At 65.8% G+C, this 97,282-nt stretch carries 85 protein-coding genes, 2 tRNA genes, 1 rRNA gene and 3 riboswitches; of the genes, 30 read left to right on the top strand and 58 right to left on the bottom strand.

Annotated features, from left to right (window positions below):
* The 12 genes from ACIP90_RS19145 to ACIP90_RS19090 form a co-directional block, all read right to left on the bottom strand.
* The coding region (locus tag ACIP90_RS19145) for an aldehyde dehydrogenase family protein (protein WP_400581241.1) at positions 1 to 548 on the bottom strand (548 nt) is incomplete at its 3' end.
* A 62-nt stretch (positions 549 to 610) separates the two neighbouring features.
* Positions 611 to 2,548, bottom strand: coding sequence for a 3D-(3,5/4)-trihydroxycyclohexane-1,2-dione acylhydrolase (decyclizing) (gene iolD, locus ACIP90_RS19140; protein WP_400581244.1), 1,938 nt, complete (start codon positions 2,546 to 2,548; stop codon positions 611 to 613).
* A 39-nt stretch (positions 2,549 to 2,587) separates the two neighbouring features.
* Positions 2,588 to 3,523 (bottom strand): deoxyribose-phosphate aldolase, encoded by a 936-nt coding sequence (locus tag ACIP90_RS19135; RefSeq protein WP_400581240.1) that lies wholly within the window; start codon positions 3,521 to 3,523, stop codon positions 2,588 to 2,590.
* Positions 3,520 to 4,545, bottom strand: coding sequence for a 5-dehydro-2-deoxygluconokinase (gene iolC, locus ACIP90_RS19130; protein WP_400581238.1), 1,026 nt, complete (start codon positions 4,543 to 4,545; stop codon positions 3,520 to 3,522). Before iolC ends, ACIP90_RS19135 begins: the two co-directional genes overlap by 4 nt.
* 233 nt (positions 4,546 to 4,778) lie before the next feature.
* Positions 4,779 to 5,183, bottom strand: coding sequence for a tautomerase family protein (locus ACIP90_RS19125; protein ID WP_400581236.1), 405 nt, complete (start codon positions 5,181 to 5,183; stop codon positions 4,779 to 4,781).
* Positions 5,184 to 5,360: 177 nt separating this feature from the next.
* Positions 5,361 to 5,834 (bottom strand): SRPBCC family protein, encoded by a 474-nt coding sequence (locus tag ACIP90_RS19120; protein ID WP_400581235.1) that lies wholly within the window; start codon positions 5,832 to 5,834, stop codon positions 5,361 to 5,363.
* On the bottom strand, positions 5,831 to 6,196 hold the full coding sequence (locus ACIP90_RS19115) for an ArsR/SmtB family transcription factor (RefSeq protein ID WP_400581233.1): 366 nt from the start codon (positions 6,194 to 6,196) through the stop codon (positions 5,831 to 5,833). Before ACIP90_RS19115 ends, ACIP90_RS19120 begins: the two co-directional genes overlap by 4 nt.
* 201 nt (positions 6,197 to 6,397) lie before the next feature.
* A complete protein-coding gene (gene sucD, locus ACIP90_RS19110) occupies positions 6,398 to 7,300 on the bottom strand; it encodes a succinate--CoA ligase subunit alpha (RefSeq protein WP_400581231.1) in 903 nt (300 codons plus the stop codon).
* 30 nt (positions 7,301 to 7,330) lie between these two features.
* Positions 7,331 to 8,500: an ADP-forming succinate--CoA ligase subunit beta gene (sucC, locus tag ACIP90_RS19105; RefSeq protein ID WP_400581229.1), complete on the bottom strand. Its 1,170-nt coding sequence runs from the start codon at positions 8,498 to 8,500 to the stop codon at positions 7,331 to 7,333.
* Between the two features lie 223 nt (positions 8,501 to 8,723).
* Positions 8,724 to 9,431 (bottom strand): hypothetical protein, encoded by a 708-nt coding sequence (locus ACIP90_RS19100; RefSeq protein WP_400581227.1) that lies wholly within the window; start codon positions 9,429 to 9,431, stop codon positions 8,724 to 8,726.
* 2 nt (positions 9,432 to 9,433) lie between these two features.
* On the bottom strand, positions 9,434 to 11,965 hold the full coding sequence (pcrA, locus tag ACIP90_RS19095; RefSeq protein ID WP_400581226.1) for a DNA helicase PcrA: 2,532 nt from the start codon (positions 11,963 to 11,965) through the stop codon (positions 9,434 to 9,436).
* Between the two features lie 108 nt (positions 11,966 to 12,073).
* Positions 12,074 to 12,922, bottom strand: coding sequence for an inositol monophosphatase family protein (locus ACIP90_RS19090; RefSeq protein ID WP_400581224.1), 849 nt, complete (start codon positions 12,920 to 12,922; stop codon positions 12,074 to 12,076).
* Between the two features lie 77 nt (positions 12,923 to 12,999).
* On the opposite strand from ACIP90_RS19090, the gene ACIP90_RS19085 reads away from it, so the two are divergent.
* Positions 13,000 to 13,653, top strand: a complete 654-nt coding sequence (locus tag ACIP90_RS19085; RefSeq protein WP_400581222.1) for a hypothetical protein — start codon at positions 13,000 to 13,002, stop codon at positions 13,651 to 13,653.
* A gap of 24 nt (positions 13,654 to 13,677) precedes the next feature.
* Here ACIP90_RS19085 and ACIP90_RS19080 read toward each other — a convergent pair whose 3' ends face one another.
* Positions 13,678 to 14,448: a hypothetical protein gene (locus ACIP90_RS19080; protein ID WP_400581221.1), complete on the bottom strand. Its 771-nt coding sequence runs from the start codon at positions 14,446 to 14,448 to the stop codon at positions 13,678 to 13,680.
* A gap of 85 nt (positions 14,449 to 14,533) precedes the next feature.
* Here ACIP90_RS19080 and ACIP90_RS19075 point away from each other — a divergent pair.
* The 4 genes from ACIP90_RS19075 (at position 14,534) to ACIP90_RS19060 (ending at position 18,506) form a co-directional block, all read left to right on the top strand.
* Positions 14,534 to 14,606: transfer RNA gene (locus ACIP90_RS19075), tRNA-Arg, on the top strand.
* A 1-nt stretch (position 14,607) separates the two neighbouring features.
* Positions 14,608 to 15,138, top strand: coding sequence for a DUF6314 family protein (locus tag ACIP90_RS19070; protein WP_400581219.1), 531 nt, complete (start codon positions 14,608 to 14,610; stop codon positions 15,136 to 15,138).
* A gap of 2 nt (positions 15,139 to 15,140) precedes the next feature.
* Positions 15,141 to 15,563: an NUDIX domain-containing protein gene (locus ACIP90_RS19065; RefSeq protein ID WP_400581217.1), complete on the top strand. Its 423-nt coding sequence runs from the start codon at positions 15,141 to 15,143 to the stop codon at positions 15,561 to 15,563.
* Positions 15,564 to 15,719: 156 nt separating this feature from the next.
* Positions 15,720 to 18,506 carry a discoidin domain-containing protein gene (locus ACIP90_RS19060; protein ID WP_400581216.1) on the top strand — a complete coding sequence of 929 codons (2,787 nt, stop codon included), beginning with the start codon at positions 15,720 to 15,722 and terminating at the stop codon, positions 18,504 to 18,506.
* A gap of 93 nt (positions 18,507 to 18,599) precedes the next feature.
* Here ACIP90_RS19060 and ACIP90_RS19055 read toward each other — a convergent pair whose 3' ends face one another.
* Both ACIP90_RS19055 and ACIP90_RS19050 read right to left on the bottom strand, forming a co-directional pair.
* Positions 18,600 to 20,513, bottom strand: coding sequence for an ABC transporter ATP-binding protein (locus ACIP90_RS19055; RefSeq protein ID WP_400581214.1), 1,914 nt, complete (start codon positions 20,511 to 20,513; stop codon positions 18,600 to 18,602).
* Between the two features lie 5 nt (positions 20,514 to 20,518).
* Positions 20,519 to 22,174 (bottom strand): ABC-F family ATP-binding cassette domain-containing protein, encoded by a 1,656-nt coding sequence (locus ACIP90_RS19050; RefSeq protein WP_400581212.1) that lies wholly within the window; start codon positions 22,172 to 22,174, stop codon positions 20,519 to 20,521.
* Positions 22,175 to 22,370: 196 nt separating this feature from the next.
* Here ACIP90_RS19050 and ACIP90_RS19045 point away from each other — a divergent pair, with 196 nt between their 5' ends.
* From ACIP90_RS19045 to ACIP90_RS19025, 5 genes are all read left to right on the top strand, one after another.
* Positions 22,371 to 23,099, top strand: coding sequence for a hypothetical protein (locus tag ACIP90_RS19045; RefSeq protein ID WP_400581211.1), 729 nt, complete (start codon positions 22,371 to 22,373; stop codon positions 23,097 to 23,099).
* Positions 23,096 to 23,827 carry a hypothetical protein gene (locus tag ACIP90_RS19040; protein ID WP_400581210.1) on the top strand — a complete coding sequence of 244 codons (732 nt, stop codon included), beginning with the start codon at positions 23,096 to 23,098 and terminating at the stop codon, positions 23,825 to 23,827. Before ACIP90_RS19045 ends, ACIP90_RS19040 begins: the two co-directional genes overlap by 4 nt.
* A 310-nt stretch (positions 23,828 to 24,137) precedes the next feature.
* Positions 24,138 to 24,956: an amino acid ABC transporter substrate-binding protein gene (locus ACIP90_RS19035; protein WP_400581208.1), complete on the top strand. Its 819-nt coding sequence runs from the start codon at positions 24,138 to 24,140 to the stop codon at positions 24,954 to 24,956.
* Positions 24,957 to 25,622, top strand: a complete 666-nt coding sequence (locus ACIP90_RS19030) for an amino acid ABC transporter permease (protein WP_400581206.1) — start codon at positions 24,957 to 24,959, stop codon at positions 25,620 to 25,622.
* Positions 25,609 to 26,445 (top strand): amino acid ABC transporter ATP-binding protein, encoded by an 837-nt coding sequence (locus ACIP90_RS19025; RefSeq protein ID WP_400581204.1) that lies wholly within the window; start codon positions 25,609 to 25,611, stop codon positions 26,443 to 26,445. The genes ACIP90_RS19030 and ACIP90_RS19025 overlap by 14 nt, the downstream gene beginning before the upstream one ends.
* Here ACIP90_RS19025 and ACIP90_RS19020 read toward each other — a convergent pair.
* The 10 genes from ACIP90_RS19020 to ACIP90_RS18975 all read right to left on the bottom strand — a co-directional run bounded on the left by ACIP90_RS19020 (position 26,442) and on the right by ACIP90_RS18975 (position 37,662).
* On the bottom strand, positions 26,442 to 29,468 hold the full coding sequence (locus ACIP90_RS19020) for an alpha-mannosidase (RefSeq protein WP_400581203.1): 3,027 nt from the start codon (positions 29,466 to 29,468) through the stop codon (positions 26,442 to 26,444). The two genes, ACIP90_RS19025 and ACIP90_RS19020, sit on opposite strands and share 4 nt — an antisense overlap.
* Positions 29,469 to 29,622: 154 nt before the next feature.
* Complete coding sequence (gene fdhD, locus ACIP90_RS19015; RefSeq protein WP_400581201.1) at positions 29,623 to 30,513, bottom strand: formate dehydrogenase accessory sulfurtransferase FdhD; 891 nt, start codon at positions 30,511 to 30,513, stop codon at positions 29,623 to 29,625.
* Between the two features lie 78 nt (positions 30,514 to 30,591).
* Positions 30,592 to 32,097: a molybdopterin molybdotransferase MoeA gene (locus ACIP90_RS19010; protein WP_400581200.1), complete on the bottom strand. Its 1,506-nt coding sequence runs from the start codon at positions 32,095 to 32,097 to the stop codon at positions 30,592 to 30,594.
* Positions 32,094 to 32,444: a DUF6457 domain-containing protein gene (locus ACIP90_RS19005; protein ID WP_400581198.1), complete on the bottom strand. Its 351-nt coding sequence runs from the start codon at positions 32,442 to 32,444 to the stop codon at positions 32,094 to 32,096. The genes ACIP90_RS19010 and ACIP90_RS19005 overlap by 4 nt, the downstream gene beginning before the upstream one ends.
* Positions 32,445 to 32,477: 33 nt before the next feature.
* The gene (locus tag ACIP90_RS19000) at positions 32,478 to 33,080 is read right to left on the bottom strand and encodes a molybdenum cofactor guanylyltransferase (protein ID WP_400581197.1); all 603 of its coding nucleotides are present in this window, start codon (positions 33,078 to 33,080) and stop codon (positions 32,478 to 32,480) included.
* Between the two features lie 23 nt (positions 33,081 to 33,103).
* Positions 33,104 to 33,604 (bottom strand): HNH endonuclease, encoded by a 501-nt coding sequence (locus ACIP90_RS18995; protein ID WP_400581195.1) that lies wholly within the window; start codon positions 33,602 to 33,604, stop codon positions 33,104 to 33,106.
* A gap of 222 nt (positions 33,605 to 33,826) precedes the next feature.
* A complete protein-coding gene (locus ACIP90_RS18990) occupies positions 33,827 to 34,606 on the bottom strand; it encodes an NlpC/P60 family protein (RefSeq protein ID WP_400581193.1) in 780 nt (259 codons plus the stop codon).
* A 101-nt stretch (positions 34,607 to 34,707) separates the two neighbouring features.
* Positions 34,708 to 35,382 (bottom strand): C40 family peptidase, encoded by a 675-nt coding sequence (locus tag ACIP90_RS18985; protein WP_400581243.1) that lies wholly within the window; start codon positions 35,380 to 35,382, stop codon positions 34,708 to 34,710.
* Between the two features lie 70 nt (positions 35,383 to 35,452).
* Positions 35,453 to 35,646: riboswitch (cyclic di-AMP (ydaO/yuaA leader) on the bottom strand.
* A gap of 114 nt (positions 35,647 to 35,760) precedes the next feature.
* Positions 35,761 to 36,585, bottom strand: coding sequence for a M23 family metallopeptidase (locus tag ACIP90_RS18980; RefSeq protein WP_400581192.1), 825 nt, complete (start codon positions 36,583 to 36,585; stop codon positions 35,761 to 35,763).
* Between the two features lie 4 nt (positions 36,586 to 36,589).
* A riboswitch (cyclic di-AMP (ydaO/yuaA leader) is annotated at positions 36,590 to 36,833 on the bottom strand.
* 133 nt (positions 36,834 to 36,966) lie between these two features.
* The gene (locus ACIP90_RS18975; RefSeq protein WP_400581190.1) at positions 36,967 to 37,662 is read right to left on the bottom strand and encodes a metal-dependent transcriptional regulator; all 696 of its coding nucleotides are present in this window, start codon (positions 37,660 to 37,662) and stop codon (positions 36,967 to 36,969) included.
* Between the two features lie 328 nt (positions 37,663 to 37,990).
* Here ACIP90_RS18975 and serC point away from each other — a divergent pair, with 328 nt between their 5' ends.
* A complete protein-coding gene (serC, locus tag ACIP90_RS18970; protein ID WP_400581189.1) occupies positions 37,991 to 39,121 on the top strand; it encodes a phosphoserine transaminase in 1,131 nt (376 codons plus the stop codon).
* Positions 39,122 to 39,203: 82 nt separating this feature from the next.
* Here the strand turns inward: serC and ACIP90_RS18965 are convergent, their stop codons facing one another.
* Both ACIP90_RS18965 and ACIP90_RS18960 read right to left on the bottom strand, forming a co-directional pair.
* The gene (locus ACIP90_RS18965) at positions 39,204 to 39,740 is read right to left on the bottom strand and encodes a DUF3027 domain-containing protein (protein ID WP_400581188.1); all 537 of its coding nucleotides are present in this window, start codon (positions 39,738 to 39,740) and stop codon (positions 39,204 to 39,206) included.
* A 6-nt stretch (positions 39,741 to 39,746) separates the two neighbouring features.
* Complete coding sequence (locus ACIP90_RS18960; RefSeq protein WP_400581186.1) at positions 39,747 to 40,130, bottom strand: cold-shock protein; 384 nt, start codon at positions 40,128 to 40,130, stop codon at positions 39,747 to 39,749.
* Between the two features lie 181 nt (positions 40,131 to 40,311).
* Here ACIP90_RS18960 and ACIP90_RS18955 point away from each other — a divergent pair, with 181 nt between their 5' ends.
* The 6 genes from ACIP90_RS18955 (at position 40,312) to ACIP90_RS18930 (ending at position 47,446) form a co-directional block, all read left to right on the top strand.
* Positions 40,312 to 40,545, top strand: a complete 234-nt coding sequence (locus ACIP90_RS18955; RefSeq protein WP_400581185.1) for a hypothetical protein — start codon at positions 40,312 to 40,314, stop codon at positions 40,543 to 40,545.
* A 10-nt stretch (positions 40,546 to 40,555) separates the two neighbouring features.
* Positions 40,556 to 43,057 (top strand): helicase-associated domain-containing protein, encoded by a 2,502-nt coding sequence (locus ACIP90_RS18950; protein ID WP_400581183.1) that lies wholly within the window; start codon positions 40,556 to 40,558, stop codon positions 43,055 to 43,057.
* A gap of 13 nt (positions 43,058 to 43,070) precedes the next feature.
* On the top strand, positions 43,071 to 44,717 hold the full coding sequence (locus ACIP90_RS18945; protein ID WP_400581181.1) for a DNA repair helicase XPB: 1,647 nt from the start codon (positions 43,071 to 43,073) through the stop codon (positions 44,715 to 44,717).
* Between the two features lie 63 nt (positions 44,718 to 44,780).
* Positions 44,781 to 45,494, top strand: coding sequence for a response regulator transcription factor (locus ACIP90_RS18940; protein ID WP_400581242.1), 714 nt, complete (start codon positions 44,781 to 44,783; stop codon positions 45,492 to 45,494).
* A 2-nt stretch (positions 45,495 to 45,496) separates the two neighbouring features.
* A complete protein-coding gene (locus ACIP90_RS18935) occupies positions 45,497 to 47,041 on the top strand; it encodes an ATP-binding protein (RefSeq protein WP_400581180.1) in 1,545 nt (514 codons plus the stop codon).
* Positions 47,042 to 47,158: 117 nt separating this feature from the next.
* Positions 47,159 to 47,446: a WXG100 family type VII secretion target gene (locus tag ACIP90_RS18930; RefSeq protein WP_400581178.1), complete on the top strand. Its 288-nt coding sequence runs from the start codon at positions 47,159 to 47,161 to the stop codon at positions 47,444 to 47,446.
* 8 nt (positions 47,447 to 47,454) lie between these two features.
* Here the strand turns inward: ACIP90_RS18930 and ACIP90_RS18925 are convergent, their stop codons facing one another.
* The 6 genes from ACIP90_RS18925 to ACIP90_RS18900 form a co-directional block, all read right to left on the bottom strand.
* On the bottom strand, positions 47,455 to 48,531 hold the full coding sequence (locus ACIP90_RS18925) for an RNase H family protein (RefSeq protein ID WP_400581176.1): 1,077 nt from the start codon (positions 48,529 to 48,531) through the stop codon (positions 47,455 to 47,457).
* 183 nt (positions 48,532 to 48,714) lie between these two features.
* A complete protein-coding gene (gene groL, locus ACIP90_RS18920; protein WP_400581175.1) occupies positions 48,715 to 50,343 on the bottom strand; it encodes a chaperonin GroEL in 1,629 nt (542 codons plus the stop codon).
* Positions 50,344 to 50,632: 289 nt separating this feature from the next.
* Positions 50,633 to 51,889, bottom strand: coding sequence for an ABC transporter substrate-binding protein (locus tag ACIP90_RS18915; RefSeq protein ID WP_400581174.1), 1,257 nt, complete (start codon positions 51,887 to 51,889; stop codon positions 50,633 to 50,635).
* A 59-nt stretch (positions 51,890 to 51,948) separates the two neighbouring features.
* Positions 51,949 to 52,152: a cold-shock protein gene (locus tag ACIP90_RS18910; RefSeq protein ID WP_400581172.1), complete on the bottom strand. Its 204-nt coding sequence runs from the start codon at positions 52,150 to 52,152 to the stop codon at positions 51,949 to 51,951.
* Between the two features lie 159 nt (positions 52,153 to 52,311).
* Positions 52,312 to 52,947, bottom strand: coding sequence for a LytR C-terminal domain-containing protein (locus tag ACIP90_RS18905; protein WP_400581170.1), 636 nt, complete (start codon positions 52,945 to 52,947; stop codon positions 52,312 to 52,314).
* A 51-nt stretch (positions 52,948 to 52,998) separates the two neighbouring features.
* Positions 52,999 to 53,352 carry a DUF3263 domain-containing protein gene (locus ACIP90_RS18900; RefSeq protein ID WP_400581168.1) on the bottom strand — a complete coding sequence of 118 codons (354 nt, stop codon included), beginning with the start codon at positions 53,350 to 53,352 and terminating at the stop codon, positions 52,999 to 53,001.
* A 107-nt stretch (positions 53,353 to 53,459) separates the two neighbouring features.
* Between ACIP90_RS18900 and ACIP90_RS18895 the strand changes: the two genes are divergently transcribed.
* Positions 53,460 to 54,281 (top strand): uracil-DNA glycosylase, encoded by an 822-nt coding sequence (locus tag ACIP90_RS18895; RefSeq protein WP_400581167.1) that lies wholly within the window; start codon positions 53,460 to 53,462, stop codon positions 54,279 to 54,281.
* Here the strand turns inward: ACIP90_RS18895 and ACIP90_RS18890 are convergent.
* On the bottom strand, positions 54,253 to 60,315 hold the full coding sequence (locus tag ACIP90_RS18890; protein ID WP_400581165.1) for an Ig-like domain-containing protein: 6,063 nt from the start codon (positions 60,313 to 60,315) through the stop codon (positions 54,253 to 54,255). The two genes, ACIP90_RS18895 and ACIP90_RS18890, sit on opposite strands and share 29 nt — an antisense overlap.
* A gap of 120 nt (positions 60,316 to 60,435) precedes the next feature.
* Between ACIP90_RS18890 and ACIP90_RS18885 the strand changes: the two genes are divergently transcribed.
* Positions 60,436 to 61,278, top strand: coding sequence for a siderophore-interacting protein (locus tag ACIP90_RS18885; RefSeq protein WP_400581164.1), 843 nt, complete (start codon positions 60,436 to 60,438; stop codon positions 61,276 to 61,278).
* A gap of 68 nt (positions 61,279 to 61,346) precedes the next feature.
* Here ACIP90_RS18885 and ACIP90_RS18880 read toward each other — a convergent pair whose 3' ends face one another.
* The 8 genes from ACIP90_RS18880 to ACIP90_RS18845 form a co-directional block, all read right to left on the bottom strand.
* Complete coding sequence (locus ACIP90_RS18880) at positions 61,347 to 62,843, bottom strand: threonine/serine exporter ThrE family protein (RefSeq protein ID WP_400581162.1); 1,497 nt, start codon at positions 62,841 to 62,843, stop codon at positions 61,347 to 61,349.
* A 65-nt stretch (positions 62,844 to 62,908) separates the two neighbouring features.
* Positions 62,909 to 63,982, bottom strand: a complete 1,074-nt coding sequence (locus ACIP90_RS18875) for a lipid II:glycine glycyltransferase FemX (RefSeq protein ID WP_400581161.1) — start codon at positions 63,980 to 63,982, stop codon at positions 62,909 to 62,911.
* A 119-nt stretch (positions 63,983 to 64,101) separates the two neighbouring features.
* Positions 64,102 to 65,499, bottom strand: a complete 1,398-nt coding sequence (locus ACIP90_RS18870; protein ID WP_400581159.1) for an L-serine ammonia-lyase — start codon at positions 65,497 to 65,499, stop codon at positions 64,102 to 64,104.
* A 147-nt stretch (positions 65,500 to 65,646) separates the two neighbouring features.
* Complete coding sequence (gene glyA / locus ACIP90_RS18865; protein ID WP_400581157.1) at positions 65,647 to 66,996, bottom strand: serine hydroxymethyltransferase; 1,350 nt, start codon at positions 66,994 to 66,996, stop codon at positions 65,647 to 65,649.
* Positions 66,993 to 67,379, bottom strand: coding sequence for a glycine cleavage system protein GcvH (gene gcvH, locus ACIP90_RS18860; protein ID WP_400581155.1), 387 nt, complete (start codon positions 67,377 to 67,379; stop codon positions 66,993 to 66,995). Before gcvH ends, glyA begins: the two co-directional genes overlap by 4 nt.
* Positions 67,380 to 67,498: 119 nt before the next feature.
* A complete protein-coding gene (gene gcvT / locus ACIP90_RS18855; RefSeq protein ID WP_400581154.1) occupies positions 67,499 to 68,659 on the bottom strand; it encodes a glycine cleavage system aminomethyltransferase GcvT in 1,161 nt (386 codons plus the stop codon).
* A gap of 80 nt (positions 68,660 to 68,739) precedes the next feature.
* Positions 68,740 to 71,607: an aminomethyl-transferring glycine dehydrogenase gene (gcvP, locus tag ACIP90_RS18850; protein WP_400581152.1), complete on the bottom strand. Its 2,868-nt coding sequence runs from the start codon at positions 71,605 to 71,607 to the stop codon at positions 68,740 to 68,742.
* A gap of 194 nt (positions 71,608 to 71,801) precedes the next feature.
* Positions 71,802 to 71,900: riboswitch (glycine riboswitch) on the bottom strand.
* Between the two features lie 88 nt (positions 71,901 to 71,988).
* Entirely contained in the window at positions 71,989 to 72,528 is a 540-nt protein-coding gene (locus ACIP90_RS18845; RefSeq protein ID WP_400581151.1) for a TetR/AcrR family transcriptional regulator, read from the bottom strand.
* A 67-nt stretch (positions 72,529 to 72,595) separates the two neighbouring features.
* On the opposite strand from ACIP90_RS18845, the gene ACIP90_RS18840 reads away from it, so the two are divergent.
* Entirely contained in the window at positions 72,596 to 74,173 is a 1,578-nt protein-coding gene (locus tag ACIP90_RS18840; protein ID WP_400581149.1) for an MFS transporter, read from the top strand.
* 91 nt (positions 74,174 to 74,264) lie between these two features.
* Here the strand turns inward: ACIP90_RS18840 and ACIP90_RS18835 are convergent, their stop codons facing one another.
* A complete protein-coding gene (locus ACIP90_RS18835; RefSeq protein ID WP_400581147.1) occupies positions 74,265 to 74,744 on the bottom strand; it encodes a Dps family protein in 480 nt (159 codons plus the stop codon).
* A gap of 211 nt (positions 74,745 to 74,955) precedes the next feature.
* Here ACIP90_RS18835 and ACIP90_RS18830 point away from each other — a divergent pair, with 211 nt between their 5' ends.
* Genes ACIP90_RS18830 through ACIP90_RS18820 form a run of 3 tightly spaced genes read left to right on the top strand, consistent with a single transcriptional unit; the run spans position 74,956 to position 78,598 of the window.
* Positions 74,956 to 76,008, top strand: a complete 1,053-nt coding sequence (locus ACIP90_RS18830) for a nitrilase-related carbon-nitrogen hydrolase (RefSeq protein WP_400581145.1) — start codon at positions 74,956 to 74,958, stop codon at positions 76,006 to 76,008.
* Positions 76,005 to 77,063, top strand: coding sequence for an agmatine/peptidylarginine deiminase (locus ACIP90_RS18825; protein ID WP_400581144.1), 1,059 nt, complete (start codon positions 76,005 to 76,007; stop codon positions 77,061 to 77,063). Before ACIP90_RS18830 ends, ACIP90_RS18825 begins: the two co-directional genes overlap by 4 nt.
* Positions 77,060 to 78,598, top strand: a complete 1,539-nt coding sequence (locus ACIP90_RS18820) for an APC family permease (RefSeq protein WP_400581142.1) — start codon at positions 77,060 to 77,062, stop codon at positions 78,596 to 78,598. Before ACIP90_RS18825 ends, ACIP90_RS18820 begins: the two co-directional genes overlap by 4 nt.
* A 214-nt stretch (positions 78,599 to 78,812) precedes the next feature.
* On the opposite strand, the gene ACIP90_RS18815 is transcribed toward ACIP90_RS18820, so the two are convergent.
* From ACIP90_RS18815 to ACIP90_RS18805, 3 genes are all read right to left on the bottom strand, one after another.
* A complete protein-coding gene (locus ACIP90_RS18815; RefSeq protein WP_400581141.1) occupies positions 78,813 to 79,361 on the bottom strand; it encodes a hypothetical protein in 549 nt (182 codons plus the stop codon).
* Positions 79,362 to 79,680: 319 nt separating this feature from the next.
* Positions 79,681 to 79,983, bottom strand: coding sequence for a DUF4193 domain-containing protein (locus tag ACIP90_RS18810; RefSeq protein ID WP_205651383.1), 303 nt, complete (start codon positions 79,981 to 79,983; stop codon positions 79,681 to 79,683).
* 126 nt (positions 79,984 to 80,109) lie between these two features.
* On the bottom strand, positions 80,110 to 80,331 hold the full coding sequence (locus tag ACIP90_RS18805; RefSeq protein WP_400581139.1) for a hypothetical protein: 222 nt from the start codon (positions 80,329 to 80,331) through the stop codon (positions 80,110 to 80,112).
* Positions 80,332 to 80,466: 135 nt separating this feature from the next.
* On the opposite strand from ACIP90_RS18805, the gene ACIP90_RS18800 reads away from it, so the two are divergent.
* Entirely contained in the window at positions 80,467 to 80,814 is a 348-nt protein-coding gene (locus tag ACIP90_RS18800; RefSeq protein ID WP_400581138.1) for a hypothetical protein, read from the top strand.
* 24 nt (positions 80,815 to 80,838) lie between these two features.
* Here the strand turns inward: ACIP90_RS18800 and ACIP90_RS18795 are convergent, their stop codons facing one another.
* The 9 genes from ACIP90_RS18795 to ACIP90_RS18755 form a co-directional block, all read right to left on the bottom strand.
* Positions 80,839 to 81,687: an alpha/beta fold hydrolase gene (locus tag ACIP90_RS18795; RefSeq protein ID WP_400581137.1), complete on the bottom strand. Its 849-nt coding sequence runs from the start codon at positions 81,685 to 81,687 to the stop codon at positions 80,839 to 80,841.
* A gap of 120 nt (positions 81,688 to 81,807) precedes the next feature.
* On the bottom strand, positions 81,808 to 82,287 hold the full coding sequence (locus ACIP90_RS18790; protein WP_400581135.1) for a nucleoside deaminase: 480 nt from the start codon (positions 82,285 to 82,287) through the stop codon (positions 81,808 to 81,810).
* 69 nt (positions 82,288 to 82,356) lie between these two features.
* Entirely contained in the window at positions 82,357 to 83,211 is an 855-nt protein-coding gene (locus tag ACIP90_RS18785; RefSeq protein WP_400581133.1) for a hypothetical protein, read from the bottom strand.
* Positions 83,208 to 83,777, bottom strand: coding sequence for an RNA polymerase sigma factor (locus tag ACIP90_RS18780; protein WP_400581131.1), 570 nt, complete (start codon positions 83,775 to 83,777; stop codon positions 83,208 to 83,210). Before ACIP90_RS18780 ends, ACIP90_RS18785 begins: the two co-directional genes overlap by 4 nt.
* Positions 83,778 to 83,937: 160 nt before the next feature.
* Positions 83,938 to 84,426 (bottom strand): GNAT family N-acetyltransferase, encoded by a 489-nt coding sequence (locus ACIP90_RS18775; RefSeq protein WP_400581130.1) that lies wholly within the window; start codon positions 84,424 to 84,426, stop codon positions 83,938 to 83,940.
* 145 nt (positions 84,427 to 84,571) lie between these two features.
* Positions 84,572 to 84,883 carry an alpha/beta fold hydrolase gene (locus tag ACIP90_RS18770; RefSeq protein ID WP_400581128.1) on the bottom strand — a complete coding sequence of 104 codons (312 nt, stop codon included), beginning with the start codon at positions 84,881 to 84,883 and terminating at the stop codon, positions 84,572 to 84,574.
* An 87-nt stretch (positions 84,884 to 84,970) separates the two neighbouring features.
* On the bottom strand, positions 84,971 to 85,381 hold the full coding sequence (locus ACIP90_RS18765; protein WP_400581126.1) for an alpha/beta fold hydrolase: 411 nt from the start codon (positions 85,379 to 85,381) through the stop codon (positions 84,971 to 84,973).
* Between the two features lie 232 nt (positions 85,382 to 85,613).
* A tRNA-Thr gene (locus ACIP90_RS18760) sits at positions 85,614 to 85,690 on the bottom strand.
* A gap of 135 nt (positions 85,691 to 85,825) precedes the next feature.
* A complete protein-coding gene (locus tag ACIP90_RS18755; protein ID WP_400581125.1) occupies positions 85,826 to 86,716 on the bottom strand; it encodes a DsbA family protein in 891 nt (296 codons plus the stop codon).
* 179 nt (positions 86,717 to 86,895) lie between these two features.
* On the opposite strand from ACIP90_RS18755, the gene ACIP90_RS18750 reads away from it, so the two are divergent.
* The 4 genes from ACIP90_RS18750 (at position 86,896) to ACIP90_RS18735 (ending at position 92,134) form a co-directional block, all read left to right on the top strand.
* Positions 86,896 to 88,398 carry a trehalose-6-phosphate synthase gene (locus ACIP90_RS18750; RefSeq protein WP_400581123.1) on the top strand — a complete coding sequence of 501 codons (1,503 nt, stop codon included), beginning with the start codon at positions 86,896 to 86,898 and terminating at the stop codon, positions 88,396 to 88,398.
* A complete protein-coding gene (gene otsB, locus ACIP90_RS18745) occupies positions 88,388 to 89,218 on the top strand; it encodes a trehalose-phosphatase (RefSeq protein WP_400581122.1) in 831 nt (276 codons plus the stop codon). The genes ACIP90_RS18750 and otsB overlap by 11 nt, the downstream gene beginning before the upstream one ends.
* Before the next feature lie 226 nt (positions 89,219 to 89,444).
* A complete protein-coding gene (locus ACIP90_RS18740; protein ID WP_400581120.1) occupies positions 89,445 to 90,527 on the top strand; it encodes an ABC transporter ATP-binding protein in 1,083 nt (360 codons plus the stop codon).
* A gap of 188 nt (positions 90,528 to 90,715) precedes the next feature.
* Positions 90,716 to 92,134, top strand: coding sequence for a DUF4032 domain-containing protein (locus ACIP90_RS18735; RefSeq protein ID WP_400581119.1), 1,419 nt, complete (start codon positions 90,716 to 90,718; stop codon positions 92,132 to 92,134).
* Positions 92,135 to 92,214: 80 nt separating this feature from the next.
* On the opposite strand, the gene ACIP90_RS18730 is transcribed toward ACIP90_RS18735, so the two are convergent.
* Positions 92,215 to 93,585, bottom strand: a complete 1,371-nt coding sequence (locus ACIP90_RS18730) for an FAD-binding oxidoreductase (RefSeq protein WP_400581117.1) — start codon at positions 93,583 to 93,585, stop codon at positions 92,215 to 92,217.
* A gap of 188 nt (positions 93,586 to 93,773) precedes the next feature.
* On the opposite strand from ACIP90_RS18730, the gene ACIP90_RS18725 reads away from it, so the two are divergent.
* Both ACIP90_RS18725 and ACIP90_RS18720 read left to right on the top strand, forming a co-directional pair.
* Entirely contained in the window at positions 93,774 to 95,519 is a 1,746-nt protein-coding gene (locus ACIP90_RS18725) for a glycoside hydrolase family 13 protein (protein WP_400581116.1), read from the top strand.
* A gap of 7 nt (positions 95,520 to 95,526) precedes the next feature.
* Positions 95,527 to 96,561, top strand: coding sequence for a LacI family DNA-binding transcriptional regulator (locus tag ACIP90_RS18720; RefSeq protein WP_400581115.1), 1,035 nt, complete (start codon positions 95,527 to 95,529; stop codon positions 96,559 to 96,561).
* Here the strand turns inward: ACIP90_RS18720 and ACIP90_RS18715 are convergent.
* Positions 96,539 to 97,033, bottom strand: coding sequence for an SRPBCC domain-containing protein (locus ACIP90_RS18715; RefSeq protein ID WP_400581113.1), 495 nt, complete (start codon positions 97,031 to 97,033; stop codon positions 96,539 to 96,541). The two genes, ACIP90_RS18720 and ACIP90_RS18715, sit on opposite strands and share 23 nt — an antisense overlap.
* 155 nt (positions 97,034 to 97,188) lie before the next feature.
* Positions 97,189 to 97,282 (bottom strand): 5S ribosomal RNA (rrf, locus tag ACIP90_RS18710); the annotation flags it as partial.

The following is a 97,282-nucleotide window of genomic DNA, read 5'->3' as shown; positions in this document are numbered from 1 at the left end:
TCAGAGGGCTTGAGGATGAAGGCGTTGCCGGTAGCGATCGCCATCGGAGCCATCCACAGCGGCACCATCACCGGGAAATTGAAGGGCGTGATGCCGGCCACCACGCCCAGCGGCTCCCGGAAGGAGAACACGTCGATGCCGGTGGAAACCTGGTCCGAATAGTCACCCTTGAGCAGCTGCGGGATACCGCAGGCGAACTCGATGACCTCCAGGCCGCGGCCGATTTCGCCCTTCGCATCGGAGAGGACCTTGCCGTGTTCGGCCGTGATCAGCTCTGCGAGTTCGTCGATGTGGGACGCGACCAGTTCCCGGAACTTGAACAGCACCGCGGTGCGCTTCGCCAGGGAAATGTCGCCCCAACTGTCAGCGGCGGCGCGGGCGGCCGCAACGGTGTTGTCCAGGTCGGCCCGGTTGGCGAGCCGAAGCTCGCCCGTGACGGCTCCGGTGGCCGGATTGTAGACGGGCTGGGTGCGGTCACCTTCGCCGGCGGTCTCGGCGCCGTTGATGAAGTGGCTGATCGTTGCGGTGTCAGAAGTGGTGGTCGTCATTGGGCGCTTCCTGGAGTGATCAAACTGAAGTGGTCGAAAGGTGCAGTTGTTCGCGATGGCGCTCAGCCCAGCAGCTTGCGCTGGCGGCTCTTGTGGTCGGTGTAGGTCTGGTAGGCCTGCCGGGTCGATTCGAGGTCCGAGACCTGGGAGACGGGGACGTCCCACCATGATTCGGAGCTCGGGGCATCCAGCAGCGGGTCGGATTCGACGTGGATGAGGATCGGTCCTCCGCGTTCCGGTGCTGCCTTGGCGTCACGGATGGCCTGCTCGAGTTCGGCGATGACCTTTTCCCCCGGTTCAATCCGGATCACCTTCACGCCCAGGCTTTCGGCGTTGGTGGCCAGATCCACGGGAAGGGTTTCGCCGTCGTCGAAGCTGTGCCGTTCCTCGTCCAGCACGCGGTACTGGGTGCCGAAGCGCTGTGAACCGAGTGATTCGGAGAGGGAGCCGATGGAGGCGAAGCCGTGGTTCTGGATCAGGACCACAATCAGCTTGATCCGTTCAGCGACGGCGGTGACCAGCTCAGTGTGCATCATCAGATACGAGCCGTCCCCCACCATCACGACGACGTCACGCCCTTTGCCTTCAGCGCCGCCGGCCGCGGCTTCCGCCAGCGCCGCGCGCTTGACGCCGAGGCCGCCCGGAATTTCGTAGCCCATGCAGGAGTAGGCATATTCCACGTGGTAGCCGAATGGATCGCGCACCCGCCACATCTTGTGCAGGTCACCGGGCAGCGAACCCGCGGCGCAAACAACGACGTCCTGCGCGTCCATGGCGCGGCTGGTGGCCCCGATGATTTCGTTTTGCGCGGGCAGCGGCGTGTTCCGGGTGCCGAAGGCCTCGTCCACGGTGGCGTCCCAGCGCTGCTTCTCGGCAGCGACCAGCTGTTCCAGGTCCGCGCCCACGCGGTAGCCGCCGAGGGCCTGGTTCAGCTTGACCAGGGCCTTCCGGGCGTCCGCGACGATGGGCAGCGTGGTGCCGTGCTTGTAGGCATCGATGGCGGCCACGTTGATGTTGATGAATTTCACGTCCGGGTTCTGGAACGCGGTCCGCGATGCGGTGGTGAAGTCCTCGTAGCGCGTGCCGATCCCTATGACCAGGTCCGCCTCGGCAGCGATGGCGTTGGCCGCCGTCGTGCCCGTGGAGCCGATGGCTCCCAGCGAGAACCTGTGGTCCCATGGCAGGACGCCAACACCGGCCTGGGTGTTGCCCACCGGGATTCCGGTCAGGTCCACGAACCTGGCCAGTTCGTCGTTGGCGTAGGCGTACAGGACGCCCCCGCCGGCGATGATCAGCGGGCGCTTCGCGGCGCGGATAGCTTCGGCGGCGCGGCGGATGTCCTCGTCGTCGGCGTCCGGGCGGCGGATCCGCCACTCGCGTTCGGCGAGGAATTCCTCCGGCACCTCGAACGCCTCGGCCTGGACGTCCTGCGGCAGCGAAATGGTCACCGCGCCGGTCTCGGCCGGGTCGGTCAGGACACGCAGGCCGTGGTGGAACGCGGAGAACAGCTGCTCGGGACGGGTGACGCGGTCGAAGAACTTGGACAGTGGCCGGAACGCATCGTTCACGGTGATGTCGTAGGCGTGGGGCTGCTCAAGCTGCTGCAGCACGGGGTCCGCGGCACGGGTCGCGAAGGTGTCGCTGGGGAGCAGCAGCACCGGCAGCCTGTTGGTGGTGGCGAGCGCCGCGCCCGTGAGCAGGTTCGAGGAGCCGGGGCCGATGGAGGTGCTGATGGCGAACGTCTGGCGGCGGCGGGTGTGCCGGGCGTAGCCCACTGCCTGGTGCGCCTGTGCCTGTTCGTTGCGGCCCTGGTAGTACGGCATGATCGCGGGGTCGGCGGCTTGGTACTGCTTCAGGGCCTGGCCCACGCCGGCAACATTGCCGTGGCCGAAGATGCCGAACGTTCCCGGGATGAGGCGCGCCCGGTAGTCCTCGGTGCCGATCCGGTCAACCGTGTACTGCTTGGAGAGGTACTCGACCACGGCCTGCGCCACGGTCATGCGGCGGGTTCCTGTTGCTGTTCTCGTCTCCATGGGAGGTTACTCCGATACTTCTGTGGTGTGGTTGAGGAGGGCGGCCGCCGCGGCGACGGCACCGGCAACATCGCCGTCCTGCGGGTACAGCAGGGTCCGTCCGACGGTAAGTCCCTGCACGCCGGGGAGCGCGAGGGCGGCTTCCCAGGTGGCGAAGACTTCCTCCTGCGTGCCCTCCGGATCCCCGCCCAGGAGCACCGTGGGCATGGTGGTGGCGGCCATGACGCGCTCCATCTCTGCCACGACGGGCAGCTTCATCCAGGTGTACGCGCTCGTGGAGCCCAGGCCTTCGGCGATCGCGATCGACTTGATCACGGCATCCGTGGAAAGGTCGTTGCGGACCCGTCCGTTCTCCCGGACAGACAGGAAGGGTTCCACCATGGCGATCAGCTTGCGCTCGGCGAGGGAATCAATTGCCTTGGCCGTCGCCTCCAGCAGCGAGACGGTGTCCGGGTCGCTGAGGCAGATCCGGGTGAGCATCTTTCCGCCGTCGGCGCCGAGGGCTTCCAGGGCGGCGGCGGTGTGGCCGGTGAAGCGGTCATCGAATTCGTTGACCAGGCCGGTGAGGCCGCCGCGGTTCATCGATCCGAAGAGCAGCTTGCCCTCCAGCGCACCGAGCAGCAGCAGGTCGTCCATGATGTCCGGCGAGGCGAGAACACCGTCCACGGCCGGGTTGGCCAGCGCGATCTGCAGCCGGTCCAGCAGCTGGCGGCGGTCCGCCATGGCCACCGGATCGCTGCCTACGGCGAGGGCCCCGCGGGCCGGGTGGTCGGCGGCGACGATGAAGTTCTGCCTGCCGGACTTGGGGCCGGGATGGCGGCGGCGTGCCTTGGCAGCGCGGGCAACCGCTCCCGGATCCTCGAGGCGGGTGGTGCTCAGATGCGCGTAGCGGCGGGGATCGTCGTCCACCGTAAGGGTGGCGGTGCCGGGGTTGAGGCTCACAGGGCCGCTCCTTCGTGGGTGAGTTGGCTGGAGTCCCGGCGGGGACCAGCATCGGGGACGAGGCGTCCGCGCTCGGCCAGCAGCGAGATGACCTCGTCCGGCGTCGGCATGGCGTCGGCGCAGGACAGGCGGGAGGCAACGATCGCGCCGGCTGCGTTGGCGTAGTCCAGGACCTGGGCAAGGGGCCAGCCGGAGAGCAGCCCGTGGCAGAAGGCTCCGCCGAAGGAGTCGCCGGCGCCGAGGCCGTTGACTGTCTCCACGGGAACCGGCGCGGAGACCACACGTTCGCTACGGGTCTTTGCCATCACACCTTCTGGGCCGAGTTTGACGACGGCGATTTCCACTCCGGCCGCGAGCAGGCGGTCAGCCTGCTCGTCCGGGGTGCCCTCGCCCACGGCAACGGCGCATTCCTTGTCGTTGCCGATGGCCACTGTGACATGCGGCAGGATCCTGGCCACCTGGGCGCGCGCTTCCTCTTCCGAGGCCCAGAACATGGGGCGGTAGTCCAGGTCCAGGACGGTGTACTGGCCCTCCTTCAGGCCGGCGCGGGGCCGGGCTTCATGTGCCTTGATGTGGGCTTCGCGGCTGGGTTCCTGGCACAGGCCCGTCACCGTGGACCAGAAGATCCCGGCATTCCTGATGGCCTCGAGGTCCAGCTCCTCGGCTGTGATCTGCAGGTCCGGTGCCGTGGGAATGCGTCCGTAGAAGTAGAGCGGGAAGTCTTCCGGCGGCTTGATCGCGCAGAACGTCACCGCCGTGGGCCATTCCTTCACCGGGGTGACGAAGGAGTCGTCCACGTGGAACTTGCGCAGCTCGCGGTGCAGGTAGTTTCCGAAGGCGTCATCGCCGGTCCGGGTGATCACTGCGGTGCGGCGGCCGTGGCGGGCCGCGGCAACAGCCACGTTGGACGGGGAGCCGCCGAGGTACTTGCCGAAGGACGTCACGTCCTCCAGGTCCACCCCAATATCGTTCGGGTAGATATCAACGCTGATGCGCCCGATCGTGAGCAGTTCGTGGGTCACGGTAATCTCGGACCTTTCTGTTTGAACTCTGTACCTAAGCAGCTGCCCAGCCTGGGCTCCGGTGCTTGCTAATCCCCGTGAGCGGGGCCACACCCCTACTTTGCCCTAGTTTGAATGTCCTGTCAAAGGTTTGTACTGACATATTTACAACCTGCATTTGATCGCGCGTCGCAGCCAGCGAAAGGCGCCGGGGCCCGGTTCACCCGGCCGCCGGGACCAGGCCTCCCGTCGAGCTATTTGTTAGGGACCGCAAGCTCTCCCGTGACGTACTGGGCCCGGCCAAATCCGAAGGACCAGTCCCCTGCAGTGTTTTCCACGTATCCGATGAACACATTCTCGCCCCCGATTCCAAGCTCCCCGAGCCTGGCGGCCACGGCCGCGAACAGAGACTGTTTGGCCTCCTGGCTCCGCCCGCCCTGGGTGAAGATCTGGATCATGACGACGTCCGGCGTGCGCTCGAAGCCGAGGCCGGCATCCTGCGCGAAGATCTGCCCCGCCGGATGCTCGGTGACAATGTGAAAGTAGTCGCGCTCCGGGATGTTGTATTCAGCCAGGATGGCGTCGTGGATTCCCCGGCTGAGCTGCTGCAGCTCCTGAGGCGTGCGGCCTTCATTGACGTCGATTCGAACGAGTGGCAACGGTGCTCCTTGGATAGTTTGTCCTGTCATACTATCAAAGTGGTCTAGTGAGGTACAACACCTCCCCCTGCGTGCAAAAGCACGACGCCGGGCGGTGACCTTCTGGGAGAAGGTGACCGCCCGGCGTCATGCGTGGGCGCCTGCCGGGATCCGCGGCTTCGGAAGTCCGTGACCGGCTTACCTGGCGAGCAGTTCCTCCAGCCGTTCGTAGCCGTCGCTCATGCCGCCTTCCATTCCGGACTGTGCCATGCCGTCCCGGGCCTCCTGCGTCGGATAGACGGAGTGCCCCCGCAGCCGGCAGCGGCCATTTCCGAGATCCTCGAAATTCATGAATTCGATGCTGACGACGTCCGGATAGCCGCTGAATTCGAAGGTCTGGATGGCGAACTCGTTCTCCCGAACGGTGTGGAAGATGCCGCTGAAGGCATACTTCGCGCCGTCCGGGCCGGTGTGGTTATAGAGGTAGCTGCCGCCGGAGCGGAAGTCGTAGTGATCGATTTCCACGTTGGTGCCGCGCGGCCCAAGCCACTGCGTGATGAGTTCAGGCTCCTTGTGTGCACGGAACACATCGGCGACGGGGAAATCAAACTCCCGCTCGAAGTCTATGAACGGGAGGCCGTCAGGAACGGTAAGTTTAAGCTCGTTGCTCATTTTCTCTCCTTGGAGCTGCTGCCGCCTGGGGCGGCCTGGGAGCGGAGCACGGCGTCGAGGCTGCGGAACTGCGCCTCGCGGACCAGCCGGTACTGGTCGATCCACGCGGTCAGCGCTTCGAGCCGTGCGGGGTTCAGGTGGACGGGCCGGCGCTGGGCATCGCGGGTGCGGGTGACCAGCTGTGCCTGCTCGAGTACCTGGATGTGCTTCGAGACCGCCTGCTTAGTGATCGCGAAGGGTTCAGCCAGTTCGTTGACAGTGGCGGGTCCCCTGCTAAGCCGGGAGATGAGGCGGCGGCGGACGGGATCGGACAGGGCCAGGAAGGCCAAGTCGAGGAGGTCGTCATCGTCCGTCGTGTCCACTGCCACTGCCTTAGAACTGGTGCAGATGTTCCTACTATTCAACCGTCTGGTTGATCAACCCTTAGGTTGTTAACAGCTTAAACCCCGCCGTGTCCGGGGACAAGGGGTTAAATGAAGAAACGCGGGGCCACTCTTGGACAATCCAGCTGGGATTGTCCGAGGTGGCCCCGCGTTGCTTTCGGGACTTATGTCCCGCGGGAACTACAGGGCTGCGTAAACTTCGCGCAGCAGCTTTGCGGTCTCGGACGGCGTCTTGCCGACCTTGACGCCGGCGGCCTCGAGTGCTTCCTTCTTGGCCTGGGCGGTCCCGGCGGAACCGGACACGATGGCGCCTGCGTGGCCCATGGTCTTGCCTTCAGGCGCGGTGAAGCCGGCCACGTAGCCGACAACCGGCTTGGTGACGTTGGCCTTGATGAAGTCCGCTGCGCGCTCTTCTGCGTCGCCGCCGATTTCGCCGATCATGACGATCGCCTTGGTCTCCGGGTCAGCCTCGAAAGCGGCCAGCGCATCGATGTGCGTGGTGCCGATGATGGGGTCGCCGCCGATGCCGATCGCGGTGGAGAAGCCAAGGTCGCGCAGTTCGTACATCATCTGGTAGGTCAGGGTGCCCGACTTGGAAACCAGGCCGATGGGGCCCTTGCCCGTGATGTTCGCCGGGGTGATGCCGACCAGGGCCTCACCCGGGGTGATGATGCCGGGGCAGTTCGGCCCGATGATGCGCGTGATCTGGTTGCCGTCGGCGTCCACCTTGGACTGGGCCAGTGCCCAGAATTCGGCGGAGTCCTGGACCGGAACGCCCTCGGTGATAACCACGACCAGGCCGATGCCTGCCTCGATGGCTTCAACGACGGCGTTCTTGGTGAATGCCGGCGGAACGAAGACGATGGAAACGTCGGCGCCGGTCTCGGCCATGGCTTCCTTCACGGTGCCAAAAACGGTGATCTCATTCTCGCCGTGCAGAACCGTGGTGCCGGCCTTGCGGGCGTTGACACCGCCAACGATGTTGGTGCCGGCCTTGAGCATGAGGGCGGTGTGCTTGGTGCCTTCGCCGCCCGTGATGCCCTGGACGATGACCTTGGAGTCCTTGTTCAGATAAATAGACATGTTTTCTTTCCTAGATCTCGACAGGCTCGATCAGCGGGCTGCGTTGGCGAGCTCGGCGGCCTTGTCGGCGCCCTCGTCCATGGTGGCGGCCAGGGTAACCAGCGGGTGGTTGGCCTCGGCCAGGATGCGGCGGCCTTCTTCAACGTTGTTGCCGTCGAGGCGGACAACCAGGGGCTTGTTGGCGGAGTGGCCCAGCTCAGCCAGCGCACCCACGATGCCCTTGGCAACGGCGTCACAGGCGGTGATGCCGCCGAAGACGTTCACGAACACAGACTTGACCTGCTCGTCGCCCAGGATGACGTCGAGGCCAGCGGCCATAACCTCGGCGGAAGCTCCACCGCCGATGTCCAGGAAGTTGGCGGGCTTGACGTTGCCATGGCTCTCGCCGGCGTAGGCGACGACGTCCAGGGTGGACATCACGAGGCCTGCACCGTTGCCGATGATGCCAACTTCGCCGTCGAGCTTGACGTAGTTGAGGTCCTGCGCCTTGGCCTTGGCTTCGAGCGGATCGGCAGCGTCCTTGTCCTCCAGCAGCGCGTGCTTGGCGTGGCGGAAGTCGGCGTTCTCGTCCAGGGTCACCTTGCCATCGAGGGCAACGATGTCACCGGCGCCGGTCTTGACGAGCGGGTTGACCTCGACGAGGGTGGCGTCTTCCTTCTTGAAGACGTCCCACAGCTTGAGGATGACGGCGGCGACTTTGCCGCGCAGCTCCTCAGCGAAACCGGCCTCGGCAACGATTTCGTCGGCCTTGGCCTGGTCGATGCCCACGGCGGGGTCGATGGCAACCTTGGCCAGCGCCTCGGGACGTTCGACGGCAAGCTGTTCGATTTCCATGCCGCCTTCAACCGAGCACATGGCCAGGTAGTTGCGGTTGGCCCGGTCCAGCAGAACGGAGAAGTAGTATTCCTCGGCGATATCCGCACCCTGGGCGATCATCACCTTGTTAACGGTGTGTCCCTTGATGTCCATGCCCAGGATGTTGGTGGAGTGCTCAAGCGCCTCGTCAGCGGACTTGGCAACCTTGACGCCGCCGGCTTTGCCGCGGCCACCGACCTTAACCTGCGCCTTTACGACAGTTACGCCGCCGATCTTCTCGGCAGCTGCCTTTGCTTCTTCAGGGGTGTGCGCCACGATGCCAGCAAGCACGGGTACACCGTGCGCCTCGAACATATCGCGCGCCTGATATTCAAACAGGTCCACGGTTTAGTGTCCTTCTACGTCGAAGTAGTTTCTGTACAGCCGGAAAGCACCACAGTTGTGGACCGGACTGCGGAATAAACGCGCCCTGCGGCAGGTCCGGAGACGAGCCACGCAGCGCAATGCTCCTCTGGGAACTCTAGTCCTTAATGGGGACAAGGCCTTTCCAGACTACCTGTTATGTGAGTAAGGACACTATTCTATGGACCGTAGAAAAACCGCAAGATTACGGGGTTTTTGGGGCTTCAGGCGATGCCGTGGAGGCCTTTTTGCCCCCACCCGGGATGATTTCGTAATGGTCCCGGCTGACGACGAACGCAACGCCGCCGGTGACGTTGCCGCAGGCCACCCCGGCGGCGTACGCAGAACACCTCAGGCCGTTGCGTTCGAGGTTGCCGCCCTCGGGGAGGACGGGAAGCGCGGCGATCACACCGTCCCTTGTTCCCTGGGGCCCAAAGGCGGATTCCATCGCGGTGACGCCGGACCGGCATTCCCCGTACCTGGCCCGGTCCGGTGTGAGCAGGGCGGCTCCGCCGAGGTAGCCCAGGCCCGTTCCGGTGCAGTTGTCCCTGATGTCCGCGGCTTCGGGCGCCGGATACACCGCCAACTCGCAGTGCGCCACGGGAACCGTGTCCAGCTTCCTGTTGGCGGAATCACCGAAGTTGTTCGGTTCGTAGGGCAGGTTCAGGTGTGCGCCGCGGGCGGAGGTCAGGGCGCAAACGACGTTCCGGTCTGCCGTGACAAAGGCCAGCACATCATCAGCGGTCCGGAAAGCGGCGGGGTTCGTTAGCGGAGCCTGCCTGAGCTGTTCGAGGGCTGGCAACGGCGGCGGCGGGGTGTACCCGGGATCCGGCACGGTGACGGAACAGCCCGTGCCGGCCAGCACGGCGAGGACCGCAACCGCGGCAGACACCACCGGCCTTCGCACCGCCATGGTCAGGCGTCGAGCTTGGTCAGCGGCGCGTAGCGCAGCAGCAGTCGCTTCTCGCCGACGTCGAACTTCACCTTCGCCACCGTTTTATCCCCCGCACCTTCCACCGCCAGCACCGTGCCGTTGCCGAAGCTGGTGTGATTGACCTTGTCCCCCACACTGACCGCAATGACCTCTTTTTGCGGCTGCACCCGGTTTTTCGCGACGGCGGCGGGAACGTCAGCGTTGAAGCCCACCGAGGAGTCCGCCTTCCCGCCCCGGGCCGTCCCTGCGCCCCAGAAGGATCCGCCGTAGCGGCTGGAGCCGATCGAGGCGCCGCTCCCCCAGCCGCCTGCCTGCCTGCTGGTGCCCTCACGCTTCCATTCGACGAGGTCCGAGGGGATTTCTTCGAGGAACTGGCTGGCGGGGTTGTACTGGCTCTGCCCCCACATGCTGCGGACTTCGGAGCGGGTGACGTACAGCCGCTTCCGGGCACGGGTCAGCCCCACATAGGCAAGGCGTCGTTCCTCTGCCAGTTCCTTCGGGTCCGTGGCCGAGCGCTGATGCGGAAAGAGCCCGTGCTCCATGCCGGTGAGGAACACCACGGGGAACTCGAGGCCCTTGGCCGTGTGCAGCGTCATGAGCGTGACAACGCCCAAGCGCTTGGCCTCGGCTACGGCGGCGTCGATATCCGCCCCCGGCGCGTCCGGAATCTGATCGGCGTCCGCCACGAGGGATACCTGTTCCAGGAAGGCTTCGAGGGACCCTTCGGGGTTGTCCTGTTCGTACTCACGCACGACGGCGACGAGCTCGGCCAGGTTCTCTACCCGGGACTCGTCCTGCGGGTCGGTGCTGGACCGCAGGGTTGCCAGGTACCCGGTCTGTTCCAGCACTGCCTCCAGGGCAGCAGCTGCGCCGGACCCGGCCGCGACCTCGGCCAGATCATCGAGCAGCTTCACGAAGCCCAGCACCGCATTGACCGAGCGCGTGGCCATGCCCGGGGCTTGGTCGGCGCGGCGGGCTGCGGCCATGAAGGACGTGCGTTCACGTTCTGCCAAGGCGGCCACGGCGCCCTCGGCGCGGTCGCCGATGCCGCGTTTCGGTTCGTTCAAGACGCGGCGGAGGTTGACGTCGTCATCAGGGTTGACCAGCACGCGCAGGTAGGCCAGCGCGTCCTTGATTTCCTTGCGCTCGTAGAACCGCGTGCCGCCCACCACCTTGTATGGCAGCCCGACCCGCACCAGGACGTCCTCGATGGAACGTGACTGCGCGTTGGTCCGGTAGAAGATGGCGACGTCACCGGGACGGAGGTTGTCCTCGTCCTGCAGCCGGTCGATTTCCTTGGCGATGAACTGTGCTTCGTCGTGTTCGTTTTCGCCAACGTAGCCGATGATCTTGTGGCCCTCGCCCTCCGCGGTCCACAGCCGCTTCTCGGGCCGGTTCGGGTTGCGCGAAATGACGGAGTTGGCCGCAGTCAGGATGTTCTGGGTGGAGCGGTAGTTCTGTTCGAGCTTGATGGTGCGGGCGTCCGGATAGTCCTTTTCGAACTCCACGATGTTGCGGATGTCCGCGCCGCGGAAGGCGTAGATGGACTGGTCGGAATCGCCCACGACAGTGAGTTCCGCGGCGTCCGGTCCCTCGCCCACGATTTCCCGGACCAGGGCGTACTGGGCGTGGTTGGTGTCCTGGTACTCGTCCACGAGGACGTGCCGGAACCGCCGCCGGTAGGAATCGGCGAGCGCCGGGAAGGCACGGAACATGTAGACGGTCTCGGCGATGAGGTCGTCGAAGTCCATGGCGTTCGCCTGGCGCAGGCGCTGGGTGTAGCCCTTGAAGACCTCGGCAACGGCCTGTTCGAAGGGATCGTTGTAGCTCGCCGAGGACGCATAGGAATCGGCGTCGATCAGTTCATTCTTGAGCGCGGAGATCTTGTGCTGGATGGCCTTGGGCGCGAACTTCTTGGGATCCAGGTCCAGGTTCTTGGCCACGAGCGTAATGAGCCTGAGGGAATCCGCGGAATCGTAGATGGAGAAGTTGGATTTCAGGCCGACGTTGGCTGCTTCGCGGCGCAGGATCCGGACGCAGGACGAGTGGAACGTGGAGATCCACATGGTCTTGGCCCGGCCACCGACGAGCGCCTCGATGCGTTCCCGCATTTCTGCGGCGGCCTTGTTGGTGAACGTGATGGCCAGAATCTCGCCGTGGTGGGCGCGGCGGGTGGCGATCAGGTAGGCGATCCGTTTACTGAGAACGCGCGTCTTGCCCGAGCCAGCACCGGCCACAATCAGCAGCGCGCTGCCGGCGTGTTTGACAGCCTCTTCCTGCTGCGGGTTCAGCCCCTGCAGCAAGGCGCCGGCGTCCGGCAGCTTGGGCCGTGTCCAGGTGCTGGTCTCACCACCCCCGGCCGCTTCAGGCTGATGCGGTTCCTTCGGGCCATGGCCCCCGCCGCCAAATTCGGCCGGCGCCAGACCGGGTTCGGGGCGCGACTTGGTCAGGGCGGCCGCGTGGGTGCCGGCTTTGAAAGGTCCGTCAGCGTACGGGTCAAACAACATATCCATGGTGACTACAAGTCTAGGCGGTGGGGCTGACACTGGATTCCGCCCCTGTGGATAACTCCGGACTTCCCTCCCGGAGACGGACTTCCCTCCCGGAGAGCAATGACAAGCCTAGTCCACGGAGCCTGACTCGAGGGCGGCGCGCAACTGATGCACCGCCGTCGTGCCCCCTGCCATGAACCATTCCAGGCCGTTCACGTAGACGCTGCCGACGGCGCCGCCGGCGGCAAGGACGATCGCTTTCCCTGGAAGCCAGTCCCACTCGGGGCAGCTGTGCTGGAACCAGCAGCCGAGCTCCCCGTCGGCCACACGCCCCAGGTCGCAGGAGCCGGAGCCGAGCATGCGCAGCGTGGCGGCTGACGTGGCCGCCGCATGCCAAGGCATGGCGCACATGGGGTCCGCGAGCCAGCGGGGATGGATGTAGGTGGCGGCGCCAATGTCGGCGAGAGGGGACGCGCTGCGGCCTGCGCCGTCGGCCTTGAAAGTGGTGACAACGTCGCCGTTGAGGGTGGCCGGGCGGTTCGCGCCACCCAGCCAGAGCTTGTCCTCTTCCGGCTGGAAGATGGCCCCGAGCAGCACATCCGATTCGTCCTTGAGGGCAATCGCGGAGCACCAGTATGTGGAACCGTGCAGGAAGTTGTAGGTTCCGTCCACGGGATCGATGACCCAGGTGCGGCCGCTGCTTCCGCGGACGGCCGCGCCCTCCTCGCCCAGGACCCCGTCCTCGGGGCGGCAGCGCTGCAGTTGTTCCAGCACGTAGGCCTCCGCCGCATGGTCTGCCGCTGTGACGATGTCCGAAACCGAGGTCTTGCGCTGGGAGTCCAGACCGCCCTGCCGCATCATCAGGGCCAGCATCCCGGCTTCCCGGACCAGCGCGGACGCCAGCTCAAAGTCGTCGAGGCCGGGGCTCAGGTTGGCCGCGCTGTGCTTACCCAATTTGTGTCTTCCAAGTTCGGTCACGCCCCCAGCCTATCGGCGGGCGGCCCCAGGACCACAACGGCCTAAGGAGGACAACGGCCTCAGGCGATAATGGAGGCATGGCCAAGACACCTGCACAGCGGATCAAGAAGCACGGCGCGAAGGCGGTGGTCCCGCAGCACGACCTGCCGCCGGTAATCAATCCCACCACAGACCGCACTCCGCAGAAGGCCCAGAGCAATGGCAACCTCATCGTCGTTGCGGGTGTCGTGGCCAGCCTTTTCCTGTTCTGGTACCTCCATTTGCTGACGCTGAACCAGCTCACCCAGCTTTCCCGGGGCCTGCCGATGCCCGATTCCCTCATCGGCGGCTTTGATCCGGGCTTCGTGGGGGAACTGCGCCGCGTTCTGAGCGGCGACGCCATCGGCCAGCTCAACTACCTCCATAAGACCGCAGGCACGCTCTTCCCGCTGATCTTCGGCTTCACCTGGCTCATCCTGATTGGCACCAACGTGACGCGGAAACCGCTGCGCTGGGCGCTGTGGTCCCTGCCGCTGCTGTTCGTGGTTACGCGGCTGTGGGGGAACGTGGCCATCGACGCCATGGTGTCTGCTCCCACGCTCGACGCCGGACAGGTCGCCCTGGCGTCCTTCCTTACCGTTGCGGGCTGGGTGTTGCTGGTGCTGAGCCTGCTTGCCGGCGCGGCCGCAGTCTTTTTGGGGCGTCGCCGATCAAAGCGGGCTCTGCAGGCCAGTCCCCCGGCTAGCCCGTAAGGCAGCCCAAAACGGACTCGGGGACTAGGCCGCGCGCGCCCTGGTTGCCTTGCGGACGGCGCGTTCGTGGTGGACGCGCTGGGCGACGACGAGGCCGGCAGCAGCCAGGCCGACCGTAATCGGATAGCCCATCAGCCGCTCCAACGTCCCGGGTTCCGGCACCTTCATGCCCGTCACCCCGCCCGTGACCAGAGCGCTGAGGGACACGATGCCGCACGCGAGGATGAACCGGCCCAGCGGCGTCTGCCCCAGCCACAGGCCGCCCAGCAGCAGCAACGCAAAGGACCCGGCGGTGAAGTACATGACGGCACCCGCAAAGTGCCAGCCCGAGCCCACGTCTTCGGGCACCAGCCCCACGATGATGGTTCCGGCGCCGGCCGTTCCGGTGAAGACGCGCGTGCCAACGGCCGCGAACCACGGCACCTCGCCGCTGTGGCTCGCCGCCACCGGCGCTCCCGGCCGGGCGGCGATCCGCAACAGCGCCGAACTCAGCAGCAGGGCACCGAGCAGCATTCCCAGGCCCTGGACCACAAAAGAGGCGTTCATCAGCGGGTGCAGCGGCGAGCAGACGCTGCGTCCGTCAAAAACGCCGCAGTGAACAGCGCCGAGGTCGCTGATGAACCCGGTCCGGCGGTCGTAGGGTTCGGGGCCTGCCCAGGCCCCGATCACGGCCGCCTCCGCCACGAAATACTGCACCACGCTGAGTACGGCCCAGGCCCCGATGTACTGTCTCGTGGAGGTGGTATCGGGCAGGAATGTTGCCCGGGCGGAAGGTGCTTGTGCTGCGGCGGCCATGCCAAGAGCGTAGTACGCGTCGACACCTTGTATGCTTGTAAGCGTGTCCGAACGGGCCGGCCGAGGCCGGCCGCGGCGGACGCCCGCCCTCGTAGCTCAGTGGATAGAGCACGGCTCTCCTAAAGCCGGTGTCGTTGGTTCGATTCCAATCGAGGGCACTTGAATCTGCAGCCGTATTCCGGGCTCCGCGCCTACCTGCTGGGCATCTCCCGCGCAGGCAGCTCCCGGGCAGGGGCGTCCGGTGGACGCTGGTCCGTGGAACGGGCTCTTTTTGACCGCACGGCGGGCACCCGCGGAACCTTTGCCGGCGTCGTAATTTTTACCGAAACAGACGACGACGGCGGGCTGCGCTTCCAGGAGGAAGGCACCGTGTGCTGGCCTGCTTCGGGGGGCGGGACCTTTACCGGCCCGGCGATGCGGGAATACCTCCTTAGGCCCACGGGCTCGGCCGATGCCCTGGATATGACCTTTCCCGACGGCCGCCCGTTCCACCGAATGAGCTTCGCCGCGGACGCCAGCCAAGACCGCCACTGGTGCGATCCCGACACCTACCGCGTCAGATACTCCCTGCTCGGCCCGGACTCATTCAGCTATGTCTGGAACGTCACGGGCCCCCACAAGGACCTGCTGCTGGAATCCGTGCTCCGCCGCGAGCCTGCGTCGCATGCTGCTAAACAGTTAGGCTCGTAGGCGTGAATCCCCGCATCATTGTCTCCGCCGTCTGCGTCTATGACGCCGCCGGACGGCTCCTGACCGTCCGCAAGCGCGGCACGGACAAGTTCATGCATCCCGGAGGGAAACCCGAGCCCGGCGAAACCGCCGTGCAGGCCGCAGCCCGGGAGCTCGAGGAAGAAGTGGGGATCGTTGTTGACCCGCGGGAGCTGGAGCTGATGGGCGTGTGGCTCGCGGATGCGGCCAATGAGGAAGCAACGGAAATCGAGGCAACGGTGTTCAGGGTGCCCGGCACCTGGATTGCCCATCCCTCGGCCGAGATCGCAGAAATCCGCTGGCTGGACCTGGCGGCGGAGCTTCCCGCCGACCTCGCGCCCCTGCTCACGGACCACATCCTGCCGGCGCTGGCCGCAACGGACGCCCGGGGCACCGCCCGCACCTGACATCCTCCGCCTGATACCCCTCCCTGGCGTCACGGGCTCATATATCAGGCGTGCCGTCAACCTTTCACTGCCTCTACCTGCCGCCCAAGGTTTTCCCAACCTGCCCGGCCTAGCCTTCGTGTTGTCGTGGGGGGCTGAAGCCAGACGGAGGCGCACATGTTTCGAGTTGTATCCGCAGTGACGGCCGCATTCCTGCTGATCACGGGCTACGTGGCGGTGGTTCCGCACGACGACGCCTCCAGCGCGCCACCCGGGCCACATGAGCACATCCCCGTGCTGTCTGCCGACGGGATGGAGCCACCTCCGCCTTCAATGCAACGGGCCGGGTGGACGGTGTCGGCCAGCGATGAAGAGGTTTCCGGCGGGAACGGCGGGGCCGCCAACGTTCTGGACGGGAACGCCGAGACGTTCTGGCAGAGCAAGGGAACTGCCGCGCCTGCAGTCCCTTTGCCTCACGCCATCACGATCGACACCAAGGTGACGCAAAACATCACGGGGTTGCGCTACCTGCCGCGTCCTGACGTCGAGAACGGGCGCATCGGCAGCTTCGAGATTCTGGTGAGCACCAACGGCACCACATGGGGTACGCCCGTGGCGCACGGGACCTGGGCGGACAGCAGTGCCGAAAAAACCGCCACGTTTGCGGCAGTCACGGCACGTTATGTCCAGCTACGGGCCATCAGCGAGGCCGGCAACCGCGGATCGTGGAGCAGCGCCTCGGAGATCAACCTGATCGGCCAAAGCGGCGGCGGCATGATGACCACCATGGCCGTGAACGGGGCGCAGGGAACCTGGGGTCCCACCATCAACTTCCCGATTGTCCCGGTCGCAGCAGCCCTGCTGCCTGGCAACAAGCTGCTCACCTGGTCCGCCTACTCCCCCACAACATTCGGTGGCGCCAGCGGCTACACCCAGACATCCACCATGAACCTCACCACCGGCGCGGTGACCCGGACCGAGGTGGCCAACACCGCTCACGACATGTTCTGCCCCGGGACGTCGATGCTGCCGGACGGGCGGATCATGATCAGCGGCGGCAGCAACAGCACGAAAACCACCCTCTACAACCCTGCGACGAACACCTGGACCAGGGGACCGGCCATGACGATAGGCCGCGGATACCAGTCCAACGTGACCACGTCCACCGGTGAGGTGTTCAGCATCGGCGGGTCCTGGTCAGGCGGCGCTGTGGGCAACAGGCACGGCGAGGTATGGTCCGAGGCCGGCGGCTGGCGCGCGCTGACAAATGTGCCGGTAGACCCCATCCTGACCAGCGATCCCGATGGCGAATTCCGTTCCGACAACCATGCCTGGTTGTTTGCCGCCCCTGGCGGCCGAGTGTTCCACGCCGGGCCGAGCCGCCAGATGAACTGGATCTCCACCACAGGCACCGGCAGCATCACCTCGGCCGGCTTGCGGTCCGACAGCCCGGACGCCATGAACGGCGACGCCGTGATGTACGACATCGGAAAGATTCTCACCGTGGGCGGGGCGACCGCCTACTCCGGCGCCCCTGCCACGGCGCGGGCGTACACCATCGACATCAACAACGGAGCCACCGTAGCCCGGACCGCGGACATGGCCGTCAGCCGGTCCTTCGCGAACGGGGTCGCGCTGCCCGATGGCAAGGTGCTCGTGGTCGGCGGTCAGGCCACTCCTCGTCCCTGGACCGACACGGATGCCAGGATGGCTCCGGAAATCTGGAACCCGGCGACCGGACTGTGGGCCACGATGGCTCCGATGGCCATTCCCCGGACGTATCACAGCGTGGCCCTGCTGCTCCCGGATGCCCGGGTGTTCGTCGGCGGCGGCGGGCTGTGCGAGGGGGACTGCACCACCAACCACCTGGACGGAGAGATCTTCACCCCGCCCTACCTGCTGAACGCCGACGGCAGCGCCCGCGTCCGGCCGAGGATTGTGACTGCACCAACGTTCGCCTCGCCCGGCAGCACGATTGCCGTGACCACCGGGGCCCCGACCACCAAGTTCTCCCTGATGCGGATGAGCACGGTGACCCACACCGTGAACACCGACCAGCGGCGGATACCGTTGACCGCAACCGCGGTCTCGGGTAATACCGCGTCGCTGAGATTGCCGTCGGATCGCGGCGTGCTGGTGCCGGGCAACTACATGCTCTTTGCACTGGACGCCAACGGGGTGCCCAGCGTCGCCTCGACCATCAACATCGGTACCACGCCACCTGCCCCCTCCGGGCCGAGCATCGCCAGCGCCGCTGATACCGTGGCGGCCGGAGCGGACGGCGTGCTGTGGAACTACCGGGCCACCGGCGCCGGCGGTATCCAGCCGCGGCAAATGATCGGCAGCGGCTGGGCCGGCCTGGCCAAGGGGTACGTGATCGACTGGAACAGCGACGGCGTCTACGACATCGTCGCCCAGTGGAAGGACGGGCGGCTGAATTACTACCTTGGAAAGCATGGTGGAGGATTCGCTCCGGCCCAATCCCTCGGCGGAGGATGGGGCAGCTACCACGTGACGGTCGGCCGCTGGCGCACAGCCGACAAGTATCCTGGCATCCTTGCCTACGACGCGGCCGGAAGTCTCTGGTACTACGGCAACGGCACCGGAAAAACGTTGTCGCCGCGCACCTACCGCGGAGGCGGATGGCGGGGCCTCTACCTCACCATGGCTGACTTCGACCAGAACGGGACACAGGACCTCCTCGCCAAACGCAGTGACGGCAGCCTCCTGCTGTACCGCTCCAACGGAACCGGTGGCTTCGTCAACCAAACCAGGCCCGTGGTCGGCACAGGGTGGAACATCATCAACAGCATCACCAATGTGGCTGGATTCACTCCCGGAAGTAACGGACTCATTGCCCGGCTCACCGACGGCAGGCTGGCCCACTACCCCTACAGCAAGGGGACCTGGGGTACCCGAACCTTCATCAGCGGGGGCTGGGGCCCCTACAACATCTTCCGGTAACGGATGGCGGCCGTCAGCCGCAGCCTAACAACCGGGCAGGGCCCTGGAGACATTTCTCCGGGGCCCTGCCCATTTGTCTGCAACCGGCGATGCCTAAAGCTCCGGGACGGCTTCCTCAGCCACTGCGGCGGCCTCGGCGAACTGCGTCCGGTACAGCTCGGCGTAGCGGCCCTCGGCGGCGAGCAGCTCCGTATGGGTTCCGCGCTCCACGATTGAGCCGTCCTCCACCACCAGGATGACATCGGCGGCGCGGATCGTGGAGAGCCTGTGCGCGATCACGACGGCGGTGCGCCCCTCAAGTGCCGCACCTAGAGCCGCCTGCACGGCGGCTTCGTTGGTGGAGTCCAATGCCGCTGTGGCCTCGTCCAGGATGACGACGCGGGGCTGGGCGATCAGCAGCCGGGCGATGGTGAGGCGCTGGCGCTCCCCGCCCGAGAGCCGGTAGCCGCGCTCCCCCACCACCGTGTCCAGGCCGTCGGGAAGCGACCGGATCATGTACTCGAGCCGCGCCTGGCGCAGCACGTCCCACATCTCCTCCTCGGTGGCGCCTGGACGGGCCAGCCGCAGGTTGGAGGCAATGGATTCGTGGAACAGGTGACCGTCCTGCGTGACCATGCCGAGGGTGGCGCGCATAGAGGCGAAGGTCAGGTCGCGGACGTCCAGCCCTGTTCCGGAACCGCGGCCGCCGAGGCGCACGGCCCCGGAGTCGACGTCGTAAAGCCGTGACAGCAGCTGGGCGATGGTGGACTTACCCGCTCCCGAGGAGCCGACGAGCGCCACGGTCTGGCCGGGTTCCACCCGGAAGCTGATGCCGTGCAGCACCTCTTCGCCGCCGCGGGTGTCCAGGGTGGAAACCTCCTCCAGCGACGCCAGGGACACCTTGTCCGCCGAGGGGTAGGCAAACCGTACGTCGTCGAATTCGACGGCGACCGGCCCCGGCGGGACCTCCACGGCGTCGGGCTTTTCCTGGATAAGCGGCTTAAGGTCGAGGATCTCGAAGACGCGTTCAAAGCTGACCAGCGCGCTCATGATTTCCACGCGGGCGTTGGACAGCGCGGTGAGCGGGGCGTAAAGGCGGGTGAGCAGCAGCGCCAGCACCACGACGTCGCCCGCTGCGAGCTGGCCTTCGATCGCCAGCCAGCCGCCCAGGCCGTACACCAGGGCCAGGGCCAGCGCCGAAACCAGCGTCAGCGCCGTCACAAACGTGAACTGCAGCATCGCCGTCCGCACCCCGATGTCGCGGACGCGCCCCGCACGCAGCGCAAACTCACGCGACTCGTCCTCCGGGCGGCCGAAGAGCTTCACCAGCGTGGCACCCGGGGCCGAGAAACGCTCCGTCATCTGGGTGCCCATGGCCGCGTTGTGCTCGGCGGCTTCACGGCGCAGGTCCGCCAGCTTGGAGCCCATCCGCCGGGCGGGGATGAGGAAGATCGGCAGCAGGACCATGGCCAGCACGGTGACCAGCCACGAGGTGTTGAGCATGACCACGAGGGTCAGAATGAGCGCCACGACGTTGCTCACCACGCCGGACAGTGTTCCTGCGAACGCCGACTGGGCGCCGATGACGTCGTTGTTCAGCCTGCTGACGAGGGCGCCGGTGCGGGTCCTCGTGAAGAAGGCGATGGGCATTTTCTGCACGTGGTCGAACACCCGGGTACGGAGGTCAACGATCACCCCTTCGCCGATGGTGGAGGAGAGCCAGCGGCTCACCAAGCCCAGCGCGGCCTCGGCAACGGCCACCCCGGCGATCAGCGCGGCCAGGCGGATCACTTCACCGGTTCCGGCAGCGGCCACGATGGCGTCCACCACCTGGCCGGCAAGCACCGGCGTTGCCACCGCAAGGAAGGCCATGGCAATGGACACCACCACGAAGGCAATCAGCTTGCCCCGGTGCGGGCGCGCAAAGCCCATGACGCGTTTCAGCGTCTCCCGGGAAAACGGTTTGGAGCCGCTCTTGGCCCGGGTGATGTTGTGCAGCGAGCGCCAGGCGACGCCGTCCATGCTCATTGTCTCTACTCCATTTTTCCGGTCATGGCTTCTGTGACCACGCCGTTGTCCACGTTCCAGCGAGCGTCGAGCCGCACATTCTCCAGAAGGCGGCGGTCGTGGGTCACCAGCAGCAGTGCGCCCTCGTAGCTCTCCAGGGCTTCCTCCAGCTGTTCGATCGCCGGCAGGTCCAGGTGGTTGGTTGGCTCGTCCAGGACCAACAGGTTGACACCGCGGGCCTGTAACAGGGCCAGGGCGGCGCGTGTGCGTTCGCCCGGCGAGAGGGAATCCACGGTGCGGGAGGTGTGGTCCGCCTTGAGTCCGAATTTGGCCAGCAGGGTACGGACCTCCGCCGGAGTCTGGTCGGCCAGCACCGCTTCGACGGCGTCGCCCAGCTTCAGGTGTCCGGCCAGCAGCCCGCGTGCCTGGTCTATTTCACCCACGGCCACGGACGCACCTCTGGAGGCATTCCCGGAAGCCGGTTCCTGAAGGCCGAGCAGCAGGCGCAGCAGTGTTGACTTGCCCGCACCGTTGGGGCCGGTGATGCCGATCCGTTCGCCGGCGTTCAACTGCAGGTTGACCGGTCCCAGCGTGAAGTCCCCCTGATGGACCACGGCGTCCCGGAGCGTCGCCACGACGGAGCTCGAGCGCGGTGCCTGACCGATACTGAACTGCAGCTGCCATTCCTTCCGGGGCTCTTCCACGACGTCAAGGCGGGCGATGCGCGACTCCATTTGACGGACCTTCTGCGCCTGCTTTTCCGACGATTCAGTGCTGGCCGCCCGCCGGATCTTGTCGTTGTCGGGGTTTTTCTTCATGGCGTTACGGACGCCCTGCGAGCTCCACTCGCGCTGGGTGCGTGCACGGGACACCAGATCCGCCTTCGTGGCGGCGAACTCCTCGTACCGTTCGCGGGCATGCCGGCGGGCGACGGCGCGCTCCTCGAGGAAGGCCTCGTAGCCGCCGTCGTAGACCGCCACCGAGTTCTGGGCGAGGTCCAACTCAACGATCGTGGTCACGCAGCGGGCCAGGAACTCACGGTCATGCGAGACCAGCACGGCGCCTCCGCGGAGACCCTGGACGAAGGCCTCCAGCCTGGCAAGGCCATCCAGGTCGAGGTCATTCGTCGGCTCATCCAACAGCACGATGTCAAAGCGGCTCAGCAGCAGGGCGGCGAGCGCTACGCGTGCTGCCTGGCCACCCGACAGCCCGGTCATGTCAGCGTCCGCCCCGACGTCCAGGCCCAGATCGGCGAGCACAGGGGGAATCCGCTCGTCCAGGTCGGCGGCACCCGAGGCCATCCAGCGGTCGAAGGCCAGGGAGTACGCATCGTCCGTGCCGGGGGCTCCCCCGCCGAGCGCTTCGGCGGTGGCCTCCATGTCGGCAGTGGCACTGGCGCAGCCCGTGCGGCGTGCAATGTAGGCGGCCACTGTCTCGCCAGGGACCCGCTCGTGTTCCTGCGGAAGCCAGCCTACGAAGGCATCCGCGGGAGCCAGGCTTACGGTTCCCTCCTGCGGTTCATCCACGCCGGCAAGGAGCCGGAGCAGGGTGGACTTACCGGCCCCGTTCGCCCCGACGACGCCGACGACCTCCCCGGGTGCCACGGTCAGGGAAAGCTTCGAGAAGAGGGTGCGGTGATCATGACCGCCCGCCAGGTCCTTCGCAACAAGGGTTGCCGTCATTTGTCCATCCTCTCACCGCTGCCCGGATCGGCCCGAAAAATTCGGGCGGGCATGAAAGAACCCGCTGGTCCGGACTTGGGGGGTGTACGGACCAGCGGGTTCGAGAAACTAGCATAGTGGAAGCGTCGGTCCGCGTAAAATCTACAGCGACGACAGCTGCCACAGTGCCAATCATTCGTTCAGCAGAGAGCCTTCCATGCCACTCCCCGCCAAAGCGTTCCAGCGCTGGCTGCAGGGCATTGCACCCAACACCAGCATGGCCGACGTTTGCAGGCTGTCGAAGGTCAAGCGGACCACCCTGGCCCAGCAGCTCGTCCGCGGCAAGGTCGCCGAGGCAACCGTGGTCAGCATCAGCCGGGCTTTCGATATTAATCCCGTGACGTCCCTTGCCTACTTTGAGGTCTACCGCGACCTTGCCGGCCCCCTCGTCCCGCCCACCCGGCAGGAGCTCGTCAGCCAAATCGCCACCGTGGACCTGCTGCGTGCTGTCATCGCCCGCACCGCACCCGAAGGGGAAGTCGGCGGGGATTGGGAACTCAGCCCGGCTCCGCACCCGACCTCCGTGAAGAACTGGGTGGACGCAATCGACGACGGGGAACTCCGGCACCGGGTCTCCGCCGCCACCGGAATCGCCCCGCAGAACTACTCCGCGCAGCTGACCGCAAACCGGCTTGCCCCCGAGGTGGCGATAGCCACATCCCGGGCGGCCGGCGTCGGGCTGACCGGCGGCCTGGTGGCCACCGGTCTGATCACGGAAGCCGAAGCAGGCTGGGCGCCGGGCGCCCGCAAGGCCGCCCTGGACCGGCTGTCCGACGGCGAACTCGCCGCACTGGCCGGAGACCGCCTCCAGACGCTCGGGAAGACATTGCGCCGCCAAGAACAAGACCAAGAACAAACCGAAAAAATCTGGGAGAATCTGGGATGATCGAGATCCTGCAATGGACCACCTTGGTGGCGTGCGCTGCCGCTGCCCTGTCCCGGATACCGAACCTGGTTCGGAAGAAAAACAGGTCGCTCTTCTACATTTTTGCGTTTTTGACCGTCGCCACGCTCCTAAGCATCAAGGGCCCCTATCTGGCGATCGATGACCTGCTCGGAAACACGAATGTGGCTAACCTTCTCCTGCGCTTCATCATCTTTGGTGCCATCTACTTCCTCGGCATCCGGATCGCGAAGGGGTTCGGAGACGCCCGCGGCGTGCGGCTCATCAGGGGGCGTGCCGGAACCATAGTGTTGGGGCTGATCTCTGCCGCACTGCTGGTTCTCTTCGCCCTCATTGACACCGAAGGCTCGTCGGCGGGGATGATGGACGTCTATGCCAAGGACGAACGGAACAGGCTCTTGGTGGAATACTACGGTGCGGCCGGCCGCGCCTACCCTGCCTACGTGTGCCTGGCCATCCTGCCTGCCATGGTGCGTGCGGTGGGCAGCACGCTGCCGGCGATGATCCGGATCAGTGCCCTCCTGCTGGCCATCGGAGGAATAGACGTCATGCTCAGCCTCCTCTTTCCGTTGATTCCGCCGTCGTGGGGCTACCTGCCCTTCATCATCAACTACACCGCCATCCTCTGCTTCGTCTCCGGCCTGGCGCTGATCTGGCTGGCAAAGGCCAGGGCGCACAGGAAGGTCCCGACGCCCTCAGGCACCCAGTAGCCAGCCAGCTGCAACGGGACCGGGAACGTCATTTACCGAAAGTGGCCACGGGGGATTCACAAAATCATTAGAGCGTGAGAGAATCATGAATGTGTGAAAGCAGCTGCTGCCTGGTGCTCCGCTGATCCGGAGAACTGTGGCGCCTGCTGGAGCATGCATTGGGGGGATGAGTGGTGGCGGCCGTTGGGGACCGCCCCCACTCAGCCTGTTTAAGGCCTCGTTCCGGCCCCCGTATGATGGCGAAATAAAAGGACGTCACCCGGGCGTTGCCGGTACAAAGCCCTCAGCAGCCAGCAGAAGAAGGAACCCCATGAACCGCCTCCATACCCGCCGCAGTGCAATCGTCGCCACTCTCGCCGGCCTGGCTCTGGCACTGTCTGGCTGCGGCGGCCCCCAGACACCGTCGGCAACCACCGGCTCGGATACTTCCCTCAGCGATGTGAAGTCCAAGGGAGAGATCGTGATCGCGACAGAGGGTACCTACAAGCCGTTTTCCTTCCACGCCGAAGGAGCCGGCGAGCTCACCGGCTTTGACGTGGAGATCGCCAAGGCGGTAGCGGACAAGCTGGGCGTAAAGCCCAAGTTCGAGGAAACCCAGTTCGACGGCATCTTCGCAGGCCTCGACGCCAAGCGCTTCGACACCATCGCCAACCAGATCTCCATCAACCCCGAACGCAAGGCAAAGTACGACCTCTCCACCCCGTACACCGTCTCCACTGGTGTGATCGTGACCAAAGAGGACAACAGCAGCATCACGAGCTTCGAGAACCTCAAGGGCAAGACCACCGCCCAGTCGCTGACGAGCAACTTCTACAAGATGGCCGTGGACGCCGGCGCAAACGTCCAGTCCGTTGAAGGCTGGGCACAAGGCGTCACGCTGGTCCGTCAGGGCCGTGTGGACGCGATCGTCAATGACAAGCTGACCTATCTTGATTACGCCAAGACCAATCCGGACTCCGGCCTGAAGATCGCCGCAGAAACCACGGAAAAGTCGGAGAGCGCGTTTGTGTTCCGCAAGGGTTCCACGGAACTCACCGCGGCCGTGGACAAGGCCCTGGCCGATCTTCGGGCGGACGGCACCCTGGCGAAAATCTCGGAGACGTACTTCGGCGCGGACGTCACGAAGTAAATGCCGTTCAACTGGGACCTCGTCTGGAGCTCCTTCGGCCCGATCATCGCCGGTGCCGTCACGGGAACGATTCCGCTGACCCTGGCCTCATTCGCCTTCGGCCTGGCCCTGGCGCTGCTGGTGGCGCTCATGCGGCTCAGCCGAAACGCTGTAATCTCCGGGGCGGCACGGTTCTACGTCTCCGTGATCCGCGGAACGCCGCTGCTGGTGCAGCTCTTCGTGATCTTCTATGGGCTGCCCAGTCTGGGAGTGAAGCTGGATCCCTGGCCCAGCGCCATCATCGCTTTTTCCCTGAACGTCGGCGGCTATGCGGCGGAGGTGATCCGGGCAGCCATCCTCTCGGTCCCCAAGGGGCAGTGGGAGGCCGGACATACGATCGGCATGTCGCGGGGACTGTCACTGCGCCGCATCATCCTTCCGCAGGCGGCCAGGGTATCCGTGCCGCCGCTGTCCAACACGTTCATCTCCCTGGTCAAGGACACATCGCTGGCCTCCCTGATCCTGGTCACCGAGCTTTTCCGGAATGCCCAGCAGATTGCCGCCTTCAGCCAGGAGTTCATGGTGCTGTACCTTGAAGCCGCGCTGGTCTACTGGGTCATCTGCCTCGCGCTGTCCGCTGGACAATCCGCCCTCGAAAAGAGATTGGACCGCTATGTCGCCCACTAGCCCGCCCGCCGGCGCTCCCTCGGGCAACCCTGAGCACACCGGTGCGCCCCAGGCGAGGCCGGTGCTTTCCGTCCGCGGCCTGGCCAAGTCATTCGGCAGCAATGTGGTGCTCCGGGACATCGACCTGGACGTGCGCCGCGGCAACGTGGTTGCCCTCATCGGGCCTTCGGGCTCCGGAAAGACCACTGTGCTCCGTTCGCTGAACGGGCTGGAAACGCCCGACGCCGGCACCGTCACCTTTGCAGACACCGGCGCCGGCAAAGACCTGTCACTCGACTTTTCGGGCAAGGTGGCCAAGAAGGACATCTCTGACCTGCGCGACCGCAGTGCCATGGTCTTCCAGCACTACAACCTCTTTCCCCACATGACGGTGCTGCAGAACGTCATCGAAGGCCCCGTCCAGGTGCAGAAGCGCAATCGCACCGAAGCCGTCGACGAGGCGGAGAAGCTACTGGCCAGGGTTGGCCTGGCGGACAAACGCGACGCCTACCCCTTCGAGCTCTCCGGCGGGCAGCAGCAGCGCGTGGGCATTGTGCGGGCCCTCGCCCTGAAGCCCCAGCTTCTGCTGTTCGACGAACCCACGTCAGCCCTGGACCCCGAACTGGTTGGCGATGTTTTGGCCGTCATCCAGGAACTGGCTGAAGAGAACTGGACCATGGTGATCGTCACCCACGAACTCGCCTTCGCCCGGCAGGTGGCCGACGAGGTCATCTTCATGGACGGCGGCGTGGTGGTTGAGCGCGGACCGGCGGCAGAGGTCCTGCGGGCGCCGCGCCAGGAACGTACCCGGCAGTTCGTCAAGCGGCTGCTTCACGAGTTCTAGCGCACGAACCTCAGGGTGACCAGCTGGAACGGACGCAGGGCGAGGTCTGCCACGTTATTTCCAGCCACGACCCCCGGTGCCTCGGCCTTCCGCTCCAGGAGATCCACGGTGTAAATGTTCCGGACAGGGAAGTTGGCCGTGACCCGTCCCGCCGAGCGTTCGCCCAGGGACTCGTACAGCCGCACGATGACATCTCCCGACCCGTCCTCCGCCAGCTTCACAGCTTCAACCACGAGCGCTGCGTTATCCACGGTGACCAACGGCTCCACGGGATGCGCGCCCAGCACGGTCCGCGGTGCGAGGTTGGCGCGGTAGCCCTCCTCGACGGCGTCCGCGATGCCGGCACCGGGCCGGATCCAGATATCCAGGATGTGGCGCCCGCGGTCTGCCTGCGGATCGGGGAACTTCGCTGCACGCAGCAGTGAGAGGCGGACGGTCGTGGTGGTTCCGCCGTCGTCCCTGATACTCCTGGCCACATCGTGCCCGTAGGTGGAGGCGTTGGCGATGGCCACGCCATAGCCGGGTTCGGCCACATGGATCCAGCGGTGCGCGCAGATCTCGAACTTCGCGGCCTCCCAGGAGGTGTTGACGTGGGTGGGCCGGAAGACATGTCCGAACTGGGTTTCGGCGGCCGAGCGGTCGGCCCTGAGATCAAGCGGGAACCCCAGCTTGAGGAGCTTCTCACGCTCCTGCCAGTCGATGTCCGTGGAGATGCCCAGCGAACTGCCGCCGGGCGCCAGGGTGATGCGCTGGACGATCCGCGAGGCGCCGAAAAGCCGTTCAACGACGACGACGGCGTCACCGCCGTGCCGCTCCACCGTCACGGAGGCTGCGTCGGTCAGTGACGTGACGTTGCGCCGGTAGAACTGGTCAATGTCCCAAGCGTCCCATTCGTTGGGGGTGTCGCGGTGCAGCTCCAGGTGGTTTCCGAAGCTGCCCGGGGCTATGGCTTCCCTGCCGGTGGCGTGGTCGCGCAGCGAGGTCAGCAGTCCGTTGGCATCCAGCACGGCACGGATGATGCCGTTGTCGAGCACGAAGCCGCCGTCCCGGCCGGTGACCTGCACCGGCCCGTCTGCCTGGACGGGCCGGGCAGCAGCGAGTGCCGGGACGCCGTCGCGCTCGCGGGGACCTGCGTTGAGCAGGAACTCCTCGCTGCCCTCGCCCAGCGCAGCGGCCGCGGCCTGGCTGATGAGCCCTTCGAGCCCCTTGGCCACGGCGGCGTAGTTCCGTTCGGCGTCCTGGTGTACCCATGCGATGGAACTGCCGGGCAGGATGTCGTGGAACTGCTGCAGGAGCACCAGCCGCCACAGCCGTTTCAGCTCGGCTGCCGGGTAGGCGTAGGAACCTCCGGTGCGCACCGCTGCTGTGGCGCACCACAGCTCGGCTTCACGGAGGAGGTGCTCGCTGCGCCTGTTTCCCTGCTTTGTGCGGGCTTGGCTGGTGTAGGTGCCGCGGTGGAGTTCGAGGTACATCTCCCCCACCCAGACCGGGAGGGCGGTGTATTCGGCCTGGGCCTGCTCGAAGAAGCTGCGTGCCGTCCCGATCCGGACCTTGGGAGAGCCTTCCAGGTTCGCGGTGCGGTGGGCGGCGGCTAGCATTTCCCGGGTGGGGCCGCCTCCGCCGTCGCCGTAGCCAAAGGGGACCAGGGAGATCGTGCCGTGCCCGTGGTCCCGGTAATTGCGTTCGGCATGGGCAAGATCACGGGCGGTGAGTTCCGAGTTGTAGGTGTCCACGGGCGGGAAGTGGGTAAAGAGCCGCGTGCCGTCAATCCCCTCCCAGTTGAAGGTGTGGTGCGGCATCCGGTTGACCTGGTTCCAGGAGATTTTCTGGGTAAGGAACCACTGGCTGCCTGCTGCCTTGACGATCTGCGGCAGCGCCGCGGAATATCCGAACGAGTCCGGAAGCCACGCTTCCTGGCACTCGATGCCGAACTCGTCAAGGAAGAAGCTCTTGCCTTCCAGGAACTGCCGGGCCATGGCTTCCCCGCCGGGCATGTTGGTGTCCGATTCCACCCACATACCGCCCACGGGAACGAACTGTCCGGCCTTAACCTTCTCGCGGATCCGCCCGAACAGTTCAGGATAGAACTCCTTGATCCAGGCCAGCTGCTGCGCTGAGGAGCAGGAAAACACGAAATCGGGATCATCGTCCATGAGGGCGACCACGTTCGAAAACGTCCGCGCGCATTTCCTCATGGTCTCCCGCACCGGCCACAGCCAGGCCGAATCAATATGGGCATGACCGGTGGCCAGCAGTTCGTGGGCCGAGGCGTAGGCGGGGCTGGCCAAAACGCCGGCGAGCGCTGCCCTGCCCGCGGCCGCAGTGCCGGGGACGTCGTCCGGATCCATCACGTCCAGCATGCGCTCCAGGGCACGCAGGATCTCGTGGCGGCGCGGCAGTTCCATGGGCAGCTCGTGCATCAGGCCCCGGAGCACAGCGATGTCCTGCTGCAGCTCCCACACATGCCGGTTCAGTTCGGCAATGGCAATGCTGCCGAGCCGGTACTGCGGCTGGTCACCGGCGGTGGCCTTATCACCGTACGGCGTGGCCGCAAAGGTCCAGCCCTGCGCAACGTCGGGGTTGGCCGCAGCTTCGACATAGAAGTCAACAGCCATGCCGCTGCCCAGCAGTTTGAGCGGGATGTATTGGTTGCGCGGAGAAATCGCCTTGATGATGCTGCCGTCGGGCCGCCACGCGGTGCCTTCACACTGGAAGCCGGGGATTTCGGTGGTGAATCCGATGTCCACCACCATCTCCACTTCGGTGTCCGGCGCGGTCCCCCACGAGTCGGGAACCTCGCCCTGGAGACGGAGCCACATGGTCCCCCACGGCCGGCCCCACGCAGCGCCGTGTTCCTGCGGCCGGAAATCCTGGCGCAGTGCCTCCATGACGCGGACAGGCTCGTCCGGGACCTCCCAGCTGCTCAGGGTCAGGGGTACGCTTCGCGAGTAGATCGCGGGGGTGATCCGCTCCCGCAGGAAGCGGTCGAGACGGACTTCCGTGATCCGGCGGTCGTCGTGCAATGTGTTCCTCTTTAATGCGTGAGGCCGGCGCCGCCCGTTCCGGCCGTTTCGCCGGCCTGGGCGTCATCCAGCTGGTGTCCGGGCAGGTTCGCTGCCCTGAAAGAGCGGATCAACGTGTCCATTCGATGGATAAAATCTACTGCGTCGCGCCTGATTAGCCAAGCATTCGCGGCTCCTGGCGGGGCAGGTCCGCAAGGGAAATGCGGTGTCCGCCAGTATAGACGTTCAGGCTGCTTCCCCTGCTGAAACCGGCCACGGTAACCCCGCTGGACTCCGCGAGTTCGACGGCGAGACTGGAGGGAGCGCTGACGGCAGCCAGCACCGGGATGCCCGCCAGCGCAGCCTTCTGCACCAGTTCAAAGGATGCACGGCCTGATACCTGCAGCACCGTACGGGACAGCGGCAGGCGCCGCTCGCGCAACGCCCAGCCAACCACCTTGTCCACGGCATTGTGCCGGCCAACGTCCTCGCGGAGGCACAATAGCCGGGCGGCGCCGTCGTCATCGATGCTGAAGAGACCGGCGGCGTGCACGCCACCGGTGGCTTCGAAGACCGTCTGTGCTTCCCTGAGCAGGTCGGGCAGCGCAGCGAGGGTTCTTACCGGGACCGTGAGCGTGTCGTCGGCCGGACTGAAGTGCGACGACTTCCGGACGGCCTCGATCGAATCCGTGCCGCAAATCCCGCAGGAACTTGATGTGTAGACGTGGCGTCCGGTGTCCGGGAGCACGACGTCGGGCCGCAGCTGGGCTTCCACCACGTTGAAGGTCTGGACGCCGTTTTCATCTTCCCCGGCACAGAACCTCAGGGAGATGAGCTGGTCGGGGTCCCATATGACGCCCTCGGAGACCAGGAATCCCGCCACCAGGTCGAAGTCGTCCCCTGGGGTGCGCATGGTCACCGAGAAGGAGAGACTGCCGAGCCGGACCTCCAGCGGTTCCTCCACGGCAAGCACGTCCTCACGGTGCCGGACCGGAAATTCGAGGGCGGAGGGTGAGCCGTCCAAGACGTATCGGTGAATCTTGCGCCGTTGCGTCACGCGTCCCATCGGGTCACCCCTGGTGCCAGCCTGTTCATGCCTCCATCATTGCAAGTGGGGTGCCAGTACACCAACGGGCTGTGGTTTTCAGTCCAGGAGCGCACTCCAGTCCACTGGCCCGCTGTCTGCAGCCGGCTTGCCGGCCGACCGGTTCCCCGCCCTGCGGGGTGACGCCTTCGCTTTGGAGTCGGCCTTCTTGGGCTCGGGAATGGCCGGCCCCCACGGCAGTGCAAAGGCCGGAACGGTCTCGCCAAGCTGCACACCGTGCGGCGGGACCACCATCACGCCGTCAGCGGCGGCCAGTCCCCGCATCATCCCTGGTCCGGTGTGCTGGGAGGGCGAGGCCATGCCGTAGAGGAGCCGGAACGGCATGAGTCTGGTCCGTCCGGGGTCGGGATCGATCATGGTTCCGCACGGCACCTCCTGCACGGGAGGCATGGCCCCGTGTCCCAGTGCCGCGAGAAGCGGGGCGCCGACAGTGGACAGCGCCATCATTGCCGCAAGCGGATTGCCGGGCAATCCCAGCACGAAGCGCCCGTCCGGCAGTTCCGCAAGGACGGCCGGATGGCCGGGGCGCATCGCCACGCCGTCGATCACCAGCCGCCCGCCGAGATCAGCCACGGCGCGCCTGAAGTGATCGGTACCGGACACACCGGTACCCCCGGTGGTGATAACGACGTCGGGAGGCAGGACTGCTGCTGACGCCTCCGCCAGGCGGCCGTCCGGCTCCGCCTCCGGCCCTTCGTCCTCCAGTGCTTCCAGCCACTCGCCGTAGCTGTCCCCTATCCTGACCTGTCCGGTGCAGATACCGCCCATCATCTCCACGACGGAAGCCAGTTGCGGGCCGAAGGTGTCACGGACCTTGCCCGCTTCGGGGAGGCCGTGTTCGACGATCTCGGAGCCCGTGAGCAGCAGCTTTACCACCGGTTTGCCAACGACCGACACATCGTCGTGGCCGGCCAGGGCGGCGAGTGCCAGATGCGCAGGATTCAGAGTGATGCCGGCTTTGACCAGCACCTCGCCGGCAACGGCCTCTTCGGCCGCATTGCGGATGTGCTGGCCGTTTCGCGGTTCACCCGGGCGGGCGCTGCCGCCGAGGGTCAGTACCGGCAGGCCGTCCTCGTCCTTGGACATGACGCCGCTTTCACGGCGCAGCACCGCCTTCGCGCCCGGCGGAATGAGACCGCCGGTCACGATGACGCTGGCCTGGTGCGGCGCGAGCCGTTGCCCGGGTTCAGCAAGGATCCAGGGACCGCTGCCGTTGACGGCCCAGCCGTCCATCGCGGACGAAGCGTAGTGCGGAATGTCCTGCAGCGCGGTGATGTCCGCCGCCAATGTCCTGCCCAAAGCTTCCCGCAGCGGAACACGGCCGGCAGGGATTGGAGCAGCGCAGTCAAAGGCGGCCTGCCGTGCTTCTTCCCAGGTGTGTGCCGCATGCGTGGCAGGTGGATCCGCGGACACGATTCCACTGTCCGCGGGTCCACTGTCCGCGGGCAGTGCGTCTGTGTCGTCCTCGGCCGATGCAGCGTTCCCGGCTGGGTTGGTGGCCGGCTGGGCGGCCTCGGCTGCGGGATGTCCGGGGGAAGCGGTCATTCCCCCGGTGTCCCGCTGGGAGCCGCTACGCTGCTGGAGCTGCCTGCGGCCGGCGGAAAGGAGTCATCCCCTGCCTCATCGGCCGAGTAGGCCTTGGACACGGAACGGGCAACGTCCATGGCCGCCTTCATCGATGTGGAGTCAGGCGCCTGGCCCGAACCTGAGGCGAGCCCGGCGGCAAATCCGGCAATGAAGGTGGTCAGCGGCGCTGCGGGCCGGACCACCGAGTGCGCGGCCACCCCGGCAAGGGACAGCACCTCATTGACATCCACTTGCACGTCTTCGAGCTCAAAAGCCCGCAGCAGTAGACGGCACCACTCCTCAAGCGTTTCGTCCTGGCTTTTCATGCCTGCCTCCAATCTCAACTGCGGCTGCGACGTTCAGCCCGGATGATTGCTGGCGTCCACTCCCAATGCGGCGGCATCGTCCCAGGTATCCACATCGTCTGTGGAGCCGGCGGGCACGGTGACAGCCTGTACGTCAAGCCTAGCAAGGAGAGCGAAAACTGACCCATGGTTCAAAGCGTTCCGCGCCGCTGCTTCTTCCACCGCGCGTTCCAGCACAGCCGTGCGGTAAAAACCTGCCAATGGCTGACGCCGCCCGTCGCCGGAAACTGCCATGACGCCGTCGCCGCCGTGCAGCGCTTCCAGAAGGGCATGCACGGCATCAGCCACGCGGGGCATGTCACATGCCAGAACCAGAACATAGGCATCATCCCCGGGACGGGCCGGGGACTCCAGCAGGGCCAGGCCGGCCGCAATCGCGGCGGCAGGCCCGGCGAACGGCGGATCCTCCCGGCAGCTCAAAACACCGGGCGGAAGGTCGTGGGCTTCCGGGCCCACGACTACGATGCGGCGCGCACCTCGGGCGGCCGCAATCGACCGGTGCAGAAGGGTCTCACCCTCATAGATCAGTTCGGCCTTCGGCGATCCGCCGAGCCTCGAAGAACGGCCGCCGGCCAGAATGACTGCATCGAAGTACACATACCAAGCCTAGTGCGGACAGGTCAGGCGGCCGTCTCCGGAAGCAGGAAGGGATCCCACGCGGGGGTCGGCTTCTCCAGTTCCTTGATTTGCCAGATGGTGCCAACGGGAGGCGCCGGGACGAACCGCAACTTCCAGCCCATTTCCGCCGGGGTGTGATCCCCCTTGACGTTATTGCACCGGAGGCAGGCCGCCACGAGGTTTTCCCAGGTATCCGCACCGCCCCGCGATTTCGGCTGGACGTGGTCTATGGTGTGGGCTGCCTTGCCGCAGTATGCGCACCGGTGGCCGTCCCTGCGCAGCACCCCGCGCCGGCTCACTGCGGTGACCATGTTATAGCGCGGCCGGATATAACGGTTCAGGAGGATCACGGAGGGGCGGCCCATGATGTCCTTCGGCCCCACGACGGGATCGTCACCTTCGGCAACCACGCTGGCTTTTCCTGTGAGCACAAGAACCAGCGCCCGGCGGAAGGTTACAACCGCCAAGGGTTCATATCCAGCATTAAGAACGAGCGTGCGCATGCGCATACCTCTTCACGGCCGCACCCGGCAGAGGCGCGAGGGCCGGCTGCCCTCTGCATGTCCGGGCTATGGATCGACACCACAAGAGTAAACACTCTTAGCGCATATCGACGAATCGGCCTAACATTCGGCCACGGCGTGTCGGTGTTCAGCCCGGGCAGTTTTAAGACAAAAGGACCCCTGCCGCGGGGGCAGGGGTCCTTTTAAGCCTTTGCTCGTGGCTTAGCCGCCGACGCGGATGAAGACCGGGCCGGAGCCGACGTTGACGCTGAACAGCGCGGTGGTTCCGCCGTTCCAGCCACCGTGAACAGCCTGGCCGTTGCCGACGTAGACAGCGATGTGGGCCAGGCCCATGCCGCCGTTTTGGTAGTAGGCGAGGTCGCCCGGCTTGGCTTCGGCAGCGCTGACAGTGCGGCCGAGGGACAGGTAGCCTGCCGGCCAGCCGTGGTAGTTGATGCCCACGGCGGCCAGGGAGTTGGTGGCCAGCATGGTGCAGTCCTGCGAGACGCCCAACTGGGCGTACGCGGCAGCGGCGATGGCAGCTCCCTTGCCGCTTGCAGAGGACGTGTTGGCAACAGGTGCAGCTTCCACCTTCGCGGTGGCCTGAACTGCCGGAGCAGCCTTCACGGCCGGGGCTTCCACGGCAGGCGCGGCTTCCTGGACGTTGACGACCGGCTTGGGAGCCTCAACCACGGGGGCCGGGGTGGTGGTGATCGCCGGCTTCTCGTAGGAGATGGCGATGCTGGATGCAGCCGAAATCGGTGCCGACGCCAAGGACTGGACTTCCAGGGTGGACGTGGAAGCCGAGTCGCGCTGAACGTTGGTCTCAGCGGCGTTGGCGGCGATGCCGCTGGTCAGAACGAGTCCGGAGGCGGCAGCGATAACAGCAGCCTGACGGCCTACTCCGCCGGCGTTGTCGCCGACAGCCTTGGCAATGACGGACAGCGAGTTGGTCTTGGTGACCTCGGCGCGGTGGCGTGCAATGGTCGCACGTGTAGTCATGATTTCTCTCTTTCGTGTTCCACGGCCCGCTTGTAGCAGGCCGCGGTTTAGCGACGCGCCGGCGTCTTGGGGGTACGCCGAATCGTCTCGAATGGGGGGTTTTAGCGAAGGGTGTAGAACGAGGACGTGCCCGTGGCGGACACTGCATGCAGGATGGTGCCCTGCGAGGGGTTCAGCGCGCTGATCATCATGCCGTTGCCAACGTAGATGCCAACGTGGGCACCGCCGTTCTGCATGACCAGGTCGCCGGGGGCGGGAGTCGACGTGGGCTTCATGGCTGTCCACGCATTGACGCGCGGAATGCTGATGCCCGCCTGTGCGTAGACCCACTGGGTGAAGCCGGAGCAGTCCCAGCCGCTGGGAGTGGTGCCACCCCAGACGTACGGGCTGCCGATGCCGGTGTAGGCGATGCCCGCGAGACCTGACGTTGCACCCGAGCCTGCGGCGTCAACCAGTTTCCCGGCCTTGGCCGCGATGGTCTCCACGGCAGCTTCGGGGCTGGCCGTGTCGTCGCTGGACTGGGGCGCGACTGTCTCAATGACGGGGGCTGCCTCGGTGGTAACGGCAGGACGCTCGAAGGAGACGGTTGCGGTGGGCGCGGCGGTCACAGCAAGCTGTGCCGCCTGGGATCCGGACTCAGCGGAGGCGGAAACACCGATGTTGGCGTCGGATGCGTTGGCTGGCATGCCGGCGCTCAGGACGAGACCTGAAGCGGCCGCAATGACTGCTGCCTGACGACCTACTGTGCCTGCATTGGCGCTTACTGCCTTGGACACGGAGTCCAGCGGGTTCTTACGAACCGTTTGCGCACGGTGGCGCGCAAGATTGTGGCGTGAAGACACGAAGGTAGCCTCTCCCAATGCCTACGAGGTGAGCTGTCGGATTCGGATGGGAGTCACCCGGCCGCGCCGCTTCCTGGGAAGCTTTGCGACTTAACCCCAAGGCCTTCTTGCGAAGACCAAAATTGGTTCCCCCGCCCCTGCCAGACGATGTAATGCGAACGGACCTTGAGCGGTGGCAGAGTTAGGCAATCCACTCAAGGGCGTCAACTTCGGAAAAGTTGACGCGGTTTAGACGGTACAACAGTTCGGAGGGAATGTCACATTCAGGTCACGGTGTGTCACGAGAATCTGAGAGCTCTCCATCGGCTTTGCTTACAGCCAGCCTTCGGGATCCACGACTTCTCCGTTGACCATCACCTCAAAGTGGAGGTGGCAGCCGGTGGATGCGCCGGTGGTCCCGCTAAGTGCCACCGTGTCGCCCCGGCTGACCTTCTGGCCAACCTGAACGCTCGATGACGACAAATGGTTATACGTGGTTTCGAGGCCGTTGCCATGGTCGATGACAACCCTGTTGCCGCCGCCAAACTCGTGCCAGCCGGCAAACGTGACCGTGCCACTGGCCGCTGCATACACTTCTGTTCCGCACTGGGCTGCGAAGTCCTGGCCACGGTGGAACTCTCCGGCGCCGCCAGTGATGGGGCTCACGCGGTATCCAAAGGGCGAGGACTTCACCATGGTCGCCAAGGGCATGCCAAGGCTGCCGACGGAGGCTGCGCGGCTGATACTGCCGGCGGACTGGGCGCTCAGGAGCTGCTTGAGCTTGCCATCCGGGTCACCGGCTGTCGCAACGGAGGTGCGGCTGAAGTCAATCTTGGCTGCCGCCTCGGCGGAGACCTCTGGCTGCCCCGTGGCGGCACCTGCGGCGGCCGGGGCGCCGTGGTCGGCCGAGGCCAGGACCGGGCTCGTGGCGGGCACTGTGACGGTCAGCAGGAGGCCCGAGGCGGCAAGGGCCACGCCGACCTTCTGCCCGACTCCGCTGGCAGCGGCGAAGTCAGCGACCTGACGGAAAGGACTGCGTTGCTTCCGCGCTTGACGCTGCGCATCGCGGGGTCGCTCAGCGGCGACCGCTACGGGCGTGCGGGGCTCGGCAGCGGAGCCGGTAGCGCGGCGGCGGCCCCGGGCATTCTGCATGGTCAAGAACGGTTCCTCTCTGGGTAGCCTGCGAAGTTAGCTGTCGGATTCGGGTCAGAGAGTTGATCGACCCGGTCCGCAATGACAAGCCTTTTTGGGCACAGAGGTATCCGGAGATTCCGTCTGTGGAAGGTGGCTTGCTGCTGCGGACTTCACCCCAAGGCCGTTTTGAACGGCCAGTTGTGGTTCCTCCGCCTCTGCCAGAAGGTGTTTCGAGCGACTGATCCGCTGGCAGAGTTCGGCTCCGGATCAGGTAACGCTTTGGTATCGGCGCTGCGACTTAACTATAGGCGATTAAAGCTTGCGGTAATAATTCCGTTATCTTGCTTGTGCAAAAGTGGTGGGTCATCCTGCCAGCTGATGTCGGACAACCTGCACCGGCGTGACTCAGGCCACCCGGACAAACACGTGCGCAGCAACTTCGGGCGGCAACTCGAGGGCGCCGTCGATGCCAGGGACACGCACGGAAATGTACTCCCCGACCCGTTCCAGCGACACCGTCGCGCCCGGGCGGATCCCGCCCTCGTCCAGCTGCTGCAGGAGTTCGGGCTCGACCTGAATCGGTTCGGCGAGCCTGCTGACGGTCACCCTCGAGTCCGGGCCATAACTGCCCATGGCGTCCAGCAGGTTCAGGTCGACGTCGGCAAAGGTGCGTGTCGGCTCGCCGCCCAGCGCAGCCAGTCCGGGAATGGGGTTGCCATAGGGCGATTCCGTGGGGTGATCCAGCATCTCGTAGATCCTGCGTTCCACGCGTTCGCTCATCACGTGTTCCCACCGACACGCTTCGTCATGAACATACGCCCAGTCCAGGCCAATGACGTCGGCAAGCAGCCGCTCGGCCAGCCGGTGCTTGCGCATCACCTCGGTGGCGCGCTTGCGCCCTACTTCGGTCAACTCCAGGTGCCGGTCGCCGGTAACCACCACCAGCCCGTCCCGCTCCATCCGTCCGACGGTCTGGGAGACGGTAGGACCCGAATGGCGGAGGCGCTCGGCGATGCGGGCACGCAGTGCCACGATGTTCTCTTCTTCCAGCTCCAAAATGGTCCGAAGATACATCTCCGTGGTGTCGATCAGATCCGTCATTCAGCTCAGCTCCTCGAGCACAGTACTTGCGTTCTCCCACGGTACCGCGGGCCCCTCGTCTGGCGGCTCGGCATCCAGCCGCCGCGGCCCCAATCCGGCGGCGGTGCAACGCCGACTGTCCGCCTGTTCGTCAACCAAAAGCTTAGCCTATTTTGAATTACTCCGGATAAACCGCGGCGTCTCAATGACTGGACTGTGACGGGCACGGTTCCCGGGATTTCCGCGTCTCAGGCAGAATAAAGGGGGCCTTCGCGGGCAGCCATACCTGACCGCCGGTCACCAACTGTCCCCGCCGATCCGCATGTCCATGCCGAAAATTGGAGCCCCTGTGAGCGAGACCAGCATCACTATCCCAGCAAACCTCCTGCCCAAGGATGGGCGGTTCGGCGCCGGACCTTCCAAGGTCAGGCCCGAGCAGGTCGAGGCGCTGTCCGCAGCCGCCACCACGCTCCTGGGCACGTCCCACCGCCAGGCGCCGGTGAAGAACCTTGTCGGTTCGGTTCGTGAGGGCCTCAGCACGTTCTTCCGCGCCCCCGAGGGCTATGAAGTTATCCTCGGCGTGGGTGGCTCGACGGCGTTCTGGGACGTGGCGAGTTTTGGCCTCGTGGAGCAGAAGGCCCAGCACCTCTCCTTCGGCGAGTTCGGTTCGAAGTTTGCCGCGGCCACCAACAAGGCCCCGTTCCTTGCGGATTCGTCCATCATCAAGTCGGAGCCGGGAACCTGCCCCGAGCCCCGGGCAGAGGCAGGCGTTGACGTCTACGCCTGGCCGCAGAACGAGACCTCCACCGGTGTTGCCGCCCCGGTCAAGCGGGTGAGCGGCGCGGATGCAGGTTCCCTCGTCCTGGTGGACGCTACGTCCGCTGCCGGAGGACTGGACGTAGACGTCGCCGAGACCGACGTTTACTACTTCGCACCGCAGAAGAACTTCGCTTCCGACGGCGGCCTGTGGCTGGGTCTCTTCTCCCCCGCCGCGCTGGAGCGCGCCGCGCGGATCAAGGCCGGCGGCCGCTGGATCCCGGACTTCCTGGACCTACAGACGGCGATCGACAACTCGAAGCTGAACCAGACCTACAACACCCCGGCACTGGCCACCCTGGTGACCCTCGACGCGCAGGTGCAATGGCTCAACTCCAACGGCGGCCTCGACTTCGCCGCCGGCCGAACCGCCGACTCCGCGGGCCGCATCTACAAGTGGGCCGAGGCCTCCGAGTTCGCTACGCCGTTCGTCGCCAACGCCGCGGAACGCTCCAACGTCATCGCCACGATCGACTTTGATGACTCAATCGATGCCGCGGCCATCGCCAAGGTACTGCGCGCCAACGGCATTGTGGACACGGAACCGTACCGCAAGCTGGGACGTAACCAGCTCCGTATCGCGACTTTCGTGGCGATCGACCCTGCGGACGTTTCGGCGCTGCTGGAGTGCATCGACTACGTGGTGGGCGAGCTGAAGAAGTAGCCTCCCCGCGCCGCTGCCACAGGCAGCATCAGCGTTCGACGGCGTCGTCCGGGCTCGTGTCCCGGCCGGCGCCGTTTGCCGTTCAGCCTTGCTCGCCGGCCGGTTCCTTTGCGGATTCCTTTACGACTGCCTCCGGGGAAACGTCCGGCTCCTCCGCGGCACCGGCACCGGGAGTGCCCGCCTCTGCCCCAGCGGCCTGGGGCGCATCTTCGTCCGCCAGTGCATCGTCCTGAGCATCCTCTGGACGGACACGCTCCGCCCAGGGAACCCACTCCGGGGCGAGGATCGAGTCCTCGGAGGGCAGCAGGCCCAGCTCGTTCACGGTGATCACTTTGGACCGCGAATTGCGTGTGAGCACGGCGTACCACTGCCATCCGATGTAACCGGGCAGCTTGGATTCGAAGAGGTGGGTCACCAGGCGGTCACCCTCCGTTCGCGCCGCCAGGTGTTCGCCGATTTCCGATGCCTTGGCGATGCCTTCGATGGCGGTCCTGGCCACGTCTACGGCAGCCGCGAGGACGGCGTCGGGTTTTCCGGTGCGCCAGACCGGGACACCGGCACGCTTCCTGGGAGTCTTTGGTGCCGCCTTTGATTCGGCCTGTTCAGGTTCCGGGTTCATGGGGACCTAGGCGTCCAGCTCGTCGGCAACCTTACGCAGGGCGGCGGCGATGGCCTTGCCCTTGTTACCCTCCGGGTATTTGCCGGCGGACAGGGTGCCGGAGAGGTTGTCCAGCACTGTGACGAGGTCCTGCACCACAGGCGCGAGGTCCCTTGCATTGGGGCGCTTGGCCTTGGCGATGGATGGAGTCTTGTCCAGTACCCGCACACCCAGGGCCTGGGCGCCCTTGCGGCCGTCGGCCACACCGAACTCGACCCGTGTGCCGGCCTTCAGTTCGGTGACGCCCCCGGGAAGCGCCGACTTGGGCAGGAACACTTCCTGGCCGTCCTCGCCCGCGAGGAATCCGAATCCCTTGTCCTTGTCATACCACTTGACTTTGCCGGTAGGCACGTAATCAACCTTCTTCGTTCTGACTGTCTAGACATGTCCGGCCATCACCGCATCCGCACCGGTGTGCGGGTTCAGGGTATGACTGCCTGGTTCATGTTGGTCTGCTACCTCAAGGTTATCCTGACTGGCTTGGGATTCCTGCTTTGAGGCGCAGCCGCCGCCGGACTGTTAGCGTTACGGCATGATACCCACGCGTTTCCGGCGTCCCCTGACGGTCGCCGCAGCGGTTCTGGCAGTGCTTTCCCTGGCGTCCGTGGGAACGGTGATGGCGATGGCGTACAGCGGCCAGGCCGCTCCGGCCCCGATCACGTCCGCTGCCCTCTACGGGCTTCCGCTCGCTTTCATCCTGGTATTCGTGCTGGTGATCGACAGCATTGCAGCACGGCGCCGGGCAGGAAACGGCGGCGGGCGGTAACGTTGGACTGATGTCCCTTATTCGTGCGCTCAGCAAGGAACTGGAGGCACGCAGCGACGCGTCGTTGCGTGCCCTGTTCGCTGCGCGGCCGGATCTCATTTCGCCGGGCGTACCCGATTTCGCGGCGCTGGCGGCACGTGCCAGTGCGCGGGTCAGCGTGCAGCGGGCCCTGGAGCGCCTCAACCGGCCCCAAATGCAGGTGCTGGAGACCCTTCACCTGTGCACGAACACCGATACCGGGCACAGTGCGTCGGCAGCAGGTGTCAAGAAACTGATCGCAGGCTCTTCGCTGGCCGCCGTTGAACGTATCCTGCTGTCGCTCCAGGAGCTGGCGCTGGTCCACCGTGCCGAGCCCCCTCACACCGCGAGCCCTTCCGCCCACCGGCAGCGTTTCTACCTGCCGGTGGGCTCCCTGAAGGATGTCGTGGGAATTTATCCCGCCGGGCTGGGCCGAAGCTACACGGAACTGGTCCGGCTGCAGCCAGCCTTCGCCCAGCGCGTCGTCCAGCTGGTCGGCGAACTGCACCGCAGCGGTGCCGCGATCCAGCCCGCCACCACCCCGATGGAGGCGGCGCTGGCCCTGCAGCACTGGACCTCCTCACCCGAGGCCCTGCGTGCCATCCTCGCCACGGCGCCGGACCGCACGACGGCGCTGCTGGCCCGGTTCAGCAACTGGGCCATGGGGGCCGTCCCGCAGGCACAGCGGAAAGCGTCGGTCATCGGGGAGGGCCACGACGTCGGACCGGTGGACTGGCTGCTGGCCCGTGGCCTGCTGGTGCCGCTGGACGCGGCGCACGTCGAACTGCCCCACAGCGTGGGGATATCCCTCCGGGGCGGCGCAGTGATCGATAACTTCTCCCTCACCCCTCCCAGGCCCACCCTGGGAACCACCACCGCTTCCCTCCGCCGCAACGCCGCCCTGGGCGCAATCGCCGAAACGCTGCGGCTCACCGGCGAGCTGCTCCACGCCGTCCGGGAGCAGCCATTGGGAACGCTGCGCAGCGGCGGGGTGGGCATCCGCGAAATGCGCCGGCTGGCGGACGCCCTGCGGGTGGACCAGCATGCGGCCGCCGTCCTCCTGGAGTTCTGTGCCCTATCGGGACTGGTCCGGCTGGATGTGGACAGCTCCTGCTGGGTGCAGCCGCCTGAACTCGAGTGGCTGGGCCTGCCCCGCCAGGAACAGTGGTTGTGGCTGGTCAATGCCTGGCTGGCCAGCGAGCGCGCCCCGTCACTGGTGGGGCAGCCCATCAATGGCCAGCCCGGCGGGCAGCCGAACCACCGGACGGCTGCCGGCACGGCCGTCGTCAACGCCTTGTCTGCCGAGGCCCAGCGGTCCGATGCGCCGGTGGTCCGCAAAAGGATCCTCGAGATCCTCCGGGAGCTGACGCTCGAAGCCGAGGCTCCGGATGGCACCGCTCCCGTCCTCGACGCCAATGCTGTGCTGCAACGCGCCGAATGGCAGCAGCCGCGCATGGCCCGGCGCTTCAGCTCACTGATCCGCGGAGTCCTGGCGGAGGCCGAGATGCTTGGTCTGATCGGATCCGGCGCCCTCAGCCAGGTGGGCGCGGCCATCGCGGCCGACGCGCCTGACGAGGCGATGGACATCCTAGGCGAACACCTGCCGGCAGCCCTGAACCATGTCCTGCTCCAGGCGGACCTTACGGCTGTTGCCCCGGGGTACTTGAGTCCGGAACTGAGCCAACAGCTTCAGCGGGTGGCAGACGCCGAAGGGCAGGGCCCGGCCACGATTTACAGGTTCTCCGTGCAGTCGATCCGGCGGGCCCTGGACGCGGGACAGGACGCCGCCACCATCCTGGACTTCCTCCGAAGGCACTCGGCCACCGCCGTTCCCCAGCCCCTGGAGTACCTCATCGAGGACACCGCCCAGAGACACGGAAAGCTGCGCGTCGGCGCCGCGGGCTGCTTCATCCAGAGCGACGACGAAGCAGCCCTCATAGAACTGGCAGGCGAAGCCGCGGCAGCCTCCCTGAACCTGGTCAGGATCGCCCCCACGGTCCTGATCTCGCATGCGCCGCCACGGCAGACGGCGCTGGTGCTGCGCGGGCTGGGACTGTCACCCGCCGTCGAAGAACCGGAGTCCGCCGTCGTGCGGCTTAACCGCACCGCGCCGGTTGCCGGGGCAGGCGCGCGGCCTGTGTACAGCGCGCCGCGGACAGCCCCGCCCGACGCCGACATCGCCGCCCAGCTCGCGGTGCTGCGCAACCATGCGGCTGCGGCCGGCTCCAACGGCCACCGGTCCGGTGCCGCAGTCAACGGCAGCGAGGAAGCCACGCAGCTCGGGCTGGAGACCCTGCGGAAGGCCATTCGGCTTAAACAGCGGGTCACCATGAACGTCGTGGACAGCCTCGGGAACGCCAGGCTGGAAACCGTTGTTCCGGTCTCGGTAAGCGGCGGACGCGTCCGGGTGTTCGACCCCGCCAAGGACACCGAGCGGGTGCTGTCCATCCACCGGATCATCGATATCGAAGCAGCAGGGGAAATACACCCGTGAAGGATTGCATCGCGTGAACGACGGACCGCTGATTGTCCAAAGCGACAAGACCATCCTCCTGGAAGTCGACCACGAGCAGGCCACCGAAGCCAGGCACGCCATAGCGGCCTTCGCCGAACTGGAGCGCGCACCGGAGCACATGCACAGCTACCGTCTGACTCCCCTGGGCCTCTGGAACGCGCGGGCCGCGGGCCTCGATGCCGAGAAGGTCCTGGACACCCTGCTCAAGTACTCCCGCTTCCCGGTGCCGCACTCGCTGCTGATCGACGTTGAAGAGACCATGTCCCGTTATGGGCGGCTGCGGCTGGAAAAGGATCCACAGCACGGGCTCGTCATGCGGACCAGCGACTATCCGGTGCTCGAGGAGGTCAGCCGTGCCAAGAAGATCCAGCCGCTGCTGGGACCGCGCATTGACGGTGAAACCGTGGTGGTCCACTCGTCCCAGCGCGGCCAGCTGAAGCAGCTGCTGCTCAAGATCGGCTGGCCCGCGGAGGACCTGGCCGGGTATGTCGACGGCACACCCCATCCGATCATGCTGGACGAGTCCGGCTGGAAACTGCGGCCTTACCAGCGGCTGGCTGCTGAGAACTTCTGGGCCGGAGGCAGCGGAGTGGTGGTGCTCCCGTGCGGCGCGGGTAAAACCCTGGTGGGGGCCGCAGCCATGGCCACGAGTTCCACCACCACGCTCATCCTCGTCACCAACACTGTTGCGGCACGCCAGTGGAAAGACGAGCTGCTCAAACGGACCTCACTCACGGAAGCCGAAATTGGCGAATACTCCGGCGCCGTCAAGGAGGTCCGGCCTGTCACCATCGCCACGTACCAGGTCCTCACCACAAAGCGCGGCGGACTGTATCCACACCTCGAACTGGTTGACGGTCACGACTGGGGCCTGATCATCTACGACGAGGTCCACCTCCTGCCTGCGCCCATCTTCCGGATGACGGCAGACCTGCAGGCCCGGCGCCGCCTGGGCCTCACGGCCACCCTGGTCCGGGAAGACGGCCGCGAGGGCGAAGTGTTCAGCCTCATCGGCCCTAAGCGTTACGACGCGCCGTGGAAGGACATCGAGGCCCAGGGCTACATCGCGCCCGCGGACTGCGTGGAGGTGCGGGTGGATCTGCCCCGCGACGAACGCGTCGCCTACGCCATGGCCGAGGACGCCGACAAGTACCGACTGTGCGCCACGTCGGAAACCAAGACTTTGGTGGCGGAGCAGCTGGTGGAAAAGCACCAGGGCGAACAGGTGCTGGTGATCGGCCAGTACATCGACCAGCTCGATGAGCTTGGCGGGCGACTGAACGCACCCGTGATCAAGGGTGACACGTCCGTGAAGGAGCGCCAGCGGCTCTTTGATGCTTTCCGGGCCGGCGAGGTCCAGACGCTCGTGGTCTCCAAGGTGGCGAATTTCTCCATCGACCTTCCGGAAGCATCCGTGGCCATCCAGGTCTCCGGGTCCTTCGGTTCCCGGCAGGAGGAGGCCCAGCGGCTCGGCCGGCTGCTGCGCCCCAAGCAGGACGGCAGGGCGGCACGCTTCTATTCGCTGGTGGCCCGGGACACCCTCGATCAGGATTTCGCGGCCAAACGCCAGCGGTTCCTGGCCGAACAGGGCTATGCCTACAGGATCATGGACGCCAAGGACGCCGGGGCAGTCGGATAGGGCCCACTGAACACACAACATTCATCCAGAAAACTCCCAGACTCTGGGAGCATCATGGGAACTATGAAAAAGAACGGTGCCGAAGCGAAGCTTCTCGTGGTCGATGACGAACCCAACATTCGCGAGCTGTTGTCCACGTCGCTGCGCTTCGCCGGATTTGAGGTCATCTCCGCAGGCAACGGGCGTGACGCCCTGGCCGCCGCCGAAGCCGATGCGCCGGACCTGGCCGTGCTGGATGTCATGCTTCCGGACATGGACGGCTTCACCGTCACGCGCCGGCTGCGCGCCGCTGGCAAGCATTTCCCTGTCCTGTTCCTGACGGCCAAGGACGACACCGAGGACAAGGTCACCGGGCTCACAGTGGGCGGCGATGACTACGTCACTAAGCCGTTCAGCCTCGACGAGGTGGTGGCCAGGATCCGAGCGGTGCTTCGCCGCACCCAGCCCATGCTGGACGATGACGAGGCGGTCATCCGGGTGGACGACCTCGAGCTCGACGACGACGCCCACGAGGTGCGGCGCGGTGGCACCGTGATCGAGCTGTCTCCCACCGAGTTCAAGCTCCTGCGGTACCTCATGCTCAATCCGAACCGTGTCCTGTCCAAGGCGCAGATCCTGGACCACGTCTGGGAATACGACTTCAACGGTGACGCTTCGATCGTCGAATCCTACATTTCCTACCTCCGCCGCAAGGTGGACATCGATCCTGAAGCTCCGGCCCTTATCCAGACCAAGCGCGGCGTGGGCTACGTGCTCCGGACAGCAGAAAAGCGCTGACCTTGCTCGAACGTTGGAAGTCCGCCACACTCCGGTCACAGCTGGTGGCCATCATGATGGCGCTTATGCTGGTGGCCCTGGCGGTGACGGGGGCGGGTACGCTGACCCTGCTGCGCAGCTATCTTGAAGGCCAGGTGGACGACAAACTCCGGGCCGCGGTCCAGTCCGCGGAGCGGCAGCGGTCCTTCAACCAGTTGATTGTGCCGAACCCTGTGGTCCCGACGGACTACACCGTCACCATCTATTACCCGGACTCTGCGCCAACTAATCTGGACGGCAAGTCCGACCGCCCGGACATCGACTCAATCTCCGTGGATGACGCCCGTGAACGCGGGTTGAAGCCCTTCCAGGTCCGGGGCAGTGACGGCAAGAACTGGCGCGTGGTCGCGGTCAGCGTGGTCGACAGCGACCAGCAGCGGGCCGTCGTCGTTGTCGGGCTGCCGCTCTCTCCCGTGGACGAAGTACTTCGGCACGCCACGCTCGTGGTCGTGGGCGTGGGTCTGTTCACCATGATCCTGGCCTCCTTCATCGCATCCTGGACCGTGACGAGATCCTTCAGGCCCCTGGCCAGGGTCGAAAAGACTGCGGCAGCCATTGCGGCCGGGGATTTGTCGCGCCGTGTGGCGGTGGAAAATCCGTCCACCGAAGTCGGTCGCCTGGGGCGCTCGCTGAATGCCATGCTCGCCCACATCGAGGCGGCCTTCGCTGCCCGGATGGCTTCAGAGGGCCGGATGCGGCGCTTCGCGGCGGACGCCTCCCATGAACTGCGGACCCCGCTGGTGACCATCAGGGGCTACTCGGAGCTCTACCGCCATGGGGCCCTGCAATCCGAGGAGGACATTGCCAGTGCCATGGGCCGCATCGAGAGCGAGGCCAAGCGCATGGGCTCTATGGTGGAGGACCTGCTCCTGCTTGCCCGGCTGGACGAGCAGCGCCCTCTGCAGCGGAAACCCGTTGACCTGCAGCTGCTCGCCCACGACGCCGTCGTGGATACCCAGGCCAGCGATCGGGGCCGCACCATCACGCTGATGGGACTCGACGGCGGACATGCCGCGCCTGCCCCCGTTCTCGGCGATGAGGCCAAGCTCCGCCAGGTCGTGGGAAATCTCGTGGGCAACGCCCTCAGGTACACGCCGGAGGGGACCCCGATCGAACTCGCCGTCGGCGTGAGGACCGGTGTGGAGGGCGAGCCGCGGGCTGTGCTCGAAGTCCGCGATCATGGACCCGGAATTCCGGACAGCGAAGCGCCGAAGATCTTCGAACGCTTCTACCGGTCGGACACCTCCCGCACGCGCGACACCGGCGGCAGCGGTTTGGGCCTGGCGATCGTTGCCGCCATCGTCGGCTCGCACGGCGGCTCCGTCCGGGTCGACGCCACCGAGGGCGGCGGTGCCACGCTGGTGGTCAGCCTTCCCCTCCGGGACGACTCACAGGAGGCTTCCCACGGGGACGGGGTAAGCGGGGACGGGGCGAGCGAGGATCTCGGGACCAGGGACGACGGACCGGAGCGGGGAAGCTCCGGCGGCGGCCAGGTTATCCACATATAGGGATTTCTTGTGGTGGCCGCTGCGGCCGGGTTCGTAGGCTCGACCCAGCGGGTCGGAAAACCGGCCCTCCGCCGGTCACTCCAGTGCCGGTCCACCGCGCGTCGAGAGGCCACAGCCATGAGCATCATTTCCGTCGATACCGAACTCCTCCAGGTGAAGTCAGCCAACGTCAGGGCCACCGTTGACCGCATCGGCGCCGACGTGCAGGCGATGAAGCACGGCCTGGACGAACTCCAAACCACGTGGCGGGGTTCTGCCGCCACGAACTTCCAGGCACTCATCACGGAGTGGACGCTGACGCAGGGGAAGGTGGAAGCCTCCCTGGCCTCCATCAACCTCGCCCTGCAGTCCGCGGCCACCACGTACGCGCAGGCGGAGCAAGGCAACGCCCAGCGGTTCAGCTGAGGGGTCCGTCAGGCCTCCGGAGTGCCCTGGTGGAAGCGGAGGCGCCACTGTCCGCCGTGGAGGACCCAGACGGAGCTCCGCAGGGCCGCACCGTCACGTGAGCGGCTGCGGTACGTCAGCAGGATGGTGTCGGCGCCGATCCGGTCGGCCGAGATCAGCTCCAGCTCCATCGGACCGCCGGGGCTTTCCTCCAGCGACATCATCATGGCGTCCCGGGTCCAGATCCTTCCGGAGCTGCCGATCTCCATGAACTCCGGATGCAGGAGCACTCCTGTCCGGCCGATATCGCTGCGGACATCCGGGCGGAGGAGCTCGCGTTCCAGCGCCTCGACGGTTTCTTCGGGGCTCGGGCCGCGGCCCGGCGCCACCGGGAAGGCATCCGCGTCGAGTTCGCTGAAAAGGTCCGGCTCCGGTTCACTAAAGCGATCCTGTTCCGGTTCGCTGAAGAGGCCGGGTTCTTCGGTTTGGTAAGGGCCCGTGCCGCCCTCCTTCCGGACGTCGGCGACGGCGGAACCCGGGCGGGATGCCACAGCTACGGAGCCCGGGCCGGCAGCCGATGCGACGGAACCCTGTGCGCTGACATCTGCTGCGCCGACATCCGGTGCGCCAAGCGCTGCCGCTCCGTGGAAACCCGGCCCGGACCGGGCCGCGATCCCCTGCTGGTAGGCCAAAGCAACGGCCCGGGCCCGCTCGTCGGCTGCCTCGTTGAGGTCGTGACCGGCGTGGCCCCTGACCCATTCGAATCGGTACTTGCGCCCCACCAGTTCCCTGTCGATGTCCTTGAGGAGATCCACGTTCAGCACCGGCTTGCCGTCGGCCTTGCGCCAGCCCTTGCGCTTCCAGCCCGGCATCCATTTGGTGATGCAGTTAATGACGTACTGGCTGTCGCAGAGGATGTGCAAGTCCTCCTGTGGGACGTGTGCCGTGGCGCGGAACAGGTCCAGCACAGCCATGAGCTCACCCTGGTTGTTCGTTCCGTGCGGCCACCCTCCGGCACGCCAGCAATCGTTGTTCACATACCAGGCCCATCCGGCCGGACCGGGATTTCCTAAGGCCGAACCGTCGGCCGCTGCTGTAATCGTCACGAATCCATCCTGCCAGACCCTGCCGACACTGAAACTCACTCATGAAACCAGTGGAGCGCCGGACGTGTGGAGCAGCCACGCCAGGCCGTAAGACATGCCGGGCCGTTAAAAACCAGCAGCGACCCCACCCGAAGGTGGGGCCGCTGCTGCTCTTACGCGTTGAGAGACAAGGAGGCCCGGGGGTTAGAAACCGCCCATGCCGCCCATCTCGTCGCCGCCGGCCATGGCCGGAGCGTTCTTCTCCGGCTTGTCAGCGACTACTGCCTCGGTGGTGAGGAACAGTCCGGCAATGGAAGCCGCGTTCTGCAGGGCAGAGCGGGTTACCTTGACCGGGTCGTTGATGCCGGCAGCCAGCAGGTCGACGTACTCGCCGGTTGCGGCGTTCAGGCCGTGGCCTGCAGGCAGGCCGCGGACCTTGTCGACCACAACGCCGGGCTCGAGGCCCGCGTTGAAGGCGATCTGCTTCAGCGGAGCGTCGATGGCAACGCGGACGATGTTCGCACCGGTTGCTTCGTCGCCGGACAGGTTCAGGTTGGCGAATGCCTTGAGGCCAGCCTGGATGAGGGCAACGCCACCACCGGCGACGATGCCTTCCTCAACGGCAGCCTTCGCGTTGCGGACTGCGTCCTCGATGCGGTGCTTGCGTTCCTTGAGCTCAACTTCCGTAGCGGCACCGGCCTTGATGACTGCCACGCCGCCGGCCAGCTTGGCCAGGCGCTCCTGCAGCTTCTCGCGGTCGTAGTCGGAGTCGGAGTTTTCGATCTCGGCGCGGATCTGGGAAACGCGGCCGGCGATCTGGTCGGCGTCGCCGGCACCTTCGACGATGGTGGTCTCGTCCTTGGTGACGACCACCTTGCGGGCGCGGCCCAGGAGTTCGAGGCCAGCGGTCTCGAGCTTCAGGCCAACTTCCTCGGCGATGACCTGGCCACCGGTGAGGATGGCGATGTCGGCGAGCTGGGCCTTGCGGCGGTCACCGAAGCCCGGAGCCTTGACGGCGACGGACTTGAAGGTGCCGCGGATCTTGTTGACGATCAGGGTGGCCAGGGCCTCGCCCTCGATGTCTTCGGCAATGATCAGCAGCGGCTTGTTGGACTGCATGACCTTTTCGAGGACAGCAACCAGTTCCTTGACGTTGGAGATCTTGGAGTTGACGATCAGGATGTACGGGTCCTCGAGGACCGTTTCCTGGCGCTCCGTATCCGTGACGAAGTATGCGGAGATGTAGCCCTTGTCGAAGCGCATGCCTTCGGTGAGTTCCAGCTCCAGGCCGAAGGTGTTGGACTCCTCGACGGTGATGACACCTTCCTTGCCGACCTTGTCCAGGGCTTCGGCAATGAGCGCGCCGATTTCGTCGTCACCGGCGGAGATGGACGCCGTGGCGGCGATCTCTTCCTTGGTTTCGATTTCCTTGGCGTTGTCCAGCAGTTCGCGGGTTACCGCTTCAACTGCCTTCTCGATGCCGCGCTTGAGGGACAGCGGGTCGGCGCCGGCCGCAACGTTGCGCAGGCCTTCCTTGACGAGGGCCTGCGCCAGCACGGTAGCCGTGGTGGTGCCGTCGCCAGCGACGTCATCCGTCTTCTTGGCAACTTCCTTGACCAGCTCGGCGCCGATCTTCTCGTAAGGATCGTCCAGTTCGATCTCCTTGGCGATGGAAACACCATCGTTGGTGATCGTGGGGGCGCCCCACTTCTTTTCGAGGACGACGTTGCGTCCACGCGGGCCGAGGGTGACCTTGACGGCGTCGGCGAGGGTGTTCAGGCCCCGCTCAAGACCGCGGCGTGCCTCTTCATCAAATGCAATGATCTTGGCCATAACGGCAGTAGTCCTTTCGGGACAGTCGTTAAGAATGAACCTCGCTGCGGTGCCCGCGACGGACGATCGTTCCTGCAGGCCTCTGTACGCCGGCAGTCCGGATCTCACCCCAACCAGGTATTTCTTCGCTCCCTCACACGTCCGCCAATCGCGCTGCCGGCCTGGGCCGGGCGAGGCATTAGCAGTCGATGCTCAGGAGTGCTAATCAATAATTAGCACTCCCCCGGGGAGAGTGCAAGCAGTGGCCGTGAAAACCGGGACGAATCCGAGGCCGCTTCGCTCCCAGCGATCAGCCCGCTGCCCGGCTGGCTGTTTCGCTCCCGGTGAGTTTCGCCCTGTTGTCCGCACCGAAGGTGAACACCATGTAGTTGGCCACCGTCACGTCGCCGTTCGCGTCGAAGCGGACTGGGCCCGACTCGCCGTCATAATCCACAGCAGTTCCGGCCCGGACGGCGGCAAGGCACTCCTTGTACGTCCGGCAAACAGCTGGCTTGCCTGCAGGGTGGGAGCCAGCGCCGGCGGATCCGCCAGAGACGGCTATCAGCTTCGCGGCAACGGAGGCGCCGGCGTCGTCGTCCGCCGCGGCAGCCGCCAGTGCTGCCAGGTTGACCGCATCGTAGGTCTCCGCGGCGAACGTCATGTCCTTGAGGTTCTTGTCCACGGCCACGAGCTCACCCTGCAGATGGGCCGAGGGGAACCGGCCGGGGACGATTCCGCGGGCGCCGTCCAGCGCGCGGGAGGCGAGGTCGGAGCCGTACTGCCTGAAGGCTCCGTCTGCCAGGATCAGCTGCTTCCCCGACAGTCCCGCATTGTGGAGTTCTGCGATGGCACCCTGTGCGCCGCCGCGGGCAATGAGGACGACGGCGTCCGGTGACGCGCCCGCGGCCGTGGCCGCCGCTTTCTGCGCCTCGCCCGGTTTGAAGGCCGCCACGGTCACGGGCTCCAATCCGGCACCCTTCGCGGAGGCGGAGACCGCCGCCGACACTTCCGTGCCATAGGCGCCCTCCTCGTGGACGACGGCCAGGCTCTTTGCGCCGCCGTCCTTGGCCAGCTTCACCAGCACGGCGGCCTGGGCGGCGTCGGCCGCCGCGGTGCGGAAGTAGTATCCGCCGCTCCTGTACTCGCTCAGCTCCCCTGCCGTGTTGGCCGGCGAGATGAGCGCGACTTTGGCCTTGGACAGCACATCGATGACGGCGGGAGCGCGGCTGGAATCGGTGGGTCCGATCACCACGTCGGCTTTGGCATCCACGAGTTCACGCGCCTGAGCGCCGGCGTCACCGCCGGGCTTCTCCGGCAACAGCTCCACGGGCCTGCCCTTGTGGCCGCCGGCCGCGTTGATCTCCTGCACAGCCAGTTTGGCGGCTGCCAGCTGGGCACTGTTCAGGAACGCCTGCGTTCCGGTGCTGTCCAGGATCAGGCCGATCCGGAAGGTGCCGTCGCCGCTGGCCTCCACGGACGCAGTCCGTGCGTTTTCGCCTGAGCCGGAGCATGCGCCCAGCGCCAGGACGGCGGCAGCACCCCAGGCAGCGGCGCGGGCAGCTCTCATGGTTCCGGTCCGCCGTCGGGCGGTCACCGTGGCAGGTCCCCGGGCGGCGCGGTCAGCCACTAGGCGGGCCGGACGTTTTCGGCTTGCGGGCCCTTTTCGCCTTCGCCGACCTCGAGCTCCACGCGCTGGCCCTCGTCGAGGGCCCGGTAGCCGTCCACCTGGATGGCGGACCAGTGCACAAAGACGTCGTCGCCCGTGCCGTCGACGGTGATGAAGCCGTAGCCCTTTTCAGCGTTGAACCATTTCACGGTTCCCAATGCCATGATCTCCACACTTTCAGATTGCTTCCGTAAGGCCCACCTCAGTGTGTGCCGTGAATTACGCGCCGAAGACTCGAAATCACTCTATCCACTGCGCCCCGGCGGGAGGCAGGCTGACAGCCGGGCCCGGACTCAATAGTTATTCAGGCGTAACCCAAAAGGTCACTGGAATCCGGGGCCCAGCACCACGGCAACGGATGTCTCAAATCCTGGGCTCTCCACGAGCGTGGCGATGTTCAGCAGCTCCCCGAGGGCCTCTGCGCTGGCCCTGCGCTCGGCACCCGAGTAGAAGATGACGGACGCCTGCTGGGGCGCGCCCTGCCAGTTCGCAACCTGGCCCAGAGTCCAGCCGTCCGCCTCGAGGGTGGCGCCGACGCGGCCGGCCAGCCCGGAAGTCTGCGTGCCGTTGTAGACCGAAACAGGAAGGGACTTGTCCGCGGCCGAGGCGAGCGCTTCGACGGAGGACGGAGAGGACGCCGGGTCTGATGGAGAGGCGGCAGCCGACGGCGCGTCGGCACTCGGTGTGCCGGACGGCGCAGCTGCCTCGGAGGGCGTTGGGGAGGGGTCCGCTGACGGCGAGACAGCGGCGTCTTGGGCTGAGGACGGGCCGGCAGCGGCGTCGAAGCCGAGCTGCGGAAGGAAGGCAAATGCTGCCACACCAACGGCGAGAGCGCCGCTTCCCACAGTCAGCACGGGCCAAAGACGGGGGCGCCTGGGTGCCGGTACGGAGCGGTGTACGCCCTGCCGGGAAGTGACCTCTGGGACCCTGTCGAATTCGTCTCGGGCATAGTTGGTCATGGTAAAAGTGACGTCCTTGTTGGTCTTCTGCCGGCAGTTCGGCACTGGCGATTACGCGTCAGACCCCAAGCGGCGCGCGGTGCGGGCCCTCTGACGTGACGTACGTAGTCTACGCAATCTCTTCACCAACATGGGATCGTGGGCCAGCGCATGCTCGGTATCAATGAGCGCATTCAGGATCTGGTAGTAATGCGTGGCCGACAGGTCGAACAGCTCCCGGATGGCCTGTTCCTTCGCGCCGGCATACTTCCACCACTGCCGCTCCAGCGCCAGGATCTGCTGCTCACGCTCGCTCAGCGGCGAATCCCTCAGCTGGAAGTCATCCAGCAGGGATCCGCGCCGCGGCACGGCGTCGGCCTCCCCACCGGACTGCTCTGCGAGATGGTCCTGCAACGGCTCAGCCACTGCGCACTCCTTCGCTGATTCCGGTAAAAACTCCAGCCTCCATGTTACGGAGGAATAACAGCGTTGTCATTTACGCCGCGTTACGCCATGCCGCTGCCGCTGCGAGAATGGTCAGTGTGACTGAACAACCTGAACCCTTGTTCGACCTGCTGCCGCCCGAGGACGCGGGCCCTGGCTTCGCCGAGATGGCAGGGATGCCGCTGGCGGAGCTGGTGGCCGCTGACTGGGCCGCGGCGTTGGCCGGGGTGGAGGGCGAGCTGAGGTCTGCGCTTTCCTTCCTGGCAGGGGAAGTAGCGGCGGGTCACCGGGTGCTGCCCTCGCCGTCGAACGTTCTGAGGGCGTTCCGGCAGCCCCTGGCGGAGGTGCGGGTGCTGATCGTCGGCCAGGATCCGTACCCGACTCCGGGCCACGCGGTGGGTCTGGCCTTTTCGGTTGACAGCAGGACGCGGCCCATCCCCCGCAGCCTCGCGAACATCTACAAGGAACTGGAATCGGATCTGGGGTACCCGGCCAGGGTTCACGGCGACCTCGGTGCCTGGGCGGACCAGGGCGTGCTCCTGCTCAACAGGGTCCTGAGCGTCCGCGAGGGTGCTGCCGGCTCGCACCGCGGCAAAGGCTGGGAGACCATCACGACGGCGGCGGTTTCCGCCGTCGCTGCCCGCCGGGCGCCCGATGGACGCCGGCTCCCGCTCGTGGCGGTCCTGTGGGGAAAGGACGCCGAGGGGATGCGCCCGCTGCTGGGCGAGACCCCGGTGGTGGCCAGCGTCCACCCCAGCCCGCTGTCCGCCTCCCGGGGTTTCTTTGGTTCGCGTCCGTTCAGCCGCGCCAACGCCCTGTTGGAAGAGCAAGGCGCCGGCGCGGTCGACTGGGAACTTCCGGCAATGGCACCGGCAGCGGGGGCTACTGGCAGGCCAACGGCTGGCCGCTAAGCGTCTGCCCCGCGATGCGCATGTGGCGCGACGCGGCGTAGCCGCTCTTCACAGCCCATTGGTTGGCCGCGGAACCCCGGAAGGTGTACTGCACATTGGTCCCCGTGCAGTTGATCGGCAGAACCCGCCCGTTGGGTATCCATTCGCCGTTGTCCGCGAGGCAATTCACCTGGTTGTCCGCCCCGCCGCCCTGGTAGCTCGTCCAGGCACAGAGGCCGCCGAACTCGCCGTTGACCGTGAAACTGATGTTTTGATACGTCCGTCCCCCCGCCCGCAGGACATCGCTGCGGTTGCCGTCGGTATCAACGGTGGTGATGTAAACCTCTACGTTCTGGTCAGGCTGGTCGCCCGCGAAAATTTCGCCGCCGCCCGCGGGCAGCACGCCTGAGGGACCCGTTCTGCCGTCGTCGGGATACCGGCTGGTCCACTCGAACCTCGCTATCGGCCGGCCGTTGGGAGCCGGAGGCGCCACAGTAGTCCGTACCTGCGTGTTCCCGTGGTGGAACCCGTCGGTGATTGCCTGGAAGGGCTTCCCGAAGGGAGCCACCGGATTGGCGTCAGTGAACGGACCCGGGTAGGACTGGCCGTCCACGACGTTGGTTGCGCGCACACCAACGGTGTACGTGCCGTTGTTCGCCAGTCCCGGTATGACCCTGCTGGCAGGCACGGCGGCGACCGGGCCACCGTTCACCCGGTACTCATAAACGGTTTCTCCCGCAGCGGCGCCGCCCGTGGCGGCAGGCGCGGTGAATGACAGCTGGGCACTGTTGTCACGCGGTTCCGCGCGGAGCCCGTTGACGGGCCCCGGAGCCCCCACCGCACGCCGCGGATCCGACGGCGCGCTGGCGCCCGAATATCCGGCCTTGTTCCGTGCGGCCACAGTAAACGTGTAGCCGGCGTCGGAATTGCCCACGGTGAAGACGGCGCTGGTGCGTCCACCGCCAACCACCTGCGAGGTGTTCGGCGAGCCGGGATGGGACGACACCACCGTGTACTCGGACACGGCGTCACCGTTGCCTTCCGGAGCGGCCCAGTTGACCTGGATGACCGAATTGCTGGCGCCTGACGTCGCGAGCGTGCTGCTCGGCTTGCCGGGAACGGCGGGCACGCCCGCCGGGATCTCGGCGGCCGAGAAGGGGCTCCACTCCGACGGCGTGGGGGCCTTGTTCTTCGCCCGGACCTGGACGCGGTACGACGTGCCGTTCGCCAGGCCGGTCCACGTATAGCTCAGGCCCGGACCGGCCGACCTCACGGCCGCGCCGGCCGGCGGGGCCGGTGAGATCTGCAGCTCGTAGCCGCTGACCGCCGACCCCGTGGTCCTGGCTGCCGGCCAGCTGACGTTGAGCTGTTTGTCCCCGAACCGCAGCGCCGGCGCCTGTGGCGCCTCGGGCCGCTGATCCGGCCGCGCCGGTGCGGAGGGGGCAGAGGCTTCGGATTCGCCGATGCCGTTCACCGCGACCACGCTGAAGGTGTATTCGACGTCGTTCGTCAGCGACCCGATGGTGCACGTGTTGGCGGGGCACAGCTTCGAAACGCCGCCGGTACCGGTAACCCTGTAGCCCGTGATGGCTGATCCGTTGGCAGCAGGCGGCGTCCATGTCAGCACCACGGTGCTGTCACGCACCTCGCTGGCCACGGGAGTTCCCGGTCTGTCCGGCTTCGCCTTGACCGTCAGCCGGATGTGGCCCTCAACCTGGCGGCGCGGGTCCGCCGTTTTGTCCTGAACCCGGTATCTCACCACCATGGTTCCCACAAACGAATCCGCCGGACGGACGTCCACCGCGTCGCCTGACACGGTGGCGCTGCCGGTGCCCGTCTCCACGACGGCGCCGACAAGTTTCAGAGGGGCATCAGGGAACGGGTTGACGTCGTTGGCCAGCACGCGGACCGGCCGCGCTTCGCCGGCCCCGGCCTCGGCCACCTCGTCGTCGTTGGCCACCGGCAGCGGACGAAGCGACGGCGTCAGCTCGACCTGGACTGCCGCCTGGGCAGAAAGCCCGCGCGGATCCGTCAGTGTCAGCGGCACTGCACCTGCCGGCTCCGGGGCATCGGCGTCGGCTTTGATGCGCAGCGACATTCCCTGCACGCTGGCACTGATTCCCTTGGGAAGTTGTCCACCCACTGCGACCTTAAGTTTGCCGCTGTCCGCGGGATCCGGATCCGACACCAGTGGCTCCAGCTCCACCACGGTCTCTTCACCCTTGACGACGGCGGCACGGGTGGAGGACATGACGGGCGGGTGGTTGCGGCTCGGATCGGGCAGCACGTTGATGCTGATCGTCAGCACCGAGGTCAGCGTGTCGGGCGCCTCAACAGGGCCATCGGCCACCTCGAACGTCAGTGACGCCGGTCCGGCATAGTCGTCGGCGGACGTGAAAACCAGGGACGTTGCGTCCTTGACCAGCGGCTTTCCGTTGGCGGCCACCGCTGAAACGCGGGAGTCCACGGTGATCCGGGGGCTGCGGCCCTGCCGTACCACGACCGCGTCGTCCAGGTCGACTGACAGTTCCGTGCCGCTCACCACCTCCAGGGGTGCAGGGCTCTTCAGTGCAGGACGCTGTTCGGATGTGCCGGGCACGTGAATGAATGCCGTGGAGGCGAGCCCGTCCAGGTCCGTGACCGTGTAGGGGATGATCCGCGGTTGGGGCAGCAGCGTGATGTTGACTCGGCCGTCACCGCGCACGGCGGCGTCGGCGGTTCCGGTGGCCAGGGCGACTCTAAGGTCGGAGGTCACACCGTCCGGATCCACGTCGTTTTTAAGGACGGGAACATCAACCGCGGACTTCCCCAGCGTTTCGGCGAAGGACACCCGGTCGTCCCGGGAAACCGGGGCTTTCCTCGGTGCGGCGGGAGTGACGTCAACCTTGACGGTGCCTGTGGCCTGGCCGCCCCGTCCGTCGGAAATCCTGTAGCGGATCACGACGACGCCCGTGGCGGCGGGAGCCGTGAACCGCACCTTTCCGTCTTCGACGGACGCCTCGAGGGCCGGGTCGGCGACAACTCCGCCCCGGATGAGGGCCAGCGCGTCGCCGTCGGGATCGGCATCGTTGTGCAGCACGTCGACGGCGACATTCCTGGCAGGCTGGACGGCCACTGCGTCATCGGCTGCCACAGGCTGTTGGTTGGCGCCGCCGGCGGCACCGATGCCCACCGCAACGGTGGCTGTGCTGCGGACCCCGAAAGTGTCCTCCACGACGTAGCTGAACGCGTCCTGGCCCGATGCCTTCGCAGATGCCGTGTAGTCCAGGTACGTAGCCCCGACGGTGACGGTTCCGGAAGCGGGCGCCTTGTCCAGACCCACGAGGGCCACGGAGTCGCCGTCCGGGTCTATTCCTTCCAGCGGAACCTGAATCCGGGTGGTCCGGCCAGCGATCGTGCGGGCGGTCAGGTTTTTTGGTTCCGGCCGGGAATTCTGGTCGGCGTCGCTGGCTTTGATCCGGATGGTGACCTGGGCGGAGGCCTCCTGTCCGTCCGGGTCCTGCACGACGTAGATGGCGTGCACGGTTTTCGCGGTCGGCCCGGCTTTGAACCGCAGGACGTCCCCAGAAATGCCCAGCATCCCGTCCGCTGCGTCAACCGTTTGCGCAAGCTGCGGCTTCAGCGTCAGCGCCGCCCCGTCCGGGTGGCTGTCGTTGGCCAGCACGTTGACCGTCGCCACGTCATTGGCGCGCACGGTGATCTCATCCGGGACGGCACGGGGCGGCCGCAGCCTGGCCGGGGCGGGCACGGGCTGCACCGTCACCTCGCCCACAGCGCTCTGTTGCCCGTTGGAGACCGTGTACGTAACAACGGCAGGTGCCGTCAACCCGCGCGCATCGGTGATCTTCAGGACGCTGTGATCGAGGACGGCAACAGACATGGGCGACCCGTATGGAACGTTTACCGATTGGATCACCAGCACGCCGCCGGCCGGATCGACGTCGTTTGCCAATACATCCACGAGGGTCTGGCCGCCGTGCGGAAGCCGTGCGACATCCCTGACGGCTACCGGGGCGCCGGACCCGCCGTTGGTCACATCGATCCTGACGAGGCCAAGCTGGCTCGCCGGTCCGTTGGTCACCTGATAGGTGACGTAATAGGTGCCCGCGGAGGCTGCGTTGAACACGAAGGTCCCGGCGTCGTAGCGGGGCGACACCTTCGCAGCGGGCGGCCCTTCGATCCGTGCCAGCCTCAGCGTGGCGCCGGTGGGGTCGAAGTCGTTCTCGAGGGGCGATACGACGGCGTCCTGGCCGGCGACGGCGCTGATATGGTCCGGGTTTGCCACGGGCGGCAGGGTTCCGCGCGCCCGGACCTCCACGATGACTTTGCCCTCGCTTTCGGCGCGGCCATCGGATACCCGCAGGGTGACCTGCTTGCGGCCGAGGGTGGTTCCCACGTCCTGGAACTGCATCAGTCCGTCAGGCCGCACCTGGACCTGGTCAGCGGCGTTGTCCGCCGTTGCCGCCTTCAGGAAGAGGTCATCGCCGTCCGGGTCATTCCAGTCCGTGAGCACATTTTGGCTGATGGCCTTTCCCTGTTCGAGCAGGATGACGGTGCTGCGCTTTTGCGTTGGCGGGCCGTTCTCGGAGTCCTTCCGCACAGCGAGCGTGACCTTGGCCTGGGCGGTCTTACCCCGTCCGTCGTCCACTTGGTAGGCGAATTCGGACGTCCCGGCCGTCCCTTCCGGGACGGCAATCTGCAGGGCGGAACCGTTGTAGATGGGCTGTGCAGTGGCGTTGCCAGGCCCTGAGCCCAGGACCTTCACGGTCAGCAGGTCGCCGTCTGGGTCGGAATCGTTGTCCAGCGGGGTCAGCAGAGTGGTTTTGCCCGGCCGGACGCCGAAGACGTCGTCCTGGGCGTTGGGCGCCCGGTTGGGTTTGGTGCGGTCCGGAAGCTGGTGCAGCGGGTTCTGGTCGGCGGCGTCTTCCTTCTCCTCCTCGGAGCGGTTCGGTGGGGCCTGCAGGTCCTGCCAGTTGTTGACGAGCTGCATCGTCTGCTGGACGAGCCAGACGTTGCCGCCGCTGGTGTCGTTGAGCACGACTACGCTGCGGTTGACCCTGAAGACAAGGTCCGATTCATGCGTGGCCCCGGGAACGTCGGCCAGTTTGTCTCCGCCGTCGTGGGCGCAGCTGCGCAGGTAGACGTTGCTCTTGTTCCAGGCGGCGTGCACGCAGCCATCGAGCTGCACGGGGCGGACGGGCTTTCCGTTCTTGCCCGCCGGCTTTGCCGACGCCTCTCCGCCGTCCAGCGGCTGCTCGATCAGGCTGCTCTGCGTTGCCACCGCCACGAAACTGCTCGCGGGCCCTGCCTGCTGCAGGCTCGCCCCCTTGCCGTCCGGAATTTCGACGGTCCTGCCGCCCGGCAGATAGAGCCTCCCGGAGTCACTGTCGAGGAGCACGGCCTCGGTCCCCACGGTGGTGAGCTGAAGATTCCTGGCAGCCGAAAAATCGGCGTACGACGCGGTTGCCCTGTCTCCGGCTGTTCCGGCGGGTTCCACGGTGATCCGGCTGACCTCCCGGGCCGAGGGATCGGCGATGTAGGCAGCGCCGTCACCGCCGATGACGGCCTGCAGGTCAGGCGCCCCGGAAATCACCGGCTCAGAGGTTTTCCTGTCGAAGCCTCCCACACTCTCGGTCGAGGCGAGCCAGGCTTCGCCGGTTCCGGGGTCCGTGAAAACGAAGGCTCCCTTTCCTGCCGACGCGGTGACGCCGTCGGGAAGCCTGACCGGTTCCCCCAGACGCATCGCCGCGGGGTCCACGGGGGTCAGCGAGCTGCCTTCGTCCACAAAAACCTCGCCGGCATGCTGGAGGATGTCAAAACCTGCCCCCGGCGGCGTTACGCCTCCATCCAAAGTCTTTGACGGGTAGTTGAGCCTGGCCGTCATTCCCACGCTTTTGTTCGTTACCCAGACGCCGCCGTCGTTGAGGTCCACCTCGGCCGATTTGACCCCTGGATACAGGATTGCTGCTGCCGCCACGATTGCCGTGACGGCTGACAGACCTGTGGCCTGGAGCAGCTTCCCGCGTTTGGCGAAAAGCTTGGCTGGCTTTGGCATGACAGTCCCCCGGTAAGAGCAAATGAAGTCCCGTCAATTAGACCAACACCTGTAGTAATCTAACGAACCGGCAAGGCAGCCGGGGCTGCAGGCGCCGAACTTAGCCTAGGCTTGCCTTTCATGACTACTACTGTTCCCGCAGCCACCTCCGCGACGCGCAAGTCCCGTCCCCAGGTCAACCTGGCCGTGCTGCGCCGGGAACAGCTTTCGGCGCACATGGTTCGGATTGTCGCCGGGGGCGAGGGGTTCGCGGACTACGTCAACAACGATTTCGTGGACAGGTACGTCAAGATCGCGTTTCCGCAGCCTGGCGTCGCCTACCCCGAGCCCCTCGACCTGTGGACGGTCCGCGAAACGCTGCCGCGGGAGCAGTGGCCGTTCACGCGGACCTACACGGTCCGCTGGGTGGACGTGGCCGCGCGTGAACTTGCCATCGACTTTGTCATCCACGGGGACGAGGGCCTGGCGGCTCCCTGGGCCGCGTCCGCCCAGCCCGGCGACAGCCTGACCTTCACCGGCCCCGGAGGAGGCTACAACCCCGATCCCTCGGCGGACTGGATTCTGCTGGCCGGCGACGAGGCGGCGATCCCAGCGATCGCAGCTGTGCTCGAGTCGCTGCCCGCGGACGCCCGGGGGCTGGCGTTCCTCGAGGTGGACGGCGACGCCGATATCCAACCTATTGCCGCCCCCGCCGGCATCGGTATGGTCTGGCTCCAGCGCAGGGGCGTTGCGGCAGGCGACAGCGATCTGCTGGTCAACGCTCTGCGGGAGACACCGTGGCCGGAGGGCAGGGTGGACGTCTTTGCGCACGGCGAACGGGGCTACATGAAGGGCCTGCGCGAAGTGCTCTTCCGCGAGCGCGGCCTGGACCGCAACCAGGTATCACTCTCGGGCTACTGGGCCAAAGGCCGGGTGGAGGACGACTTCCAGGCCGAGAAGAAGCTGCCGATAGGCAAGATCTAGCCGAGCAAAATCTAACCAGGCAAGATCTGGCCGGCAGGATCCAGCCAACAAAAGCTGGCCCTGGCCCCCTACCGGCGCCGCGCCCGCCGTCGTTCGTTGCTCGCCAGGCCCTTGGTGAAGGGCCGCGCCAGCGTGTCACCGAGCACAATCCCGCCGGCCACGCCAAACACGATGGCCCCTGCGCTGAGCATCCCGCCGGCACCCAGCAGGATCTCGGACTCCTCGATGGTCAGGACGTACATGGACCGGAAAATGGTGAGCCCGGGCAGGAGAATCAGGCCGGCAGGCACGGCGACCACCAGCTGAGGGGCACCCATCTTCAGCGCCACTATTCGGGCGAGCAGGCCGATCACGATGGCGGCAAGCGCCGGTGAAAAGCGCGTGCCGATGTCGAGGGCTTCGGCGCTGATGAGCACCAGGTGCCCGATCACGCCGACACCCGCCGTCGGGAGCAGCAGCTTCCAGTTCGTCTGTTCCGTGACGCCGATGGCGACGACGGCAATGGCCACCATGATGACTTGTGCCCACAGGGGATACGCGGGCGGGAACGTCTCCGTGACGTCGATGGGTTCCATGCCGATCCTGTCCCCCACCACGAACGCGACCGCGATCCCTGCAACGAGCGCCCCGAACGTCAGCAGCGTGGACAGGAACCTGCCTGCAGCCGTCACGGGGAAGCCATTGATGGCGTCTTGCACGGAGGACACGAGCCGGCCCGTGGGAAGAAGCAGCAGGATGCCGCCCACCACCACAATGGCCGGGGCAATCTGGACACCCACGGGGCTGCCGAACCTCCACAGGAGCAGCGCGATGATCGTCACGACGAAGGAGCAGGCCGCTGTTATGAAGAAGTCAGGCGTCCGCCAGCGGCCCAGCTTCCGGGCCAGCAGGCTGATCAGGAGGTTGGAGGCGAATGCGACCGCCGACGCCCCCAGGCCGCCGCCGATCACGCCAACGAACATCGCCGAGAAGACAGCGAAGGCCACCGTGACCATCCAGCGCGGGAAAGGCTTGGGGCTGCGGACGATCTCGTCCAGGCGCCGGGCCGCCTCGTCCCTGCCGACGCCGCCCGCCACGATGTCGGTCACGAGCTGGTGGACTTTTGCCAGGCCTGCGTAGTTGTTGGTCCAGGAACGCACCACTCGAAGCAGCGAAATGGGCGTCTGGTCCTGGGGTGCGTAATTGATGTTCACCGACTGGTTGGTGATGTCCACCTCGATGTTGCTCAGGCCGAGCGCCGCAGTGACAGCGATGATACTGGTTTCCACCTCGAGCGCGCCGGCGCCGTAGCGGAACATCGATTCGGCCAGCCGCAGGGCGAAGTCCATGGTCTTCCGCGCAGACGTGTCCACGCCGGGCACCTGGATCATGGGGTTGGCGTAGGGGCTCCCGGTGAGCCGGTCCACGATACTCAGCGGCGCCGTCGGCGGGTTGTCGGCCTGCACAAGGCGGCGCAGCATGCGCTTTGCGGCGGCGTTCTGGCGCAGCTGCGAAGCGGTCAGCGGCTGCGTCTTGGGCAGGCCGTCACTGATGGGGCGCTCAGCTTCCCCGGGTTTCTTCTCCATTCCGGCCTCCCTCCGTACGTTGCCTGTGGTCTGCCGTGACGGCGGTTCTGTCCGTTGCGGCAGCTTTAGTAGAACTGCTTTCCCGTGCGGCGTGTGTATACCTGCCGCGCCACCCGTTCGCCGGCGGCCATCCAGGCCTTGTATTTCAGCGGGCTGATGACCTGGTCGTAGCAGCCCACGAAGTCGGTGACGGTCTTGCTGAAGCTTGTTTTGAAGAGGCCCAGCCCGTGGAACGGGTTGGACGTGTCCTTCAGTTGGTCGCTGGGCGGAGTGCCGCAGAAGTCGTATTCCGTGCAGCCAAGTTCCTTGACCTGGTTGATGGCCGTCCACTGGACGAGGTGCGAGTCGCCGTACTGGCTGCGTTTCTGCAGGGACCCTCCGTCCTTGTAGGTGCCCTTGCGGCCGTAGTTGATCACGAAGGCCCCCACTGAGGGAACGTCGTTCTCGTACACGAACAGAAGCCGTCCTTGGCCGCGCTTGATGAAGTTGGTCCAGAACTGGCGGTAGTACTCGTACTCCCGGACCCGGACCTGCGACTTCGCCTCCACCGTGGTGGTCATGAGCCCGTACATGGCACGGAAATTCTCTTCGCTCGGTTCCACATTATGCACCTCGACGCCTTCGCGGATGGCACGGCGGACCGCGTTCCGGCCCCGCGAGTGCAGGTTGCGGAGCAGCTGGTTCTCGTCCGGAGAAATGTCCAGAAGCGCGGTGGAGTCGTTGGGCTGAAGGTTGTGGGTCTTCACCAGCCCGGCCCCCTCAATGACCTTCCGGGCGTGGTCGCTGAGCACGATGTCCGGTTCGATCTTGATCGCGAAGACGCCCAGCCGCGCCTTCTTGACGAAGTCCGCGTTGGCTTTGGCGATGCCGGGAATGTCTTCGACGTCGGCTACATCCGGCCCCTTGATCATGTACCAAAGCTTGCCCAGCACGGGAAAGCTCTTCTCCAGCACGAGGTTGTAGCTGAGGTAGTCGGCCGTTTCGTAGACCAGATGGAGGGGTTTCCAGCCGAAGTGCTGTTTGACGTCAGCGAACGCCTCTGACTGAAGGAGGTTTCCGCCGTTCGGATTCGCGGTGACGTGGGAATCCCAGTTGGCGACCTCCTCGGAGGTGGCAAAGCGGGCAGTGAATTCTCGCAAGTGTGCCGTGTCCAATCTTCGCGTACGTGTCTGCAGCCGGTGCCCGTTGAGGCAGCCTCAAGTCTATCCGCCCTGCACGCGCCCCCGCCGAATGCCCGCCCGTGTGGAGAGGCAGCCGTTCAGCACTCCACCACGTTGACGGCGAGCCCGCCCATGGCCGTTTCCTTGTACTTCGAGCTCATGTCCCTGCCGGTCTCCCGCATGGTGACGATCACCTCGTCGAGGGAAACCCGGTGCAAGCCGTCCCCCCACAGCGCCATCTTCGCGGCGTTGATGGCCTTCGCGGCGGCGATCGCGTTGCGTTCGATGCAGGGCACCTGGACCAGCCCGCCGATGGGGTCGCAGGTCAGGCCAAGATTATGCTCCATGGCGATCTCGGCGGCGTTCTCCACCTGGGACGGCGTGCCGCCCATCACCTCGGCCAGGCCGGCGGCAGCCATGGACGACGCCGAGCCCACCTCGCCCTGGCAGCCCACCTCTGCTCCGGAGATGGACGCCTGTTCCTTGTACAGGACACCAATCGCGCCGGCGGTCAGCAGGAACTTCACCACGACGTCGTCCCGGTCCTTCTGGCTCGCGGTGTCCATGCCGGGGGCGAAGTGCAGGGCGTAGTACAGCACCGCAGGGATGATGCCGGCGGCGCCGTTGGTGGGGGCAGTCACGACGCGCCCGCCGGAGGCGTTCTCCTCATTGACGGCGAGGGCGATGAGATTCACCCATTCCTGCCAGTACTTGGGGTCCCGGTCCTTGTCCTCCTTCAGGAGCCGTTCGTGCCAGTCGGGCGCCCGACGGCGGACCTTCAGTCCGCCGGGAAGCAGCCCCTCGCGCTTGAGGCTGACCTCCACGCAACTTTCCATGACCGAGTAGATGTGGAGCAGGCCTTCGCGGATTTCCTCTTCGGAGCGGGAGGCGCGTTCGTTGACGAACATGATCTCGCCGATGGACAGGCCCTTGGACTGGCAGCGCCCGAGAAGTTCCGCGGCGGTGCGGAACGGCAGCGGCAGTTCCTTCTTGGATTCCTCAAGTTCCTGCTGTGCCGTGTCCTCTTCGCCCTCGCGGACGATGAAGCCGCCTCCCACGGAGAAGAACGTTGCTGCGTGGAGCACATCACCGGCGGCATCAAAGACCGTGAAGGTCATGCCGTTCGTGTGCCGGGGCAGAATGGTCAGGGGGCGCAGCACCATGTCCTTGACGCCGTAGGGCAGGGGAACGGTCCCCGCCAGCTGCAGCATGCCGGTCTCTTCGATCGACGCCAGCCGGGACTCCACCTCATCGGGCAGGATCAGCTCGGGGTGGAAGCCTTCAAGCCCCAGGAGAATGGCAGTCATGGTGCCGTGGCCGTGGCCTGTGGCGGCCAGGGAGCCGTACAGGTCCACCCGCAGCGACGCCACCTGGTTCAGTTTGCCGGAAGACTTCAGCTCCTCGGCGAAGACCGCGGCGGCCCGCATCGGGCCCACGGTGTGTGAACTGGACGGTCCTATTCCGATGGAAAAAAGGTCAAAGACTCCAACGGCCATGTCGGTTCCTCACTTGATCATGCTTCGGTCCGGCAGATGGTCCTGCCGGGGGACTGCCTGGCCGCGGGTCGCGGCGCACAGTCGGCCAGTACGACGGCGGGCGGCAGCTTATGGCGGCCGCCCGCCGTCGTGCTGTTTAATTCCACGCTACGCGGTTTTTACCGCTGCGAGGTCTGCCACCGCCGGGTAAAGCGGGTGGGCTGAGGCGAGCGCTTCCACGCGGGAGCGCAGACCCGAAAGGTCGGCCCCGGCGTCGGCAGTCAGGGCCGCGGCGATGATGTCGGCAACCTCGGCGAAGGCAGCTTCGCCGAAACCGCGGGTCGCCAGGGCCGGGGTGCCGATGCGCAGCCCGGAGGTGACCATCGGCGGGCGCGGGTCGAACGGCACGGCGTTGCGGTTGACGGTGATGTCGATTTCCGCGAGGCGGTCCTCTGCCTGCTGGCCGTCGAGTTCGCAGTTGCGCAGGTCCACCAGGACCAGGTGCACGTCCGTGCCGCCGGAGATCACGTTGATTCCCTTGGCGGTGACGTCCGGCTGGACCAGCCGCTCGGCCAGGATCCGGGCGCCGGCCAGCACGCGTTCCTGGCGTTCCCGGAACTCGGCCGAGGCGGCGATCTTGAAGGCCACTGCCTTGCCGGCGATGACGTGCTCAAGGGGGCCGCCCTGCTGACCGGGGAACACCGCCGAGTTGATCTTCTTGGCGATGTCGGCGTCGTTGGTCAGGATGATGCCGCCGCGCGGACCGGCGAGGGTCTTGTGCGTGGTGGACGTGGTGACGTGCGCGTGCGGGACCGGGGAGGGGTGCAGGCCCGCGGCCACCAGCCCGGCGAAGTGCGCCATATCCACCATCAGGTACGCCCCCACGGAGTCGGCAATGCGGCGGAACTCAGCGAAGTCCAGCTGCCGGGCGTAGGCGGACCAGCCGGCGACGATCAGTGCCGGCTTGTGCTCCTGGGCCAGGCGCTCCACCTCGGCCATGTCGATCCGGTGGTCCTCTTCACGGACCTGGTACGGGACCACGTTGTACAGGCGGCCGGAGAAGTTGATCCGCATGCCGTGCGTCAGGTGCCCGCCGTGGGCCAGGTTCAGGCCCATGATGGTGTCGCCCGGCTTGATCAGGGCGTGCATCACCGAGGCGTTGGCCTGCGCGCCGGAGTGCGGCTGGACGTTCGCGTATTCCGCGCCGAAGAGCGCCTTTACCCGGTCGATCGCGAGCTGCTCGATCACGTCCACGTGCTCGCAGCCGCCGTAGTACCGCTTGCCCGGGTAGCCCTCGGCGTACTTGTTGGTCAGCACCGAGCCCTGCGCCTGCATCACTGCCACGGCCGTGTGGTTCTCGGAGGCGATCATCTCCAGCCCGCCGCGCTGGCGGGTGAGTTCGTCGTCGATCTTGGCGGCGATCTCCGGGTCAAGGGCCGACAGGTCGGCGTCCAGGCTCGGTGAGACTACCTGCTCGAAGGCCACTGTTTCTGTGGCTGCGCCACGGGACGCGCTCACAGCTCGCCCCCGTTCTTGGCCGCGTAGTCCTCGGCGGAGAGCAGCGGGCCGTCAGATTCCGCGGCCACCTTGAAGAGCCAGCCGGCGCCGTACGGGTCGCTGTTGATCAGCGCCGGGTCCTCGACGACGGCGGGGTTGGTTTCTAGGACTTCGCCGGTAACCGGGGAGTACAGGTCCGAGACGGACTTCGTGGACTCGACCTCGCCGCAGGTCTCCCCCGCCGTCACGGCCGAGCCGACCTCGGGCAGGTCCACGTAGACGATGTCGCCGAGCGCGTCGGTGGCCACGGCGGAGATCCCGATGGAAACAATGTTCGATCCGGCGTCGCGGGCGATCCATTCGTGTTCGTCGGAGTACTGCAGTTCAGGGGCAACTTTTGCCATGTTTTTTCCTTACGTTTGAAATCTTTTGTCAGGGTCGGCGGCGGGCTTCAACAAGCTCAACCCCCAATGATCGAGCTTGTCGAGATCCCCGGTTTCGACAAGCTCAACCAGCGGCGCGGCTACTTCTGGCGCTTGTAGAAAGGCAGTGCCACGACTTCGAAGGGCTCGCTCTTGCCGCGCAGATCGATGTCCAGGGCTGTGCCGGGCTGGGTGTACTCCACGTCGACGTACGCCATGGCCACGGGATACCCCAGGCTCGGGCTGGGCTGGCCGGAGGTGACCTCGCCTACGACGGTGCCGTCCTTGAGCACCGGGTAGTGCCCGCGTCCGGCGCGGCGTCCCAAACCCTTGAGGCCCACGAGCCTGCGGCCGCTCGTGGAGCCGGCGCCTGCTTCCTTCTTGGCGGCCAGTGCGGCCTTACCAACGAAATCGCCTTCCTTGGACAGCGCGACGACGGGCCCCAGACCGGCAGCGAACGGGTCGCCTTCCAGGGACAGCTCGTTGCCGTACAGCGGCATGCCCGCTTCGAGGCGGAGCGAATCGCGGGAAGCCAGACCGGCAGGCGTCAGCTCCCCTTCGTCCGCAATGGCGACGATCGCCTGCCACAGGGCGGCGGCGTCGTCGTTGTCCACGAAGATCTCAAACCCGTCCTCCCCGGTGTAGCCGGTGCGGGCCAGCAGCAGTTCCTGGCCGGCTCCGGCCACCAGGAACGGGACCTCGACGGCGGCGTAGTACTTCAGGCCGGTGACGAGCCCGTGCTGTGCGGCGGGAACCAGGCGGAGGAGGATTTCCTCTGCCTTGGGTCCTTGGACAGCGATCAGCGAGACCTCGGTGGAGACGTCATTCACGGTGACGTCAAAGTTGGCGGCCCTGTCGGCCAGGGCCTCGGCCACCACCTTGGCATTGCCGGCGTTGGGCACCACCAGGAACCTGTCGGTGCTGCCTTGTGCGGCATCCGCGGCCGCCGGGCGCCTGTAAATGATGAGGTCGTCGATGATGCCGCCGTCCTCATTGCAGATCAGCGAGTATTTGGCTTTACCGACGGCCATGGCCGAAATCTTGCCGACGAGGGCATAGTCGAGGAAGGCAGCCGCATCAGGCCCGGTCACCCATACTTCGCCCATGTGGGAGAGGTCGAAGATGCCCGCGGCCTTGCGGACGGCGTGGTGTTCGGCCAGCTCGGAGCTGTATTTGAGCGGCATCTGCCAGCCACCGAAGTCGGTGAAGGAGGCGCCGAGTTTCTTGTGCTCTTCGTAAAGGGCGGTGTACTTCTCAGGCATGGGAAAGTCCTTTCAAGTCCGGCGGTCGAGCCTGTCGAGATCCAGCGTTTTGCCAGGCTCAACCATCGGGGCGGCCGAAATCAGTTTTCGAAAGATTCTGTGTTTTCCTCGAAGGCTTCGAGAGGTGGGCAGGAGCAGATCAGGTTGCGGTCACCCAGGGCGCCGTCGATCCGGCCGACGGGCGGGAAGTACTTGTCCTGCTTGAGGGAGTGCACGGGGAACACGGCCTGCTCGCGGGGGTAGGCGCGGTCCCAGCCGGAGCTGATGGCCGCGGCTGCGGTGTGCGGGGCGTTGCGCAGGGGGCTGTTCTCCACGGTGAAGTCACCGTTGGCCACCTGGTCGATCTCGTGGCGGATGGAGATCATCGCCTCGATGAACCGGTCGATCTCGGCCAGGTCCTCGGACTCGGTCGGCTCCACCATCAGGGTGCCGGCCACCGGGAACGCGAGGGTGGGGGCGTGGAAGCCGTAGTCGATCAGGCGTTTGGCCACGTCCTCGGCCGTGACACCGGTCTTGGCCGTGAGCTCGCGCAGGTCCAGGATGCACTCGTGCGCCACAAGGCCGCCTTCACCGGAGTACAGCACAGGGAAGAACTCGTTGAGCTGCGCGGCCACATAGTTGGCGGCGAGCAGCGCAGACTTGGTGGCCTCGGTCAGGCCGTCCCCGCCCATGAGCTTCACATACGCCCACGAGATCGGCAGCACACCGGCGGAACCGAAGCGCGAAGCCGAGATCGGCACGTCATCGCCCTCGGTCCAGGACGCGGCGTTGCCGGGCATGAACGGGGCCAGGTGGGCCTTCGCCGCGACGGGTCCTACGCCGGGTCCTCCACCACCGTGCGGGATGCAGAAGGTCTTGTGCAGGTTCAGGTGCGACACGTCCCCGCCGAACTTGCCCGGCTGGGCCAGCCCGACCAGGGCGTTGAGGTTCGCGCCGTCGATGTACACCTGGCCGCCTGCCGCGTGCACGGCGTCGCAGACCTCGCGGACGTCGGCGTCATACACGCCGTGGGTGGAGGGATAGGTGATCATGATGCAGGACAGAGCGTCCTTGTGGGCGTCGATCTTGGCGTACAGGTCCGCGTGGTCGATCGTGCCGTCCGCGGCGGTGGCCACCACGACGACCTTCATGCCCGCCAGCACAGCCGAGGCGGCATTCGTGCCGTGGGCCGAGGCCGGGATCAGGCAGATGTTCCGCTGCCCCTCCCCGCGGGAACGGTGGTAGCCGCGGATCGCCAGGAGGCCCGCGAGCTCACCCTGGGACCCGGCGTTGGGCTGGATCGACACCTGGTCATAGCCGGTGATCTCGGTCAGCTGCGCCTCCAGGTCGGCGATCAGCTCACGCCAGCCCTCGGTCTGCGAATCCGGGGCGAAGGGGTGGATTGAGGCGAATTCCGGCCACGAGATCGCTTCCATCTCCGCGGTGGCGTTCAGCTTCATGGTGCAGGAGCCCAGCGGGATCATGGTGCGGTCCAGCGCCAGGTCACGGTCCGAGAGCCTGCGGATGTAGCGCAGCAGCTGCGTCTCGGAGCGGTGCGTGTTGAACACCGGATGCTGCAGGTACGAGGAGGAACGTTCGACGGCGGCGTCAAGGGCGAAACTGCCCGAGGCTCCCACTGCCTCGGCGCCGAAGGCGGCGAGAACGTCCGCCACGATGGCCGGCGTCGTTGTTTCATCGGTGGAGATGCCGACGGTGTCGGCGTCGATCACCCGGAGGTTGATGCCCTTCTCTTCGGCTGCGGCGATGATGCCGGCGGCCTTGCCCGGAACGGACACGGTCACGGTATCGAAGAAGCTGGTGTGCAGGACATCCAGCCCTGCCGCTTTGAGTGAGGCCGCGAGAACCTTGGCGTGGCTGTGCGCGGTCTCGGCGATTGCTTTCAGGCCCTCCGGTCCGTGGTAGACGGCGTACATCGAGGCGACGATGGCCAGCAGCGCCTGTGCCGTGCAGATGTTGGAGGTCGCCTTCTCACGGCGGATGTGCTGCTCGCGGGTCTGCAGCGCGAGGCGGTATGCGGGGGCACCGGCAGAGTCCTTGGAGACACCCACCAGGCGGCCGGGAAGGGAGCGTTCAAGGCCCTTTTGCACTGCCATGTAGGCGGCGTGGGGTCCGCCGTAGAACAGCGGTACACCCAGGCGCTGCGCGGAGCCGACGGCAATGTCCGCGCCCTGCTCGCCGGGAGGGGTGATGAGGGTCAGCGCCAGCAGATCAGCTGAGACCGTGACCAGGGCGCCACGTTCCTTCGCGGCGGCAATGATGCCGGAGTGGTCGAACACGTGGCCGGAGGCGCCGGGCTGCTGGAGCACGACACCGTTGATGTCGCCGTCGGGAAGTCCCTTGGACAGGTCTGCGACCTCGACTTCGAATCCAAGCGCCTCGGCGCGGCCCTTGACAATGGCAATGGTCTGCGGCAGGCAGTCGGCGTCCAGGACAGTCTTGCCGTCGTGGGCCTGCTTGTTCTTGTTGGCACGGCGCATGAGCAGCACGGCTTCAGCCACGGCCGTTGCTTCATCCAGCAGCGAGGCGTTGGCGATGGGGAGGCCAACGAGGTCCTGGACCATGGTCTGGAAGTTCAGGAGCGCCTCAAGGCGGCCCTGCGAGATCTCGGGCTGGTATGGCGTGTAGGCGGTGTACCAGGCCGGGGATTCAAGGACGTTGCGGCGGATCACCGGTGGGGTCACGGTGTCGTAATAGCCCTGGCCGATCATCTGCACAGCGGTCTTGTTCTTGGCGGCCAGCTTGCGGAGTTCGGCGAGCGCCTCAACCTCGCTCAGTGCAGCAGAAAGTTCCAGCGCAGAGTCCTGCCGGATGTCCTTGGGAACGGCGGTATCAACCATCGCATCAATGGTGTCGAAGCCGACAGCCCTGAGCATGGCGTCAACGTCGGCTTCTCGGCGGGCCCCGATATGCCGGTCTACGAAGGAGGCGGAGGCTGAATGTACGGTCAAAGGAACTCCATAACTAAGGCGGCGCAAGGTGCGCCACAGTGATTTGGGTTCCTCCCCGCTCTGTATTGGACCTGAGAGATTCCGCGTAAGCCGTGCGTCGCACAGCCCCGCTTGCACCGTCGGTGAGCAAAGCGCGTCCTGATGATCCGGGTGATCCCGGGACTCCAGGGGAGCCTGCTACTTTCCAGAGTTGCCTTGCCGCGGCGGTACATGGGCCTGAGAGATTCCTGGGGAGGATTTGCTCCTACGGCGCCTGCTTGTACCTACTTGCAGGACTCTCCCGCCGCAGATCAAAGGCTTATTCAGTTAGCGGTGACAACAGCCACAAGGGTTATTGTCCTATGTCCGGAGCGAGTTTACAAACTGTCTCACCACCACCCGCTAGCCCCGCAGCCGTTCGAGCGCAGCCAGCAGGCTCTCGACGTCGGCGGCGGTCTCGGCAGCTGTCGCGGCCGGACCGATCGACAGCATCGCGTTGAAGTACAGCCCGTCGCCCATGTAGAGAACCGCCTTGGCCAGGCCCGGGCCCACATCCTTGGCGATCTCATCGAGCCAGCGCTGCTGGATGTGGGCGAACCGGCGCCGGGTTTCCTCATGGGCGACTTCCGCCAGGCGTGTTGCTGCCACGATGGCGCGGTCCAGCGGGGTATCTGCCCACACCGAGGACCTGATGAAATACGCTGCGGCTCCTTCAGGAGCCGCGGCCATTGCCCGGGCATCCGCCTCGGCATATTCCTCGAGGCGGTCCAGCAAGACGCCGATCAGGGCTTCCTTGTTGGGGAAGTGGTAGAGCAGCCCGCCCTTGGAGACACCTGCACGCCCGGCAACGGCATCGAGGGTGGCGGCCCGCTCCCCCACTTCGATGAGGAGCGATTCGAAGGCGTCGAGAACGGCACCGCGCGCTACTGGTTTTCTGGGCATGGCTTCAATCATGCCCGTTAGGCAGGGGTGTTTATAACTGTACCGTCTGGACGGTATAGTTATATGCATGACCAAGTCCGCAGCCATCGAGTCCCTCAAACCAGCCGCCGGCACAGCAGCAAGGCAGCCGTCTCCCGCCGACGGCGGGATGCGTGACTGGCTTGCCCTGGGCCTGCTGATGTTCCCGGTCCTGCTTGTGGCCGTGGACAATACCGCGCTGACTTTCGCGCTCCCGGCGATTACGCGCAGCCTGGACCCCTCCGGCGTCCAGCTGCTGTGGATCGTGGATGCCTACGCCCTCGTCCTGGCGGGGCTCCTGGTGGCCATGGGAAGTCTGGGCGACAGGATCGGCCGCCGCCGGCTGCTGCTGATCGGCACCACGGGATTTGCGGCCGTCTCGGCCGCCACAGCGTTTGCCCCCACTGCCGAATGGCTGATTGCCGGTCGTGCCGGACTGGGCCTTTTTGGCGCCATGCTGATGCCCTCCACGCTGTCGCTGATCCGGAACATCTTCCCGGAGCCCAACCGGCGCCGCCTGGCCGTGGCGATCTGGGCGGCAGGCTTCTCCGGCGGTGCGGCTCTTGGACCGATCTTCGGCGGCTGGCTCGTGGAGCACTTCTGGTGGGGCGCGGTGCTTCTGGTGGCGGTGCCGATCATGCTGCCACTGCTGGTGTTCGGGCCCTTCTTCATCCCGGAGTCCAGGGATCCGAACCCGGGGCGGGTGGATGCACCCAGCATCCTGCTCTCCATGCTGACCATGGTGCCCGTGGTTTATGGCATCAAGGATCTGGCCACAGAAGGCCCCGGGGTGTTTCCGCTTGCCGTCATCGCTTTCGGCACACTGATGGGCTGGGCCTTTGTGCGGCGCCAGCACCGGCTGGCGTCTCCCCTGCTGGACCTGTCCCTGTTCCGGAACCGGGTGTTCAGCACGGCAATCACCGCCAACGTCCTGGCGCTGTTCTCCTTCAACGGCTTCATCCTGTTCCTGGCCCAGCACCTGCAATTGCTGGAGGGAATGTCCCCCTCGGCCTCGGGGACGGCCATGCTTCCGGCACTGGCGGCCACCGTGGTGGCTGGCCTTCTCGTGGTGCCGCTGGTGCGGAGGATCCGGCCCGGGTTCGTGGTGGCCGGCGGCCTGTCCTTGAGCGCGGCGGGCTATTGCCTGGTGACCGTTGGCGACCACTCGGCCGGACCACCGCTGCTGCTTGGAGCACTGCTCCTGCTGGCGCTGGGGGTCGGGGCCGCGGAGACCATCTCCAACGACCTGATCCTGGGCACAGTACCGCCTGCCAGGTCCGGGGCGGCGGCGGCCATTTCCGAAACTGGCTACGAGGTGGGCTCGCTGCTGGGAACGGCCGTGCTGGGGTCGATCCTGACAGCTTCATACCAAGGACAGTTCGTCCTGCCGCGGGCCGTGGCCGAGGCGGCACCGGGTGAGGCCGCGGACCGGGCCAGGGAAACGCTGGCCGGAGCGATGGAGCTGGCCGAGACCCTGCCCGCCCCGCTGTCCGAGGCCCTCGCAGCGGCAGCCCGCCTGGCCTTTGACTCGGGCGTCCACATTACCGCTGCCATTGCGCTGGTGCTGATGTCAGCAGCGGCAGTCCTTTCCGCCGTCGTACTCCGCCGGGTGCCGAGGGCCAGCTAAGCGGCACGGCACGCCAACAGCCCCGGAGTGGCTCCGGGGCTGTTGGCGTGGCCTGCCAGGCGGCACCTGCCGCCGGCCTGACGCGGAACGTCTACTTGCTGTCGGGCCGGGTGACGCCGGCCGAGGCCTTCATGTTTTCGGCGCCCACCATCCAGGCGTACTGCTCCAGCTTCTCGATGAAGGCGTGCAGCAGGTCAGCTGTGGTGGGGTCCTCTTCATCCACCTCGTCATGGACCTTGCGCATGGTGCCGACAGCGGCTTCCAGCGCGGCAACGATCCTGTCGATCGCGTCCTTGGTGTTGATGAGGCCTTCCGGGAACTTGGCCAGGCTCGTGGACTTTGCCACAGTCTCGCTGCGGCCGTCCGGAAGGGCGTGGAGTGCGCGCATCCGCTCGGCCATGTCGTCAGCGAAAGCCCGCGCGGCGTTGACGATCTCGTCCAGCTGCAGGTGAAGGTCACGGAAGTTGGTCCCCACGATGTTCCAGTGCGCCTGTTTGCCCTGGATGTGCAGTTCAATCAGGTCCGCCAGGACGGCCTGCATGTTGTTGGTCAGGGTCGGTGAAGCTTTCATTCATCCTCCTCGAGTGGTCCAGTAGCCCCGACGCTACCGCAGCCCGGGTCAAGGGCGGCAGGTGGGAAGCAGGGATTTCACCATCAGCTTACTTACTATCGCGGTCATAAATGAATGGCCCTCAAATAACCCCTTGTCAGCACGCCTCGCGCCATGCATACTAAATGAACGTTATTCATTTAGTGACGGTCGTCTCACTGGAGTAGTCATCATGATTGAAATCACCTGCCTGGCTTCACCCGCCTCCCTCGCCCGGACAGCGCCGTCTGTGCGTCCCGCGCTGCGGATCGGCGTCGTCCAGCACCGCTGGCACAGCAGCATTCCGGCCCTTCGTGCCGAACTGAACGACGGCATCGAACGGGCGGCCCGCCTCGGCGCCACCGTCGTCTTCCTTCCCGAACTCACGCTGTCCCGCTACCCGGCCGACGAGGTTCCCGAGAATGACCTGTCCCTGCCCGGACGGGTCCGCCCCCGCCCGTCGGACGCGGCGGAGGACCTGCTCACCGGCCCCACCTTCCGCTTCGCCGCGGATGCAGCCCGCCGGCACGGCATCTGCGTCCACGCCTCGCTCTACCAACGGGCGGACGCCCCGGACGGCAGCGACGACGGCCTGGGCCTGAACACCTCCATCCTCGTCTCCCCCTCGGGCGAGCTGCTGGCGCGCACCCACAAGCTGCACATCCCCGTCACCGCCGGTTACTACGAGGACCGCTTCTTCCGGCAGGGCCCGGCGGCGGAAGACGCCTACGAAGTCCACGCCCCTGCTGAACTTGGCGGCGCACGGCTCGGCATGCCCACCTGCTGGGACGAGTGGTTTCCCGAGCTGGCGCGGATGTATTCGCTCGGCGGCGCGGAGCTGCTGGTGTATCCGACGGCGATTGGTTCAGAGCCGCTGTTCCCGGAGTTCGACACGCAGCCCCTGTGGCAGCAGGTCATTGTCGGCAACGGCATCGCCAACGGGCTGTTCATGGTGGTTCCCAACCGCTGGGGCCGGGAGGGCAGCCTCAACTTCTACGGGTCCTCGTTCATCTCCGATCCCTACGGCCGCATCCTGGCCCAGGCGCCACGGGACGAGTCGGCTGTCCTCGTCGCGGATCTGGACCTGGACCAGCGCCGCGACTGGCTCACCCTGTTCCCGTTCCTGACCACCCGCCGCCCGGACACCTATGCGCGGCTGACCGAACCCGTGCGGCATGACGAGCCGTTCGGCACGGTGTCGGCCGACTCAACCAGCGACTACGTTCCCGCAGAGGTGACAGCATGAGCACGTGGCGCATGCCCGCCGAGACGGCACCCCAGGAGCGCCTCTGGATGGCGTTCCCCACCGGCGGCTACACGCTGGGCGGGACCGCCGAGGAGGCACATGCGGCACGGTCGGTCTGGGCTGCCGTCGCGAACGCCGCCGTTGAATTTGAGCCGGTCACCGTGGTGGTGGCGCCCGACGACGTCGAGACAGCCGCTCGCTATCTGTCGCCCGCCGTCGAGGTGCTTCCGGCGGAGTTGAATGACGCCTGGATGCGGGACATCGGTCCCACGTTCGTCCTGGACGGCAGCGGCCAGCTGGGTGCCGTGGACTGGGTCTTCAACGGCTGGGGCGCCCAGGACTGGGCGCAATGGGACAAGGATTCGCTCATCGCGGCCGAGGTCGCCGGCCGGACCGGCGCCCACCATCTGGTGTCCGGGCTGGTCAACGAAGGCGGCGGCATTCAGGTGGACGGCGAGGGCACGGTGCTGGTCACCGAAACCGTGCAGTTGGATCCGGGCCGCAATCCCGGACTCACCAAGGCAGATGTTGAAGCGGAGCTGGCCAGGACCATCGGCGCCAGCCACGTGATCTGGGTCCCCCGCGGCCTGACCCGCGATTCGGAGCGCTACGGTACCCGCGGGCACGTGGACATCGTGGCCGCCATCCCGTCGCCGGGTGTTCTCCTGGTCCATTCGCAGCAGAATCCGGAGCACCCAGACTTTGCGGTCAGCCGCGAGGTCATCAGCTTCCTGTCCACCACCCGGGACGCGGCCGGACGGGAGTGGAGCATTGTCGAGGTTCCGGCCCCCGCGGCCCTCACCGACGAGGAGGGCTTCGTCGACTACAGCTACATCAACCACGTGGTGGTCAACGGCGGCGTCATCGCCTGCACCTTCTCCGACCCCAACGATGAGAAGGCCCTCCGCATCCTCGCTGACGCATATCCCGGACGGCGGGTGGTGGGCATCGACGCCCGCGAACTCTTCGCCCGCGGCGGGGGAATCCACTGCATCACCCAGCAGCAGCCCGCCGGTTTCCGGAACGGACTGCCTGCCAGAAAGGGACAGTCATGAGTCAAACCACACGGGCCGCCGCACCGGCCGCCGGCACCTCCCACGGCATTACCGGGAAGGGACTGCAGGGCGGGCAGCTGGGCCTGCTCGCCGTCGTCGTCCTTGGCATTTCCACCATCGCGCCTGCGTACACGCTGACCAGCGCGCTCGGCCCCACAGTCGCCGAGGCGGGGCTGCAGCTTCCAGTCATCTTCCTCATCGGCTTCATCCCGATGATCCTGGTGTCCCTGGCCTACCGGGAGCTGAACGCCGATTCACCGGACAGCGGCACCACCTTCACCTGGGTGACCAAGGCGTTCGGCCCGTGGGTCGGCTGGATGGGCGGCTGGGGTTTGCTCGCCGCCAACATCATCGTGCTGTCCAACCTGGCCGCGGTGGCAGTGGACTTCTTCTACCTGTTCATCGCACAGCTGACGGGCGCACCGGAACTGGCTGATCTCGCCGCCAACAAGCCCCTCAACGTGGCGACCTGCTTCGTCTTCGTGGCGCTGGCGGTCTGGGTGAGCTACCGTGGGCTGCACACCACAAAGATTGTGCAGTACGGGCTCGTGGGCTTCCAGCTGCTGGTGCTGGGCCTCTTCGTGGCCCTGGCCTTCGCCAACTGGTCCGCGTCCGAAACCTCCATCCCCTTCAGCTGGGAATGGTTCGACGTGACCAAGATCGAGACGTTCGGCCAGGTCGCGGCCGGCATCTCGCTGTCCATCTTCGTGTACTGGGGCTGGGACGTCTGCCTCACAGTGAACGAGGAAACCTCCAACGGCAAGAAAACCGCCGGCCTCGCAGGCACGGTGACCGCCGTCGTCGTCCTCGGCATCTACCTGCTGATCACCATCGCGACGATGATGTTTGCCGGCGTCGGTGACACGGGCATCGGCCTGAACAACGAGGAAAACCACGCAAACATCTTTACCGCGCTGGCCTCCCCCATCATGGGCCCCCTCGCCATCCTCATGTCGCTGGCGGTCCTCTCCAGCTCGGCGGCCTCGCTCCAGTCCACGTTCACGTCCCCTTCACGCAGCCTTCTGGCGATGGCGCACTACGGCGCCCTGCCGGAGCCGTTCAGCCGCCTGAGCAAGAAGTTCGCGACGCCGGGCTTCGCCACCGTCGCCGCCGGCGTCCTCTCGGCCGGGTTCTATGCCGTGATGCATGTGGTCAGCGAGAACGTCCTCAATGACACCATCCTCGCCCTGGGCCTGATGATCTGCTTCTACTACGGACTGACTGCATTCGCGTGTGCCTGGTACTTCCGCAACAGCGTGTTCAGCAGCGTCCGGAACTTCATGCTGAGGCTGCTCTGCCCGCTGCTGGGCGGCGTGGGGCTCCTGGTGGTGTTCCTGCAGACGGCCGCGGACAGCTGGGCGCCGGAATTCGGCAGCGGCTCGGAGTTCTTCGGTGTGGGCCTGGTGTTTGTGCTCGGCGTCGGCATCCTCGCCATGGGAGTCATCTTCATGCTGGTCATGTCACGGCTCCGGCCAGGGTTTTTCCGCGGCGAGACCATCCGCCGGGACACTCCCGCCCTGGTGCTGCCGGACTAGCAGCCAGCCGGCGCCCGCCCGAACACACAAGCGAAAGCCCCGCCTCCCGGCCGTGAACTGGTTCACTGTCCCGGAGGCGGGGCTTTTCGCTTGCATCAACCCGTCATCATGCGCTTGCCTGCGGCGGTGCTTTTGGCTGCGGCGGAGCTTTTACGTTGGAAGTGCTTGCTTGCGAAGGTGGTTAGGACTCCATCGGCCTGGACGACGCCGCATGTCACCAGTGATGGGCGACATCAATGACAAGCCTGGACCCCGAGCCCGGACCGTCAAGCGTGAACACCTTGAACGGCAGCCGTGCGCGGACACCGAGGCCGAGGGTGGTGTAACCCTCGAAGCTGCCTGCCCAGGCCAGTTGCCTGAACGTCTGGTACTTGGAAACGTTGGTCACCTCTGACCTGTTGGCCGGAGTGAAGGTGGCCTTGCCCGTATCGTTGTCGTAGCTCGGCGAGTGGGCCGTGACCTGGAGGAACGCGCCTCCCCTCAGCTTGATGGGAAGTCCGGAACCGTCCTGGACGACTTGGGGGACGTACCGGACGTTGTAGCCGCCTGCTTTTCCTTTGAGATCTATCACCAGGCGGTCGAAGCAGTAATGCTGCCCGGTCCGCACGTTGGTTACAGATGCGGCGCTCATGGCCTGGTTGGACTTTGCCAACGAGCCCCAGACGAGCCCGCAATATGAGGCTGCAGAGGCAGACCCCGGAGCCAGAAGGCCCAGCCCGACAGCCATCACCATGGCTGTGAGCCAGGCGCTTAGTTTTTTCATTTGGCCACCCCTTTCGAGTGAGTGATTGGATAGCTCCAGCGTAGGAGCGCCAATACCCCGAAACGAGGGATGTGTCCGGTTCGGAGCGCAACCGTTAGGCGCGTCCGAAACCGATTACGGGACTGTAATTCGGAGGCACTTTTTGAGGGCGCCGAAAGACGTTTGTGGCCGTTTCTCCATATGCCCGTTACCGCTCATAACGGCCGATATCCGCCGTATTTGCGGTTGGGCACAAAAAGGCGAGGCGCCAGCTTCCCTGTGGGGAAGCCGGCGCCTCGCATTGCCTTGCCAAAGGTAAGGGCACGCGCCTGGGGCTGTGTCAGCCTTCGCAGTCGCGGCAGTACTTCATGCCGTTCTTTTCGCGTGCAACCTGGGAGCGGTGGCGGACCAGGAAGCAGGAGGAGCAGGTGAATTCGTCGGACTGCTCGGGAACAACAATGACCGTGAGTTCTTCGCCGGAAAGATCTGCGCCCGGAAGGTCGATTCCCTCGGCGGTGTCGTTCTCATCGACGTCGATTACAGCGGTCTGCGCGCCGCCGCCGCGTGACGCCTGAAGGGCCTCCAGCGATTCGGAGGGAGTCTCTTCTTCTGTCTTGCGTGGGGCGTCGTAATCCGTAGCCATATCGTGGTTCACTTTCGTTGCTGCGCAGCGCCATTTCAGGCACCTCAGTGAAGCAGTTTAGGTCATAAAGCAGCAAAGTGAAGACTAGTGTGTCCAACGCGACAACACGGGCCCTATTGCGGCTGATCAGCCGCGCGGCCGGCGGCCGGTTTCATGGGCTCCGCGGGCATGCTCGGCGCCTACGGCGACCCCGCTCAAGGCGGGCAGCCAGGCCCATCGGGTGACTTGCTGCAGGGCGTCGGAGGCCTCCTCCGCCGAACCGGAAAAATGACCGGAGAACAGCGCGTGGGCGAGGGTGCGGCGGATTCTCCCCAGCAGCTCTCTGGCCGGGAGGTACGTCGTGGTCATGGTGCAAACGTAGGCGCCCTGTGTTGTGGGCACGTTTCGGCGGCGTCTCGGAATGGTTAAGCCGGGGCTGGCGGCCGGGCACCGTCCGTCTTAGCCTGAACATGAGATTGGCACCCGCATCCCAGGAGGCACACCATGGCCACCAGGCTCAACCGCAAAGCATTGGATCATGCACGCGCGCTCGTGAAAAGGGGAAAGGTCGAGCGGGACATCCGCGATGACTGGAGTGAGCACGCACCCTCCACGGATGATGAGAATTCGTTTATTGACAAGCACGGCTTTGAGGAGTTCTCAAAGTGGCACCTGGGCATTGACCGCGAACAGTCGGAGGGCACCAAAGGCAGCGTCAGTTTCCCTTTCGGCGACTTCAAGAAGGTCCACCGTTGCGCCGTCATCTCGCTGGAAAGCCGGGCAGCGCAGTACGATCACGACGACATCCTCAAGGCGGCCAAGGACCTGCTGGAGGAGATCGACGCCGGGTGAGGGCCTAGCCAAGGACCGGCCGATTCAGGGGCGATCGGCCCAGCCAACGGCCGCGGGTGCATCGAGGAACGTGATCACGACGTCGCGCACCAGGTTGGTCCGCGCGAGCCCGAAGAAATGCGTCGTGCCGGGGAACACCGCGAGCTGCGACGCGGGCACACCCTCGAAGTCGCCGTTCACGTCTCCCCCGCGCAATTGGAGGAATTTCACGGCGTGGTCGAGCTTGACCATGTCGCAGTCACCGACCGTGAAGAGCGTCGGCGCCGCGATTCCCCGGATCTCGTCATCGCTCCATCCGGTTTCGCCCGCACCGTAGCGTGAGAGCTTGTCGAGCAGGCCCTGCAGATGCTCTCGATCGGGATGCGGCGAAACGGCGAGGTAGCGTTCCTCCATCGGGGTTCCCGCGATCATGTCCACCGTCATCTCAGCGACCGCTTCGGCGTTGCCGCCACGGTCGCCCTCTGGCCGGAACGACACCGACGAAACGATGAGCTTGCGCACGAGTTCTGGATGGTGGATCGCGAGCTCAAGGGCCACCGCACCGCCGACGCTGAACCCGAACACGTCGACTTTGTCGACGCCGAGGTGCTCGAGAAGCCCGATGACATCGGATGCCAGGTCGGGGGTGCCCAGCGGCCGATCGATGTCGTTCGTGCGTCCGTGCCCTTGGAAGTCCGTCGCGATCACCCGGCGCCCGGCCGACAGGCTCGGGATCAGCGCCCCGAACTGCTGCTCGATGTCGAAGAGCCCGCCGTGCAGGAGCAACAGCGGTGTGCCGCCGTCGCTGTCATCCCCGTGCAACTCGTAGTACATCTGGAGCCCGTTTACGGTCGCGTATCCAGAGTCGGGTGCGACTGTCGTCCCGTCGGTCATCCACGATCCTCCTCTGGCCTAGGCGTGTATCGTGCCTTCCATCCTGACACTGCACACGATGGGCTGGCCAGTGCTTGGAGGAGAGCGCGGGCGACGAGGCCCGCACGGCGGGTTCGTCCCCTACTCGGCGATGTCCTCTGCCCACAGGTCCGGGTTTTCCTCCTGGAACATGCGCATCATGTCCACACAGCGCTGATCGTCCAGGACCACCACCTCAACGCCACGTGACCGCAGAAGCTCGAACTCGCCGTCGAACGTACGGGCTTCACCCACCACCACACGGGGGATTTTGAACTGGATGATGGTCCCGGTGCACATGGCGCAGGGAGCGAGAGTGGTATAAAGCGTGGTGTCCCGGTAGCTCTTCTGTCGGCCGGCTGCGCGAAGTGCGGATATTTCGCCGTGCGCTATCGGATCGCCGTGTTGGACCCGCTTGTTGTGTCCGCTCGCAATGACCACGCCCTCACGGGCAAGCGCTGCTCCGATGGGGATGCCGCCTTCACTGAGACTCTTTTGCGCCGCTTTATAGGCGGCTTCGAAGGCGGGGTCGAGGCCCGCTTGTGGTTCCCGGGGTGCGGTTTCGCGCTGTTCGTGGGTCATGCGGTCATTTTCGCATGTGGGTAAGCCGCCCATTGCGGGCCTCCCAGTGGCCCGCGCGAAATTGGGGAACTATCTAAGGGACGATTCCCCACTACTTGAAGGGAAGTTGAGTAGCTGCGTTTCAGTGGAGCCATCTCTGTAGGTCACGTGAACGGGCACTCCGTGATCCGAAGCATTTTGCAATTCGTTGCCCGGTAGCCAGAAAGCGAAATGACCTTTCGCTACGGTTGCGATCACGCCTGTGCCGGCAGAGTTGGTGTAGGAAATCGCTGCAACTTCGGCTCCCACGCGCCCAGACGCGATCGAGAGGGACTTGTCTGCGATTGTTCCAGTTCCGAGTTGGGTCGCAGCAATACCTCGTGCCGGCAGTCCCGCCGTCCCGGGTTTTCCGACGGAGCCGAACGTTCCCTTGTGGTACCAGGGCGCCGTGGCGTCCGTGGTACATGACGCTTCAAAACCGTCCGGGCCGGTGAGGATAACAGTCACCCAGGCTCCCCGCCGCTCAACAATGGCTACTTCCGCTGCTGAAAGTTCGGTCGTGTACATTCCGCTGCCTACATGTTGTGTTGACCTGCGGCAGTCTGAGACGGCGTTGTCACGTTCTGAGCCGATGAGTGTCCCGGGTGCTGCTGTCCAGGTGGCGAAAGCCGGGTCACCTTCTCCTGAGAGTGCCGGCATGATGAGTAACCCGGCCGTGACTGCTGCTGCCAGGCCTCCAAGCGTGACTACCCGCCGTCGGCGGTTGGCCTTGGGTTTGGCCGGCCCGAGGCCGACCCCCAATTTGCTGTTGGAGGCAGTGGAAACTGGTTGGGAGCTAAGTATGCGGTTCAGGTCGGCTTGCGCCCGGGCAGGGTTCGGCGGTGAGCATTTCTCTGCTGCGTCCATGGAGCGCAGAAGTGTGTCGAGGTTCTGTTCACTTTTCATAGCGTTGACGCCTTTTCAGGTGATGCCGCCGAAAGTTCGGAAGCATGATGAGGGAGGTGGTCAAGGAGGAGCCGCAAGGCCCGTCTGGCGCGGGTCAATCTCAACCGGAAAGCCACGGGTGAGATTCCTAGGACTTTGGCAGCCTGCGGCGCGGCCAGATCCTCAAAGACGGCGAGTCCCAGGGCTTCTTGGTGGACTTCAGAAAGAAGCGTCCAGGCGCGGCCCAAATCGATGCGACTACTGACCAGGTCAGCATGAGAGGTGCTGAAATCATCGGGGATTGTTTCAGCGAGCCGCACGCCCAGCGCTTGACGTCGCTGTTCTCCACGCTGCGCGTTCAACATCAGATTCCGCGTGATCCCGAAAATCCAGGCCCGGGCATCACTCTCTTGCGCCGGTGCTTCGGAGAAGCGCCTCCAGACAACAAGAAATGCCTCAGCGACCATGTCCTCAGCATTTGCTGAATCCGTACGGCGCTGAACGAACTTCAGCAGGTCGGCGTATGAGGATTCGTATAGCGACCGGAAGGCGCCGGCCCTGTCAGGGGCCCTCGATAAATGACTCATACCCTATACCTGTCCGCCACCTGCCTAAGTGTGTCGCAAATGGTCCAGCAATTCTGACAGGCACCTACCAAGGGTGAGCCAGGCACGCTACGAAGGGTCTAAGCAGACTCTCCCTCTCGGGCTAGCCGCCGTCGCCGTAAGTGACTTGGGCGTATTGTCTTCAATCGGCAAGGTTCTTGAAATAGCGTGCGACAGGCCATCGCTCGAATCCAGCGGCTTCATATGCGCGCCGGGCAGGTGCATGGCCAGGATCATCACCGGTCTCTACAAGCACCATGCTCATGCCAGCCTTTCGGCCTGCCTCGAAAGAATGATCCATGAGGGCTCGGCCGACTCCCTTCCGCTGGTGAACGGGATCCACGGCGAGCACATACACCTCGCTCATGCTGTCCTCCGGGTGCAGGCGGGTACATACCCAACCCACCAGCTGGTTCCCCTCAAGAGCGATCGCTACGTTCTCCGGCTCACCATCAAGAACAGTTGCCAAGTCGCGGTACTGACGTTCCTCCCACCCCATTGGGTAGAAGGCCTCGTAGACAAAGCCAGGAACCGCATCGCGAACCAATGGAAACACCGGTTCCCAGGCTCTTAGGGAAAGCGCGAGCACCTCTTCCCGGTATTCCGGCGTGTAATCGACGATCCGCACCATCCAATGATGCTAGCCCTATGTGCCTGGCTGTGCTCGCCCTCGGGACGCCGGTAGCGGAAGTCCGACCGAAGGCCCATCGGTCGCTGGGCGCCCCTGTTCTCCGAGTCGCGGCAAGCGCGCAGTTCTCAGCCTGCGCAGCCCACGGTCAAGGTCCGATGGGGCTGCTGAGCGAACGAAGGAACGTCCTCACCTCGAAATTGAAGGCGTCGGCGGCCTCTATGTTGCTCAGGTGCCCGACGCCGGGGAGTACGACGAGCTTCGATGCGGGGATTTTCGTGTGCAGTTCCTCCCCGACCGCCAGCGGCGATCGCGCGTCGAGTTCGCCATGCAGCACCAGCGTCGGGACGTCGATGTCAGGGAGGATGCCGCGAAGATCGGCATTCGCCATCGCCCGGAGCATCGTCAGACTGGCTCGCAGGTGGATATCGGACATCAGCGCGAGTGTTTGTTCGGCCATTTCTCGCGGTGCAGACTCTTTGAGCATCCCGGGCAGGTACTTAGGCAGCCAGTCGTCGGGAGGCTGTGTGACTTCCTCGCTGATCCGCTAAACGCGCCGCTGCACCTCGTCGGCTGGCAGGGAGCCGGCCCAGCCGGCGTACGCCCCGGCCAGGATCAGACTCCTGGGCAGGGTCGGGTGTCGTCCATAGAGTGCCAGGGCGAGCGCGCCACCGAACGACAGACCAAGGATGTGCGGGCGAGTCAGGCCGAGCGCTCTGACAAACTCGCCCAGGGTGTCGGCGTAGTCTTCCATGCAATAGGACTCGGGCGGATCGTCGGATCCTCCGCAGCCCGGAGCGTCCCAGGCGACGACATTGAACTCGTCGTCGAGGGTCTCGAGCTGCGGGCCCCAGGATCGGCTGTCAAATCCAAAGCCGCCATGGAGAAGGACGAGGGGATCGCCCGATCCCGCAACCCGGTAGTTGATTTTGAGGCCGGACACCGTAACTGCGCCCACCTACGTATCTTGGCAGCCGGTGACCAAGCCTGGCAACGCTGCGCGGACTGTATGAGACACCTGGGCGACGTGGCGAAGCTGAGGATACACGCGGGTCGCCTCTCGGACGGCCGACGCAGAACAGGCTGGGCTTGCACAAAGGCTACCTGCGCCCTATGGCGTGTCGGGCCCAGTTTTTAGACATGAAAAACCCCTCCGGTCCGGGCAAAATATGCCGGAACGGAGGGGTAAATGGAGCCCCCTGTCGGATTCGAACCGACGACCCCCGCTTTACAAGAGCGGTGCTCTGGCCAACTGAGCTAAGGAGGCGCACCCGTCATGGTGGGCGCCATGCGGCGCTAAACAAGATTAGCCCACGGACGGCCCGCAGGTAAAAACGGCGGCGGCCCGCCACTCGAACGAATCCGGGTGGCGGGCCGCCGCTGATAAGGCTTGCGCCGGAGACTATGCCTTGGCCTTGATGGCCGCGTCGACGAAGGCCGGGAATTCGGTCTGTGCGCTGTCGCCCTTGCCCCACTGCTTGCCGTCCACCAGGACAGTCGGCGTGCCGGCTACACCAATGGCGGCGGCTTCCTGGGTGGTGTACTTCACCCACGGACGGTACCGCTTTTCCTCGACGCAGGTGTCGATGCTCTTGGCACCGATGTCGGTGGCCAGCTTCTTCAGCTCGTCGTCGGAAAGCCCGGCGCCGCCTTCGGCCGGCTGGTTGGCGAACAGGGTGTCCACAAACTCCGCGTATTTCTCCGGGGATTCATTCACAACACAGGCAGCAGCGTTCGCTGCACGGGAGGAGTAGTTCGTGGTGGAGCGGCTGTCCAGGAAGCCCAGGGCCCGGTACTCCACGGTGATCTTGCCTTCGTTGCGAAGGGACGTAAGCGTGTCGTTGAACTGCGCCTCGAAGTTCTTGCAGGCAGGGCAGATGAAGTCGATGTAGAGGACCACCTTGACCGGCTTGCCGGCCTCAGCATCCGCACCGGGCGCCTTAATAGTGGCAGGAGCCGACGCAGGCGCGTCCGGCAGGTCTGCCACGTTGACGGTGGCGGGCTCGGACTTGGCAACCTCGGTGCCCTTGAGCAGGGTGACCCCGCCGTGCACGTTTCCATTGGCCGGAGTGGGGCCCTGGTCCGCCACCGGCGCGTTGTTCTGCAGGCTCGTGCTGACGACAAGGGCCACAACGGCAAGGATGGCAACCACCGCGGCAACGATGCCCCAGCCGATCAGCAGCTTGTTCCGCTTGTCCTTCTTCAGCTTTGCTTCACGGATCTGACGGGCTTTCTCGCGGGCCTCCGCCGTGCGCTCGGCTTTGGAGATGCGGGGTTCGTTTGCGGGGCTCATTAGTTCCTCGTGTCGATCGGACAGGTGCGGACCACTCAGGGGCAACTCTCCCATTTTAGGGGGAGACCCCGGAGCTTGCGCTTTCAAGTATTCCTTCAGCGTGCCCAACGGACGAATAGCACGTATGATTCCCGCCCGCTAGGGTTGACAGAGATCCACAAGCAACCCCAGGGAGCGCAATGCAAGGACCTGAAAGCGACAAACCGGAGACAAAAACGGAGAGCTGGGCTGCGTCTGAGGACAACTCGGCCACCGCCACGTACGACTTCATGGTGGTGTCCAACCGCCTGCCAGTGGACCGCTGCGCTCCGGGCGAACACGGCGACGACGGCTCCGGCTGGCGCCGCTCGCCCGGCGGCCTGGTAACCGCCCTCGCCCCTATGATGACCAAGACTGACGGCGCATGGGTGGGCTGGCATGGTGCCCCCGACGAGACAGTCACCCCCTTCAGCCACGGCAGCATGGACCTCGTCCCGGTGCAGCTGAGCACCGACGACGTCGAGCTGTACTACGAAGGCTTTTCCAACGCCACCCTCTGGCCGCTCTACCACGATGTCATTGCGCCGCCGGAGTTCCACAGGACCTGGTGGGACTCATACCGAAAAGTCAACAGAAGGTTCGCCGACGCCGTCGTCCGCCATGCCAACCGCGGCGCTACCGTGTGGGTGCAGGACTACCAGCTCCAGCTCGTGCCCCGGATGCTGCGCGAGGCGCGGCCCGACCTGCGGATCGGCTTCTTCAACCACATCCCGTTCCCTCCGCCGGAGATCTTTGCCCAGCTTCCGTGGCGCCAGTCGATCATCGATGGATTGCTGGGCGCGGACCTCGTGGGCTTCCAGCGCAGCAGCGACGCCGGCAACTTCATGCGTTCAGCCCGCCGCTTCCTCGGCGCGAGCGTCAAACAGCAGCAGGTCCACGTCAAGGGCCAGAACGGCGAGATCACGCACATAGCCCGCGCCCAGGCCTTCCCCATCTCCATTGATGTCCGGCACATCACGGAGCTGGCGAACAAGCCCGAAATCATCGAGCGGTCCCGTCAGATCCGGCAGGACCTCGGCAACCCCAAGACCATCCTGCTTGGGGTCGACCGTCTCGACTACACCAAGGGCATCAGGCACCGGCTCAAGGCCTACGAGGAGCTCCTCAACGAGGAAAAGCTCACGGTGGGTGATGCGACGCTGATTCAGGTTGCCAGCCCGAGCCGGGAACGCGTGGAACAGTACCGTCTCCTCCGCGAAGAGGTGGAGGGAACCGTGGGCCACATCAACGGAACCTACGACACCATCGAGAACACGGCAGTGCGGTACCTGCACCACAGCTACCCCATCGAGGAGATGGTGGCGCTGTATCTGGCCGCCGACGTCATGCTCGTCACCGCTCTCCGTGACGGCATGAACCTCGTGGCCAAGGAATATGTCACGGCCAGGACAGGCAACGACGGCGCACTGGTCCTCAGCGAATTCGCGGGGGCAGCGGACCAGCTCAAGCAGGCGCTGCTAATGAACCCGCACGACATTGACGGCCTCAAGGACACTGTCATGAGGGCCGTCAGAATGTCCCCGAAGGAGTCCGCCCGCCGCATGCGCGCCATGCGCAAGCAGATCCTGGACCACGACGTCGACCACTGGTCCGCGGACTTCCTGCACGCCCTCAACGAAAAGGTGGTCCGCGATGACTCCTGAGGCAGACCCCGCCCCGCCCCGCGGCAGTGCTCCGCTGACACTGCCGCCGGAGCTCCTTGATGCCGTGAGGCGCGTCGCCGGCACCGAGCACCTGCTGATCGCCATGGACTTCGACGGCACCATCTCACCCCTCGTGGACCATGCGGGCGATGCCCGCCCGCTGCCACGGTCCGCGGCCGCCTTCGCTGAACTGGCCACCCTTCCACGCACGACGACGGCCCTCATCTCGGGCAGGGCACTCGACAGCCTGCGCGCGGTCGCTTCGCCCCCTGCGGAGACGCTGCTCATCGGCAGCCACGGGGCGGAGGCCTGGCTGGGCCCCGGATCCGCCCCGCTCGTCCTGGACCCCGCCCAGCTGGAGCTGCTGGCGGAGGTCCGCAGCATCCTGGAAGGCATCGTGGAGCTCGCCCCGGGCACGCTCCTTGAAGAGAAGCCCGCGGGCGTCGTGCTCCACACCCGGCTTGCCGAGGATGACGTAGCGGAGGACGCCGTGGCCGCGGCGCGCGCAGCACTTCAGGACCGCGAGGGCGTCCACCTGAAGAACGGCAAGAGGGTCCTGGAAACCTCCGTGGTCCACGCGTCAAAGGGCGAGGGCGTGGACTTCCTCAGGCAGGCGTCCGGCGCCACAGCCGTCATCTTTGCCGGCGACGACACCACAGACGAGGACGCACTGGGCCGTCTCGGACCCGCCGACGTGGGCGTGAAGGTGGGCCTGGACTTTACCCAGGCGCAGTACCGCGTAGAGGCCCCCGTGCACATCGCCGAGCTGCTGGAAGCCCTGCTCCGGGAACGCCGGAGGGCCGTGGAATCACCTTCGTGACCCCCGCCTGTGCGGCATCTCACCTGTGATGCCCGTAACATTTGCGCCCATTGCGGATAAATCTGACATACTCTGGGGTGTGATGTGGCGCACAGGAACCGTGCGGCGTCACGCGATACTCCTCGGCCTCGGCCGGGGAGTACATATTGCAGTACATAACTGAATTACATGAACCATTCACTACGGATCGTCCGGCACGTACCTGCCGGTGAAGGGATTGATAACTGTGGCAACAGTTACTTTTGATAACGCTACGCGTCTGTACCCGGGCACAGAGAAGCCCGCTGTTGACAAGCTCAACATCGAAATCGCCGACGGCGAATTTCTGGTCCTCGTTGGACCCTCCGGTTGCGGTAAGTCCACCTCCCTGCGCATGCTCGCAGGCCTGGAAGATGTAAACGCCGGCCGTATCCTCATTGGCGACCGCGATGTCACCGACGTTCCGCCCAAGGACCGCGACATCGCCATGGTTTTCCAGAACTACGCCCTGTACCCCCACATGACCGTGGCGGACAACATGGGCTTCGCCCTGAAGATCGCAGGCGTCAGCAAGGAAGAGCGCGCCGAGCGTGTCCGTGAAGCTGCCAAGCTCCTGGACCTCGAGCCGTACCTGGACCGCAAGCCGAAGGCACTTTCCGGCGGTCAGCGCCAGCGTGTTGCCATGGGCCGCGCAATCGTACGTAACCCGCAGGTCTTCCTCATGGATGAGCCGCTGTCCAACCTGGACGCCAAGCTCCGTGTCCAGACCCGCACCCAGATTGCATCCCTTACCCGCCGCCTGGGCGTCACCACCGTTTACGTGACGCACGACCAGGTCGAGGCCATGACCATGGGCGACCGCGTCGCAGTGCTCAAGGACGGCCTCCTGATGCAGGTGGACACACCCCGCAACCTGTACGACCGCCCGAAGAACGTCTTCGTCGCCGGCTTCATCGGCTCCCCCGCAATGAACCTCCTCGAACTTCCGGTCGTGGACGGCGGCGTGCAGTTCGGCGGCACCGTCTACCCCGTGCCGCGCAACGTCCTCGAAGAGGCGCACGGCAGCACGGTCACGCTGGGCACCCGCCCCGAAGACCTGGAGACCGCGCCGCAGGGCGACGGGCTGCAGGTTGAGGTCGACGTCGTCGAAGAGCTCGGCGCCGACGCCTACGTCTACGGACACACCACGCTGGACGGCAAGAGCCACGACATCGTGGCACGCGTCGACGGCCGCCGCCCCCCGATGAAGGGCGAGTCCATCTGGGTCCGCCCGCAGTCCGGCCACGTGCACCTGTTCGACACGAAGACCGGCGAGCGCCTGGGCGACTAATCCCACCGCTCCGGGTGGTTGAGCTTTTCGAAACCGCCTAATCAGAACGGTAAACAGACCGACGGCGGCCCTCCCCCTAACGGAAGGGCCGCCATCGCTCGTTAAGCGCGGCACGCCACCCTGTTAGACATGCGGATTTAGGCATGCGGGTTTAGGCACGCGGACACTACGTACGGAAGAATTGATCCATGACCGAGGAATACAGCGCCCAGTGGCACGACGAACCCACCGACTACGGGCAGATCGGCAAACTGCCCAGGTTCGAAGCCGCCAGCGCCAACGATGCCAAGGCATCCTCGGTCGCCAGCAACCTCAACATCACGGCAGCCGCCGCGGATCCTGAACTGCTGGACCTCCCATGGCATATCGCCCTTGAGGACTGGCCCGCTGAATACCTCGCGGCCCTCCCCCGCGGCATCTCGCGGCACATCGTCCGCTTCGCCCATCTGGGCGGGTCGGTCATCGCCATTAAAGAAACGTCCGAGCACGTGGCCCGGCACGAGTACCACATGCTCCGCAAGCTGGCCCGGCTGGATGTTCCCTGTGTGGAGCCCGTTGCCGTCATCACCGGCCGCACCACCCTCGACGGCAAGCCCCTGAACCCGGTGCTGGTCACCCGCCACCTGAAGTTCTCCATGCCTTACCGTGCTCTCTTCTCCCAGATGCTCCGCAAGGACACGCTGACCCGCCTCATCGACGCGCAGGCCCTGCTGATGGTGCGGCTCCACCTCATCGGGTTCTATTGGGGTGACGTATCGCTCTCCAACACACTGTTCCGCCGCGACGCCGGAGCCTTTGCCGCCTACCTCGTGGACGCGGAGACCGGCGAACTCTACCCGGACCTTTCCACCGGCCAGCGCGAGTACGACCTTGAGATTGCCAGGGTCAACATCGCCGGTGAGCTCATGGACCTCCTTGACGGCGGCCTGATCGAGGAGAAGGTGGATCCCGTGGCCACCAGCGAACTCATCATGGAAAGCTACCGTCGCCTGTGGACCGAACTGACCGAAAAGGAATCGTTCGAACTCGGTGAGCGCTGGCGCGTGGGTGCCCGCATCCGACGGCTTAATGAACTGGGCTTCGACGTCGAAGAGTATGCGATCAAGACCACCCAGAACGGCACGACCATCCAGCTTCAGCCCAAAGTCGTGGACGCCGGACACCACCAGCGGCGACTCCTCCGCCTGACCGGCCTCGACGCCCAGGAGAACCAGGCCCGGCGCCTGCTCAACGACATGGACTCGTTCCGCGCTGACAACAATCCGGAAATGGATGAGGAATACAGCGCCCACCTCTGGGTAAGCCAGATCTTCGAACCTATCGTGCGCTCGATCCCCCGCGACCTCTCCGGCAAGCTGGAGCCGGCGGAAGCCGTGCACGAGGTGCTTGAGCACCGCTGGTACATGTCCGAAAAGCAGGAGCGCCACATTCCGCTGGCGGAGGCCGTTCAGTCCTACATCGATTCCATCCTGCGCCACCGCCGCGACGAGGCGGCCATCATGCTCAACCCGGATACCGAGCTGCTGAAGATCCTGGAAGTGGAGACCGAGGAGTCCCGCTACGGCGCCGAGGAGTCGATCGAGGAGTATCCGGACTCTGACGACTGAACCTCAGGCGACTGGACGTTGGGGCGACTGGACGTTGGGGCGACTGGACGTTGGGAAAGTCCTGACGTGGCACGCCTGCGCTAAATTGCCTTTCCAGGGTTGAGGATCCCGGCCGGGTCGAGGAGTTCCTTCAGGCGCCGCTGCAGCTCACGGATGGGCTCCGGCTGCTCCAGGCCCAGCCACCGCAGCTTGTACTGCCCGATGCCGTGCTCCCCCGTGATGGTGCCGCCCATGTCCAGCGCCACGGCGATCGACGCGTCCAAGGCTTTGTTCAGGCGCCGCATGGCATCGGCATCCACCACATCGTTCACGCGGTCCACCCAGAATGTGGGGTGCAGGTTGCCGTCGCCGGCGTGCGCCACGACCTTGAGCTTCACGTCATGGACCTCGGCGAGCGATTCAAGGGCGGCCACGTAGTCCACCAGCCGGGAGCGGGGCACCGCCACGTCCTCGCCCACCCGGTACTGATCGTCCACCTCGACGCCGCGGCTGTTTCGCCGCAGTTCCACCAGGAGCTCGGCTTCCGCATTCGCTTCGGTGGTCACCACGGCGCCCCCTGCTGCCAGGACCTTACGGACCACGTCCGCCTCCGCCGCGGCCCCGAACCCGTCGGTCTGGATCAGCAGGAGGGACCCGCCCCTCGCTGCGAGGTCCGAGCCATGAATCTCATCCAGCTGCGCGAGAGTCCCGCCGTCGAGCAGTTCCATGATGGCCGGCTGCACACGGGCCTTGCCCACCGCCAAAACACCTGCCGCGGCCTGCCGGAAATCGGGATAGAACGCCGCGATTGTGTGGACCTCGCGGGGCAGGTACTTGAGCCGCACGGTGGCGCCGACGACGATCCCCAGGGTGCCCTCTGAGCCGACAAACAATCCGGTCAGGTCGTAGCCCGCCACGCCCTTGAAGGTCTGGTGGCCAGTGTGGATGAGGGAGCCGTCCGCAAGAACCACGTCCAGCGCCAGCACCGAGTCACGGGTGACCCCGTACTTGGCACACCGCAGGCCGCCCGCGTTCGTCGCCACGTTGCCGCCGATCGTCGATACCCTGAAGCTCGCCGGATCCGGAGCGAACATCAGGCCGTACCGGGCTGCCGCGTCGTTCAGTTCTGCGTTGACCACCCCCGGCTCAACGACGGCGGTCTCGTCGTCCGGGTTGAGGTCCAGAATCCGGTTCATCCGCTCCAGGCTGACAACCACCGAACCTTCGGTCGCATGCGCGCCGCCGGAAACACCCGTTCCGGCGCCCCGGGCCACGAGCGGAACGCCATGTGCGGCGCAGCTCTTCACAGCGGCCTGGACGTCGGGCACCGATTCCGCAAAGACAACCGCGAGGGGCTGCTGGTAGTCAAGGACAGGCGCCTGGTCAACGGCATAGGCAGCCAGCACCGCGGGATCCTGGACGACTTTGCCGGTTCCCAAGGTAGAAGTGAGCTCGTCAGCGATGCTGCTCATTAGGGTCTCCCGTTTCGGTCCTACGTCTTCAAGTCTAGGTGGCTGGCCGGGCCTAGTGTCTTCGCTTGAAAACGCTTCCATTTTGATGCCAAACCTTACCGATACTGGCGGATGATTGACGGAAACTGTCAATGACTATTGGCTGGAAACGCTTTCAATGCCGGGCAGGGCCGCTCTAAGCTGGCCCAATGTCTGTTGACTCATTGCTGCAAGCGGTTTCACCTCTGGCCCGGTCCCTCACCCCGATCCATGGCCCGGATAAGGCCCATGGCTGGTGGCGCTCGGCGGTCATTTATCAGGTCTACCCGCGCTCCTTCAGGGATATGAACGGGGACGGCGTCGGTGACCTCGCCGGCATCACCGCGGAAATGCCCCAGCTGGCCGAGCTCGACATCGACGCCATATGGCTTTCCCCGTTCTACCGATCCCCCCAGCGCGACGCCGGCTATGACGTTAGCGACTACTGTGACGTGGATCCACTGTTCGGCACTTTGGGCGACTTCGACGGCATGATCGCCGAGGCCAACAGGCTCGGAATCAGGGTGATCGTGGATCTGGTCCCGAACCACTGCTCGGACCAGCATCGCGCCTTCCAGGCCGCACTTGCTGCAGGGCCGGGAAGCGCCGAACGGGACATGTTCATCTTCCGTGACGGCGCGGGACCCGCCGGCGAAGAACCGCCCAACAACTGGCAGTCACACTTCGGCGGCTCCGCCTGGACGCGCATCGCCGAAGCTGACGGGCTGCCCGGCCAGTGGTACCTGCACCTCTTCGACTCCTCCCAGCCTGACTTCAATTGGGACAACCAGGCTGTACACGATGAATTCGAGCGCGTGCTCCGCTTCTGGCTGGACCGCGGCGTCTCCGGATTCCGTGTGGACGTGGCGCACGCCCTGGTCAAGGCGCCGGGGCTTCCCGCTTGGGGCGGACGCGCAGACGGCAGCACCATCGACGGCTTTCCCGGGCACGAAGCCCCCATGTTCGGCCAGCCCCGGCTGCACGACATCTTCCGGAACTGGCGCCGCATTCTCGAGGACTACGGACACGACCGCATTATGTGCGCCGAGGCTAACGTGGATCCGCTGCCCCGGCTGGCGGAATGGGTCCGGCCGGATGAAATGCACCAGGCGTTCAATTTCCCCTACCTTCACGCCGGGCTGAACATTCCCCGGCTGCGGCACGTCATCACCGAATCCCTGACCTCCCTGGACGCCGTCGGCGCACCCAGTACCTGGGTGCTGTCCAACCACGACGTCGTCCGGCACGCCACCCGCTTCGGATACTACTGGTCCGGTCCCCGTGACGGTGACGGAATCGGCCCCGCGGACCCGCAGCCGGACCATCACCTCGGCCGGACCCGGGCCGCCGCCGCGTCCCTTTTCATGCTCGGTCTGCCTGGCGGCGCCTACCTGTACCAGGGCGAGGAACTCGGGCTTCCGGACGGCATCGAAATCGCGGACCATCAGAGGCAGGATCCAACTTTCGCGCGCACCGGGGGCGAGCGTCTGGGCCGTGACGGCTGCCGCGTCCCGTTGCCGTGGCGTGCCTCGGAGCCTCACCACGGTTTCGGGGCCGGCCAGGATCCCTGGCTCCCGCAACCCGCGAGTTTCGCCGAACTGGCCAGGGACGCCCAAGCCGGGGACCCGTCGTCGCACCTGAACCTGTACCGCCGGATGCTGGCGCTGCGCCGCGAGCTGGGACTCGGGCGCGGATCGCTGTCCTGGGCCGAACAGTGGTGCACGGACTCCGCACTCGCGTTCCTGAACGGCAACATCCTGGTGGTCATGAACGTGGGCCAGGACATCCTTGAGCTGCCGGCGGGTGAGGTGCTGCTGCGCAGCTCCGGGGAAAACTCCCGCAACGCTGAAGACTGGCATGGACTAGGCTCTGGAGAGACCGTCTGGATGAGGGTTTCATTAGACACGGAGAGCTAAACAGCACATGGCCGGCATCAAGGAAGTCGCAGAGCGTGCCGGCCTGTCCATAGCCACCGTTTCACGGGCCTTGAGCGGCAAGGGCAACGTATCTGCCAAGAGCCGGGCGCGGGCGAAGGCGGCTGCCGCCGACCTCGGATTCGTGCCGTCCTACCAGGCCTCGAGCCTGGCCTCCGGGCGCAACTACAACATTGGAATCGTGGTCCCTTCCGTCCACCGCTGGTACTTCTCATCCGTCGTGGAAGGGGTGTCTGCGGCGCTGCTGGACGCGGGCTATGACCTTACCCTGTACAACGTCACAGAGGCTCCAGGGCGCCGACAGAGCGTGCTCAAGGACTTCCTGCTGCGCAAGCGCGTGGACGCGGTCATTGCCGTGGCCCTGGCCCTCACGGAGTCGGAGCTCCGGCAAATGCTGGCGGTGCACCGGCCCATCGTCAGCATCGGCGGCCCGCTTAGCGGCGCGTCGACCATTGCCATCGACGACTATGGCCTGTCCGAGGCGGCAACGAACCATCTCATTCAGCTCGGCCACTCCAACATCGCGCACCTGACGGGTGACTCAGTCTATGAACTGGACTTCAAGGTCCCCCGCACTCGCCTTACAGGGTTCAAGAGCGGGATGAAGGCTGCGGGACTCCGGATCCGGCCCGAGTGGATTGTCAGGGCGGACTTCACCATCCAGGGCGGCTACGCAACAGCCAGGCAGCTGCTCGGCACACCCTCAGAACGCCCCACGGCTGTATTTGCAGCCTCCGATGAAATGGCTATCGGCGCCATCCTGGCCGCCCGCGACTTCGGCCTCAGGATCCCGGAGGATCTGTCCGTGGTGGGGATCGACGGGCACGATCTCAGCGAACTCTTCGGGCTCACCACCGTGGACCAGGATCCACGCGGCCAGGGAGGACTGGCAGTGCGCCTCCTGCTGGAGGGGCTCGACGGCGGTGCGGAGCGGACGACCGTCGATGCCACCTACCCGACGAAGTTCGTCATCCGGTCCAGCACGGCGGTCCCTCCGGACCTCAGCCGGCCTCGGCGCCCATGAAACGCGCGAACCGCGCCAGTACATCCGGCCAGGCTTGGTCGTAGGCTGCGCGCGTAGCCGCGGGATCCTCGGCGCCTTCCCAGCCGTCGTGGACGACGCGGACCTCGGTGCCGCCCTCCACGGCCCGGAACGCCACCCTGAGCTCCGTCGACCACAACGCGGTGGTCCCCGGGTACCAGGATGCATGGAAGGACAACGGGGGCTGCCAGTCGTCGATGGTGCCCCAGGCTGTGGTCCTGCCATCGTCAGCGGTTTCGAGGACCAGGTTCTCTTCAAACTCGACGTATGAGCCAGGACCGAAAACACTGTTGGTCTCCATGGGCCACCAGAGATGCGTGTGCTCCGTGAAGCCCATGAAGGCCCGCGCTACCGCACCCGGAAGGACTACGGTGCAGACGACCGGATCCAAGGCCACGGACGGATCGGGCTCATTGGCACCGGGGGCGGCGGCGTGACTGAAGAGGTTTTCCATGGGCATCAACTCTACAACGTGGGGCCCCTGGTTGAGCCCCGGAAAACCGGCGGAGAGAGGGCGCGTACACGCCTGCGGCGGTTTTACCCCCGGCTGGTCGCAGTTAAACAGCGAAGGCCCCGACATTCGTTGTCGGGGCCTTCGCCTTAATTAGTGTCCGGCGGTGACCTACTCTCCCACACCCTCCCGGGTGCAGTACCATCGGCGCTGTGGGTCTTAGCTTCCGGGTTCGGAATGGGACCGGGCGTT

This window comes from Arthrobacter sp. NPDC093139, from assembly GCF_044754165.1.
Taxonomy (GTDB): Bacteria; Actinomycetota; Actinomycetes; order Actinomycetales; family Micrococcaceae; genus Arthrobacter.
Note: the sequence above shows the minus strand (reverse complement) of the source record. Positions and strands in the feature narration are given on the sequence as shown.

Bases quoted from the DNA above. Each gene is read 5' to 3' on its own strand.
- ACIP90_RS18840 (WP_400581149.1), top strand. From the start codon at position 72,596: ATGACCAAGTCCGCAGCCATCGAGTCCCTCAAACCAGCCGCCGGCACA.
- otsB (WP_400581122.1), top strand. From the start codon at position 88,388: ATGACTCCTGAGGCAGACCCCGCCCCGCCCCGCGGCAGTGCTCCGCTG.
- ACIP90_RS18720 (WP_400581115.1), top strand. From the start codon at position 95,527: ATGGCCGGCATCAAGGAAGTCGCAGAGCGTGCCGGCCTGTCCATAGCC.
- ACIP90_RS18910 (WP_400581172.1), bottom strand. From the start codon at position 52,152: ATGGCATTGGGAACCGTGAAATGGTTCAACGCTGAAAAGGGCTACGGC.
- ACIP90_RS18915 (WP_400581174.1), bottom strand. From the start codon at position 51,889: ATGAGAGCTGCCCGCGCCGCTGCCTGGGGTGCTGCCGCCGTCCTGGCG.
- gcvH (WP_400581155.1), bottom strand. From the start codon at position 67,379: ATGGCAAAAGTTGCCCCTGAACTGCAGTACTCCGACGAACACGAATGG.
- ACIP90_RS18895 (WP_400581167.1), top strand. From the start codon at position 53,460: ATGGTCAGTGTGACTGAACAACCTGAACCCTTGTTCGACCTGCTGCCG.
- ACIP90_RS18825 (WP_400581144.1), top strand. From the start codon at position 76,005: ATGAGCACGTGGCGCATGCCCGCCGAGACGGCACCCCAGGAGCGCCTC.
- ACIP90_RS19035 (WP_400581208.1), top strand. From the start codon at position 24,138: ATGAACCGCCTCCATACCCGCCGCAGTGCAATCGTCGCCACTCTCGCC.
- ACIP90_RS18885 (WP_400581164.1), top strand. From the start codon at position 60,436: ATGACTACTACTGTTCCCGCAGCCACCTCCGCGACGCGCAAGTCCCGT.
- ACIP90_RS18770 (WP_400581128.1), bottom strand. From the start codon at position 84,883: ATGGCCGAACAAACACTCGCGCTGATGTCCGATATCCACCTGCGAGCC.
- ACIP90_RS18735 (WP_400581119.1), top strand. From the start codon at position 90,716: ATGACCGAGGAATACAGCGCCCAGTGGCACGACGAACCCACCGACTAC.
- groL (WP_400581175.1), bottom strand. From the start codon at position 50,343: ATGGCCAAGATCATTGCATTTGATGAAGAGGCACGCCGCGGTCTTGAG.
- ACIP90_RS19060 (WP_400581216.1), top strand. From the start codon at position 15,720: ATGTTTCGAGTTGTATCCGCAGTGACGGCCGCATTCCTGCTGATCACG.
- ACIP90_RS18975 (WP_400581190.1), bottom strand. From the start codon at position 37,662: ATGACGGATCTGATCGACACCACGGAGATGTATCTTCGGACCATTTTG.
- gcvT (WP_400581154.1), bottom strand. From the start codon at position 68,659: ATGCCTGAGAAGTACACCGCCCTTTACGAAGAGCACAAGAAACTCGGC.
- ACIP90_RS19120 (WP_400581235.1), bottom strand. From the start codon at position 5,834: ATGAGCAACGAGCTTAAACTTACCGTTCCTGACGGCCTCCCGTTCATA.
- ACIP90_RS18725 (WP_400581116.1), top strand. From the start codon at position 93,774: ATGTCTGTTGACTCATTGCTGCAAGCGGTTTCACCTCTGGCCCGGTCC.
- iolD (WP_400581244.1), bottom strand. From the start codon at position 2,548: ATGACCGTGGCGCAGGCCGTGGTCGAGTACCTCTCCAAGCAGTACACG.
- ACIP90_RS18795 (WP_400581137.1), bottom strand. From the start codon at position 81,687: ATGACCGACGGGACGACAGTCGCACCCGACTCTGGATACGCGACCGTA.
- ACIP90_RS19045 (WP_400581211.1), top strand. From the start codon at position 22,371: ATGCCACTCCCCGCCAAAGCGTTCCAGCGCTGGCTGCAGGGCATTGCA.
- ACIP90_RS19005 (WP_400581198.1), bottom strand. From the start codon at position 32,444: ATGAAAAGCCAGGACGAAACGCTTGAGGAGTGGTGCCGTCTACTGCTG.
- pcrA (WP_400581226.1), bottom strand. From the start codon at position 11,965: ATGGATATGTTGTTTGACCCGTACGCTGACGGACCTTTCAAAGCCGGC.
- ACIP90_RS18750 (WP_400581123.1), top strand. From the start codon at position 86,896: ATGCAAGGACCTGAAAGCGACAAACCGGAGACAAAAACGGAGAGCTGG.
- ACIP90_RS19050 (WP_400581212.1), bottom strand. From the start codon at position 22,174: ATGACGGCAACCCTTGTTGCGAAGGACCTGGCGGGCGGTCATGATCAC.
- ACIP90_RS18870 (WP_400581159.1), bottom strand. From the start codon at position 65,499: ATGGCCGTTGGAGTCTTTGACCTTTTTTCCATCGGAATAGGACCGTCC.
- ACIP90_RS18775 (WP_400581130.1), bottom strand. From the start codon at position 84,426: ATGGTGCGGATCGTCGATTACACGCCGGAATACCGGGAAGAGGTGCTC.
- ACIP90_RS18835 (WP_400581147.1), bottom strand. From the start codon at position 74,744: ATGAAAGCTTCACCGACCCTGACCAACAACATGCAGGCCGTCCTGGCG.
- ACIP90_RS18785 (WP_400581133.1), bottom strand. From the start codon at position 83,211: ATGAAAAGTGAACAGAACCTCGACACACTTCTGCGCTCCATGGACGCA.
- ACIP90_RS19030 (WP_400581206.1), top strand. From the start codon at position 24,957: ATGCCGTTCAACTGGGACCTCGTCTGGAGCTCCTTCGGCCCGATCATC.
- ACIP90_RS18950 (WP_400581183.1), top strand. From the start codon at position 40,556: ATGTCCCTTATTCGTGCGCTCAGCAAGGAACTGGAGGCACGCAGCGAC.
- ACIP90_RS18790 (WP_400581135.1), bottom strand. From the start codon at position 82,287: ATGACCCACGAACAGCGCGAAACCGCACCCCGGGAACCACAAGCGGGC.
- ACIP90_RS19055 (WP_400581214.1), bottom strand. From the start codon at position 20,513: ATGAGCATGGACGGCGTCGCCTGGCGCTCGCTGCACAACATCACCCGG.
- ACIP90_RS18755 (WP_400581125.1), bottom strand. From the start codon at position 86,716: ATGAGCCCCGCAAACGAACCCCGCATCTCCAAAGCCGAGCGCACGGCG.
- ACIP90_RS19085 (WP_400581222.1), top strand. From the start codon at position 13,000: ATGGCCAAGACACCTGCACAGCGGATCAAGAAGCACGGCGCGAAGGCG.
- ACIP90_RS18730 (WP_400581117.1), bottom strand. From the start codon at position 93,585: ATGAGCAGCATCGCTGACGAGCTCACTTCTACCTTGGGAACCGGCAAA.
- ACIP90_RS18930 (WP_400581178.1), top strand. From the start codon at position 47,159: ATGAGCATCATTTCCGTCGATACCGAACTCCTCCAGGTGAAGTCAGCC.
- ACIP90_RS18940 (WP_400581242.1), top strand. From the start codon at position 44,781: ATGAAAAAGAACGGTGCCGAAGCGAAGCTTCTCGTGGTCGATGACGAA.
- ACIP90_RS18830 (WP_400581145.1), top strand. From the start codon at position 74,956: ATGATTGAAATCACCTGCCTGGCTTCACCCGCCTCCCTCGCCCGGACA.
- ACIP90_RS19080 (WP_400581221.1), bottom strand. From the start codon at position 14,448: ATGGCCGCCGCAGCACAAGCACCTTCCGCCCGGGCAACATTCCTGCCC.
- ACIP90_RS18815 (WP_400581141.1), bottom strand. From the start codon at position 79,361: ATGAAAAAACTAAGCGCCTGGCTCACAGCCATGGTGATGGCTGTCGGG.
- ACIP90_RS18880 (WP_400581162.1), bottom strand. From the start codon at position 62,843: ATGGAGAAGAAACCCGGGGAAGCTGAGCGCCCCATCAGTGACGGCCTG.
- ACIP90_RS18965 (WP_400581188.1), bottom strand. From the start codon at position 39,740: ATGAACCCGGAACCTGAACAGGCCGAATCAAAGGCGGCACCAAAGACT.
- ACIP90_RS18715 (WP_400581113.1), bottom strand. From the start codon at position 97,033: ATGGAAAACCTCTTCAGTCACGCCGCCGCCCCCGGTGCCAATGAGCCC.
- ACIP90_RS19025 (WP_400581204.1), top strand. From the start codon at position 25,609: ATGTCGCCCACTAGCCCGCCCGCCGGCGCTCCCTCGGGCAACCCTGAG.
- ACIP90_RS18810 (WP_205651383.1), bottom strand. From the start codon at position 79,983: ATGGCTACGGATTACGACGCCCCACGCAAGACAGAAGAAGAGACTCCC.
- ACIP90_RS18905 (WP_400581170.1), bottom strand. From the start codon at position 52,947: ATGACCAACTATGCCCGAGACGAATTCGACAGGGTCCCAGAGGTCACT.
- fdhD (WP_400581201.1), bottom strand. From the start codon at position 30,513: ATGGGACGCGTGACGCAACGGCGCAAGATTCACCGATACGTCTTGGAC.
- ACIP90_RS19040 (WP_400581210.1), top strand. From the start codon at position 23,096: ATGATCGAGATCCTGCAATGGACCACCTTGGTGGCGTGCGCTGCCGCT.
- ACIP90_RS18845 (WP_400581151.1), bottom strand. From the start codon at position 72,528: ATGCCCAGAAAACCAGTAGCGCGCGGTGCCGTTCTCGACGCCTTCGAA.
- ACIP90_RS18780 (WP_400581131.1), bottom strand. From the start codon at position 83,777: ATGAGTCATTTATCGAGGGCCCCTGACAGGGCCGGCGCCTTCCGGTCG.
- ACIP90_RS18805 (WP_400581139.1), bottom strand. From the start codon at position 80,331: ATGACCACGACGTACCTCCCGGCCAGAGAGCTGCTGGGGAGAATCCGC.
- ACIP90_RS18990 (WP_400581193.1), bottom strand. From the start codon at position 34,606: ATGACTACACGTGCGACCATTGCACGCCACCGCGCCGAGGTCACCAAG.
- ACIP90_RS18820 (WP_400581142.1), top strand. From the start codon at position 77,060: ATGAGTCAAACCACACGGGCCGCCGCACCGGCCGCCGGCACCTCCCAC.
- ACIP90_RS18955 (WP_400581185.1), top strand. From the start codon at position 40,312: ATGATACCCACGCGTTTCCGGCGTCCCCTGACGGTCGCCGCAGCGGTT.
- ACIP90_RS19010 (WP_400581200.1), bottom strand. From the start codon at position 32,097: ATGACCGCTTCCCCCGGACATCCCGCAGCCGAGGCCGCCCAGCCGGCC.
- ACIP90_RS18890 (WP_400581165.1), bottom strand. From the start codon at position 60,315: ATGCCAAAGCCAGCCAAGCTTTTCGCCAAACGCGGGAAGCTGCTCCAG.
- sucD (WP_400581231.1), bottom strand. From the start codon at position 7,300: ATGTCTATTTATCTGAACAAGGACTCCAAGGTCATCGTCCAGGGCATC.
- ACIP90_RS19100 (WP_400581227.1), bottom strand. From the start codon at position 9,431: ATGGCGGTGCGAAGGCCGGTGGTGTCTGCCGCGGTTGCGGTCCTCGCC.
- ACIP90_RS18995 (WP_400581195.1), bottom strand. From the start codon at position 33,604: ATGCGCACGCTCGTTCTTAATGCTGGATATGAACCCTTGGCGGTTGTA.
- ACIP90_RS18800 (WP_400581138.1), top strand. From the start codon at position 80,467: ATGGCCACCAGGCTCAACCGCAAAGCATTGGATCATGCACGCGCGCTC.